The sequence below is a fragment of the Streptomyces sp. EDA2-14 genome (assembly GCF_054963755.1).
The window spans coordinates 1-113,815 of the sequence record NZ_JBUEGE010000012.1; the positions used below are offsets into that span (position 1 = coordinate 1).

General features: G+C 70.9%; 100 protein-coding genes, 2 tRNA genes and 1 pseudogene (1 of these 103 cut by a window edge). 57 read left to right on the forward strand and 46 right to left on the reverse strand.

Features of this window, described 5'->3' with window-relative positions:
- Positions 1–208: 208 nt before the first annotated feature.
- Complete coding sequence (locus tag ACY34M_RS25670; protein WP_462720871.1) at positions 209–1,003, forward strand: mechanosensitive ion channel family protein; 795 nt, start codon at positions 209–211, stop codon at positions 1,001–1,003.
- Between the two features lies 1 nt (position 1,004).
- On the opposite strand, the gene ACY34M_RS25675 is transcribed toward ACY34M_RS25670, so the two are convergent.
- A complete protein-coding gene (locus ACY34M_RS25675) occupies positions 1,005–1,310 on the reverse strand; it encodes a DUF6401 family natural product biosynthesis protein (RefSeq protein WP_462720872.1) in 306 nt (101 codons plus the stop codon).
- A gap of 153 nt (positions 1,311–1,463) precedes the next feature.
- Between ACY34M_RS25675 and ACY34M_RS25680 the strand changes: the two genes are divergently transcribed.
- The 4 genes from ACY34M_RS25680 to ACY34M_RS25695 all read left to right on the forward strand — a co-directional run bounded on the left by ACY34M_RS25680 (position 1,464) and on the right by ACY34M_RS25695 (position 8,453).
- The gene (locus ACY34M_RS25680) at positions 1,464–3,206 is read left to right on the forward strand and encodes a PucR family transcriptional regulator (protein WP_462720873.1); all 1,743 of its coding nucleotides are present in this window, start codon (positions 1,464–1,466) and stop codon (positions 3,204–3,206) included.
- Between the two features lie 304 nt (positions 3,207–3,510).
- The gene (locus tag ACY34M_RS25685) at positions 3,511–4,857 is read left to right on the forward strand and encodes a type III PLP-dependent enzyme domain-containing protein (protein WP_462720874.1); all 1,347 of its coding nucleotides are present in this window, start codon (positions 3,511–3,513) and stop codon (positions 4,855–4,857) included.
- Between the two features lie 239 nt (positions 4,858–5,096).
- Positions 5,097–6,608, forward strand: a complete 1,512-nt coding sequence (locus ACY34M_RS25690; RefSeq protein ID WP_462720875.1) for an amino acid permease — start codon at positions 5,097–5,099, stop codon at positions 6,606–6,608.
- A 147-nt stretch (positions 6,609–6,755) separates the two neighbouring features.
- Positions 6,756–8,453 (forward strand): class I adenylate-forming enzyme family protein, encoded by a 1,698-nt coding sequence (locus ACY34M_RS25695; RefSeq protein WP_462720876.1) that lies wholly within the window; start codon positions 6,756–6,758, stop codon positions 8,451–8,453.
- A gap of 245 nt (positions 8,454–8,698) precedes the next feature.
- Here the strand turns inward: ACY34M_RS25695 and ACY34M_RS25700 are convergent, their stop codons facing one another.
- Complete coding sequence (locus ACY34M_RS25700) at positions 8,699–9,976, reverse strand: M6 family metalloprotease domain-containing protein (protein WP_462720877.1); 1,278 nt, start codon at positions 9,974–9,976, stop codon at positions 8,699–8,701.
- Positions 9,977–10,252: 276 nt separating this feature from the next.
- On the opposite strand from ACY34M_RS25700, the gene ACY34M_RS25705 reads away from it, so the two are divergent.
- Positions 10,253–10,912: a TetR/AcrR family transcriptional regulator gene (locus tag ACY34M_RS25705; RefSeq protein ID WP_462720878.1), complete on the forward strand. Its 660-nt coding sequence runs from the start codon at positions 10,253–10,255 to the stop codon at positions 10,910–10,912.
- A gap of 108 nt (positions 10,913–11,020) precedes the next feature.
- Positions 11,021–12,553 carry an MFS transporter gene (locus ACY34M_RS25710; RefSeq protein WP_462720879.1) on the forward strand — a complete coding sequence of 511 codons (1,533 nt, stop codon included), beginning with the start codon at positions 11,021–11,023 and terminating at the stop codon, positions 12,551–12,553.
- 34 nt (positions 12,554–12,587) lie between these two features.
- Here ACY34M_RS25710 and ACY34M_RS25715 read toward each other — a convergent pair whose 3' ends face one another.
- Entirely contained in the window at positions 12,588–13,103 is a 516-nt protein-coding gene (locus tag ACY34M_RS25715; protein WP_462720880.1) for a MarR family winged helix-turn-helix transcriptional regulator, read from the reverse strand.
- 107 nt (positions 13,104–13,210) lie between these two features.
- Between ACY34M_RS25715 and ACY34M_RS25720 the strand changes: the two genes are divergently transcribed.
- Positions 13,211–13,975, forward strand: coding sequence for a dioxygenase family protein (locus tag ACY34M_RS25720; RefSeq protein ID WP_462721065.1), 765 nt, complete (start codon positions 13,211–13,213; stop codon positions 13,973–13,975).
- Positions 13,976–14,023: 48 nt separating this feature from the next.
- Here the strand turns inward: ACY34M_RS25720 and ACY34M_RS25725 are convergent, their stop codons facing one another.
- The gene (locus ACY34M_RS25725) at positions 14,024–14,557 is read right to left on the reverse strand and encodes an N-acetyltransferase family protein (protein WP_462720881.1); all 534 of its coding nucleotides are present in this window, start codon (positions 14,555–14,557) and stop codon (positions 14,024–14,026) included.
- 172 nt (positions 14,558–14,729) lie between these two features.
- On the opposite strand from ACY34M_RS25725, the gene ACY34M_RS25730 reads away from it, so the two are divergent.
- Positions 14,730–15,737, forward strand: a complete 1,008-nt coding sequence (locus tag ACY34M_RS25730; protein WP_462720882.1) for a sigma-70 family RNA polymerase sigma factor — start codon at positions 14,730–14,732, stop codon at positions 15,735–15,737.
- A 62-nt stretch (positions 15,738–15,799) separates the two neighbouring features.
- On the opposite strand, the gene ACY34M_RS25735 is transcribed toward ACY34M_RS25730, so the two are convergent.
- Entirely contained in the window at positions 15,800–16,786 is a 987-nt protein-coding gene (locus ACY34M_RS25735; RefSeq protein WP_462721066.1) for a helix-turn-helix transcriptional regulator, read from the reverse strand.
- A 70-nt stretch (positions 16,787–16,856) separates the two neighbouring features.
- Here ACY34M_RS25735 and ACY34M_RS25740 point away from each other — a divergent pair, with 70 nt between their 5' ends.
- Entirely contained in the window at positions 16,857–18,365 is a 1,509-nt protein-coding gene (locus ACY34M_RS25740; protein ID WP_462720883.1) for an MFS transporter, read from the forward strand.
- A 49-nt stretch (positions 18,366–18,414) separates the two neighbouring features.
- Here the strand turns inward: ACY34M_RS25740 and ACY34M_RS25745 are convergent, their stop codons facing one another.
- Positions 18,415–19,677 (reverse strand): extracellular solute-binding protein, encoded by a 1,263-nt coding sequence (locus tag ACY34M_RS25745; protein ID WP_462720884.1) that lies wholly within the window; start codon positions 19,675–19,677, stop codon positions 18,415–18,417.
- 113 nt (positions 19,678–19,790) lie between these two features.
- On the opposite strand from ACY34M_RS25745, the gene ACY34M_RS25750 reads away from it, so the two are divergent.
- The 6 genes from ACY34M_RS25750 (at position 19,791) to ACY34M_RS25775 (ending at position 25,898) form a co-directional block, all read left to right on the forward strand.
- Positions 19,791–20,414, forward strand: coding sequence for a TetR family transcriptional regulator (locus tag ACY34M_RS25750; RefSeq protein WP_462720885.1), 624 nt, complete (start codon positions 19,791–19,793; stop codon positions 20,412–20,414).
- Positions 20,415–20,505: 91 nt separating this feature from the next.
- Positions 20,506–21,270, forward strand: a complete 765-nt coding sequence (locus ACY34M_RS25755; RefSeq protein ID WP_462720886.1) for a glucose 1-dehydrogenase — start codon at positions 20,506–20,508, stop codon at positions 21,268–21,270.
- A gap of 256 nt (positions 21,271–21,526) precedes the next feature.
- The gene (locus tag ACY34M_RS25760; protein WP_462720887.1) at positions 21,527–22,288 is read left to right on the forward strand and encodes a DeoR/GlpR family DNA-binding transcription regulator; all 762 of its coding nucleotides are present in this window, start codon (positions 21,527–21,529) and stop codon (positions 22,286–22,288) included.
- Between the two features lie 82 nt (positions 22,289–22,370).
- Positions 22,371–23,318 carry a 1-phosphofructokinase gene (gene pfkB, locus ACY34M_RS25765; RefSeq protein WP_462720888.1) on the forward strand — a complete coding sequence of 316 codons (948 nt, stop codon included), beginning with the start codon at positions 22,371–22,373 and terminating at the stop codon, positions 23,316–23,318.
- A 112-nt stretch (positions 23,319–23,430) separates the two neighbouring features.
- On the forward strand, positions 23,431–25,557 hold the full coding sequence (locus ACY34M_RS25770) for a PTS fructose transporter subunit IIABC (protein ID WP_462720889.1): 2,127 nt from the start codon (positions 23,431–23,433) through the stop codon (positions 25,555–25,557).
- A gap of 92 nt (positions 25,558–25,649) precedes the next feature.
- Positions 25,650–25,898, forward strand: a complete 249-nt coding sequence (locus tag ACY34M_RS25775) for a hypothetical protein (protein ID WP_462720890.1) — start codon at positions 25,650–25,652, stop codon at positions 25,896–25,898.
- Between the two features lie 97 nt (positions 25,899–25,995).
- Here the strand turns inward: ACY34M_RS25775 and ACY34M_RS25780 are convergent, their stop codons facing one another.
- The 4 genes from ACY34M_RS25780 to ACY34M_RS25795 all read right to left on the reverse strand — a co-directional run bounded on the left by ACY34M_RS25780 (position 25,996) and on the right by ACY34M_RS25795 (position 30,584).
- On the reverse strand, positions 25,996–26,775 hold the full coding sequence (locus ACY34M_RS25780) for a DUF6227 family protein (protein WP_462720891.1): 780 nt from the start codon (positions 26,773–26,775) through the stop codon (positions 25,996–25,998).
- 179 nt (positions 26,776–26,954) lie between these two features.
- Complete coding sequence (locus ACY34M_RS25785) at positions 26,955–28,130, reverse strand: L,D-transpeptidase (RefSeq protein ID WP_462720892.1); 1,176 nt, start codon at positions 28,128–28,130, stop codon at positions 26,955–26,957.
- 144 nt (positions 28,131–28,274) lie between these two features.
- Complete coding sequence (locus ACY34M_RS25790) at positions 28,275–29,348, reverse strand: P1 family peptidase (protein WP_462720893.1); 1,074 nt, start codon at positions 29,346–29,348, stop codon at positions 28,275–28,277.
- A gap of 51 nt (positions 29,349–29,399) precedes the next feature.
- The gene (locus ACY34M_RS25795) at positions 29,400–30,584 is read right to left on the reverse strand and encodes a low temperature requirement protein A (RefSeq protein ID WP_462720894.1); all 1,185 of its coding nucleotides are present in this window, start codon (positions 30,582–30,584) and stop codon (positions 29,400–29,402) included.
- 238 nt (positions 30,585–30,822) lie between these two features.
- Here ACY34M_RS25795 and pflB point away from each other — a divergent pair, with 238 nt between their 5' ends.
- Genes pflB through ACY34M_RS25810 form a run of 3 tightly spaced genes read left to right on the forward strand, consistent with a single transcriptional unit; the run spans position 30,823 to position 34,195 of the window.
- The gene (gene pflB / locus ACY34M_RS25800) at positions 30,823–33,093 is read left to right on the forward strand and encodes a formate C-acetyltransferase (protein ID WP_462720895.1); all 2,271 of its coding nucleotides are present in this window, start codon (positions 30,823–30,825) and stop codon (positions 33,091–33,093) included.
- Positions 33,094–33,141: 48 nt separating this feature from the next.
- Positions 33,142–33,945: a pyruvate formate-lyase-activating protein gene (gene pflA / locus ACY34M_RS25805; RefSeq protein WP_462720896.1), complete on the forward strand. Its 804-nt coding sequence runs from the start codon at positions 33,142–33,144 to the stop codon at positions 33,943–33,945.
- Between the two features lie 46 nt (positions 33,946–33,991).
- Positions 33,992–34,195, forward strand: a complete 204-nt coding sequence (locus tag ACY34M_RS25810; protein ID WP_462720897.1) for a hypothetical protein — start codon at positions 33,992–33,994, stop codon at positions 34,193–34,195.
- A gap of 19 nt (positions 34,196–34,214) precedes the next feature.
- On the opposite strand, the gene mscL is transcribed toward ACY34M_RS25810, so the two are convergent.
- From mscL to ACY34M_RS25840, 6 genes are all read right to left on the reverse strand, one after another.
- Positions 34,215–34,682 carry a large conductance mechanosensitive channel protein MscL gene (gene mscL, locus ACY34M_RS25815; RefSeq protein WP_462721067.1) on the reverse strand — a complete coding sequence of 156 codons (468 nt, stop codon included), beginning with the start codon at positions 34,680–34,682 and terminating at the stop codon, positions 34,215–34,217.
- Positions 34,683–34,796: 114 nt separating this feature from the next.
- Positions 34,797–35,375, reverse strand: a complete 579-nt coding sequence (locus tag ACY34M_RS25820; RefSeq protein WP_462720898.1) for an RcpC/CpaB family pilus assembly protein — start codon at positions 35,373–35,375, stop codon at positions 34,797–34,799.
- Positions 35,376–35,568: 193 nt separating this feature from the next.
- Complete coding sequence (locus ACY34M_RS25825; protein WP_462720899.1) at positions 35,569–36,423, reverse strand: S-methyl-5'-thioadenosine phosphorylase; 855 nt, start codon at positions 36,421–36,423, stop codon at positions 35,569–35,571.
- Between the two features lie 86 nt (positions 36,424–36,509).
- Positions 36,510–36,857: an FmdB family zinc ribbon protein gene (locus tag ACY34M_RS25830; RefSeq protein WP_462720900.1), complete on the reverse strand. Its 348-nt coding sequence runs from the start codon at positions 36,855–36,857 to the stop codon at positions 36,510–36,512.
- 69 nt (positions 36,858–36,926) lie between these two features.
- Positions 36,927–38,219, reverse strand: a complete 1,293-nt coding sequence (locus tag ACY34M_RS25835; RefSeq protein WP_462720901.1) for an MFS transporter — start codon at positions 38,217–38,219, stop codon at positions 36,927–36,929.
- Between the two features lie 236 nt (positions 38,220–38,455).
- Positions 38,456–39,913, reverse strand: coding sequence for a potassium/proton antiporter (locus ACY34M_RS25840; RefSeq protein WP_462720902.1), 1,458 nt, complete (start codon positions 39,911–39,913; stop codon positions 38,456–38,458).
- A gap of 285 nt (positions 39,914–40,198) precedes the next feature.
- Between ACY34M_RS25840 and ACY34M_RS25845 the strand changes: the two genes are divergently transcribed.
- The 3 genes from ACY34M_RS25845 (at position 40,199) to ACY34M_RS25855 (ending at position 44,749) form a co-directional block, all read left to right on the forward strand.
- The gene (locus tag ACY34M_RS25845; protein ID WP_462720903.1) at positions 40,199–42,952 is read left to right on the forward strand and encodes a penicillin acylase family protein; all 2,754 of its coding nucleotides are present in this window, start codon (positions 40,199–40,201) and stop codon (positions 42,950–42,952) included.
- Positions 42,953–43,220: 268 nt separating this feature from the next.
- The gene (locus ACY34M_RS25850) at positions 43,221–43,631 is read left to right on the forward strand and encodes a hypothetical protein (RefSeq protein WP_462720904.1); all 411 of its coding nucleotides are present in this window, start codon (positions 43,221–43,223) and stop codon (positions 43,629–43,631) included.
- A gap of 152 nt (positions 43,632–43,783) precedes the next feature.
- On the forward strand, positions 43,784–44,749 hold the full coding sequence (locus ACY34M_RS25855; protein ID WP_462720905.1) for a hypothetical protein: 966 nt from the start codon (positions 43,784–43,786) through the stop codon (positions 44,747–44,749).
- A 420-nt stretch (positions 44,750–45,169) separates the two neighbouring features.
- Here the strand turns inward: ACY34M_RS25855 and ACY34M_RS25860 are convergent, their stop codons facing one another.
- Positions 45,170–45,790: a 5-formyltetrahydrofolate cyclo-ligase gene (locus ACY34M_RS25860; protein ID WP_462720906.1), complete on the reverse strand. Its 621-nt coding sequence runs from the start codon at positions 45,788–45,790 to the stop codon at positions 45,170–45,172.
- A 94-nt stretch (positions 45,791–45,884) separates the two neighbouring features.
- On the opposite strand from ACY34M_RS25860, the gene galU reads away from it, so the two are divergent.
- The 7 genes from galU (at position 45,885) to ACY34M_RS25895 (ending at position 51,602) form a co-directional block, all read left to right on the forward strand.
- Positions 45,885–46,787 (forward strand): UTP--glucose-1-phosphate uridylyltransferase GalU, encoded by a 903-nt coding sequence (galU, locus tag ACY34M_RS25865; RefSeq protein ID WP_462720907.1) that lies wholly within the window; start codon positions 45,885–45,887, stop codon positions 46,785–46,787.
- 131 nt (positions 46,788–46,918) lie between these two features.
- Positions 46,919–48,265, forward strand: a complete 1,347-nt coding sequence (glp, locus tag ACY34M_RS25870) for a molybdotransferase-like divisome protein Glp (RefSeq protein WP_462720908.1) — start codon at positions 46,919–46,921, stop codon at positions 48,263–48,265.
- Positions 48,266–48,361: 96 nt separating this feature from the next.
- Positions 48,362–48,889 (forward strand): cyclic pyranopterin monophosphate synthase MoaC, encoded by a 528-nt coding sequence (gene moaC / locus ACY34M_RS25875; protein WP_462720909.1) that lies wholly within the window; start codon positions 48,362–48,364, stop codon positions 48,887–48,889.
- Positions 48,886–49,413: a MogA/MoaB family molybdenum cofactor biosynthesis protein gene (locus ACY34M_RS25880; RefSeq protein ID WP_462720910.1), complete on the forward strand. Its 528-nt coding sequence runs from the start codon at positions 48,886–48,888 to the stop codon at positions 49,411–49,413. Before moaC ends, ACY34M_RS25880 begins: the two co-directional genes overlap by 4 nt.
- A 20-nt stretch (positions 49,414–49,433) precedes the next feature.
- Positions 49,434–50,078 carry a GNAT family N-acetyltransferase gene (locus tag ACY34M_RS25885; protein ID WP_462720911.1) on the forward strand — a complete coding sequence of 215 codons (645 nt, stop codon included), beginning with the start codon at positions 49,434–49,436 and terminating at the stop codon, positions 50,076–50,078.
- Between the two features lie 171 nt (positions 50,079–50,249).
- Complete coding sequence (sepX, locus tag ACY34M_RS25890; RefSeq protein WP_462720912.1) at positions 50,250–51,437, forward strand: divisome protein SepX/GlpR; 1,188 nt, start codon at positions 50,250–50,252, stop codon at positions 51,435–51,437.
- A 91-nt stretch (positions 51,438–51,528) separates the two neighbouring features.
- Positions 51,529–51,602, forward strand: a tRNA-Ala gene (locus tag ACY34M_RS25895).
- 67 nt (positions 51,603–51,669) lie between these two features.
- Here the strand turns inward: ACY34M_RS25895 and ACY34M_RS25900 are convergent.
- Positions 51,670–52,176, reverse strand: coding sequence for a GNAT family N-acetyltransferase (locus tag ACY34M_RS25900; RefSeq protein WP_462720913.1), 507 nt, complete (start codon positions 52,174–52,176; stop codon positions 51,670–51,672).
- A 46-nt stretch (positions 52,177–52,222) separates the two neighbouring features.
- Between ACY34M_RS25900 and ACY34M_RS25905 the strand changes: the two genes are divergently transcribed.
- A complete protein-coding gene (locus tag ACY34M_RS25905) occupies positions 52,223–53,047 on the forward strand; it encodes an exodeoxyribonuclease III (RefSeq protein WP_462720914.1) in 825 nt (274 codons plus the stop codon).
- Positions 53,048–53,112: 65 nt separating this feature from the next.
- On the opposite strand, the gene ACY34M_RS25910 is transcribed toward ACY34M_RS25905, so the two are convergent.
- The 4 genes from ACY34M_RS25910 to ACY34M_RS25925 all read right to left on the reverse strand — a co-directional run bounded on the left by ACY34M_RS25910 (position 53,113) and on the right by ACY34M_RS25925 (position 56,749).
- Positions 53,113–53,295, reverse strand: a complete 183-nt coding sequence (locus tag ACY34M_RS25910) for a hypothetical protein (RefSeq protein WP_462720915.1) — start codon at positions 53,293–53,295, stop codon at positions 53,113–53,115.
- 99 nt (positions 53,296–53,394) lie between these two features.
- Positions 53,395–54,270, reverse strand: coding sequence for an SDR family oxidoreductase (locus tag ACY34M_RS25915; protein WP_462720916.1), 876 nt, complete (start codon positions 54,268–54,270; stop codon positions 53,395–53,397).
- A complete protein-coding gene (locus ACY34M_RS25920; RefSeq protein ID WP_462724125.1) occupies positions 54,267–55,211 on the reverse strand; it encodes an alpha/beta fold hydrolase in 945 nt (314 codons plus the stop codon). The genes ACY34M_RS25915 and ACY34M_RS25920 overlap by 4 nt, the downstream gene beginning before the upstream one ends.
- On the reverse strand, positions 55,208–56,749 hold the full coding sequence (locus ACY34M_RS25925) for a flavin-containing monooxygenase (RefSeq protein WP_462720917.1): 1,542 nt from the start codon (positions 56,747–56,749) through the stop codon (positions 55,208–55,210). The genes ACY34M_RS25920 and ACY34M_RS25925 overlap by 4 nt, the downstream gene beginning before the upstream one ends.
- Before the next feature lie 244 nt (positions 56,750–56,993).
- On the opposite strand from ACY34M_RS25925, the gene ACY34M_RS25930 reads away from it, so the two are divergent.
- Positions 56,994–57,623 carry a MerR family transcriptional regulator gene (locus tag ACY34M_RS25930; RefSeq protein WP_462721068.1) on the forward strand — a complete coding sequence of 210 codons (630 nt, stop codon included), beginning with the start codon at positions 56,994–56,996 and terminating at the stop codon, positions 57,621–57,623.
- Here the strand turns inward: ACY34M_RS25930 and ACY34M_RS25935 are convergent.
- Together ACY34M_RS25935 and ACY34M_RS25940 are read right to left on the reverse strand one after the other, a co-directional pair.
- Positions 57,612–58,619 (reverse strand): DUF6528 family protein, encoded by a 1,008-nt coding sequence (locus ACY34M_RS25935; protein WP_462720918.1) that lies wholly within the window; start codon positions 58,617–58,619, stop codon positions 57,612–57,614. The two genes, ACY34M_RS25930 and ACY34M_RS25935, sit on opposite strands and share 12 nt — an antisense overlap.
- A gap of 119 nt (positions 58,620–58,738) precedes the next feature.
- Positions 58,739–62,065, reverse strand: coding sequence for a S41 family peptidase (locus ACY34M_RS25940; RefSeq protein ID WP_462720919.1), 3,327 nt, complete (start codon positions 62,063–62,065; stop codon positions 58,739–58,741).
- Positions 62,066–62,219: 154 nt separating this feature from the next.
- On the opposite strand from ACY34M_RS25940, the gene ACY34M_RS25945 reads away from it, so the two are divergent.
- On the forward strand, positions 62,220–62,807 hold the full coding sequence (locus ACY34M_RS25945; RefSeq protein WP_462720920.1) for a TetR/AcrR family transcriptional regulator: 588 nt from the start codon (positions 62,220–62,222) through the stop codon (positions 62,805–62,807).
- Positions 62,808–62,912: 105 nt separating this feature from the next.
- A complete protein-coding gene (locus ACY34M_RS25950; protein ID WP_462720921.1) occupies positions 62,913–65,114 on the forward strand; it encodes an MMPL family transporter in 2,202 nt (733 codons plus the stop codon).
- On the opposite strand, the gene ACY34M_RS25955 is transcribed toward ACY34M_RS25950, so the two are convergent.
- Positions 65,104–65,478, reverse strand: a complete 375-nt coding sequence (locus ACY34M_RS25955; RefSeq protein ID WP_462720922.1) for an SsgA family sporulation/cell division regulator — start codon at positions 65,476–65,478, stop codon at positions 65,104–65,106. The two genes, ACY34M_RS25950 and ACY34M_RS25955, sit on opposite strands and share 11 nt — an antisense overlap.
- A gap of 144 nt (positions 65,479–65,622) precedes the next feature.
- Here ACY34M_RS25955 and ACY34M_RS25960 point away from each other — a divergent pair, with 144 nt between their 5' ends.
- From ACY34M_RS25960 to ACY34M_RS25975, 4 genes are read left to right on the forward strand one after another with little or no spacing between them, the layout of a single operon-like run.
- Positions 65,623–66,681 carry an energy-coupling factor ABC transporter permease gene (locus tag ACY34M_RS25960; protein ID WP_462720923.1) on the forward strand — a complete coding sequence of 353 codons (1,059 nt, stop codon included), beginning with the start codon at positions 65,623–65,625 and terminating at the stop codon, positions 66,679–66,681.
- Position 66,682: 1 nt separating this feature from the next.
- The gene (gene cbiQ / locus ACY34M_RS25965; RefSeq protein WP_462720924.1) at positions 66,683–67,444 is read left to right on the forward strand and encodes a cobalt ECF transporter T component CbiQ; all 762 of its coding nucleotides are present in this window, start codon (positions 66,683–66,685) and stop codon (positions 67,442–67,444) included.
- Complete coding sequence (locus ACY34M_RS25970) at positions 67,432–68,223, forward strand: energy-coupling factor ABC transporter ATP-binding protein (RefSeq protein ID WP_462720925.1); 792 nt, start codon at positions 67,432–67,434, stop codon at positions 68,221–68,223. The genes cbiQ and ACY34M_RS25970 overlap by 13 nt, the downstream gene beginning before the upstream one ends.
- 44 nt (positions 68,224–68,267) lie before the next feature.
- Entirely contained in the window at positions 68,268–69,452 is a 1,185-nt protein-coding gene (locus tag ACY34M_RS25975; protein ID WP_462720926.1) for a serine hydrolase domain-containing protein, read from the forward strand.
- Here ACY34M_RS25975 and ACY34M_RS25980 read toward each other — a convergent pair.
- From ACY34M_RS25980 to ACY34M_RS26005, 6 genes are all read right to left on the reverse strand, one after another.
- Positions 69,395–69,982 (reverse strand): hypothetical protein, encoded by a 588-nt coding sequence (locus ACY34M_RS25980; protein WP_462720927.1) that lies wholly within the window; start codon positions 69,980–69,982, stop codon positions 69,395–69,397. The two genes, ACY34M_RS25975 and ACY34M_RS25980, sit on opposite strands and share 58 nt — an antisense overlap.
- 128 nt (positions 69,983–70,110) lie before the next feature.
- The gene (locus ACY34M_RS25985) at positions 70,111–70,962 is read right to left on the reverse strand and encodes an EamA family transporter (RefSeq protein ID WP_462720928.1); all 852 of its coding nucleotides are present in this window, start codon (positions 70,960–70,962) and stop codon (positions 70,111–70,113) included.
- Positions 70,959–71,489, reverse strand: coding sequence for a YbaK/EbsC family protein (locus ACY34M_RS25990; protein ID WP_462720929.1), 531 nt, complete (start codon positions 71,487–71,489; stop codon positions 70,959–70,961). Before ACY34M_RS25990 ends, ACY34M_RS25985 begins: the two co-directional genes overlap by 4 nt.
- A gap of 22 nt (positions 71,490–71,511) precedes the next feature.
- Entirely contained in the window at positions 71,512–73,164 is a 1,653-nt protein-coding gene (locus ACY34M_RS25995) for a penicillin-binding transpeptidase domain-containing protein (protein ID WP_462720930.1), read from the reverse strand.
- 187 nt (positions 73,165–73,351) lie between these two features.
- Complete coding sequence (locus tag ACY34M_RS26000; protein WP_462720931.1) at positions 73,352–74,983, reverse strand: penicillin-binding transpeptidase domain-containing protein; 1,632 nt, start codon at positions 74,981–74,983, stop codon at positions 73,352–73,354.
- Positions 74,984–75,109: 126 nt separating this feature from the next.
- The gene (locus ACY34M_RS26005) at positions 75,110–76,873 is read right to left on the reverse strand and encodes a dolichyl-phosphate-mannose--protein mannosyltransferase (RefSeq protein WP_462720932.1); all 1,764 of its coding nucleotides are present in this window, start codon (positions 76,871–76,873) and stop codon (positions 75,110–75,112) included.
- Positions 76,874–76,936: 63 nt separating this feature from the next.
- Here ACY34M_RS26005 and rsmI point away from each other — a divergent pair, with 63 nt between their 5' ends.
- The 9 genes from rsmI (at position 76,937) to ACY34M_RS26050 (ending at position 87,681) form a co-directional block, all read left to right on the forward strand.
- Complete coding sequence (gene rsmI, locus ACY34M_RS26010) at positions 76,937–77,821, forward strand: 16S rRNA (cytidine(1402)-2'-O)-methyltransferase (protein ID WP_462720933.1); 885 nt, start codon at positions 76,937–76,939, stop codon at positions 77,819–77,821.
- Positions 77,822–78,018: 197 nt separating this feature from the next.
- Positions 78,019–78,474, forward strand: coding sequence for a hypothetical protein (locus tag ACY34M_RS26015; protein WP_462720934.1), 456 nt, complete (start codon positions 78,019–78,021; stop codon positions 78,472–78,474).
- Between the two features lie 24 nt (positions 78,475–78,498).
- Complete coding sequence (locus ACY34M_RS26020; protein WP_462720935.1) at positions 78,499–79,377, forward strand: TatD family hydrolase; 879 nt, start codon at positions 78,499–78,501, stop codon at positions 79,375–79,377.
- A 162-nt stretch (positions 79,378–79,539) separates the two neighbouring features.
- Complete coding sequence (locus tag ACY34M_RS26025) at positions 79,540–80,967, forward strand: ubiquitin-like domain-containing protein (RefSeq protein WP_462720936.1); 1,428 nt, start codon at positions 79,540–79,542, stop codon at positions 80,965–80,967.
- 59 nt (positions 80,968–81,026) lie between these two features.
- Positions 81,027–81,893 carry a 16S rRNA (adenine(1518)-N(6)/adenine(1519)-N(6))-dimethyltransferase RsmA gene (gene rsmA / locus ACY34M_RS26030; RefSeq protein ID WP_462720937.1) on the forward strand — a complete coding sequence of 289 codons (867 nt, stop codon included), beginning with the start codon at positions 81,027–81,029 and terminating at the stop codon, positions 81,891–81,893.
- Positions 81,890–82,789, forward strand: a complete 900-nt coding sequence (locus ACY34M_RS26035; RefSeq protein WP_462720938.1) for a 4-(cytidine 5'-diphospho)-2-C-methyl-D-erythritol kinase — start codon at positions 81,890–81,892, stop codon at positions 82,787–82,789. Before rsmA ends, ACY34M_RS26035 begins: the two co-directional genes overlap by 4 nt.
- A gap of 386 nt (positions 82,790–83,175) precedes the next feature.
- Complete coding sequence (locus ACY34M_RS26040; protein ID WP_462720939.1) at positions 83,176–84,984, forward strand: ABC-F family ATP-binding cassette domain-containing protein; 1,809 nt, start codon at positions 83,176–83,178, stop codon at positions 84,982–84,984.
- A 161-nt stretch (positions 84,985–85,145) separates the two neighbouring features.
- Positions 85,146–86,741, forward strand: a complete 1,596-nt coding sequence (locus ACY34M_RS26045; protein WP_462720940.1) for an outer membrane protein assembly factor BamB family protein — start codon at positions 85,146–85,148, stop codon at positions 86,739–86,741.
- 250 nt (positions 86,742–86,991) lie between these two features.
- A complete protein-coding gene (locus tag ACY34M_RS26050; RefSeq protein WP_385760511.1) occupies positions 86,992–87,681 on the forward strand; it encodes a helix-turn-helix transcriptional regulator in 690 nt (229 codons plus the stop codon).
- 181 nt (positions 87,682–87,862) lie between these two features.
- Here the strand turns inward: ACY34M_RS26050 and ACY34M_RS26055 are convergent, their stop codons facing one another.
- From ACY34M_RS26055 to ACY34M_RS26065, 3 genes are all read right to left on the reverse strand, one after another.
- Positions 87,863–88,207 carry a hypothetical protein gene (locus ACY34M_RS26055; RefSeq protein WP_462720941.1) on the reverse strand — a complete coding sequence of 115 codons (345 nt, stop codon included), beginning with the start codon at positions 88,205–88,207 and terminating at the stop codon, positions 87,863–87,865.
- 113 nt (positions 88,208–88,320) lie between these two features.
- Positions 88,321–88,632 (reverse strand): hypothetical protein, encoded by a 312-nt coding sequence (locus tag ACY34M_RS26060; RefSeq protein WP_462720942.1) that lies wholly within the window; start codon positions 88,630–88,632, stop codon positions 88,321–88,323.
- Positions 88,633–88,649: 17 nt separating this feature from the next.
- Complete coding sequence (locus ACY34M_RS26065) at positions 88,650–90,335, reverse strand: sodium:solute symporter family protein (protein WP_462720943.1); 1,686 nt, start codon at positions 90,333–90,335, stop codon at positions 88,650–88,652.
- A 236-nt stretch (positions 90,336–90,571) separates the two neighbouring features.
- On the opposite strand from ACY34M_RS26065, the gene galT reads away from it, so the two are divergent.
- Genes galT through galK form a run of 3 tightly spaced genes read left to right on the forward strand, consistent with a single transcriptional unit; the run spans position 90,572 to position 93,807 of the window.
- Entirely contained in the window at positions 90,572–91,645 is a 1,074-nt protein-coding gene (galT, locus tag ACY34M_RS26070; protein ID WP_462720944.1) for a galactose-1-phosphate uridylyltransferase, read from the forward strand.
- Complete coding sequence (galE, locus tag ACY34M_RS26075) at positions 91,645–92,604, forward strand: UDP-glucose 4-epimerase GalE (RefSeq protein WP_462720945.1); 960 nt, start codon at positions 91,645–91,647, stop codon at positions 92,602–92,604. Before galT ends, galE begins: the two co-directional genes overlap by 1 nt.
- A gap of 39 nt (positions 92,605–92,643) precedes the next feature.
- Positions 92,644–93,807 carry a galactokinase gene (gene galK / locus ACY34M_RS26080; protein WP_462720946.1) on the forward strand — a complete coding sequence of 388 codons (1,164 nt, stop codon included), beginning with the start codon at positions 92,644–92,646 and terminating at the stop codon, positions 93,805–93,807.
- Between the two features lie 3 nt (positions 93,808–93,810).
- Here the strand turns inward: galK and ACY34M_RS26085 are convergent, their stop codons facing one another.
- Positions 93,811–94,254: a GNAT family N-acetyltransferase gene (locus ACY34M_RS26085; RefSeq protein WP_462720947.1), complete on the reverse strand. Its 444-nt coding sequence runs from the start codon at positions 94,252–94,254 to the stop codon at positions 93,811–93,813.
- 299 nt (positions 94,255–94,553) lie between these two features.
- Between ACY34M_RS26085 and ACY34M_RS26090 the strand changes: the two genes are divergently transcribed.
- Positions 94,554–95,303 carry a LuxR C-terminal-related transcriptional regulator gene (locus ACY34M_RS26090; protein ID WP_462720948.1) on the forward strand — a complete coding sequence of 250 codons (750 nt, stop codon included), beginning with the start codon at positions 94,554–94,556 and terminating at the stop codon, positions 95,301–95,303.
- 13 nt (positions 95,304–95,316) lie between these two features.
- On the opposite strand, the gene tamR is transcribed toward ACY34M_RS26090, so the two are convergent.
- The gene (tamR, locus tag ACY34M_RS26095; RefSeq protein WP_462720949.1) at positions 95,317–95,814 is read right to left on the reverse strand and encodes a MarR family transcriptional regulator TamR; all 498 of its coding nucleotides are present in this window, start codon (positions 95,812–95,814) and stop codon (positions 95,317–95,319) included.
- A gap of 91 nt (positions 95,815–95,905) precedes the next feature.
- On the opposite strand from tamR, the gene ACY34M_RS26100 reads away from it, so the two are divergent.
- Both ACY34M_RS26100 and ACY34M_RS26105 read left to right on the forward strand, forming a co-directional pair.
- On the forward strand, positions 95,906–96,697 hold the full coding sequence (locus ACY34M_RS26100; protein WP_462721069.1) for a trans-aconitate 2-methyltransferase: 792 nt from the start codon (positions 95,906–95,908) through the stop codon (positions 96,695–96,697).
- Positions 96,694–96,822: pseudogene (locus ACY34M_RS26105) on the forward strand (glyoxalase); the annotation flags it as partial. The gene ACY34M_RS26100 and the pseudogene ACY34M_RS26105, both read left to right, overlap by 4 nt.
- Before the next feature lie 144 nt (positions 96,823–96,966).
- Here the strand turns inward: ACY34M_RS26105 and ACY34M_RS26110 are convergent.
- Positions 96,967–97,668 carry a TetR/AcrR family transcriptional regulator gene (locus tag ACY34M_RS26110; protein WP_462720950.1) on the reverse strand — a complete coding sequence of 234 codons (702 nt, stop codon included), beginning with the start codon at positions 97,666–97,668 and terminating at the stop codon, positions 96,967–96,969.
- A gap of 12 nt (positions 97,669–97,680) precedes the next feature.
- On the reverse strand, positions 97,681–98,670 hold the full coding sequence (locus tag ACY34M_RS26115) for an acyl-CoA desaturase (protein WP_462720951.1): 990 nt from the start codon (positions 98,668–98,670) through the stop codon (positions 97,681–97,683).
- Between the two features lie 302 nt (positions 98,671–98,972).
- Between ACY34M_RS26115 and ppc the strand changes: the two genes are divergently transcribed.
- Positions 98,973–101,711, forward strand: a complete 2,739-nt coding sequence (gene ppc, locus ACY34M_RS26120; protein ID WP_462720952.1) for a phosphoenolpyruvate carboxylase — start codon at positions 98,973–98,975, stop codon at positions 101,709–101,711.
- 86 nt (positions 101,712–101,797) lie between these two features.
- Here ppc and ACY34M_RS26125 read toward each other — a convergent pair whose 3' ends face one another.
- From ACY34M_RS26125 to ACY34M_RS26150, 6 genes are all read right to left on the reverse strand, one after another.
- Entirely contained in the window at positions 101,798–102,253 is a 456-nt protein-coding gene (locus tag ACY34M_RS26125) for a hypothetical protein (protein ID WP_462720953.1), read from the reverse strand.
- A gap of 75 nt (positions 102,254–102,328) precedes the next feature.
- Complete coding sequence (gene pth / locus ACY34M_RS26130; protein ID WP_462720954.1) at positions 102,329–102,928, reverse strand: aminoacyl-tRNA hydrolase; 600 nt, start codon at positions 102,926–102,928, stop codon at positions 102,329–102,331.
- 78 nt (positions 102,929–103,006) lie between these two features.
- Complete coding sequence (locus tag ACY34M_RS26135; protein WP_462720955.1) at positions 103,007–103,600, reverse strand: 50S ribosomal protein L25/general stress protein Ctc; 594 nt, start codon at positions 103,598–103,600, stop codon at positions 103,007–103,009.
- A 164-nt stretch (positions 103,601–103,764) separates the two neighbouring features.
- Complete coding sequence (locus tag ACY34M_RS26140; RefSeq protein ID WP_306323606.1) at positions 103,765–104,742, reverse strand: ribose-phosphate diphosphokinase; 978 nt, start codon at positions 104,740–104,742, stop codon at positions 103,765–103,767.
- Between the two features lie 120 nt (positions 104,743–104,862).
- Positions 104,863–106,320: a bifunctional UDP-N-acetylglucosamine diphosphorylase/glucosamine-1-phosphate N-acetyltransferase GlmU gene (glmU, locus tag ACY34M_RS26145; protein ID WP_462720956.1), complete on the reverse strand. Its 1,458-nt coding sequence runs from the start codon at positions 106,318–106,320 to the stop codon at positions 104,863–104,865.
- Between the two features lie 123 nt (positions 106,321–106,443).
- Positions 106,444–106,515: transfer RNA gene (locus tag ACY34M_RS26150), tRNA-Gln, on the reverse strand.
- Positions 106,516–106,687: 172 nt separating this feature from the next.
- Between ACY34M_RS26150 and ACY34M_RS26155 the strand changes: the two genes are divergently transcribed.
- The gene (locus ACY34M_RS26155) at positions 106,688–108,004 is read left to right on the forward strand and encodes a sensor histidine kinase (RefSeq protein ID WP_462720957.1); all 1,317 of its coding nucleotides are present in this window, start codon (positions 106,688–106,690) and stop codon (positions 108,002–108,004) included.
- 50 nt (positions 108,005–108,054) lie between these two features.
- Here the strand turns inward: ACY34M_RS26155 and ACY34M_RS26160 are convergent, their stop codons facing one another.
- Together ACY34M_RS26160 and ACY34M_RS26165 are read right to left on the reverse strand one after the other, a co-directional pair.
- Positions 108,055–108,552 carry an SUKH-3 domain-containing protein gene (locus ACY34M_RS26160; protein ID WP_462720958.1) on the reverse strand — a complete coding sequence of 166 codons (498 nt, stop codon included), beginning with the start codon at positions 108,550–108,552 and terminating at the stop codon, positions 108,055–108,057.
- Entirely contained in the window at positions 108,552–109,112 is a 561-nt protein-coding gene (locus ACY34M_RS26165) for a YwqJ-related putative deaminase (RefSeq protein ID WP_462720959.1), read from the reverse strand. Before ACY34M_RS26165 ends, ACY34M_RS26160 begins: the two co-directional genes overlap by 1 nt.
- A gap of 290 nt (positions 109,113–109,402) precedes the next feature.
- On the opposite strand from ACY34M_RS26165, the gene ACY34M_RS26170 reads away from it, so the two are divergent.
- The 3 genes from ACY34M_RS26170 to ACY34M_RS26180 all read left to right on the forward strand — a co-directional run.
- Positions 109,403–110,395 (forward strand): SMI1/KNR4 family protein, encoded by a 993-nt coding sequence (locus ACY34M_RS26170; RefSeq protein ID WP_462720960.1) that lies wholly within the window; start codon positions 109,403–109,405, stop codon positions 110,393–110,395.
- Positions 110,396–110,402: 7 nt separating this feature from the next.
- Positions 110,403–112,994, forward strand: coding sequence for an SUKH-4 family immunity protein (locus tag ACY34M_RS26175; protein WP_462720961.1), 2,592 nt, complete (start codon positions 110,403–110,405; stop codon positions 112,992–112,994).
- Between the two features lie 67 nt (positions 112,995–113,061).
- Positions 113,062–113,815, forward strand: partial view of an LCP family protein gene (locus ACY34M_RS26180; RefSeq protein ID WP_462720962.1) — the 5' portion only. Its footprint extends 245 nt past the window's final position; the window shows 754 of its 999 coding nt (coding positions 1–754); the start codon lies at positions 113,062–113,064; its stop codon lies off the right edge, out of view.

A 113,815-nucleotide genomic window follows, 5' to 3' on the forward strand; every position in this document is an offset into this window, starting at 1 on the left:
GCGGTGCTCTATCCCCTGAGCTACGAAGGCGCGTGAACAGCCTAGCGGATCGGGTTCGGGGTGTGTGGGTCACGCCAATGGGGGATGTGGGGCGGCCGGGGGCGGCGGGGGCTGTTATGCCAGAGGGACGTAGGAAAACGAGGGGGGACACGTCTCGTCGGGCGGCGGTGTCGCCACGTCCGGCCCCACTGAGTGGAGGTAGCCACTCATGATCCAGAACTCAAGTTCCGAAGCCGTCAGCACCCTCGCCGTCGACTTCACCCAAGGGCTGAACGACGCGTGGTCGAAGGTCGCCCAGTTCGTACCGAAGCTGCTGGGCTTCATCGTCGTCATGGCCATCGGCTGGTTCGTGGCCAAGATGATCACCAAGCTCCTCGACCGGGGCCTTCGTAAGATCGGGTCGGAGAAGCTCGCCGAGCGGGCCGGTTCGGCGAAGATGCTCGAAGGGTCGAAGTACGACACGACCGCGATCCTCTGCAAGGTCGTCTACGTCGCCCTGATGCTGATCGTGCTCCAGCTCGGCTTCGGGGTCTTCGGCCCCAACCCCGTCTCCGACATGATCAACGGCATCGTCGCCTGGCTGCCGCGCGGCATCGTCGCGGTCGTCCTGATCGTGGTGGCCATGGCCGTCGCCAACCTGGTGCGGGACATCGTCACCAACGCCCTGTCCTCCGTCTCGTACGGGAAGACCGTCGGCACCATCGTGTGGGCCTGCATCGTGGTCCTGGGCGCCATCGCCGCGCTCGGGCAGGCGGGCATCGCCACGACCGTCACGCAGCCGGTGCTGATCGCCGGTCTCGCGGCCGGGGCCGGGATCCTGATCGTCGGTGTCGGCGGCGGGCTCATCGGGCCCATGCGGCAGCGCTGGGAGCGGTGGCTGAACATGGCCGAGGAGGAGACCGCCAAGGCGCGGGGCAGCAACGACGGCGCGTATCAGGCGGGGCGTGAGGACGCTCTTGCCCATCAGCCCGTTCAGGAGCAGGAGCGCACCGACAACATGTGACCTAGACCAGGTCGACCAGGTCGTGCCGTCTCACCAGCCAGCTGATGGCGGTGAGGCGGCACACCGCGTAGTCGTGCCCCACGGGCTCGTGCCAGCCGGTCTCTGTGAGCGCGTCGAGGAAGCCGAGCGCGTAGTCGGCGAGGGCCTCGGCGTCGGGCGCCGGCGGGTGCAGCGCGGCCGAACCGGCCGTCAGCCGGTCGCGGACCTCCGCCACGTGCTGGTCGACCGCGGCCAGGAAGGCGGGCTCGAAAGCGAATTCGGCGAAGCGCGGCCCGTACGCCTCGCTCACTCGGGCAAGAGGGGACATTCGTCCAACGTATGGGCGAAGCGGGCCGAGCTGGGCCGGTGCAGGGGTGCTGTTGCTCACAAGTGCGCTGTTTGCGGTGACTTGTTCGTCACACCGGGAGGGACACCGGGAGGGACATCGGGCGGGTGCTTCGTGATCGGTGAGACTGGGGGCATGGAGTTTCCCGCGTCCGGCAGACCGCAGCCCGAGCATCCCGTTCCGGGCACAGGCGCCACGCTGGCGCAGGTCGTCAGGGTCGTGGGGCGGGACGTCGTCCAGGTCGTGCGGGCGCCGTGCGGGGAGGACGTGCCCGTGGGCGGGGTCGGGGTCTTCGACTCCGGCGAGAGCCTCCAGGAGCGGGGGCGGGTGCTCATCGCGGTGGGGGTCGACACGTCCGATCCCGCTGCCGCCGAGGTGCTGCGCGCCGCCGACCGGGCGGGGGCTGCCGCCCTTGTGGTGCGGCGGGGCGCCGAGGGTGTGTCGCCGCTGCTGAGCGAGGTGGCCGACAGTGTGTCCACCGCGCTGCTCGCCCGCGCCCCGTGGGTCGACTGGGGCGAGCTGATCGGGCTGCTGCGGGCGGCGCTCGCGGCCGGTGGGGCGCGGACGCCCGAGGCCTCCGTCGACGTGGGGCTCGGGGATCTGCCGGCCCTCGCCTCGGCGCTCGCCGCGCTCGTCGGGGGTGCGATCACCATCGAGGACCCCGAGTCCAATGTGCTGGCCTACTCGCCGACCGCCGACACCGCCGATCCGCTGCGGCGGCTGACCATCCTCGGGCGGCGGGTGCCGCGGTGGCGGGTCGCCGAGCTCGCCGAGAGCGGGTTCCTGGCCGCGCTGTGGGCGGGGGACGTCGTGCTGCGGCCCGCCGACGGGCGGTTCCCCGAGCGGCTCGCCGTCGCCGTGCGCGCGGGGGAGGAGGTCCTCGGGTCACTGTGGGCCGCCGCCGACGGGGAGCCGCTGCCGGAGGGGGCCCGCGACGCGCTGCGGCAGGCCGCCACGATCGCGGTCCCGCATCTGCTGCACCACCGGCTGCGCTCCCGGTCCGCCGAGGGGCGCAGGCGGCACGCGGTGCGCGCCCTGTTCGAGGAGCGGTCGCCCGATGTGGGCGCCGCGGCCGCCGTACTCGGCATCGATCCCGGCCAGCCGTGCGCCGTCCTCGCGGCCGTGGTCGCGGGGCCCGCGGCACCGGAGACGCGCGAGCGGGCGCTGCGGGCCGCGGTGCTGCGGGTCGCCGCGCACGGCACGCCTGCGTTCGCCTACCGGGTGGAGGGCGGCCTGCCCCGGGGGCGCGTGACGGAGCCCCGTGCGCAGGCCTCGGGGCTCCGCCCCGGACCCCGCTCCTCAAACGCCGGAGGGGCTGACAATGACGGCGCCGGAGCCGTTGACCGGCTTGACGTCCTGCTCACCGACCCCCGCCCCGACGCCGCCGACCGCCTCGCCCGTGACCTCGCCGCCGTGCTCCGCGGCGCCGGGGCCCGGCCCCTGGTCGCCGTGGGTCCGGTCGTCGGCTCCCTGAAGGACGCGGCGGAGTCCCGCGCCGGGGCCGCCGAGGTGCTGCGGGTGCTGCGCGAGCGAGGGGAGCCGGAGGTGGCGGGCGCCGGTGACGTGCGGTTCGCCCTGGACGCGCTGCGGGTGTCGGACGCCGTCGCCGCGCAGGTGCCGTCGGTCGGGGACGCGGTGGCGGCGCTCCTCGCGCACGACGAGCGGCACGGCACGGATCTGCCGCGCACGGTGGCCGCGCATCTGGCGTTCTTCGGGGACGCCGGGGCCACCGCCCGGTATCTGGGGATTCACTCCAATACATTGCGGTACCGGCTGCGCAGGGCCCGCGAGTTGGGCGGCTTCGACCTGGCGGACCCCGACGTACGGCTCGTCGTCGAGCTGGGGCTGCGCCGGGCCGGGCTGATCCCCCTGCCGTGAGCACGACGGAGGCGCGACGGGGGCGCGTCATGAAACGGCCCCGCGTCATGAAACGGCTCCGCGTCATGAAACGGCTCCGCGCCATGAAACGGCCCCGCCTGGTGCGCCACCACCATGCCCACCCGTACACCGTCGTGCGCAGGCACCACGCCCGCCGTCCCGCCCGCCGCGCCTTGTGCCCGCGCACAGCGTTCCCGCCGCGTACTTCGTGCCGACGCACGCAGACAGGCCGCCCCGCCGCACTGCAAGGTGACGAGTAACCGGACCACCACCCCGTACCAAGCAGAAGGCAGGACACCCCCTGATGCCGCAGCCCCCCGCCTCCGCCGCCCGCCGCGACGCCGCTCTGCGCGCCGCCGTCGAGCAGGGGCTCGTCGGCCCCGACGCCCCCGTGCTGGGGCTGATCGACGTGGCCGGGGTCCGGGAGGCGGCGCGCGCCCTCACGGCGGCGTTCGCGGGCGTGGACGTGGTGCACACCTTCGCCGTGAAGGCGGCCTCGCTCGTCCCCGTGCTCGCGCTCCTGAACGAGGAGGGCATCGGCGCTGAGGTCGCGAGCCCCGGCGAGCTGGCGCTCGCGCGGGCCGCCGGGGTGCCCGCCGGGCGGATCGTCTTCGACTCGCCCGCCAAGACGGTCGGCGAACTGCGCGACGCGCTGTCCGCAGGCATCGCCGTGAACGCCGACAACCCGCAGGAGCTGGCCCGGATCGACGCGCTCGTCGAGGAGTTCGGGGAGGGCTGCGCACCCGTGGGGCTGCGGGTGAACCCGCAGGTCGGCAGCGGTTCCATCGGCGCGATGAGCACCGCGACCGCCACCTCGAAGTTCGGTGTCGCGCTGCGCGACGAGGGCGCCGAGCAGTGGGTCCTCGGTGCCTACAAGGCGCGGCCGTGGATGACCCGCCTGCACACGCACACCGGCTCGCAGGGCGTCGCTCTTGAGCTGATGGCCGAGGGCGTACGGGCCGCGTACGAGCTGGCCGAGAAGATCAACGCGCATGTCGGGCGGCGGCAGATCGACACCCTCGACATCGGCGGCGGACTGCCGGTGAACTTCGGCTCGGACGAGATCACGCCCGGTTTCGAGGAGTATGCGCGGATCCTGCGGGAGACCGTCCCCGGACTCTTCGACGGCCGGTACACGCTCGTCACCGAGTTCGGCCGCTCGCTCCTCGCCAAGCAGGGGTTCATCGCCGCCCACGTCGAGTACACCAAGACCTCCGGCGGCCGGCGGATCGCCGTCACGCACGCGGGTGCGCAGGTGGCCACCCGTACCGTCTTCACGCCCGACGCCTGGCCGCTGCGCGTCGGTGCGTACGACGCCGAGGGCCGGCCGCGGGCGAGCGCTCCGCTGGTCCAGGACGTGGCGGGTCCGTGCTGCTTCGCCGGGGATCTCGTGGCGCGCGGCCGTGAACTGCCCGAACTGGAGCCCGGCGATCTCGTCGCGCTGTACGACACCGGCGCGTACTACTTCTCGACCCACTTCCACTACAACAGCCTTCCCCGTCCTGCTGTGTACGGATATGTCCACAGCGAGAACGGGGCAGAACCGGGCAAGGTGACCTTCGCCCCCGTACGGTCCGCGCAGTCGCTCGACGAGGTGCTCGCCGAGTCCGGTGCCCAGTACGCCGGTTCGCTCGTCGGGCTCGTGGATTAGTTGCCCCTGTGAACGGTTTAAGGTGGCGTGTCGTCGTGTGGTCCGCCCGCGGCACACTCCACCGGGAACCCCTGATTCCTGCCTGTGACGCACAGCACTGAGCAGGTCAGAGGTTTCCCGATCCCGAGGCCCGCCGAATCCGGAGGGTCAGTCCTGTCCAACAGGTACGTCGCACACGCCTGCGCGCGTTCGCGCTCGCGTGTGTGCGGCATGCCGTTTTGCACGTACGTCGGAGAACCATGGAGCACACAGCACAAGCCGAGTCCGAGACTCGGCCCGCGCAGGCCTCTACGGCTGCGACCGAGAGCAGTGTGACCACGGGCGGCAAGGCCACGGCCGGAGCCATCCGTGAGGGGGGTTACGCGGCCGGCCTGCGCAATCGTCAGGTCCAGATGATCGCGATCGGTGGCGCCATCGGCACCGGTCTCTTCCTCGGTGCGGGGGAGCGGCTGCACACCGCGGGCCCGTCCCTGGTGGTCATCTTCGCCATCACCGGTCTGTTCGCCTTCTTCATCACGCGCGCCATGGGCGAGCTGGTGATGCACCGGCCCTCCTCGGGCTCGTTCGTCTCGTACTCGCGTGAGTTCCTCGGCGAGAAGGCCGCGTACACCGCGGGCTGGGTCTACTTCCTGCACTGGGTGTGCAGCGGCATCGCGGAGATCACCGCGGTGGCGATGTACCTGCACTACTGGGCCGCCTTCCGCGACATACCCCAGTGGACGCTCGCCCTCGTGGCGCTGCTCGTGGTGCTCGGCGCCAACCTGATCTCGGTGCGCTGGTTCGGCGAGTTCGAGTTCTGGTTCTCGATCATCAAGGTCGCCGCGATCCTCGGCTTCCTCGCCATCGGCTGCTGGCTGCTCGCGAGCCGCCACCCCGTCGACGGCCACAGCACGGGCCCGCAGCTGATCACCGACAACGGCGGCATGCTGCCGAACGGACTGCTCCCGGCGATCGTCCTCATCCAGGGCGTCGTCTTCGCGTACGCCGCGATCGAGATGGTCGGCATCGCCTCCGGCGAGACCGAGAACCCGCGCAAGGTGATCCCGCGCGCCATCAACTCCGTGTCGTGGCGCATCGTGCTCTTCTACGTCGGGTCCGTGCTGCTCCTGGTCCTCCTCCTGCCCTGGAGCGCGTACAAGGCGGGCGAGTCGCCGTTCGTGACGCTGCTCGGCAAGCTCGGCGTGCCCGGCATCAGCGGCATCATGAACTTCGTGATCCTCACGGCGGCCCTGTCCAGCTGCAACTCCGGCCTCTACTCGACCGGCCGCGTGCTGCGCTCGATGGGCCTGGCGGGCTCCGCGCCCGGCTTCACCACGAAGATGAGCAGGAAGGGCGTGCCCTACGGCGGCGTGCTGCTGACGGCCTGCTGCTACATCGCGGGCATCGTCCTCAACTACATCGTCCCCGAGCGGGCGTTCGCGATCGTCATCAACTTCTCCGCGATCACCATGATCGGCACCTGGGTCATGATCATGGTCTGCCAGATGGTGCTGCGCCGCAAGGCGCTCCGCGGCGAGCTGGAGCGCCCCTCGTTCCGGCTGCCGGGCGCGCCGTTCACGAACTGGCTGACCATCGTCTTCCTGGTCGCGGTCGTGGTCCTGATGGTCGTCGGCGGCGGCGACTCGGCGATCTCGGTGTACTGCTCCCCGGTGATCGTGCTCGGCCTCGTGATCGGCTGGTTCATGGTCCGCGGGAAGGTGGCGGAGCACGCGAAGGCCGCTGAGGGCGACGGCGCGAAGGCCGAACTGTAGGGACCGCGGAAGGTCTCACGTCCGACGGCGGGCGGTGCGCGGGGAGGTTCACGCGCACCGCCCGCCGCGTTCGTTCGGGCCCCGCCGGGCCGTTGGCCGGTGCACGTACCTTGACGTGGGTCGGGCCGCCGGACGTACCGTCCGACCATGGACGCTGATGCCGTGGATTCCGTGGAAGCGCTGCTGACCGCTCCGGGCGCCCCCTTCGCCGTCGTACGCGGCGAGGACGGGCGCCTTTCCTATGCCGACGGGCCCCGTACGCTCCGCGAGTTCTGCGAGACGACGTGGGCGTTCGGTGACACCCCCTTCGTCGTCTCCGAGACCGGGCGCATGACCTACGGGGAGTTCTTCGCGGCGGCGTGCTCCCTCGCCCGCCGCTTCACCGCCGACGAGAGCGCGGGCGGCCACGGGCTGCGGCCCGGCGACCGTGCCGTCATCGCGATGCGCAACCACCCCGAGTGGCAGATCGCCTTCTGGGCGGCGCAGTTGGCGGGCCTGGTGGCGGTGCCGCTCAACGCGTGGTGGACCGCCGACGAGTTCGCGTACGCCCTCGACGACTGCCGCCCCGGAGTGCTCGTCGTCGACGGGGAGCGCTTCGAGCGGATCCGCCCGTGGCTCGACGCGGCGAGCCTCCGCCCCTGGACCGTGGTCTGCCACGAGGAGGGCCGGGAGGCGAGCGGCGAGCGGATCGAGCGGTACGCGGACCTGCCCACGCCCGACCCCCAACTCGGCCCGCCCGACGTGGACATCGACCCGTCCTCGGACGCCACGATCCTCTACACCTCCGGTACGACGGGCCGCCCCAAGGGCGCCGTCGCCACCCACCACGCCCACATGGGAGCCGTCATGGGCCCCCGCTACGGCGCGGCCCGCGCGGCGCTGGCCCGCGGCGTCATGCCCGGCCAGGGCCCGGCCCCCGTCGGCCTCCTCACCTTCCCCTTCTTCCACGTGGCGGCGTTCACCGGGTTCTACGCGGCGATGGGGGTGGGCGGCACGATCGTGGTGCTGCGCAAGTGGGACACGGACAAGGCGCTCGCCATGATCCGCGAACACGGCATCACCAGCTTCGGCGGCGTCCCGGCGACTGCCCTCCAACTCCTGGAGCGGGCAGCCGAGTTGGGCGACGAACTCCCCTCGCTTACGGGGTTCAGCACGGGCGGCGCCGCGGCCCCGCCCGGAATCGTCGCCCGCCTCACCGACCGCTACGGCGAGCGCATCGAACCCCGCAACGGCTACGGGCTCACCGAGACGCTCGGCGGCGTGCTCTCCAACGCCGGTGCGGAGTACCGGAGTCGGCCGGGCAGCGTGGGCCGTCCGGCGCCCGCCGTGGAGGTACGGGTGACCGACCCGCTGGGGGAGCCGCTGCCCGACGGCGAGGTGGGGGAGTTGTGCCTGCGCGGGCAGCCGTTGATCCGGGGGTACTGGAACGCGCCGGGGGCCACGGAGGCGGCGTTCACGAAGGACGGGTGGTTCCGGACGGGGGACCTGGCGGTGCTCTCCGAGGGGCTGGTCAGTGTCGTCGACCGGATCAAGGACCTCGTGATCAGGGGCGGCGAGAACGTGCACTGTGTCGAGGTGGAGGCGGTGCTGTACGACCACCCGGACGTCCTGGAGGCGGCCGTCGTGGGTGTTCCGCACCCCGTCCTCGGCGAGGAGGTGGCGGCCGTGCTCCGCACCCGACCGGGTTCGGCGTCGACGCCGGACGACATCCGCGCGTTCGTGGCGAAGTCCCTGGCGGCCTTCAAGGTCCCGACACACGTGGTGCTCCAGGACGCCGAGTTGCCCCGCAACGCAACGGGCAAGATCCTGAAACGCGAGCTGAGGCAGTCGCTGACACCGGGCTGAGCCCCGCCGACGATTGCGCGGCACCGGGGGCCGCCTTGCCCACCCTGCCGCCCAAGGCGGCAGACTGCCCAAGGCGAGTCGGCATCGGCCGGCGCCGACACATCAAGCCCCGCCGGCGATTGAGGCGCGGGGGCCGGGGCGGAGCCCCGTGGCTGTAACGGCGGTGCGGCGTCCGGTCGGCGGGGTCAGGCAATTCGAGCCCCGCCGGCGATTGAGGCGCGGGGGCCGGGGCGGAGTCCCGAGGGCTAGGTGCGGCTGACGTAGACCTGGTAGTCGCCGGTGGACGTGATGCCGCCCACCGTCACCCGGACGCCCGCCGCCTTGTCCCGGAAGACCTCGCCCGACTGGAACGCCGCGTCGGACAATTCGGCGTGGACATTGGGCTGCCGGGTGCACCCACCACTGTCCGGCGTCGCGTCCTCCACCTTCACCGGCCCCTGCCCCGTGTCCACATCCGCGTCGACCTTGTACACGAGCACCCCGGACCGGCACACCGCCTCGTCGTTGCCCTCCTGAGTCCGCACCTCGACCGCGTACCCCGTCTTCCGGGTCAGCGGCACGAACACCAGCTTCGACCGCCCGTCGTCGCGGGCCAGCGGCGACAGCCGGTACCCGGTCGTACCGGGCTGCGCGGCGCAGCTCACCTGGCTGTCGTCGAGCCACCCGAGCTTCCACTTGTGCCAGCCCAGCAGATCGTTCCCGGCCCCCCAGTCCTCGCTCATGATGTCCCAGTGCCCGGCGGCCCCACCGCCGTCCTGCGTGTACAGGTCGGGCAGCCCGAACACGTGCCCGTTCTCGTGCGGCAGCACCCGGTACCCGGTCTTCGCGTACGACCCGGAGCCGTCGTCCTGACGGGAGTACACGAACGACGCGTTGGACAGCGGCACCCCGTCGGCGACCGGCGCCTCGTGGTTGCCGGCGAACGTCACGGACAGCACGGTGTCCAGCGCCGAAGGACCCGCGTTCGGGGTGACCAGGATGTTCACCAGGTCGTAGCGGCGGAAGTCCACGTCGGGGTCGGCGGCCGTCGCGATGTCCTTGGCGAGCTCGCGGTAGCCGGGGTCGAAGGGGGCGCCGCGGTCTATCCCGTACGCGCTGAACGGCTTGGGCATCCGCAGCCAGTGGTCGACCGGGGCCTCGGGGACGTAGTCGAGCTTTCCGTACGAGCCGGTGCGGAACCAGTCGCTCGTCTGCGGGAAGAACTCGCCGAGCCGGTCCTTCGCGGAGCCCTGTCCCGGCGCGTCCGGGAAGTCGACCATGAGGTTGAGGGCGCGCACGGTGCCGGTGGACCGGGCGTAGCCGGGGGCGGTGGGCAGGCCCTCGGACATCTGGACGCCGAACGAGCCGCGGATCATGCAGGGGGCGAGGGAGGTCGTGCGCGAGACGGCGACCGGACCCGCCGCGGTCGTCGAGTCGTCGAGGAGCCTGCCGGTGCTCGCGGTCATCGTCACGGTGAGCGCCACCGCCGTGCTCACGGCGAGCAGCGCCCCCCGGTGGCCCCCGCGTATCCGACGCACTCGCATCCGCACCGCCTCACGCTCGGGTCCCTTTCGATCACCCTGTGTCGAGGTGTGGCGGGTCGCTCGCTGGGTGCGCCGATCGTGGGTTTCCGAGGCCAGGGGCGTGTGAGGCAGGTCACATGGGGGGCGGGAAATAACCGGGGAGCCCGTCCCCGTTTAGAACCGTGTCCGGACGAACCGGGGACCGGCTCCCCACTTCACCCGGGCCGCGAACGCCAAACCGTGAACGCCAAACCGTTAACGCCGAGCCACGAACGCCAAGCCACCAAGGAGACCGCCGTGACCACCGCGACCGAGAAGCCTCAGCGCCGCGTCCCGCGCCCGCGGGCCGACGCCGTGCGCAACCGGGAGCGGATCGTCGCCGCCGCGCGCGAGCTGCTCGTGGAGCACGGTCCGGTCCTGCCGCTCGACGAGGTCGCGCGCCGCGCCGGCGTCGGCAACGCCACGCTGTACCGGAACTTCAAGGACCGCGGCGAGCTGATGCACCACGTGGTCCTCACCGTCACCGACCACATCACCGGGCACGCGGAGCAGGGTCTCGCCGCCGAGGAGGCCGGCGAGGCGACCGCTTTCGGCGCGCTGCGGACGTTCGTGCACGCCGCGGCCGAGGAGCGGATCGGCGCCCTGTGCCCGATGCTCAACGCCACCTTCGACAAGGACCATCCGGATCTGGTCGCCTCACGCGACCGCCTCACCGACGCCGTCGAGCAGCTCGTCGAGCGGGCCCGTACGGCCGGTGACCTGCGCCCCGACGTCGGTGTCGGGGATCTGATGGTCGCCCTCTCCCAGCTCACCCGGCCCCTGCCCGGCACCGGGTGTCTGGACTTCGACCGCTACGTCCACCGCCATCTGCAGCTGTTCCTCGACGGCCTGATGGCACCCGCCCGCTCGGAACTTCCGGGCGAGGCCGCGACCTTGGAGGACCTCCGCCAGGACTGACGCCCGCGCGTCCCTCCACCTCTTCGTAGAACCACTTACGCAGAGCCACACCCGGCAGCTTCGTAACCACCCGATTTCTCACGCTTATTCACGACTTGGAGTCCCGCTGTGGGTACCCCCTTGCCTGATACGGCACCCGATTCACGGCGCTGGAAGGCGCTCGCCTTCATCGCCCTCGCCCAGCTGATGGTCGTCCTCGACGCCACCATCGTGAACATCGCCCTGCCCGCCGCCCAGCAGGACCTCGGCATCTCCGACGGCAACAAGCAGTGGGTCATCACGGCCTACGCGCTCGCCTTCGGCGGACTGCTCCTGTTCGGCGGGCGCATAGCGGACCTGTGGGGCCGCAAGCGCACCTTCGTCACCGGCCTGATCGGCTTCGCCCTCGCCTCGGCGCTCGGCGGCGCGGCCGCGAACGAGGCCATGATGTTCGGCGCCCGCGCCCTCCAGGGCCTGTTCGGTGCGCTGCTCGCGCCCGCCGCCCTGTCCCTGCTGGCCGTCATGTTCACCGACGCCAAGGAGCGCGCCAAGGCGTTCGGCATCTACGGTGCGATCGCCGGTGGCGGTGGCGCCGTCGGCCTGATCCTCGGCGGCTTCCTCACCGAGTACCTGAACTGGCGCTGGACGTTCTTCGTGAACATCCCGTTCGCGATCGTCGCCGCCGCCGGTGCGTACTTCGTCATCCGTGAGCCGGCCGGCTCGCGCAACCGCTCGCCGCTCGACATCCCCGGCGTGCTGCTCTCCACGCTCGGCCTGGTCTCGCTCGTCTACGGCTTCACGCGCGCCGAGACCAACGGCTGGTCGGACGCGACCACCGTCGGCATGTTCGTCGCCGCGGCCGTGCTGCTGCTCGCCTTCGTCGCCGTCGAGGCCCGGGTGAAGCACCCGCTGCTGCCGCTGCGCGTCGTCGCCGACCGCAACCGCGGCGGTGTCTACGCCTCGCTCGGCCTCGCCATCATCGCGATGTTCGGCCTGTTCCTCTTCCTGACCTACTACCTCCAGGTCGTGAAGGGCTTCTCGCCGGTCAAGACCGGCTTCGCGTTCCTGCCGATGATCGTGGGCATGATCACGGGCTCCACGCAGATCGGCGCCCGCCTGATGACGCGGGTCCGCCCGCGCCTGCTGATGGGCCCCGGCTTCCTGCTGGCGGCGCTCGGCATGCTGCTCCTGACCCAGCTCTCGGTGGACTCGTCCTACCCGGCGCTGATCCTCCCCGCCCAGCTGCTGCTCGGCCTCGGCATGGGTACGGCGTTCATGCCCGCCATGTCGCTCGCCACGATCGGCGTCGAGGCGCGGGACGCGGGTGTCGCCTCCGCGATGGTCAACACCTCGCAGCAGGTGGGCGGCGCCATCGGCACGGCCCTGCTGAACACGATCGCGGCCTCGGCCACCACCGCGTACATCGCGGACCACGCGGCCGGCGCCACCAACCAGCGGCTGCTCCAGGCGCAGGCCATGGTGAACGGCTACACGCACGCCATCTGGTGGGCCGTCGGCATCCTGGCCGTCGCGTCCCTGATCGCCTTCACGCTCGTCAACACCCGCGCCCCCGGCACGGGTTCGGCGAAGGCATCCAGCGAGAACGGGAGCGAGACGGAGGGCGCGGAGGACGAGGTGCTGGTGCCGGTGATCGCGCACTGACCCTCGTGGTCGCACCGACCCTCGTGGGGAACCGCTAGCGGAGCCAGGGGAGGTCCGCCCCGGCCTCCTTCGGCTGAAGTCCCTCGGCGACGATCATCATGATCTCGCCGAGGGACTTCTGCTGTTCGGGGCTGAGTCGCGCGAAGAGGGCCTGGCGGACGGTCTCGACGTGCCCCGGCGCGGTCCTCTCCAGGACCGCGAGGCCGTCGTCCGTGAGGATCGCGAACTGTCCGCGCTTGTCGGACGGGCAGTCCTCGCGCCGCACCCACCCGCTCTTCTCCAGGCGCGCGATCGCGTGCGAGAGCCGGGAACGGGTGATCTTCGTTTCGCGCGCCAGCTCGGTCATCCGCAGCCGGCGCCGCGGCGCCTCGCTCAGCCGCACGAGCAGCCCGAAGTAGATGTGCGGCATCTTCGCGTCGCGCTGCAACTGGCGGTCGAGATGGTCCTCCAGGAGCGTGGTGGCATGGAGGTACGCGCGCCAGGTGCGCTGCTCGTCCTCGCTGAGCCAGGTGGCTTCCGCGCCACCCGCTTCGTCGTCCATGTGCTCCATGTCCTCCATCGTAGACCTCCTCCTTGAATATTAAACAAAGAAGGCTTACTTTTGTGGACAGTCCTAAAGCTTGAAACTTCAAGGAGGTCGTCGTGAACGTGAACCGGATGCCGGCTCTCTACCTCTCCCACGGTGCCCCGCCGCTCGCCGACGACACCCTGTGGACCGGTCAGCTCGCCGACTGGTCGGCCGATCTCCCGCGCCCCAGGGCGATCCTGATGATCTCCGCGCACTGGGAGAACGCCCCGCTGGCCCTCGGCGCCACCGAGACCGTGCCGCTCGTGTACGACTTCTGGGGCTTCCCCGAGCACTACTACGAGGTGACGTACGCTGCGCCTGGCGCGCCCGAACTGGCCGATTCCGTACGCAAGCTGCTGCGCGCGCCGGGCATCCCCGTGCAGGACGTGCCGGACCGCGGGCTCGACCACGGCGCGTACGTCCCGCTCGTCGAGATGTATCCGGACGCCGACATCCCCGTCCTCCAGGTCTCCATGCCGACGCTCGACCCCGCCCGGCTCATGGACATCGGCCGCCGCCTCGCGCCCCTGCGCGACGAGGGCGTGCTGATCGTCGGTTCCGGCTTCTTCACCCACAACCTCGCCGCGCTGCGCCAGGGCGGCATCCCCGCGTGGTCGTCCGAGTTCGACGACTGGGGCCACCGGGCGCTGGACGCGGGCGATGTGGACGCGCTGCTCGACTTCACGCGCAAGTCGCCGGCCGGGGCGCTCGCGCACCCGCGAACCGAGCACTTCGCCCCGCTCTTCGTGACGATGGGCGCGGCGGATGCCTTCGGCGATCTGGGGGAGCAGCGGAGCGTGATCGACGGATTCTGGATGGGCCTCGCAAAGCGCTCGGTCCAGTTCGGCAATTAGAGCCCCTGCGGCGATTGAGCAGCGGGGTGCGGGGCAGAGCCCCGGGACCTAGGAGGACGAGGAGCGCAACGACTTCTCGTACCAGGCCACGTCCCAGTACCGGCCGAACTTCCGGCCCACTTCCCGGTACGTCCCGACGTGGCGGAAGCCGAAGCGGGTGTGCAGGCGGTCGGAGGCCTCGTTGGGCTGGGCGATGCCCGCGTACGCGCGGTGGACGTCCTGGTCCGCGAGGGCCTCGAAGAGCGCCTTGTACAGGAGCGTGCCCACGCCGCGGCCACCCGCGTCGGGCGCGAGATAGATCGTGACCTCGACCGAGGTGTCGTACGCGGCCTTTGGGCGGAACCTGCTCGCCGTGGCGTAGCCGAGGATCCGCTGCGAGGCCGTCTCCGTCGCAACCAGGAGCGGGTGCCGTTCGTCTTCAAGGTGGGAGAGCAGCCAAGGACGTCGCTCTTCGGGAGTGAAGGCGGCCGTGTCGAACGTGATCGGCGTCTCACGCACATAGTGGTTGTAGAGGTCCGTGAGGGCTGTGAGGTCGTCCACGACTCCCGGCCTGACCTGCACCTCTGTGGTCTCGGACACCATCCTGTCTCCCCTCTTCGCGCGGTGTGGCGCGACAGGGTACTGCATGATCAGAAAAAAGATGGGCGGCTTGGGAATTCTGTCCGGATTCCAGTCGTTGATTCCATCGGATGCAGGGCACCCGTAAGGCTCCGCAAGGGGCGTACAGCCGACCTACCACCGCAAGGGAGCACGCATGGCAACCCGTGCCGTAGCCCGTCGTAAGTCCGCCGCCACTGGTGAGACCGACACGGCACGCAGTGTTCGCGCCGGAGGCGGGGAGATCGCCGACCGCGACCTGGTCGGCATGTACCTCGACGAGATCGCGCGCACACCGCTGCTCGACGCCGCCAAGGAAGTCGAGCTGTCCCAGACCATCGAGGCGGGCGTCTACGCCCAGCAGATCCTCGACGGCACGGTCTCCGACAGCAAGGCTGCCGACAAGGCGTCCCGCGAGGAGCTGGAAGCGCTGGTCGCGGAGTCGGAGAAGGCGAAGGACATCTTCATCAAGTCGAACCTGCGGCTTGTCGTGGCGGTCGCCCGCCGCTACCCGCGGTCCGGCCTCCCCCTGCTCGACCTGATCCAGGAGGGGAACGCGGGCCTGGTGCGCGCCGTCGAGAAGTTCGACTACCGCAAGGGCTTCAAGTTCTCCACGTACGCGACGTGGTGGATCCGCCAGGCCATCACGCGCTCCATAGCCGACCAGTCCCGCACCATCCGCCTCCCCGTCCACCTGGTCGAGGAGCTGGGCCGGATCCGCCGCGTGCAGCGCGAGTTCAACCGCGAGCACGGGCGCGAGCCGGAGCCCACGGAGATCGCCGCCGAGCTCGGCGCGAAGCCCGAGCGCGTCGTCGACGTCCTGGACTGGGCCCGCGACCCGGTCTCGCTGAACATGTCGGTGGACGACGAGGGCGAGACCCAGTTCGGCGACCTGCTCGAGGACACGTCGGCCGTGTCGCCCGAGCAGTCCGTGCTCACGCTGCTGCGCAGCGAGGAGCTGGACGACCTCATCGGCCGCCTCGACCAGCGCACCGCGTCGATCATCAAGATGCGGTACGGGATCGAGGACGGGCGCGAGCGGACGCTCACGGAGGTCGGCAAGGAGCACGGTCTGACGCGTGAGCGGATTCGCCAGATCGAGAAGCATGCGCTTCTTGAGCTGAAGAAGTTGGCGCGGGACACCGGGTTCGACGCGGCTGCGTGACCGGGTTCTTGTTGCGCCGCAGCGGGGTTGACGTCTCGGGGCTCTGCCCCGGGCCCCGCTGCTCAATCGCCGCAGGGGCTTGATCGGGTCAGGCGTGCGCCCAGTTCGCGTACCGCTGTTGTCAGTTCCTCCGGGCCGCGCACCGTGAAGTCGTAGCCCGTCATCGCCAGGCGGACCGCCGTCCACTGGATCGGGTCCGTCGATGTCGTTCGCAGGCGGCAGCGGTCCTCGGTGAGTGGCTCCGGAACCCCGATCGCCGCCGGGATCCGCTCCGCGATCGTCTCCGCAGGGGCGTCGAACTCCACGTCGAGTTCGTATGCGCCGCCTCCGCCCCACGAGGACACCGAGCGGCGTACGTACTCTGCCGCGTCCCCCTCCGGGACCTCCCGCGGAGCGAACCGCGCGCCTGTGGCGAACGGGTCCGAGATGCGGTCGACGCGGAAGGTGCGCCAGTCGGCGCGGTCGATGTCGTACGCGACGAGATACCAGCGGCGGCCCGTCGACACCAGGCGGTGCGGCTCCACCAGGCGGCGCGATTCCGCGGTGTCGCGCGCCCGGTAGTGGAAGCGCAGGCGCTCGCCGCCCGCGGCCGCCGAGGCGATCACGGTGAGCGTCTCGGGTGCGATCGTGGCGCCGTCGCCCGAGGTCAGGGGGATGGTGGCCGTCTGGAGCGTGGCCACCCTGTGGCGCAGCCGCGAGGGCAGCACCTGTTCGAGTTTGGTGAGGGCCCGTACCGAGGCCTCCTCGACGCCCTCCACCGCGTGGCCCGCGCCGGCCCGCAGGCCCACCGCGATCGCCACCGCCTCCTCGTCGTCGAGCACGAGCGGCGGCAGCGCCTTGCCCGCGACGAGCCGATAGCCGCCGTCCGCGCCGAGCGTGGCCTGCACGGGATAGCCGAGGTCGCGCAGCCGGTCGATGTCGCGGCGCACGGTGCGCCGCGAGACCCCGAGCCGGTCGGCGAGCTCGCCACCGGGCCATTCGCGCGGGGTCTGGAGCAGGGACAGGAGTTGGAGGAGCCGGGCCGGGGTGTCCGTCGGTGACGGCGTCATGTTCTCCATGGTTCCAGAATGGCGCCCATCTAGGACACGATCTGGCCTAGATGGCTTCTAGCTTTTCGGCATGACCTCAACCGCACCGACCGCAGACCTCTCCCGAAGGCGCTGGTTCGCCCTCGCCATCGTGATGACGGCGGCCTTCATGGACCTCGTCGACGTCACGATCGTCAATGTCGCCCTGCCGACCATCCAGCACGACGAGGGCGCCTCGACCGGGCAGATCCAGTGGATCACCGCCGGTTACGCGCTCGCCTTCGCCGCCCTGCTGATCACGGGCGGCCGGCTCGGCGACATCTTCGGCCGCAAGCGGCTCTTCCTGCTCGGCGTCGGCGGCTTCACGATCGCCTCCGCGCTCTGCGGATTCGCCGCGAACCCGGAGATGCTGGTCGCCTCGCGCATCCTTCAGGGCGGCATGGCGGCGATGATGGTGCCGCAGGTCCTCTCGATCGTGCACGCGACGTTCCCGGCGCACGAACGCGGAAAGGTCTTCGGCCTGTTCGGCGCGATCGTCGGCATGGGCGCGGTGACCGGTCCGCTGCTCGGCGCGCTGCTCACCGAGTGGAACATCGCAGGTCTCGAATGGCGCCCGATCTTCCTCATCAACCTGCCCGTCGGCATCGCCGCCCTGTTCCTCGGCGCGCGCGTCATCAGCGGGTCCAAGGCGCCCAAGGCCCTCAAGCTCGACCTCGTCGGCGTCGTCCTTGTGACCCTCGCCATGCTGGCCCTCGTCCACCCGCTGACCCAGGGCCGCGAGAACGGCTGGCCGCTGTGGGGCTACGTGATGATGGCGGCGTCCGTCGGACTCGTCGGCGTACTCGTCGCGTACGAGCGGGCGAAGACGCGGCGCGACGGCTCGCCGCTCATCGAGCTGTCGCTGTTCAAGGTGAAGAGCTTCGCCGCCGGTATCGCCGTGCAGACCGTCTTCGGCCTCACCATGGGCATCTTCTTCCTGACCTGGACCCTCTACATGCAACTCGGCCTCGGCTGGAGCGCGTTGCGGGCGGGTCTGACGGGTGTCCCGTTCTCGGTCGCGGTGTCCGTCGCCGCCAGTATTTCCGTGCAGAAGCTGGTGCCGCGCTTCGGGCGCAAGGTGCTCCAGGCGGGCGCGCTCACCATGGCGGCCGGCGTCCTGATCTACGTCGCCGAGGCCGAGCACTACGGCCTCGGCATCGCCTCCTGGCAGATGGCGCTGCCGCTGGTCGTGATGGGGCTCGGCATGGGCCTGATCGTCGCGCCGCTGACCGACGCGGTGCTCTCCGAAGTGCCGCGCGAGCACGCGGGTTCGGCGTCCGGGCTCATCAACACGGTGATGCAGATGGGCAACGCGCTGGGCCTCAGCCTGGTCTCCGTCGTCTTCTTCAACGTGGTGGAGGACCGGTTCGCGCAGGGCGTCGGCAACGCGGCGTTCGTGGACGGGTTCCGCAGCGCGCTGGTGTGGGTGGCCGGGATCCTCGTCGGGATCTTCCTGCTCATGTTCGCCCTGCCGAAGGCCTCCGGCGGTGCGGGTGCCTCCGGCGGGGCCGGGGAGTTGGTCGCGAAGGCCGCCGAGGAGCGGGAGTCGGAGTTGGTGTGACGCCTCGGGGCTCTGCCCCGGACCCCGCGCCTCAATCGCCGGCGGGGCTTTAGGTGGACGGGCTGACGTTGTCCAGGGACTCCAGGACCTGCGCGGGGCTGCCGCCCGGAGCCACCGCCCGGCCGATCCGCTCCCGTACCGCGGAGCGGACCTTGGGCCAGGAGCGCAGGTGCACCGGGTGGAACTCCGCGTCCGGCAGCTGGTCGACGAACTTCCACAGCTTCCGCTGGGAACGGTCGGCCCGCAGCTTGTCGGAGGCCGTCACGGTCACCGGGAGCGTGGCCTGCGCACCGCCGTACGTCGTCGCGGAGCCGGTGCCGAACAGGAAGGTGAGGAACTTCCCCGCCTCCTCGACGTGGCCGCCGCTCTCGAACGCCATCATCCAGTCGTTGAGCCCCACCGGAGGCGCCGCCCCGCCGCCCTCCTTGAGCGGGAACGCGGCGTGCGCGTACGGCAGTCGCGCCTTGTCGGCGGCGCCGAGCAGCACCGGATGGGCGATCAGCATCCCGGCCCTCCCCGCGAGGAACTGCGTGTAGGCCTGCGTCCTGGTGAGCTTCGCCGGATCGGCGCCCGCGAGGCCGGGCCGGGCCAGCTCGTCGCGCAGCCAGTTCAGGGTCGCCCTGTTCGGCGCGGAACCGAAGTCGTACCCGCCCAGATCCGTGTATCCGCCGCCGCCCGAGAGCAGCCACGCGAGGAGTTCGTCCTCCGCGGCCTCGGGGCCGAGCTGAAGGGCGTACGGGGTGGGGACACCGATGCCCTTCAACGCCTCGGCCGCGGCGCGCAGTTCCGCCCAGGAGCGGGGCGGGCCCGAGAGGCCGGCCCGCTCGAAGAGGCCCGTGTTGTAGAAGAGGCGCGGGGTGCTGGCGAGGATCGGAATGCCGTACTGGACGGAGTCGACCCGGCCCGCGTCGGCGAACGAGCGGATGAAGTCCGCCTGCGTCGGCACGTCGAAGAGCCGCTCGGCCGGGTACAGCAGGTGCTCCTCCGCGTACGGGGCGAAGAGGTGGCCCTGCGCGATGTCGGGGGCGCGGCCGTCCTTGACCCGGCGGGCGAGCACCGCGTCGATCTTGAGGAACGGAACGCGCTCCACTTCGACGTGGATCTCCGGGTGCTTCTTCTCGAAGTCCCGTACGACGCCGTCCCACTGGTCGCCGATGGAGGCGCCGACGCTTCTGTCGTAGCTCGCGACGAGGAGGTCGAGCGTGACCTTGTCGCCGTCGGCGCTCCCGTCGTCGCCGCAGCCGGTCAGGGCCAGGGCGCCTGCCCCCGCTCCGGCCAGGCCGGTCGTCCTCAGGAAGTTCCGCCGCCGCACTGTTCTCGCCCCGCTCACTCGCTCACGTGGGTTGATCGGTCCCGGATCGGCCCACTTGGCATGATCATTTCTCGACAGTGGCAGATTGTGCCACAAAGACATACCATGTCCTCATGGCAGGTACTGCGACGACGACCCCGACGCTGACGGAGCGACGCAAGGCCGCCACGCGCCTCGACATCGCCCGCGCCGCGGCCGAGCTGTTCACGCGGGACGGCCTGCGGGCCACGCGCGCCGAGGACATCGCGCGGGCGGCGGGCGTCGCGCCGCGCACCTTCTACCGCTACTTCGCGACGAAGGAGGAGTCGGTCGCGCCCCTCCTCGACGCCGGCGCCCACCAGTGGGCGGAGGCCGTCCGCGAGGCACCCGCGGAGCTGCCCGTCCCCGCCGCCCTGCGGCACGCCGTCGAGCGCGCGCTCACCGCGGACGACCCGGCCAACGCGGCGTCCCTCCAGTGGGTCCGCGCCCTGCTCCGCCTCACCGAGGAGAGCCCGGCGCTGCGCGCCGTCTGGAGCGACACCTGCCGGGTCTCGGAGTCGACCCTCCTCACGGTCCTCGCGGAGCGCACGGGCGAGACGGGCGCCCCCGATCTGCGCCTGCGCCTGCTCGCCGGGGTGGCGACCACGGCGGTGCGGGTCGCGGTGGAGACGTGGGCGGGTTCGCAGGCCCCGGCCAGTGGCCCGGAGGGCCCGGCGGCCCTGGCCCTGGAGTGCCTGAACAGGTCCGGCCCGGCCTGAGCAGATCCAGCCCCGCCGGCGATCGAGGCGCGGGGTCCGGGGCGGAGCCCCGAGTCGTCAACCACGGGGGCCACAACCAAAGGGAGCCGTAATGAACAACCTCACCGGCAAGGCCGTCCTGATCACCGGAGGTGCCCGCGGGATCGGCGCCGAGATCGCCCGCCTGGCCACCACCGCCGGCGCCAACGTCGTCATCGGCGACGTACTCGACGACGAGGGCAAGAACCTCGCCGCCGAACTCGGCGACCGGGCCCGCTACGTCCACCTCGACGTGACGTCGGAGGACGGCTGGCAGTCCGCGCTCGCCTACGCCACCGGCGAGTTCGGCGGCGTCGACGGCCTGGTCAACAACGCCGGGATCTCCACCGGCATGCCGTTCGAGACGGAGAGCGTGGAGCGCTTCCGCCAGGTCCTCGACGTCAACCTCGTCGGCGTCTTCGCGGGCATGAAGACCGTCGTCCCCGCGATGAAGGAGGCCGGCGGCGGCTCCATAGTCAACATCTCCTCCGCTGCCGGTCTGATGGGCCTCGCGCTCACCTCCTCGTACGGCGCCTCGAAGTGGGGCGTGCGCGGTCTCACCAAGATCGCGGCGGTCGAGCAGGGCACGGCGCGGATCCGCGTGAACTCCGTGCACCCCGGCATGACGTACACCCCGATGACCGCGCAGGTCGGCATCCAGCAGGGCGAGGGGAACTACCCGAACACCCCGATGGGCCGCGTGGGCGAGGCCGACGAGATCGCGAAGGCCGTGGTGTTCCTGCTGTCGGACGACTCCTCGTACATGACGGGCGCGGAGCTGGCCGTGGACGGCGGCTGGACCACGGGGCCGACGGTGAAGTACGTGATGGGCCAGTAGTCGCCGCTCGGCGTCTGCTTCTGCTTCTGCTCCTGCTCCTGCTGTACACAGGGCCCGGTCCTCCTTCCTGGAGGGCCGGGCCCTTCGCCGTGCCCGCGCCGGGACGGATGTCCGTTTGTGTCTGTGGCGTGCCCGAACCTGTTTACTTTCCGGAAATCCGGCCGTAGCCTCAAGGGAGAGCAACACATTCGGGCACGCTTGTCGAAGCTAGTAGAAGCCCGTGGAAGCCCGTGGAAGAGAGCACAGGTAAACGGACATGTACGCACCCGAGCGCCAGCAGGAGATCCTCCGCCTCGCCCGCGACGGCGGACGGGTGGACGTGCTGTCCCTGGCCGAGGAGTTCCAGGTCACCGCCGAGACCATCCGGCGCGACCTGAAGGCCCTCGACCGCGCGGGCCTCGTCCGGCGCGTGCACGGCGGCGCCATCCCGGCCGGTCGCCTCGACTTCGAGCCCGACCTCGCCGAGCGCGAGGGCACCTCCGCCGACGAGAAGGACCGCATCGCCCGCGCCGCGCTCGCCGAGCTGCCGGCCGAGGGCAGCGTGATCCTCGACGCCGGATCGACGGTGGCCCGGCTCGCGGCCGCACTGCCCGTCGAGTCCGAACTGACGGTGGTCACCCACTCGTTGCCCACCGCGGCCCGGCTCGCCGACCACCCCGGCATCCAGCTCCACCTCGTCGGCGGCCGCATCCGCCACCGCACCCGCGCCGCCGTCGACGCCTGGTCGCTGCGTGCGTACGGGGAGATCCGCGCGGACATCCTCTTCCTCGCGGCCAACGGCTTCTCCGCCGAGGCCGGACTCACCACGCCCGACCTCGCCGAGGCCGCGGTCAAGCGGGCCACCGTCGCCGCGGCCCGCCGCGTGGTGCTGCTCGCCGACTCCGGCAAGTGGGGCCAGGAGCACTTCGCCCGGTTCGGCGACCTCGCCGCCGTGGACCTGCTGATCACGGACACCGGGCTCGCCCCCGAGGACGCGGCGGCGATCGAGGCGGGAGGCACGGAGGTGCTCCGCGTATGACCTCACGCGACCTCACCTCACGCATAAGCACGAGCACCAGCAGCACCATTCGTACGCAAGCAACGGAAGCGGCGATCGCGGCATGATCCTCACCGTCACCCCCAACCCCTCCCTCGACCGCACCTACGAGGTCCCCGGCCTCGACCGCGGCGAGGTCGTCCGCGCGAGCGGCGAGCGCATGGACCCGGGCGGCAAGGGCGTCAACGTGTCGCGGGCCGTGGCCGCCGCCGGAGCCCCCACGCTGGCCGTCCTCCCGCTGGGCGGCGCCCCCGGCGCCCTCGTCGCCGAACTCCTCGACGGACAGGGCATCAAGGTCGCTCCGGTCCCGGTCGAGGGCCACACCCGCTCGAACATCGCGCTCGCGGAGCCCGACGGCACCCTCACGAAGATCAACGCCCCCGGCCCCGAGCTCTCCGCCCGAGAAGCCGAGTCGCTGCTCGCGACGATCGGCGAGCAGTCGGGGGGCGCCGACTGGATCGCCTGCTGCGGCAGCCTGCCGCGCGGCCTCCAGCACTCCTGGTACGCCGAGTTGGTGGCCCGCGCGCACGCCGCGGGCGCCCGGATCGCGCTCGACACTTCGGGCCCCGCGCTCGTCGCGGCGCTGCGCGAGCGGCCCGACGTCGTCAAGCCCAACGCCGAGGAACTCGCCGAGGCCGTCGGCCGCCCGCTCGCCACGGTCGGCGACGCGGTCAAGGCGGCCGAGGAGCTGCGGGCGGCGGGCGCGGTCGCCGTGCTCGCCTCGCTCGGCGCGGACGGCCAGCTCCTGGTCGACGCGAGCGGCGCCTGGTTCGCCTCGGCGCCCGTCGACGCGGTGCGCAGCAACGTCGGGGCAGGCGACTCCTCGCTCGCCGGCTTCCTGATCGCGGGCGGCGAGGGCCCGAAGGCACTGGCCTCCGCGGTCGCCCACGGCGCGGCGGCGGTCCAGCTGCCGGGCAGCGCCATGCCGACGCCGCGCGACCTCCGCCCGGACGCGGTGGAGCTGACGGCCGAGGTCCCCGTGGACCGCGCCCTGAAGGAGCCCGTGCGATGACGACGGCAGTCCGAACCGTCCGAACCGCCCTAACCGCCCGAACCATCCGAACCATCCGAACCGTCCGAACCGGAACAGTCACCCCACCCATGCGTAGGCAAAGGAGCCCGCGATGACGGAGATGATCACCGCGGACCTGGTCGACCTCGACCTGTCCGCCGAAACGAAGGACGCGGCGGCCAGGTCGCTGGCGCAGCGCATGGTGGCCCTCGGCAGGGTCACCGACCTCGACGGCTTCCTCGCCGACGTCGCGGCCCGCGAGGCCCAGATGCCGACCGGCCTGGACGGCGGCATCGGCATCCCGCACTGCCGCAGCGAGCACGTCACCGAGCCGACGCTCGCCTTCGGCCGCAGCGCCGCGGGCATCGACTTCGGCGCCCCGGACGGCTCCGCCGACCTGATCTTCCTGATCGCGGCCCCGGCGGGCGCGGACGACGCCCACCTCACGATCCTCTCCTCGCTGGCCCGCCAGCTGATGGACGAGGACTTCAAGACGGCCCTGCGCGCGTCGACCGACGCCGGTGCGGCGGCATCCCTGATCCGCGGCGACGCCCCGACCCCGCCCCCTGCGGAGCCCGCGGCCCCTGCGGAGCCCGCCGAGCAGAAGCAGGAGCAGCAGCGGGAGCAGGAGCAGCAGCGGGAGCAGGAGCAGGAACGGCAGGCCGAACAGGAGCCGCACCCGGAACCCGCCTCGGCCCCCGACGCCCCCGACACTCCCGACGCCCCCTTCAGGATCGTCGCGGTCACCTCCTGCCCCACCGGCATCGCCCACACCTACATGGCGGCCGAGTCCCTGGAGAACACCGGCCGCGACACCGACGGCGTCGAACTGGTCGTGGAGACCCAGGGCTCCTCCGGCTTCACCCGCCTCGACCCGGCCGTCATCGCGGCCGCCGACGGCGTGATCTTCGCCCACGACGTCCCCGTCCGCGAGAAGGAACGCTTCGCCGGAAAGCCCACGGTCGACGTGGGCGTCAAGGCAGGCATCAACCGCCCCGCCGAACTCATCGCCGAGGTCCGCGAAAAGTCCGCCCGCGGCGAGACCACGGCCCACGCCGACCCGTCATCCACACCTGTGGACAACTCTGGTGAACCCACGGACGGTTACGGCACAAAACTCCGCAAGTGGCTGATGTCGGGCGTCAGTTACATGGTGCCGTTCGTGGCGGCGGGCGGTCTGCTGATCGCGCTCGGCTTCGCGATCGGCGGCTACGAGGTCGCCGACGTCAAGGTCCAGACGCTGCTCGACAGCTTCGACTGGGGCTCGACGACGAGCTGGGCCGCGCTCCTCTTCTACACCGGCCAGGCGGCCTTCGCCTTCCTGGTCCCGGTCCTCGCCGGCTATATCGCGTACGGCATGGCGGACCGGCCGGGACTCGTGCCCGGATTCGTCGCCGGTTCGATCGCGGTGACCACCAACGCGGGCTTCCTCGGCGGCCTCGTCGGCGGTCTCATCGCGGGCGGCGTGGTCATGGCGATCCAGAAGGTGAACGTCCCGGCTGTGCTGCGCGGCATCATGCCGGTGGTCGTGATCCCGCTGCTCTCCTCGATCGTCGTCGGCTTCCTGATGTTCGTGGTGATCGGCAAGCCGATCGCCTCACTGCAGAGCGCCCTGACGGACTGGCTGAACTCCCTGTCCGGCGCCAACGCGATCGTCCTCGGCATCATCCTCGGCCTGATGATGTGCTTCGACCTCGGCGGCCCGCTCAACAAGGTCGCCTACGCCTTCGCGGTCGGCGGCCTCGCCAACCCCACCGACGGCTCGCTCAAGGTGATGGCCGCCGTGATGGCCGCGGGCATGGTGCCTCCGCTGGCGATGGCCCTGGCCACCACCGTGCGCGGCAAGCTCTTCACCAAGTCCGAGCGCGAGAACGGCAAGGCGGCCTGGGTGCTCGGCGCCTCCTTCATCACCGAGGGCGCGATCCCGTTCGCCGCGGCGGACCCGCTGCGCGTGATCCCGGCCTCCATGGCGGGCGGCGCGGTCACCGGCGCCCTGTCGATGGCCTTCGGCGCCACGCTCCGCGCCCCGCACGGCGGCATCTTCGTGGTCCCGCTGATCGGCAACGCCTGGCTGTACCTGGTGGCGATCGCGGCCGGTACGTGCGTCACCGCGGCGCTGACCGTCCTGTTCAAGTCGGTGCGCAAGCAGCCGGCCGCCGGGCAGCCGGAGGCCGTTCAGGCCGCGTCGCAGACGGCGTCCGCCCCGGAGCCGGCGGCGGCGCAGCCCGCGCAGGTGTGAGGGTTACGTCTGGTTAGCGCTGCGTTAGGAGCCTTGCGAGATACATCACGGTCCGGGACCAAAGTCCCGGACTGTGGTGTTCACTGGGGCGCATGCCTGAGCACGTGTCGATCCTTCAGCAGCTGGGTCTGGCCCTGGTCGCTCTTGCGGCCGTGGCCTGGGTGATCGGACTGGCCCGCATGGTGCGCACCGTCGCCGTCGACCCGCCGGAGCCGCGGACACAGCTGCCGATGGGCGCGCTCCCCGCGCAGTCGCGGGCGCCCGCGCTCGAGTCGGTGGCGCTGACGGCCGACGAGCAGGACGCGTTCGCGGGGCTCGTGCGGGAGTTCAGCCGCCGGTAGTCCGGGTTTCCCCGTGGCGGTCCACCGGGTTTCCCGGTGGTGGTGGTCCGGGGAGCCGCAGGCGGCCCGGATCGGCCGCTGGCGGTGCGGGGGAGTCCTAGCGGCGGGCCCGTGGGTACGCCGCCGCCCGGGTCTCCATCGCGCCGCGTGCCGCCTCCTGCGTCGCGTACACCTCGCACATGTGGCGGCCGTCCGGCGTCGCCGTGTGCTCGACCTCCCAGAGGCTTATCTCGCAGCCGTCGCTCAGCAGGAACGCGTGCTCGTACAGCGCGAAGCCGTGGCTGACGCGGCAGCCGAAGGCCTGGGTGATCTGGTGTGCGCACGCCTCCCGCAGCAGCCGGGCGGTGCCGGGGCCCGGTCGCGTCGTGACGTCCGGGTTCTCCGCGCGGCGCAGCAGACGGCGGGCGTGGTCGACGGAGCTTTCCGGGTCGCCGGGGCCGAAGGTGCGGCGTATGGGCGGGACCGGGGCGAGCTGGACGGGGACCATGGGGACCTGGAGGTCGAACTCCGGCTCGGCTTCCCGGGGCAGCGGGAGCCGCCCCGTCGCCAGGTGCAGCTCGTCCTCGGACACGTAGACCTCGTGCTGCGGCGTGCCGTCCCGCCCTGTGTTGTGCACCAGTTCCCACAGGGTGAGGGAGCCGCCGTCGACCAGCAGCCAGTTGTGCCGGTACGTCTCCCGGTGCCGGCCTCCGCTGTGGTGGGCGGAGTGCAGGGACCCGGCGTACGCGAGCGCGCCGTCGAGCCGCTCCAGCGCCTCGTCGGGCAGGTCGAAGGAGTTGAGCGCGCGTCCGAGGAGCCGGCCGAGCTGTGCTTCGGGTGACGGGTCCGAATCGGCGTCGTGCCGGACACCGGGCTCGGAGCCATGCGGAACGCTCAAGGCACCTCCCAGTACTGCCTCATTGCTTCGTGTCACCTCGTGGGTGCATACCGTAGCCCCTCGCTCCGACATCATGTCCGTGAAATGACAAACGGGGGAAGGGAATTGAGCAACGTGTTTGAAGAACGCACGGGCCGCGCGGGAGGTTCCCGCGCGGCCCGTGGTGGACGAGGGGTCCGTCAGGTGGCGCTGCCCGCCGTCCACTGGCTCCACGCCATGTTCCAGCCGTTCAGGCCGTTGTCGGGGGCGACCGTCTCGTCGTGCGAGTTCTTCATGACGACGACGTCGCCGATCAGCGAGTTGTCGTAGAACCACTTGGCGGTCGTGTCGCCGCCCGCGCCCTTCACGTCGCGCATGCCGACGCAGCCGTGGCTGGTGGCCTGTGCGCCGAAGGTGCCGGGCGAGCTCCAGTAGTTGCCGTGGATGAACGTCCCGGACTGGGAGAGGCGCATCGCGTGCGGCACGTCGGCGATGTCGTACTCGCCGCCGAAGCCGACCGTGTCGCCGTTCATGCGCGTCTGCACGAACTTCTCCGAGATCACCATCTGCCCGTTGTACGTGGGGTGCTGGGCGCTGCCGGTGGAGACGGGCACCGTCTTGATCGTCTTGCCGTCGCGGACGACGGTCATCTTCTGGGTGTTCGCGTCGACCGTGGCGACCTGGGCGCGGCCGACGGTGAAGCTCACCGTCTTGTCCTGCACGCCGTGCACCCCGTTCGCCCCTTCGACCCCGTCGAGGGCGATCTTCATCGTGACCTTGGAGCCGGCCTTCCAGTACTCCTGGGGCCTGAAGTCGAGGCGCTGGGTGCCGAACCAGTGGCCGACGACCTTCTGGCCGCTGCTCGACGTCACCGTGATGTGCGACTGCACATCCTTCTTGTTGGTGATCGCCTTGTCGAAGTTGAAGGACACGGGCATGCCGACGCCGACCGTCGTCCCGTCGTCCGGCGTGTACGTGCCGATGAAGCTGTTGGCGTTGGAGACCGTCGTGAAGATGGAGTTGGCGGCGGCCTTGTGTCCGCCGTCGTCCTTGGCCGCGGCGGCGATCCGGTACTTGGTGCCGCGCTCCAGCTGCTCCTTCGGCTTCCACGCCGCGCCGTTCGCCGTGATCGTGCCGGGCACGGCCTTGCCGCTCGCCGACTCGGTCATCTTCACGGTGGTCAGCTTGCCGTCGCTGACCTTCACGCCCGTGGCGTTGATGGAGGCGCCGGTCGAGCCGTCCTTGGCCGAGATGGTGATCTTCGGGGCGTCGCCGCCCTTGTCGTTGTCGGCGGTGGCATCGCCCCCGCAGGCCGTGAGGGTCAGTGCGCCGACGGCGAGTGCCGCGCACACGACGGCTATGTTCTGCCTGCTCACGGTCTGCTCCCTTTTCGTGGTTTCTGCGGTTCCGCTGCTTCTCTACCGATGTGAGGGAAGAGCACCAAACGGTCGGAGGGGTTCCCTCCGCTTGTTGTGAACGCAGCCACAGGGACAGTTCTGTTACGCGCTGGTGGATCTCTGTTACGCAGCGCCCGGCCGGCCCCCGTAGAGGTCGCCGTACGAGAGGTGCGTGAGGCCGCCCGCCGCCACGGTCTCCGCCGCGCGCACGGCCCGCACGATCGACCGCGTCACGAGGTCCGCACCGGCCGCCAGGATCTCGTTGAGCGCGAGGGGGTTCGCGGCGTCGAGCGGGCGCTCCCCGGTCGCGAGTGCGAACACCGTGTCCCCGTCGTTGAGCAGATGCACCGGCCGCACGGCCCGCGCGATCCCGTCGTGCGCGGTACCGGCGACCTTCTGCGCCTGGGCGCGCGTGAGGTCGGCGTCGGTGGCGACGACGGCGAGGGTGGTGTTGAGCGGCGGCCTCCCGGAGCTGAGCGCGGGGGTGCCGTTCGCCGCGGCCGCCTCCGCGAGCCGCTTGCCCGCCGCCTCGTGCGCCTCGGGCGTCGGGTACGTCACCGGTCCACGCTCCGTGAAGAACTCGCCGTAGAGCGCCCCGGTGGCCGGGTCCACGGCGGAGCCCGCGGCGTTCGCGACGACCAGGGCGGAGACCGTGATCCCGGAGTCGAGGACCGTGGACGCGGTGCCGATGCCGCCGCGCAGCTTCCCGACGAGCGCGCCGGTGCCCGCCCCGACGTTGCCCTCCTGGAGCGGGGCGCCGGGCTCCGTCGCCGCGGCGGCCTCGACCGCGGCGCGGCCCGTCGCCGCGTCGGGGCGGGCCCGCCAGTCGCCGCCCCGGCCGAGGTCGAAGACGCACGCCGCGGGCACCACCGGCACGACCTCGCCCGGACGGGCGCCGGCCGGGACGCCGCGCCCCTGGTCCTCCAGCCACGCCATCACCCCCGACGCCGAGTCGAGCCCGAACGCGCTGCCGCCCGTGAGCACGATCGCCTCGATGCGCTGCACGAGGTTGCGCGGGTCGAGCGCGTCGGTCTCCCGCGTGCCGGGTCCACCGCCGCGTACGTCCACGGCGGTGACCGCACCGCCCTCGGGGGCGAGCACGACCGTCGTACCGGTCAGGAATCCGTCCCCGATCCGGGTGGCGTGTCCGACGCGCAGGCCGGGGACGTCGGTGAGGGCATCGTTGCGAGTCGTCATGTCCCATGCCTACCACGGGAGTTGGCGCCCCACCGGGGCGGCCGGGGCCGGTCAGGCGGCCGGTGTCCCGCCCGTGCGCGAGGACAGTGCCACCCCGATCACGACGGTGAGCGCCGTGACGATCCCCGCCGCGAGCACCGCCCAGTGCCCCGCGAACGTGCACGCGAGCACGAGCACCGCGGCGACCGGCAGCGCCAGTTGCTGCGCCGCCCCGACCTTGAAGTACCGCGCGTGCAGCGCCCACACGAACAGCAGGAACACCGCGGCCGGGACCGTGACGGCGGCGGAGGCCGCGGCGGTGGAGATGTGGGCCTCGCCCACCGCCTGCTCGACGGCGACCTCGATGCCCGCGCCGATCGACGCGGCCGAGGCGAGGATGAAGAAGTGGCCGTAGCCCCACACGAACGCCTGCCGGTTGCTGCGCAGCCGGTCGTGGATCGGCACCGCGAAGTAGATCCACCAGGCGGCGAAGACGATGAGGAGGCCGCCCGCGGCGATCGGCAGCAGCTCGCCGAGCGCGTCGTTCTCCTCGATGCCCGACTTCACCGCGACCGTCGCCGCGGCGATCGTCTCGCCGAGCACGATGATCGTGAACAGCCCGTAGCGCTCGGCGATGTGGTGCGGGTGCCAGGACGTCTGCCGGTCCCGCTCCGCGAACACCGGGACGCACATCTCCAGGATCGCCATCGCGAGGAACACCCAGCCCTGCCCCGCCTTGGGCGTGAACAGCAGCGCCAGCCAGCCGACCTGGCACGCGATCACCCCGCCCGCGTACCGCAGCGCCACCCGGCGCTCGGCCCCGGTGGTGGAGGCGGCGGCCCGCAGCCAGTGCGTGGCCATGGCGAGTCGCATGATCAGGTAGCCGAGCCAGACCACCGTGTAGTTGTCGTGCGCGAACGCCTGCGAGACACCGGCGGCGAGCACCAGCACGCCGGCGATCTGGACGAGCGTGACCACGCGGTAGACCGCGTCGTCGTTGTCGTAGGCCGAGGCGAACCAGGTGAAGTTCATCCACGCCCACCAGATGGCGAAGAAGACGCGCGCGTAGTCCACGACCCCGGCGCCCGTGTGGCCCTCCGCCACCGCGTGCACCAGTTCCGCCCCGCCCTGTGCGACGGCGACGACGAAACACAGGTCGAAGAAGAGCTCCAGCGGCGAAGCGGCCCGGTGCCGCTCGTCGCGCTCCCTCTCGACCATGCGGCGGATCGGTGAGCGCTTGTCTGGCGTGGTCGTCATGGGGAAAGCCGTACCACGAAATTCCGCCACATTCCTTGTGAAGGCATTCACAAGCGAACTTGGGTCGAAAGTCCCATGAGAAGGGCCAGGTCAGGCCGGTGATGCCGGTGGATCCCGGCCCCAGTTCAGGACTTACGGTCCCGAACTGGGGACCATTGCCGCCCCCCGGGCGACCCCGACAGGAGTGCAATGAACAGGTAGGAACCCACCGGTCGAAGAGATGGGGAAGGTGCCGCAGATGACTGCCACTCCCGCGGAAAAGACGACGCACGGCGAGGCCTGGGACGGCTTCAAGGGAGGGCTGTGGCGGGACGCCGTCGACGTCCGCGACTTCGTCCAGCAGAACTACACCCCCTACGAGGGTGACGGCTCCTTCCTCGCGGGTCCGACCGAGCGCACCACCGCCGTCTGGGAAAAGCTCCTCGGCATGTTCCCGGACGAGATCGAGCGCGGGATCCACGACGTCGACGTGAAGACCCCGTCCCGGATCGACGCCTTCAGGCCCGGCTACATCGACGGCACCGCCGCCGACCACAACGACCTCATCGTGGGCCTCCAGACCGACGCCCCGCTGAAGCGCGCGATCATGCCCAACGGCGGCTGGCGGATGGTCGAGAACGCCCTCAACGCCTATGGCTACGAGGCCGACCCCGAGGTCCGCGAGATCTACACCCACCTGCGAAAGACCCACAACGAGGGGGTCTTCGACGCCTACACCCCCGAGATCCGCGCCTGCCGCTCCTCCGGCATCATCACCGGCCTGCCCGACGCCTACGGCCGCGGCCGCATCATCGGCGACTACCGCCGCGTCGCCCTCTACGGCGTCGACCGCCTCATCGCCGCCAAGCAGGCCGACAAGGACGAGCTCGCCGCCGCCTGGCCCACCGAGCACGTCATCCGGGACCGCGAGGAGATCTCGGAGCAGATCAAGGCGCTGAACGAGCTGAAGTCCATGGCCATGTCGTACGGCTACGACATCTCCGGCCCCGCCACCACCGGCCGCGAGGCCGTGCAGTGGCTGTACTTCGCCTACCTCGCCGCCGTGAAGGAGCAGAACGGCGCGGCCATGTCGATCGGCCGCATCGACAACTTCCTCGACATCTACCTGCAGCGCGACATCGAGGCCGGCCGGATCACCGAGTCCGAGGCCCAGGAGTTCATCGACGACTTCGTCATCAAGCTCCGCATCGTCCGCTTCCTGCGCACCCCCGAGTACAACGACCTGTACTCCGGCGACCCGACCTGGGTCACCTGGTCGATGGCCGGCATCGGCGAGGACGGCCGCCCGCTCGTCTCGCGCACCACCTTCCGCGCGCTCCAGACCCTCTACAACCTCGGCCCGGCCCCCGAGCCGAACCTGACGGTCTTCTGGTCGCGCGAGCTGCCGCGCGGTTTCAAGGACTTCGCCTCGCAGGTCGCCATCGACACCTCGGCCATCCAGTTCGAGTCCGACGAGCTGATGCGCCCCAAGTACGGCGACGACACCGCCATCGCCTGCTGCGTCTCCGCGATGGCCGTCGGCAAGCAGATGCAGTTCTTCGGCGCCCGCGTGAACGTCGCCAAGGCGCTCCTCTACGCGATCAACGGCGGCCGCGACGAGAAGTCCGGCAAGCAGGTCGTCGAGGGCTTCGAGCCCATCGAGGGCGACTACCTCGACTACGAGACCGTCGCCCAGCGGTACGACGCGATGCTCGACTGGCTGGCGAAGACGTACGTGCACGCGCTCAACGTCATCCACTACATGCACGACAAGTACGCCTACGAGCGCATCGAGATGGCCCTGCACGACCAGGAGATCCTGCGCACCATGGCATGCGGCATCGCCGGTCTCTCGGTCGCCGCGGACTCCCTGTCGGCGATCAAGCACGCCAAGGTCAAGGTCGTCCGTGACGAGACCGGCCTCGCCGTCGACTACGAGATCGAGGGCGACTACCCGGCCTACGGCAACAACGACGACCGCGCCGACGAGATCGCCAAGCGCATCGTGCACGGCTTCATGGAGAAGGTCCGCAAGCACCCGACCTACCGGAACGCGGTGCACACCCAGTCGGTGCTCACGATCACCTCGAACGTCGTCTACGGCAAGAAGACCGGCAACACCCCGGACGGCCGCCGCGCCGGCACCCCCTTCGCCCCCGGCGCCAACCCGATGAACGGGCGCGACGAGCACGGCTACATCGCCTCCGCCCTGTCGGTCGCGAAGCTGCCCTACGACGACGCGGAGGACGGCATCTCGCTGACCAACACGATCACCCCCGACGCCCTGGGCCGCACCCCCGCCGAGCGGATCGGCAACCTGTCCGGCGTGCTCGACGGCTTCACGGCCAGCGACGGCTTCCACATGAACGTCAACGTCCTCAACAAGGCGACCCTCGAGGACGCCATGGAGCACCCGGAGAACTACCCGCAGCTCACCATCCGGGTCTCCGGCTACGCGGTGAACTTCGTCCGTCTGACGCGCGAGCAGCAGCTGGACGTCATCAACCGGACCTTCCACGGCTCCCTGTGAGCCGGTCCTCCTGACCGAGACACCCCGAAGGACCCGGAGAGGAACGCCATGACCGTCATGCTCACCCAGAACCTCACCGCGAACGACGCCGTCACCCCGGCCGCCGCCGCGACGCACCGCCCCATCGAGGGCTCGGTGCACTCCTGGGACCTGTCGACCGGCGTCGACGGGCCGGGCACGCGCTTCGTGACGTTCCTCTCCGGCTGCCCGCTGACCTGCCTGTACTGCCACAACCCCGACACCTGGAAGATGCGGAACGGGAAGCGCACCGCCGCCGACACGATCGTCGCCGAGGCCGCCAAGTACACCCGGTTCATCGAGGCGGCGGGCGGCGGCGCCACCATCAGCGGCGGGGAGCCCCTGCTCCAGCCGGTCTTCGCCGGCGAGCTGCTGCACCGCTTCAAGCACGAGCTGGGCCTGCACACCGCCCTCGATACCTCGGGCTTCCTCGGGGTGCGCGCCACCGACGCCCTGCTGCGCGACGTGGACCTGGTGCTGCTCGACATCAAGTCCTGGGACCGCGCCACCTACAAGCACGTCACCGGACGGCCGCTGCGGCCCACCCTCGACTTCGCGCACCGCCTCGCCGACCTCGGCAAGAACGTGTGGGTGCGCTTCGTGCTCGTGCCGGGGCTGACCGACGACCCCGACAACATCGAGGGCGTCGCCGCCTTCGCGGCCTCCCTCGGCAACGTCTCCCGCGTCGACGTGCTGCCCTTCCACAAGCTCGGCGAGGCGAAGTGGCAGGCGCTCGGCAAGACCTTCACGCTGCACGACACCCCCTCGCCCACCCCCGAGCAGGTCGCCTCCGCCAAGGCGATCTTCGAGGCCCACGGCCTCACGGCGGTCTGAGCCCGCACTCCGGGGGCCGTCGCTCCCGGCGACGTACCCTGGAGCCATGAGCAGTCCCGCCCCCGATCCCGAGCAGCGCGGTCCCCGCAAGAAGCGCGACCCCAAGGCCGCGCTGATCTTCGACGATCCGCTGACCGCGCAGTCCTCCGACGACACGGACCGAGGCTGGGGCGAGCGGCCGGCGGCCGGCGACAACAGCGCCGCCGACCTGGCCCGCTTCCTCGACGAGAAGCCGCCCCACCACCTCTGAAAGGCCGCCGGGAGCCCCGCTAGGGCTCGGAGTGGCCCGAGCCGCGCTGCGCCACGAGCGCGTCGCGGATCTCCTTGAGCACCTCCAGCTCGGAGACCTCCAGCACCTCCTGGGTGCCCTCCTTCTCGGCCTTCTTCGCGGCCTGCCGGGCGAGGTACTTGGCCATCGGCAGCACCATCAGGAAGTACACGACGGCGGCCGTGATCAGGAAGCTGATGGCGGCGCTGAGAACCGTGCCCCACATGATCTGGATGCTGTCGTCGCTGCCGGGCTTGCACGTGCCCTTGAGGCAGTACGCGTACTTGTTCAGGTCCTGCGTGCCGAACGCGCCGACGATCGGGTTGATGACCCCTTCCACCACAGCGTTCACGATGTTCGTGAATGCGGCGCCGATGACCACGGCGACCGCGAGGTCGATCACATTCCCGCGCATGAGGAAGGCCTTGAAGCCTTCCCACAGGCTCGGTTCGTTGTTCTCGCTCACCAGAAGGCCTCTCTTCACATGTCCAGGTAGTGGAGCAAACGCTTCCGCAACCTACGACAGTTCGGGTCAGACCTGTCCAATTCGGTAGCTCGAACGGGGGACTTGACGAGAGATACGTCACCACACCGTCACCGCCAGCCGGGAAGCGGCCCCTGCGCCCGCGAGGCGCGCGGCGGTCGCGCGCTCCACCGTCAGCACCACCAACGCCCCACCGGCGTCCGAGGTTTCGCCGACATCGCCGTCTTGACCGAGAGTTGGCCTCGGCTTCGGCAGGGCCGCCACGCGCGCCCCGGACGCGAGCACCCGCACTCCCGGCCTGCCGTCCGCCCGCGCCGCCACCACGTCGACCCGGTCGCCCGGCCGCAGCAGCCGCACCGCCCCCGCGTCCGCGATCCGCACCGGCGCCGACACCGTCACGCCGGAAGCGGCGGCTCCGGCGGCCCCGGCCGCCCGCTCGCCCGGCGCCGCCGCAGCCCGCCGCGGCGTGCTCTCCTGCCCCGCACCGGACGACGGCACCGCCGCCACCAACGCCGCCACGGCCAGGGCGAGCCCCGCCACCACGGCGGGCGGCCGCCGTCGCCTCCCCGCCCGGCCGGGGCGCCACCGCCCGCCCCGTACGCGCACAGGAGGGAAGGCGGGCACGTCGGACGTCGGGGGAATGCTGAGCTGGTTCGTGACAGATACAGATGCGGACATGGTCGCCACCGCCTGCGGATCGGTCGGGCCGGACGGACACCGCGCCCGTCCCGCCGGACACGATCCGCCTCCGCGCCACCTCTCGCCGGAGCCCGTGCACTACCGAGCGGTTGTGGACAACTCCCTGACACGAAGGGGGATTCCGGCTCACAGGAGGGGGAATTCCGGCTCGTACGAAGGGGGAATTCCGGCGTCACGGCAGCCGGAACCCCGGATCCATCCCGCCCAGCGCCCCGACGCACGGGCAGTCCCGCTCCGCCGTCGCCGGCAGCCCCGCCACCGCGTCGAACAGCACCGTCCGCAGCCGGTCCACATTGGCCGCGAACACCCGGAGCACCTCGTCGTGCGAGACGCCCTCACCGCTCTCCGCGCCCGCGTCCAGGTCCGTGACCAGGGTCAACGACGTGTAGCAGAGCTCCAGTTCACGGGCGAGCACCGCCTCCGGGTGCCCGGTCATCCCGACCACCGACCAGCCCATGGCGGCATGCCACCGGGACTCGGCGCGGGTGGAGAACCGCGGCCCCTCGACCACCACGAGCGTCCCGCCGTCCACCGGCTCCCAGTCCTTGCCGCGCGCGGCCTTCACCGCGGCCCTGCGGCCCGTGGGGCAGTACGGGTCGGCGGGGGAGACGTGCACGACGTTCGGCACGGACCCGTCCGGCAGCGGCTGCCCGTCGAAGTAGGTCTGCGCCCGCGCCTTCGTACGGTCCACGAACTGGTCGGGCACGAGCAGCGTCCCCGGCCCGTACTCGGGCCGCAGGCCGCCCACCGCGCACGGGCCGAGGACCTGGCGCACGCCCACCGAGCGCAGCGCCCAGAGGTTGGCGCGGTAGTTGATGCGGTGCGGCGGCAGATGGTGGCCGCGGCCGTGCCGGGGCAGGAAGGCGACCCGGCGTCCCGCCACCTCACCGAGGAAGAGCGAGTCGCTCGGTGGCCCGTAGGGGGTGTCGACGCGGACCTCCGTCACGTCGTCCAGGAAGGAGTAGAAGCCGGAGCCGCCGATCACGCCGATCTCGGCGTCGGCACGTGCGTTCGCATGGGTCGCCATGGGTCAGCACAGTAGTCACGCCGGGAACGCCGAAGACCCTGTCGTCGAAGGACGACAGGGTCTCGTAAGACTTCTCTCCGTGCCGCTTACGCGGCGGAGGACGTCGAGGAGGTCGACGAGCTCGAAGAAGAAGAGCTCGAAGAAGACGACGAGCTCGAAGAGGAGGACGAGTCGGAGGACGACTTCGATTCCGAGGACTTCGACTCGGAGCCGGACGACGACTTCGAGGACGACGCCGGGCTGCTGCTCGACGAGGAGCCGCGGCTGTCATTGCGGTAGAAGCCGGAGCCCTTGAAGACGATGCCGACGGCCGAGAACACCTTCTTGAGGCGGCCGTTGCAGCTGGGGCACACGGTCAGGGCGTCGTCGGTGAACTTCTGCACCGCCTCGAGGCCCTCGCCGCACTCGGTGCACTGGTACTGGTAAGTCGGCACTGTGTCTTCCTCCTGGCACTCTCACTCGATGAGTGCTAACGACGATCCATAGTGACCTATTCCGCGGGATCAGTCCACTGCCACGGGCTCGCGGTGACCCACACCACGTGCCACGGTCCGCCCCGTCGAGGGCGGCGTGAGCCGCGAGCGCAGCAGGAACATGACCACCAGGGCGAGCACGGTGCCGCCCATCGGGACGAGGAATCCGGCGCCGTCCCAGAAGCGGTCCTCCAGTTGCCCGGCCACCGTCACGGCGGCCGCCTGACCGAGCGCGACCGCCCCGGTGAGCCAGGTGAAGGCCTCGGTGCGGGAGCCCGCGGGGACGATCTTCTCGACCAGCGTGTAGCCGGTGATCAGGGACGGCGCGATGCACACGCCGACCAGCAGGCCGAGTCCGGCGAGCAGCACCACGGACTGCGCCGCCCACAGCCCGGAGGCCATGACGGCGAGGGCCGTGTACCCGACCAGGAGGCGGCGCTGCGGGGCGATCTTCCATGCGACGGCGCCGCAGACGAGGCCGGAGAGCATGTTGCCCGCGGCGAAGATCCCGTACAGGACGCCGTTCATGCCGGGCTCGCCGATCGCCTCGGTGTAGGCGGCCAGCGAGACCTGCATGCCGCCGAACACGGAGCCGATGCCGAGGAACGTCACGATCAGGACGCGCACGCCGGGCACGCGCAGGGCGGAGGTGTGCTCCACGCGCGCGTGCTCGCCCGCCGCGTGCACCGCGGGCTGGGTGCGCTTCTGGGCGGCGAACAGCAGGCCGCCGACGAGCGTCAGGGCGGCCTCGGTGATCAGGCCGGCGGCCGGGTCGATGCCGGTGCACAGAGCCGTCGCGAACAGCGGGCCGAGCACGAAGGTGAACTCGTCCGTGACCGACTCGAAGGCGGCGGCCGTCTGCATCAGGGGCGACCCCTGCAGCTTCACGCCCCAGCGGGCGCGCACCATGGGTCCGATCTGCGGCGTGGAGGCACCCGTGGGCACGGCGGCCACGAACAGCGCCCACGTGGGCGCCCCGGACAGCGCGAGCGCGGTGAGCGTGAGCCCCGCGGCGGTGTGCACGAGCACGCCGGGCAGCAGTACCGCGCGCTGCCCGAACCGGTCGGCCAGCTTGCCGCTGTAGGGCGCGAAGAGCGCCATGGAGACACCGGTCGTCGCGGATACCGCGCCCGCGGTGCCGTAGGAGCCGGTGGTGTGCTGCACGAGCAGCACGATGGAGAGCGTCAGCATCGCGAACGGCTGGCGTGCCGCGAAGCCGGGGAGCAGGAACGTCCAGGCCCCACGGGTGCGCAGGAGCTGCCCGTAGCCGGGGCGCCCGGCACGCTTGTCGTCGCGTTCGGTGACCGTGTCCTTCTGTGGCACGGCCCTTGCCTTTCTGCCGCCTGGTAGCGCACGGCCCCCTGGTCGAGGGGGCGCGCGCCGAGAGCCGTCCTCATGCGCCGGGAACCGAGTGATACCTACGGTCCGCGCCAGGAGAGGCCCTGGGCCGAGCAGTCGGGCGCTGTGAAGCGCGGTGCTGCAAGGGGACCGCGGCCGCTTTGCGGTCGCGCCGGCTCTACGTCAGGCAGAGTCGGTCGTACGTGGTCTGTGCATCCATGCTAACGGGAGTTCGGGCCCGCGGTGCCCAGCCAGCCGGCCAGCTTGCCGCCCGCGGCGACGGCCCGCAGGCGCGCCTCGGCGGCGTCGCGCACCGGGTCCGTGGCGACGACCAGGAGTTCGTCGCCCCGGCGCAGCACGGTGGTCGGTGCGGGCACGGAGGAGGTGCCGTCGCGGACGACGAGCGTGACGGCGGCGCCCTTCGGCAGCCGCAGTTCGCCGACCTCCACGCCGTGCATCCGCGAGCTCTCCGGGATGGACACGGACAGCAGGTGTCCGCGCAGCCGCTCCAGGGGCGCCGATTCGATGCCGAGGTCGGCGGCGTCGGAGGTGTTGCCCAGGCGCAGCTTTCCGGCGAGCCAGGGCAGGGTCGGCCCCTGGATGAGGGTGTAGACGACGACCAGGACGAAGACGATGTTGAAGATGCGCTGGCTGTCGGCGACGCCCGTGACCATCGGGATGGTCGCCAGGATGATGGGCACGGCGCCGCGCAGGCCCGCCCACGACATGAGGGCTTCCTCCGGCCACGGTATGCGGAAGGGAGCCAGGCTGACGACGACCGACAGGGGGCGCGCGACCATCGTGAGGACCAGGCCGATGAGGAGCGCGGGCACGATGTCGTCGGCCAGCTCGTGCGGGGTGACGAGGAGACCGAGCAGGACGAACATGCCGATCTGCGCGATCCAGCCGAGCCCTTCGGCGAAGCCGCGGGTGGCGGGCCAGTGCGGCAGCTTGGCGTTGCCCAGCACCATCGCGGCCAGGTAGACGGCGAGGAAGCCACTGCCGTGGGCCATGGCGCCCGCGGCGTACGCGACGGTGGCGATGGACAGCACGGCGATCGGGTAGAGGCCGGAGGCGGGCAGTGCCACGTGCCGCAGGCCGTAGGAGCCGAGCCAGCCGACCGCGAGTCCGATGGCCGCGCCGATGGCGAGCTCCAGGGCGATCTCGCCGACGAGGACGTACCAGTGCTCCATGGGTCCCGCGGCGGAGAACGCGACGACCAGGATGACGACAGGGGCGTCGTTGAAGCCGGACTCGGCTTCCAGGACGCCGGTCACGCGGGACGGCAGCGGCACCCTGCGCAGGACGGAGAAGACCGCCGCGGCGTCCGTGGAGGAGACCACGGCGCCGATGATGAGTGCCTGTTGCCACTCGAGGCCCACCAGGTAGTGCGCGCCCGTGGCCGTCACGCCCACGCTGACCGCGATGCCCACGAGGGACAGGGCGGCGGCCGCCGGGAGCGCGGGTTTGATCTGCTTCCACTTCGTGCCGAGTCCGCCTTCGGCGAGGATCACGACGAGCGCCGCGTAGCCGATGACCTGGGTCAGTTCGGCGTTGCTGAAGGAGACATGGCCCAGCCCGTCCTGGCCCATGACGACGCCGATGCCGAGGTAGAGCAGGAGGCTCGGCAGTCCGCTGCGCGAGGAGACGCGCACGGCGGCGACCGCCACGAGCAGCACGAGTGCGCTGACGAGCAGAAGCTGGTTGAGCTGGTGGACAGTCAGGGGCCGTTCCTTCCAGAGGGGGCACTGCGACAGGGAAGTTACTTCGTTACCTTACCTAATCGTTAACGCTTTCTTGATGCCGGTTACGTCACCCCGCTCTTCGCGGGAACCTCCGTGGGAACCTGCGTAGGAATCTTCGGAGGACCTCGCTTCCCTACTCCGCGTCCGGAGCCGCACCCCACTGCTCGTAAGGTTGCTCTCGCCCTCCCGCCCGGTTAGCGAAGGACAGCAAGGACCGCGATGCCCTCCACTACGAACGCCTCTGCCGGCAGCCCGCCCGGCAAGAAGAAGGGGCGCCGAGCCCGACTGATCGTGATCGTGCTCGTGTTGGCCGTTCTCGCGGGCATCGGATTCGGTGCCTACTGGAGCGTCGACAGCGTCCGCGCCTCCATGCCGCAGACGACGGGGTCCATCCAACTCGACGGGCTCGACGGGCCGGTGCAGGTCAAGCGGGACAGCTACGGGATCCCGCAGATCTACGCGTCCACGGACCACGACCTGTTCATGGCGCAGGGCTATGTGCAGGCGCAGGACCGGTTCTACGAGATGGACGTTCGGCGTCACACGACCTCCGGTCGGCTCTCCGAGATGTTCGGCAAGGGGCAGGTCAAGACCGACGAGTTCCTGCGCACCATGGGCTGGCACCGGGTGGCGCAGAAGGAGTACGACTCCAAGCTGTCGCCCGCGACCAAGAAGTACCTCCAGGCGTACTCCAAGGGGGTCAACTCCTACTTGGGCGGCAAGAGCGGCAAGGACATCTCCGCGGAGTACGTCGCGCTCGGCTTCGAGAACGACTACAAGCCGCAGAAGTGGTCGCCGGTGGACTCGGTGGCCTGGCTCAAGGCGATGGCCTGGGACCTGCGCGGCAACATGCAGGAGGAGATCGACCGCTCGCTGATGACGAGCCGACTCGGCCCGAAGCAGATCGCCGACCTGTACCCCGACTACCCGTACTCGCGGCACAAGCCGATCGTGCAGAAGGGCGGGTACAACAGTGCCACGAAGTCGTTCGACGCGTCCTCCGGCGGCGGTACGAGCACGCAGTCGACCGGGGCGGCGGGCACCGGTCTGACGGACGACGCGACGGCTCCCAGCGGCCTCCAGAGCCAGCTGGGCGGCCTCACCGAGGTCCTGGACAAGATTCCCGAGTCCGCGGGCCTCGGACCCAACGGCAACGGCATCGGCTCCAACTCGTGGGTGGTCTCGGGCGCCCACACCATCACCGGCAAGCCGCTGCTCGCCAACGACCCGCACCTGGCGCCGCAACTGCCGTCTGTCTGGTACCAGATGGGGCTGCACTGCACGAGCGTCTCCAGCAAGTGTCAGCACGACACGTCCGGTTACACGTTCGCCGGCATGCCGGGCGTGGTCATCGGCCACAACCAGAACATCTCCTGGGGCCTGACCAACTCCGGCGTCGACGTCACCGACCTCTACCTGGAGAAGTTCAGCGGCGACGGCTACCTCGTCGACGACAGGACGGTGCCGTTCAAGACCCGCAAGGAGACCATCAAGGTCGCCGGCGGGGACTCCAAGACGATCATCGTGCGCGAGACCGACAACGGGCCGCTGCTGTCCGACCGGAACTCCGAACTCGTCAAGGTCGGCAAGAAGGCCTCGGTCGACGCGGCGGCCCCGGACCGTGGCGACGGCTACGGCATCGCCCTGCGCTGGACCGCGCTGCAGCCGGGCAACTCCATGGACGCCGTCTTCAACCTCGACAAGGCGTCGAACTGGTCCGAGTTCCGCAAGGCGTCCGCCGACTTCGAGGTGCCCTCGCAGAACCTCACGTACGCCGACACCGAGGGCAACATCGGCTACCAGCTGCCGGGCCGGATCCCGACCCGCGGCGAGGGCGACGGCTCGCTGCCGTCGCCGGGCTGGGACTCCAAGTACCGCTGGACCGGCTACATCAAGCAGAACGAGCTGCCCTACGAGTTCAACCCGAAGCGCGGCTACATCGTGACCGCCAATCAGGCCGTGGTCGACGACAGCTACCCGTACACGCTGACCAAGGACTGGGGCTACGGCACCCGCAGCCAGCGCATCACCGACCTGATCGAGTCCAAGATCAAGGACGGCGGCAAGATCTCGACCGACGACATGCGCACCATGCAGATGGACAACAGCAGCGAGATCGCCAAGCTGCTCGTGCCCTACCTGCAGAAGATCGACATCAAGGACAAGGACGTCAGGGACGCGCAGCAGCTCCTGGACAACTGGGACTACACGCAGAACCCGGACTCGGCGGCCGCGGCCTACTTCAACTCCGTGTGGCGCAACATCCTCAAGCTCGCCTTCGGCAACAAGCTGCCCAAGGAACTGCGCGTCGAGGGCCAGTGCCTGAGCGTCGAACCGGTCGACAAGAGCGGCCCCGCCGACGAGGACCGCCGGGTCCGTGAGTGCGGCGAGCGCTCGGCGGACCAGGCGCAGCCGGACGGCGGCGACCGCTGGTTCGAGGTCGTCCGCAAGATCATCAAGGACGAGAAGAACGACTGGTGGAAGACGCCGGGCAGCCGCACGGACGACCCCACGAAGACCCGCGACAAGCTGTTCGAGCGCGCCATGCGGGACGCCCGCTGGGACCTCACGGCCAAGCTCGGCAAGGACATCGACACCTGGAGCTGGGGCCGGCTGCACAAGCTGGAGCTGAAGAACCAGACCCTCGGCACCGAGGGCCCCGGCTGGCTGCAGTACGTGCTCAACCGCGGCCCCTGGAAGCTGGGCGGCGGCGAGGCGGCCGTCAACGCGACCGGCTGGAACGCCGCGGGCGGCTACGGGGTCGACTGGGTGCCGTCCATGCGGATGGTCGTCAACATGGAGGACCTCGACAAGTCGAAGTGGATCAACCTCACCGGCGCATCGGGGCACACCTTCAGCGACCACTACACGGACCAGACCGAGAAGTGGGTCAAGGGTGACCTGCTGCCGTGGCACTTCACCGAAAACGCCATCGACGACAGCACTGTGGGCACGCTGACGTTGAAGCCGTGAGGCGGGCGTAGCCGCGCGATAAGTGCCGTGGGGTTGAACCGCTCGATTTCGCGACTGTGAGGGTCCTGGCTTTGGGGAAAGTCGGCGTTGACGCAATCTCGAAGACGAGGAAGCGGCAGGAGCAGCTCAATGGTCGGCCGACCGTAGGTCTTACATCAGTTGTGTGCAAGCCATGGACACCTTGCGGATTGTGTGATCAGATAACTTTGCTCTGGGGGGGGGACCCCTTTCGGGCGTGCCGAAGTAATTCCACGAGATAGGGGATGTCGTGCGAAAGAATCTCTCAGTTGTCGGTGCCGTAGTGGCTGCTGGCGTGGCAGTATCTTTGATGGGCGCTGCGCCAGCCTGGGCGGGGCCGAGCAATGATTGCGATGTGCCGAATGTGTGCATCCACTACAACAGCTCCACTAATGGGTATGGGGCGTATTTTGAGCAGAAGAGCTCGATTAATGATTACGCGCCGTACAAGTTTAAGGCTGGAGCTAACGGTAGTGCCGGATCCGGTCTTTCGGTGAAGAATAACGCCGCTTTTATCTGGAATCATAACGACAGGGCGTTCCAGGTTTTCTACAACAGTTATTTTAGCTGCGCGGTGGCTTGTCAGACCATCGCGGCACATGGCCAGGTGAACCTGAATTCTCAGCTCAAGAACAATAACGCCTCCGGTATGTATAAGTAGTAGTACTCGCGGTAGCGTTCGAGGGCTTGGTGTTGACGGGGAAATTTTGGATCGCGCTGTTCGGGGAAAGGCCGGCTGGTCGGTCCCGGACTCGGAGAACTTTTGATTTCCCCGTCGACCGCTCCGATTGGTTCTTTGTTAAAGGTGGTTCTATGGATGGGAAAAGATCGTACAGTGCTGCGATCGCCCTCGCCGCCTTCTCTGTTTCGGTGTCCGGTTGTGGGGGTCCAGGTGATGAGGGTGTAGCAACGTCGGATGCATCCTCTGTCCTGCAGCGTGGAACGCGTATCGAACGAATGATCAGCGCGCGAGATCGAGAACTCCCTTTGGATAAGTACCTGCTCAATTCTCGGCAGTATACGTATCTGCAGGACGCCTACGGAAAAATCATGTCTAAGTGCATGAAGCGCTACGGTTTCGAGTATGAGATCCCGAAGGCTGTGGACCCTTCCGGTGGGATGGGGCGGGATGCCCCCCGCACGAGGATTGACGGGCGATATGGCTATCAGAGCATGTCGCATGCGCGCGCCTGGGGCTACCACCCGGCAGGGGGAGTCCCCGAGCAGAACCTTTCTGATTCTGACAGTCAGGCTGTGGATAGAAGTTCAGCTTGGTCGTTCGCTGCGCGAGGAACCCGTGACCCTAAGAAGGAGACTGGCCCTGGCGGTCGCACCAAGGGTGGTCAACAGGTCCCGGTTGGTGGATGTGTAGGGGGCGCGCTGGAGCAGCTCACGGGTAGCCGAAAAGGTGGGCTAGGGGATTCTGAGCTTGCCACCAACCTAAAATTCAGCACCCTAGCTGAGTCTCAAAAGGACAGTGCCACGCGTGACGTATTTAAGCGGTGGTCTGCATGCATGGAGGGGGAGGGTTATGGCTACTCGGACCCTATTGCGGCTCTCAATGATCCGCAATGGCGTAGCGAAGTCAAGCCCACCAACAAAGAGATTCGTGTGGCGGTCACGGATCAGCGGTGCAGGAAGAAAGAGAATGTTGTTGGGGTCTGGTTCTATGTTGATAAACAGCTTCAAGAGCGTGTCGAAGTCAAGCATAAAAAAGATCTCATGCGCGTCAAGAAGAGTATCGATAACAGGGTCGAGGCCGCTCGACGCCTTCGCTGATCACTGAGCCTGAACTCGTGAAGTCGTTGGGTCAAGGGATAGGTCGGTTCCGGCGAGGCGTCCGTCGATGAAGTCGCTGTGGTGTTCGATGGCGCGTAGGTCATGCCTGACTGTCTGGGCCAAGTGGTCGGGGCTGGTGAAGGCGATGTTGCTGAGCCAGCGGCATCGTGCAGGGATTGGATACCTTCAACTGGGTTGAGGTCCGGAGCGTAGGGGGGCAGTTGGTGGTCGGTCGGGCAGTCCGGGTTAGCGACCCAGGCGCGCAGGACGCGTAGAGTAGGACCCGATAGGCATCTCCACCTCATCAGTGCTTCTCTCCACGCGACGACCTGGATCCTAGACAAGACCCATCGTTGAAGGTCAGGAGCACTCTTCTCGTTTCTGATCCCCATTGGACAACCGACCGCGTGAAGGTCTGATTTAGAAGCGCCGCACGCCCGACGGCGTGACGACGGCGTCCACGGCCTTGTCGTGCGCCTCCCGCGGGACGTGCGCGACCACTTCGCTGTCGTGCAGCAGCACGACCAGGGCGGGCCGCGCGCCGGCCGCCTCCAGGCGCGCGAGCACCCGGTCGTACGAGCCCCCGCCCCGCCCGAGCCGCATCCCGCGCGCGTCCACCGCGAGCCCCGGCAGCAGCACGACGTCGGCCTCCAGGACGGCGTCGGGGCCGAGCCGCTCGCCGCCGGGCTCCGAGAGGGCGATCTTTCCCGGGTGGCGCACGTCCGTGAGCGAACCGGGCCCGTCGTACGCGCCCCAGTCCAGGTCGTTGTCGGCCAGCAGGGCCGGCAGCAGGACACGCGTCCCGCGCGCGCGGAGGGCGTCGAGGAGCGCGCCCGTCCCCGGCTCGCCGCCCACGGAGACGTAGGCCGCCACCGTGCGGGCCTGCGCCAACTCGTCGAGTTCGAAAGCCCGTCGGGCCACGGCCCGCTCCGTCTCCCGGACGTCATCGGCTGTCAATGCTTTCCTCACCCGCAGGAACTCCCGCCGCAATGCGGGCTTGTCAGGGTGGGCGCCGCGTGGATCGCTCGTGTGCGGACTCATAGGCGGGTCACAAACCTCTCCTGTTCAACGCATATATGTGCGTACAAAGCGGACCCACAGATTCCGCCCATAGCAGCCGGATATGGTGACCCGCATGACTGACGCGCACACCAGGATCACCAAGGCTGTCATCCCCGCGGCGGGCCTCGGCACCCGGTTCCTCCCGGCCACCAAGGCAACGCCCAAGGAGATGCTCCCGGTCGTCGACAAGCCGGCGATCCAGTACGTGGTCGAGGAGGCCGCGTCAGCGGGGCTCGGCGACGTACTGATGATCACAGGTCGCAACAAGCGCCCACTCGAGGACCACTTCGACCGCAACCACGAGCTGGAGGCGGCCCTTCAGAAGAAGGGCGACGCGAGCCGCCTGGCCAAGGTCCAGGAGTCGAACGACCTCGCCACCATCCACTATGTGCGCCAGGGCGACCCCAGGGGCCTCGGCCACGCCGTCCTGTGCGCCGCCCCGCACGTCGGGGACGAACCGTTCGCGGTCCTGCTCGGCGACGACCTGATCGACCCCCGCGACCCGCTGCTCCAGAAGATGGTCGAGGTCCAGGAGGAGCACGGCGGCAGCGTCATCGCCCTCATGGAGGTCGAGCCCTCGCAGATCCACCTCTACGGCTGCGCCGCCGTCCAGGCCACCGACGACGGCGACGTCGTGAAGGTCACCGACCTCGTGGAGAAGCCGGACCCGGCCGACGCCCCGTCCAACTACGCCATCATCGGCCGCTACGTCCTCGACCCCGCCGTCTTCGGCATACTGCGCAAGACCGAGCCCGGCCGCGGCGGCGAGATCCAGCTCACCGACGCACTCCAGCAGCTCGCCGCCGACGAGAAGGTCGGCGGCCCCGTGCACGGCGTCGTCTTCAAGGGCCGCCGCTACGACACCGGCGACCGCGGCGACTACCTCAAGGCCATCGTCCGCCTCGCCTGCGAACGTGAGGACCTGGGACCGGAGTTCCGCTCCTGGCTGCGCGGCTACGTCGCCGACGAGATCTGAGACCCCCGCTCCCCGAAGGACCTGCGCCCCGGTACGGCCCACCACCTCCCGGGTGTCACATATCGCCCGTGGTAATAACACCTGAGGCCACCGGAGAATCAGCACACCGGCACGAGGAGCAGGGAGCAGCAGTGAACAGTTTCAGTGCCACGACGGACCAGGCGCAGATCTGGTCGGTGGACGAGCACCTGGAGGACATCCTCGGCACCGTCCAGGCGCTCGACCCCATCGAGCTCCAACTCCTCGACGCACAGGGCTGTGTACTCGTCGAAGAGGTGACGGTCCCGCTGTCGCTGCCGCCGTTCGACAACAGCTCGATGGACGGCTACGCGGTGCGCGTCGCGGACATCGCGGGCGCGAGCGAGGAGTTCCCCGCCGTGCTCACGGTGATCGGCGACGTCGCCGCGGGCCAGGCCGAACAGCCCACCGTCGGCCCCGGCGAGGCCGCCCGCATCATGACGGGCGCCCCGCTGCCGCCCGGCGCCGAGGCCGTGGTCCCCGTGGAGTGGACCGACGGAGGGCTCGGCGCGGGCCCCGTCACCTCGATGGCCGCCCACAGCGCCGCCCCCGAGGGCGCATCCGGCGAGGTCCGCGTGCACCGCCCCGCCGAGGCACGCGCGCACGTACGCGCGCAGGGCAGCGACGTAAAGGCGGGGGACCGGGCGCTCACCGTCGGCACCGTCCTCGGCCCGCCGCAGATCGCGCTGCTCGCCGCCATCGGCCGCGGCACCGTACGCGTGTGCCCGCGCCCGCGCGTGGTCGTCGTCTCCACCGGCACCGAACTCGTCCAGCCCGGCGAGCAGTTGGCGCCGGGCCAGATCTACGACTCCAACAGCTTCGCCCTCACCGCCGCCGCCCGCGACGCCGGAGCCATCGCCTACCGGGTGGGCGCGGTCTCCGACGACGCCGAGACGCTCCGCTCCACCATCGAGGACCAGCTGATCCGCGCCGACCTGATCGTGACGACGGGCGGTGTCAGCGTCGGCGCGTACGACGTGGTCAAGGAGGCCCTGAGCGGCATCGGCGACCCGGACGACGAGGAGGGCATCGGGGCGGGCAGCGGCGTCGAGTTCCGCAAGCTCGCCATGCAGCCCGGCAAGCCGCAGGGCTTCGGCTCCATCGGCCCCGACCACACCCCGCTGCTCGCGCTGCCGGGCAACCCCGTGTCGTCGTACGTCTCCTTCGAACTGTTCGTACGCCCCGCGATCCGCACCCTGATGGGCCTGCCCGAGGACTGCGTGCACCGCCCGACGGCCCGCGCGAAGCTGACCGCCGACAAGGCGCTGACCTCGCCCGCCGGGCGCCGCCAGTTCCTGCGCGGTGTCCACGACGCCGAGGCCGGCGAGGTCGCTCCCGTCGGCGGCGCCGGCTCGCACCTCATCGCCGCGCTCGCGCAGGCGGACTCGCTGATCGTGGTGCCCGAGGACATGACGTCCGTGGAGCCGGGCGCCGAGGTGGACGTGGTCCTGCTGGGCTGACCCGGCCGACTGTCGGAGGCTCGCGATAGCGTGTCGCGCACTAATCGTCCGGCGCGCCGCACCGCGCACGGCTCGGATCGGGAGCGCCACAGCACCATGAGCACTTCGCAGCATCAGCAGGACCAGCAGGACCGGACCGACCGGCTCACGCACATCGACGAGGCGGGCGCCGCCCGCATGGTCGACGTGTCACAGAAGGACGTCACCGCGCGCACCGCCCGTGCCAGCGGCCGCGTCCTCGTCTCGCCGCGCGTGGTGGAGCTGCTGCGCGGCGAGGGCGTGCCCAAGGGGGACGCGCTCGCCACGGCACGCATCGCGGGAATCATGGGCGCCAAGCGCACCCCCGACCTGATCCCGCTCTGCCACCCGCTGGCGGTGTCCGGGGTGAAGCTCGACCTCTCCGTGGCCGACGACGCGGTGGAGATCCTCGCCACCGTGAAGACCACGGACCGCACGGGCGTCGAGATGGAGGCGCTCACGGCGGTCTCGGTCGCCGCGCTCACGGTCGTCGACATGGTCAAGGCGGTCGACAAGGGGGCCGTCATCTCGGACGTCCGGGTCGAGGAGAAGACGGGCGGCAAGTCCGGCACGTGGAATCGGGAGAACCGGGAGGACCGCGCATGAGCGACAGCTACCGCGCCCTCGTCGTGACGGCCTCCAACCGGGCCGCCGCGGGGGTCTACGAGGACAAGGGCGGCCCCCTGATCGGGGAAGGCCTCAGAAAGCTGGGCTTCGCCGTCGAGGGCCCCCAGGTGGTGCCGGACGGCGACCCCGTGGAGGCCGCCCTGCGGGCCGCGGTCGAGGCGGAGTACGACGTCGTGCTCACCACTGGCGGCACCGGCATCTCGCCCACCGACCGCACCCCCGAGGCGACGGCCCGTGTCCTCGACCGGGAGGTACCGGGCATCCCGGAGGCGATCCGGGCGTACGGCCGGGAGAAAGTGCCCACCGCGGCGCTCTCGCGTGGCCTCGCGGGGGTCGCCGGGCGCACACTGATCGTGAACCTGCCGGGTTCCAGCGGGGGCGTGAAGGACGGGCTCGCCGTCCTCGGGCCGCTGCTGACCCACGCCGTCGACCAGATCCACGGCGGCGACCACCCCAGAAGCGATCCCAGACCCGACGTCCAGGCACCCGGGGGTGCGCGCTGAACAGCCCGTCGTGGCCCGTCGTGCTGGCGGAGGGCGATGTCGTCCTCCGCCCCATAAAGCTGCGCGACCAGCGCGCCTGGCGCGAAGTGAACCGGCGCAACCGGGACTGGCTGCGCCCCTGGGAGGCGACCATCCCGCCGCCCACCCCGAGCGGTCCGATCACCCACCGCCCGACATACCGTCAAATGGTGCGCCATCTGCGCTCGGAGGCGAACGCGGGCCGGATGCTGCCCTTCGTCGTCGAGTACCAGGGCCGCCTCGTCGGGCAGTTGACCGTCGCCGGGATCACCTGGGGGTCGATGTGCTCGGGCCACGTCGGGTACTGGGTGGACCAGTCGGTGGCGGGCCGCGGCGTGATCCCGACGGCCGTCGCGCTCGCGGTCGACCACTGCTTCCGCACCGTGGGGCTGCACCGCATCGAGGTCTGCATTCGGCCGGAGAACGGGCCGAGCCGCAGGGTCGTGGAGAAACTCGGATTCCGCGAGGAAGGGCTTCGTCCACGATATCTTCACATCGACGGGGCCTGGCGCGACCATCTGGTCTTCGCGCTCACCGCCGAGGAGGTCCCGGAAGGGCTCCTGAAGCGCCGTCGTCGTGGGCGACGCGGTAATACCGCAGGTCCGAGTGCCCCCAATGCGGTCGATCCGGGCGCCCCCTCGAAATAAAATAAATGTTCGAATTTGATCGATGAGGCACCGTCAGGGGTCATTGAATTCCCCCGAAGGTCGGCCCGTTGATCACATCCATCGCAAAAAAGCTCGGATTATCAGCCAGATCGTGCGACACACCGGCTCAATTGGCGGATGGCCCCGTGCAAACCCCTCTACGGTGTGTCCGTGAGCAGCAGCGGCCTCATCTACGCAGTCATCGTCGGGGCCTGGGCCGCCTACTTGGTGCCGATGTGGCTCCGTAGGCAGGACGAGTTGAACGAAGCTCGTCCGACGGAACGCTTCAGCACCGCCATCCGGCTTCTCTCCGGCCGGGCGGGCATGGAGCGCCGGTACGCCAAGGACCTGCAGGCGCGCTCGCCCGAGTCGGACGAGCGCGGCGACCCGGTCGACCCGGACGCGCCCACCGATCCGGTGGGCGTCCGGGACTTCGGCATGTCTCCGTCCGGGGAGCGCCGCTCCCCGCGCACGGGGCGCTCCCGCGAGCCCGAACCGGCGGCCGAGGCCAAGGCGCCCGCCAAGCCCCGCGCCGCCCGCCCCACTTCCGCCGGCTCCGCCTCCGCGGCCTCCGCCGCCCAGGCGCAGGCCGCGCGCGCCCGGCGCACCAAGGTGCTCGCGCGCCGCCGTCGCACGACCGTGCTGCTCTTCATCGCCTTCACGCTCGGCGCCGTCGTCGCCGCGGTCGGCGGCGTCCCCTTCCTGTGGGCGCCCGCGGCCCCCGCCGTGCTCCTCAGCGCGTACATCGTCTACCTGCGCACCCAGGAACGACGCAGGTTCGCCTACGTCATGGACCGACAGCGCGCCGAGGTCGCGGCCCAGCGTCTGCGCGAGCGTCAGCCGCGCAGGCGGCAGCCGGCCACGTCCCGCGCCGCGGCCGAGGACCTGGAGGACGGACCAGTCGTCGACGAGACGGCCACCGACCCCGGACTCGAAGCCCTCGCCGCCGACCGGCGCGCGCTCGTCGAGCAGACCGACCATCAGGAGTGGGTCGACCAGCAGCGCGAGCGGCAGCGCCACCCCGGCCCCGGCGACAGCTGGGACCCGGTCCCCGTGCCGCTGCCCACCTACGTCACCGCCCCCGTCGCCCCGCGCGCCACCGGCGGCATCGACTACAACGCGCCCGAGACGTGGAGCTCCGCCCGCTCCTCCGCCGCGGAACAGGCCGCCCAGCGGCAGTCGCAGGAGGAGTACGCCCCGGAGCCCGCCGCGGAATCGGCCGAGCCGGTCGCCGACGACGGACGCAGCGACGCCCGCCGCGCCGCCTCCGCCCGCCGCTCCCGCGAGCGCGGACGCACGCCGCTCTTCGACCAGTTCGACGACGACGCCGACGGACGGCCGCGCGCCGCCAACGAGTGAGCCCGACCACTCCGGAGCCCTCCCGGCTGACCAGCCAGGGAACGGATTTCCAAGCACCCGGATCGGGGTGCTAGAGTTTCACTCGTTGCAAGGGCGTGTGGCGCAGTCCGGTAGCGCACCTCGTTCGCATCGAGGGGGCCAGGGGTTCGAATCCCCTCACGTCCACAGCAACGAAAGCCCCGACGGGAGACCGTCGGGGCTTTCGCGTATCCACGGGTGCGACCCCCGCGTTCTACAGCGCCTTCCCGAAGCACCGGCTCAACTCGTCGAACCGGTAGTGCCCGAACCGCTCGCACGGCTCGTAACCGCTCGACGTGTAGAGGGCTATCGCCTCCGGCTGCTTGGTGCCCGTCTCCAGCACCATCCGGGTGCGCCCCGCCGCGCGGGCGTCCTCCTCCAGCGCCGCGAGGATCCGCCGGGCAAGCCCCAGACCGCGCGCCTCCGGCGTGACGTACATGCGCTTCAACTCGGCGTCGCCGTCCGCGTACCCCTCGTCGTTCGCGTCCTGGGTGCGCCAGCCGCCGGTCGCGAGCGGCGTGCCCGCGGCGTCGTACGCGATCAGGTAGAGGCCGTGCGGCGGCTCGAACATCGTCGGATCCAGCGGAGTGACGTCGCCCTCGTCGCCGTAGCGCTCCGCGTACTCGAGCTGGACGCGGTCGTTCAGCGCGATCGCGTCGCGGTGGCCGAAGGACGTGGGGCGCAGGTCGGGGGCCGACACCCCGGGAAGCTGGATACTCATGCGAACCATCGTAACTCTATGCGGGTGCTTACGGTCGGGCCGTCCAGTGTGCCGGTATCGTGCCGGGGTGCTGACTGTGACCTCTGTGAATGTGAACGGACTACGGGCCGCCGCCAAGAAGGGCTTCGTGGAGTGGCTCGCCGAGACCTCGGCCGACGCGGTGTGCCTGCAAGAGGTGCGCGCCGAGCCGCACCAGCTGCCCGAGACCGTGCGTGAGCCCGAGGGGTGGCACGTCGTGCACGCCCCGGCCGCCGCCAAGGGCCGGGCCGGCGTCTCCCTCTACACGCGCCGCGAGCCGGACCGGGTGCAGATCGGTTTCGGTGCGGACGAGTTCGCGGACAGCGGCCGCTACGTCGAGGTGGACCTGCCGGGCGTCACCGTCGCCAGCCTCTACCTGCCCTCCGGCGAGGTCGGCACCGAGCGCCAGGACGAGAAGATCCGGTTCATGGACGCGTTCCTGCCCTATCTGAAGGCCCTGCGCGAGCGGGCCGCCGCCGACGGCCGCGAGGTCGTGGTCTGCGGCGACTGGAACATCGCCCACCAGGAGGCCGACCTCAAGAACTGGAAGGGCAACAAGAAGAACTCCGGCTTCCTGCCGGAGGAGCGCGAGTGGCTGTCCACCGTCTTCGAACCCTCCGACGGCGGCTACGTCGACGTGGTGCGCTCACTCCACCCGGACGTCGAGGGCCCGTACTCGTGGTGGTCGTACCGGGGGCGGGCTTTCGACAACGATTCCGGATGGCGCATCGACTATCTCGTGTCGACGCCGGGGCTCGCCGAGCGCGCGGTGAAGGGGTACGTCGAGCGAGCCGCCACGCACGACGAGCGCTGGTCGGACCACGCGCCGGTCACGGTGGTCTTCGACCACTGAGCCGCACATGACGGGGCCCCGGCCGGATGTCCGGCCGGGGCCCCGTCACATGTCCTCAGGCGGCGTCACTGCTGGAAGCGGTCCTTGGCCTCCTCGGCGGCGTCCTGCGCCTTGTCCTTCGCCTGGTCCATGCCTTCCTTGGCGCGGTCCTGGCCTTCCTCGGCCTTGTTGTCGGAACCGCCCATGGCGTCCTTGGCCTTGTTCTGCAGGTCCTCGGCCTTGTCCTTGAACTGGTCAGCGATACCCATGTGATGCACTCCGTGAAGGATGGGGGATGGGCCTCGACCAGACTGACACGGTGCCCCATATGTCGCATTTTGATCAATGACGCACCGTAAAGGACCAGGTCAGCGGCCCCGCGAAGCCTCGTCCGCGGCGCCGCCCGCGCCCACGAGGCCCTTCGAGATCGAGCCGAGCCGGCCCTCGAAGCGGCGCACCTTCTGCTGGCCGACGATGCCGATCGCCGCGGGCAGGTAGCCGCGGATGCCCTGCATGCCGCGCAGCCACCACTGCGCGTACACGTGCGGGGACCGCCGCTCGATGCCCGCCACGAGCCGGTCGACGGCCGGGCCCAGCGGGTACGTCTTGTTCGCCGGCCACGGCAGCTGCTGGCGCAGCTCGCGCATCACGTCGTCCTGGTCGGCGCCGCGCACCATGTCGGTGTCCGTCCACGACAGGTAGCCGACGCCGACCCGGACGCCCTTGTGGCCGACCTCGGCGCGCAGGCAGTGCGCGTACGCCTCCACGCCGGACTTCGAGGCGCAGTACGCGGTCATCATCGGGGCGGGCGTGATCGCGGCGAGCGAGGCGACCTGGAGGAGGTAGCCGCGCGACTCCGTGAGGACGGGGAGGAAGGCGCGGGCGGTCACGGCGGAGCCGACGAGGTTGACCTCGATGACCCGCCGCCAGGCGATCGGGTCGGAGTCGGCGAAGGGGCCGCCGGTCGCGACGCCCGCGTTGGCGACGACGATGTCGACCTTCCCGAACCGGTCCTTGACCTCCTGCGCGACCTGCGCCATGGCCACGTGGTCCGTGACGTCCGCGTGCCACCAGTCGGCGTCGGAGTGCAGCCGCGCGGCCACCTGCTTCAACTCGTCCGGCTCCAGGCCGATCAGCGCGATCTTCGCTCCGCGCGCCGACAGCTTGCGGGCGAGCAGCTCGCCCACGCCGCGTGCGGCACCCGTGACGACCGCGACCTGTCCTTCGAGACTGACCTTGCTCATGCGGCATCCGCCCCCTTCGGCGACTGTGAATCCACGTATTCCTGCGACAGTTCACGGATCTTCGCCGTGACGGCTTCGGGCGCCTCGATGGGCGTCATGTGGCCGAGCCCCGGCAGCTCGGTCAGGCCCGTGCAGTCGGGCAGCGCGGCGGCGATGCGCCGGGCGTGGGTGACCGGGGTGAGCCGGTCGGCGGTGCCCGCGAGGACGGCGACCGGCATCGTCAGCTGCTCGACACCGGCGTCCACCTGGAGGTGTTCCAGCACGTGCGACCAGCCGTGGCGGACCTGGCGCGGGCAGGCGTGCACGATCCGTGCGCAGGCCTCGACCTTGTCGGGGGCGGAACCGGCGCCCATGGTCGCGTACTTGAGGACCTTCTTGCCGATCGGCGTGACGGGTCCGAGCGGCGCCTTCGAGCCGAGGATCGCGCGGGTGATCCGGGTGCGCAGGGTGCTCTCGCGCATCACCGGCACCACGGTCGCCTGTGCGACGAGCTGCGAGCTGCCGGTGCTGCACAGCAGGACGGCGGCGGCGTGCTCCTTGAACGTGGGGCGCGCGGCGGCGGCCATCATGGTCATGCCGCCCATGGAGTGCCCGGCGAGCACGGCCCGCTCGCCCGGCGCGAGCGTCGCGGCGAGCACGGCCTCCAGGTCGTCGGCCAGCATGTCGGTGGTGTACGGGAGTTGGGCCGAGGCCGGGCTGCGGCCGTGTCCCCGCTGGTCGTAGGCGATGACCCGGTGGTCGGTGGCGAGGGCCCGTACCTGGGTGGCCCAGAACGCGGTGGAGCAGGTCCAGCCGTGCGAGAGCACCACGGCGGGGGCCTTCTCGGGGCCGTGCACCTCGACGTGCAGCTGTGCCCCGTCGGCGGAGGTGACGGTCAGTTCACGGGCGGCGACGGGCGGGGCGTACGGTCCCGTCGTCACATGGCGCATCAGGCGGCTCACGCGGCACTCACCTCGGTCTTCTTCTTGTTCTTGGTACGTGCGGTGGGCGCGGCCGGCTTCGCGGGCGGGCGCACCACCTCGTACTCGCCTACGTCGACATGCCGGGTGGCATGCCGGAACTCGGTCGTCGTGCCCGGCCACACCGTCGTGTTGACGCCGTTCTCGTCGAGGTACCAGCTGTTGCAGCCGCCGGTGTTCCACACGGTGCGCTTCATGCGGTCCTGTACGCGGTTGTTCCAGCCGGTCACGGCGGTCTCGCGCGGGGTGAGCGCGACCCGGCCGCCGAGCACGTTCAGCTGGCGCATGTAGTCGGCCAGGTAGTTCAGCTGGGCCTCGATCATGAGGATCATCGAGGAGTTCCCGAGGCCGGTGTTCGGGCCGATGACCGTCATGAAGTTGGGGAATCCGGTGGCGGTGGCGCCGCGCAGTGCCTTCATGCCGTTCTTCCACGACTGCATGAGGGTGTCGCCGTCGGCGCCCACCACGCGGTCCGCGATCGGCATGTCGGTGACGTGGAACCCGGTGCCGAAGACGATCGCGTCGACCTCGGCCTCGCTGCCGTCGGAGGCCACGAGGGTGTTGCCGCGGATCTCGCTCAGTCCGGAGGCGACGACGTCGACGTTGGGCCGGGCGAGCGCCGGATAGTACGTGTTGGAGAGCAGGATCCGCTTGCAGCCGATGCGGTAGTCCGGGGTGAGCTTGGCGCGCAGCCCGGGGTCCTTGATCGCGCGGTGCATGTTCCGCTTGGCGAGCTGTTCGACCATGCCCAGTTCGTTGGGGTGCTTGGTGAACGCCTGGACCTGCAGCTCCCTGATGCCCCAGAGGAGTCCGCGGCGGGCCCGGGTGGTGAAGGGCAGCTGTCGGTGCAGCCAGCGCTCGCCCTTGGAGACGGCCCGGTCGGCGCGCGGCATCACCCACGGCGGGGTGCGCTGGAAGAGGGTGAGCCTGCCGACCTCCTTCTGGATGGCCGGGACGATCTGGATGGCGGAGGCGCCGGTCCCGATCATGGCGACGCGCTTGCCCCGCAGGTCGTAGTCGTGGTCCCACCGCGCGGAGTGGAAGACCTTGCCGGGGAAGGTGTCGATGCCGGGGATGTCCGGTGTCTTGGGGTCGGACAGGGGGCCGGTGGCGGACACGACGACGTCGGCGGTGAGTGTGCCCTGTGCGGTGTCGATCTCCCACCACAGCTCGTCGTTGTCCCAGCGCAGCTGCTGAACCTCGGAGTTGAGGCGGATGTGCGGCCGCAGCCGGAAGGTGTCGGCGACGTGCTCCAGGTACTCCCGGATGTGCTCCTGTCCGGAGAACGTCCGGGGCCAGTCCGGGTTGGGCGCGAACGAGAAGGAGTAGAGGTGGGAGGGGACGTCGCAGGCGCAGCCCGGATAGCTGTTGTCGCGCCAGGTCCCGCCGACCGCGTCGGCCCGCTCCAGGACGACGAAGTCGGTGATTCCCTCGCGTCGCAGCCGGACCGCCGCGCCGAGGCCGCCGAAGCCGGACCCGATCACCGCCACTCGTACGTGCTCGTGCTCCTGATCGGGCATTCCGGCGCCTCCCTTGCCGCGCGACTCTGCCAGTGAACACTGGCGTAATTCGGAGAGTAGAGCTTCCGCGTACTCATGGGTAGGGGTCGGACCGAGGAAAGTTACCGGCAGTACGCCCACCCGTCGCCCGACCACCGCCCCTCAACGGGGCCCTCCGGGCCGCAGTGCTTGTCATAAGGTTTCCGACGTGGAGAAGGCGCAGAAGGAAGTGACAGAACGCGGCGAGGGCAAGCGCGAGTACCGCATGGAGGAGCTGGCGAAAGCCGCCGGCATCACGGTCCGCACCGTGCGCTTCTACCGTGAGCGGGGGCTCATCAAGCCGCCCCGCCGCGAGGGCCGCATCGCCTGGTACGACGAGACGCACCTGGACCGGCTGCGCACGATCGCCTCGCTCCTGGACCGCGGCCACACCCTCAGCGGCATCAGTGAACTGTCCGAGGCCTTCGACCGCGGCCGCGACGTCGGCGAACTCCTCGGCGTCCAGCCCACCGAGGAGGTCCCCGTCCGCCTCTCCGCGGCGGAGCTCGCCGACTACTTCGCGGACGACGTCACGCCCGAGAACCTCCAGGCCGCCCTGGACCTCGGCTACTTGGGCATCGACGGCGAGGAGATCGTGCACATCAGCCGCCGCCTGCTCGACATCTCGGCGGCCCTGGTCCGCGAGGGCATCCCGCTGGCCGACGTGCTGGCGGCGGCGAGGCGGGTGCGCGACCACGCCGACGCCCTGGCCGCGCTCTTCACCGACCTCGTCGCCACCCACGCCTCCGACAAGGACATCGACCGGCTGCGCCCGCTGGCGAAGGGGGTCGTGGAGGCGGAGCTGTCCCTCGCGATCGACCGCAGGCTGGAATCGCCCGACGCGTCAGCGGGGTAGCCACCAACGGGCCTTGTAGATCCCGCCGTTGACGTACCTGAAGGAGCCGCTCGGCCGGTGCAGGCTCACGGTCGTGGTCCACCAGGTCTCCCCGAGCCCGGGCTCCGGCACGGTGGTGACGACCCGCCCGGTCCGCGGATCGTCCCCCGCGCACTTCACGGACTTGCGGGCGATCTCCGTGGCGCCCGCGAAGTCCTGCACGAAGCGCCGGCCGACGATGTCGTACTGGAACACGGACGCGCTGGTCGTCACCCACATCCGCCCCGGCACCCCCGCCACGGGGAACAGGTCGTGCCCGCCGGCGGACTTCCCCGGAGTGGCGACGGGCAGGGCCACGGCGAACTGCCGCACCAGCGTGGGCCGTACGCGCCCCTCCACCCGGTAGGCCACCAGCTCGTCGTCCCCCATGGCCCACAGCACCTCGCGCACGGAGTCCCAGTGCAGCCCGTGGGCCCCCTTCAGCTCGGCCTCGGTGTACCGCCTGGTGTGCGGGCCGAGAGACGCCGCGTACAGCCGCACCAGCGCGCCCGTGCTGCACGCGACGGCCACGTTCCCGTCTGGGAGGATCTCGGCGGTGTGCGGGTTGATCAGGTCGTCGCCGGGGCCGAGCGCCCCGGCCCAGTACCGCCGCCCGCTCGGCCACTCCACGACGCCCGCGAACCCGAACGAGGTGGTGGTCAGTACGAAGGTGCGCCCGCGGTACCGCCGCACCTTCGCCTCGCTCGGATACACCCAGCTGATGTCGGGCTCGACGTCCCGGTACCGGGCGTCGCCCACGGGCGAGAACGCCCACCGCACGACGGAGGGGGTGACCTCCGGATCCCAGACGGGGACGCGCGAATCCATCACGAGCAGCCGCTTGCTCGCCTGCTCGGTGATGAGGACGGGCGGCAAGCCCGAGGATGCGGCGGCGGCTCTCCCCGTACCGCCGAGCGCGAGTCCGGCTCCGATTCCCGCGGCACCGAGCAGGATCCCTCTTCGTGAACCGTGCGACATGAAAACCCCCTGAGCGACAGGTAGTTGACCGCGACATCGCCATGTACGCGCCCAGAATCTGTCATCTCAGGGGGAAGGAGTAAGCCCTCCGCAGGACATTGGTCCGGCGGAGGGCCCGGTCACCGCGGTGGCAGCTTCGGCCGCCTCCTGTCCGGTACGTCGGAGTAGTCGGGCGGTGTCGTCGCGCCCTGTTCCGCCAGCAGGTTCAGCGCCAGCTCCACCGCGTCGTCGAGCTGTGCGTGGCGGCCCTCCGCCCAGTCGAGGGGGGTGCGCAGGGCCTCGATGTCCGGTTCCACGCCGCGGTTCTCGATGGACCAGCCGTACTGGGGGAACCAGGCCGCGTTCATCGGCACCGTGATCACCGTGCCGTCGCCGAGCTTGTGCCGTCCTGTCATGCCGACGACGCCGCCCCAGGTGCGCTGGCCGACGACCGGGCCGAGCGCGAGCAGCTTGAAGGCGGCCGCGATCATGTCGCCGTCGGAGGAGGTGGCCTCGTCGGCGAGGGCGACGACCGGGCCGCGCGGGGCGTTCGAGGCGTACGAGACGGCCTGGGCGTTGCGGGTCAGGTCCCAGCCGATGATCTTCCGGGTGAGTTTCTCGACGACGAGTTCGCTGATGTGGCCGCCCGCGTTGCCGCGTACGTCGACGATGAGCGCGGGCCGGGAGACCTCCATGCGCAGATCGCGGTTGAACTGGGCCCAGCCGGAGCCGCCCATGTCGGGGATGTGCAGGTAGCCGCACTTGCCGCCGCTCAGCTCGCGGACGACGGCGCGGCGTTTGGCCACCCAGTCCTGGTAGCGCAGCGGGCGCTCGTCGACGAGCGGGACGACGGCGACGCGGCGGGGCCGGCCGCCGCCCTCCGCGGGCGTGAAGGTCAGCTCGACGGTCGTGCCGCCCGCCCCGGCGAGCAGCGGGTAGGGGCCCGCGACCGGGTCGACCGGGCGGCCGTCGATGTGGGTGAGGACGGCGCCGTCGCGGATGCCGGTGCCGGCGAGCGGGGAGCGGGCCTTGGAGTCGGAGGAGTCGCCGGGCAGGATCCGTTGCAGCGTCCAACGGCCCTCGCGGCAGACGAAGTTGGCGCCGAGGAGGCCCTGGGCCCGCTGGAAGTGGGGTGGGCCCTCGTTGCGGCGGGCGGCGGCGACGTACGCGTGCGAGGTGCCCAGTTCGCCGAGGACCTCGCGGAGGAGATCCGCGAACTCGTCGGGGGACGCGACGCGTTCGACCAGCGGCCGGTACTGGTCGAGCACGGCGTCCCAGTCGATGCCGCACATCTTCGGTTCCCAGAAGTAGGCGCGGATGATCCGGCCCGCCTCGTCGTACGCCTGCCGCCACTCGGCGCCCGGGTCGACCTCGTGCAGGATGCGGCGCAGGTCGATCCAGACCGTGGTGTCGTTGTCCCCGGCTTCGGTGGACGGCACGGCCTCCAGCTCGCCCTCGTCGACGACGACCAGCCGGGAGCCGTCGCCGCTGACCGCGAACCAGTCCATGTGGGCGACGAGCTGGGACTTCTTGCCCTTGACCAGGTCGAAGTGTTCGAGGGTGGGCTGGGCCGAGGGGTCGGCCGGGTTGGCGAAGGTCTCGCCGAGCGCGCCGGAGATCGGCCAGCGCAGCCAGACGAGGCCGCCGCCGGACACCGGGTGCAGCGCCGAGTACTTGGACGCCGAGACGGGGAACGGCACGACGCGGTTGGCGAGCCCCTCGATCTCCACGGTCGGTGTGCCGTCGCCGCCCGTGTCCTCGACCGGGTCGAGGCCGCCCGCCGCGGTCCGCCCGTCGGGGGAGAGCGCGAACGGGGACGGCGTCGCCGACGACAGCGGCACGAGGTAGGGGCGGCAGCCCAGCGGGAACGACAGGTCGCCCGTGTGCACGTCGTAGACCGGGTCGAAGCCGCGCCAGGAGAGGAAGGCGAGATAGCGGCCGTCCCGCGTGAACACCGGGTTCTCGTCCTCGAAGCGGCCGTTGGTGACGTCGACGACCGTCGCGGTCTCGGCCTTGGCCGCGCCGAGCGCGGTGGAGCCGCCGCCCCTGTTGATCCGGGCCATCTTGATCTGCCGCAGGGAGCGGCCGATGCCGGGGTGCGACCAGGTCAGCCAGGCGCCGTCGGGGGAGAAGGCGAGATCGCGGACGGGGCCGTTCGTGGAGCGGATCAGTTCGGTGACGGCCGGTTCCTCCAGCGGCGCCTCGCCGCCCTCCTCGGCCACGTCGATCAGCAGCAGCCGCCCGTCGTTCGAGGCGATCGCCAGCCGCTCCCCGTCCGGGTCCGAGACCAGTTCCTGTACGCGGCCCAACCGGCCGGAGGCGAACCGGCGGGGCGGCCGGTCGCCGCTGGCCCGCGGCAGATACGCGATCTCCACGGCGTCCTCGCCGTCGGCGTCGGTGACGTAGGCGACCTGCCCGCCGGAGCCCAGCATCTCGGGCAGGCGCACGCGTACGCCGGGGGTGTCGGCGATGGTGCGGGCGGGGCCGTCGCGGTGCGTGAGCCAGTACAGGCTGCCGCGGACGACGACGGCGCTGGCCCGGCCCGTCTCGTCGACGGACAGCGAGTCGACGTGGAGGGCGGCGGGCACCTGGTAGCTGCGCCGCCCCGCGCGCGGCCCGCCGAGCCGGACCCGCAGCCTGCGCGGCACCGAGTCCGGGTCGAGGTCGTCGAGGATCCACAGCTCGCCCGCGCACTGGTAGACGACGCGGCTGCCGTCGGTGGAGGCGTGCCGGGCGTAGAAGGCGTCGTGGTCGGTGTGGCGGCGCAGGTCGGTGCCGTCGGGGCGGCACGAGTAGACGTTGCCGATGCCCTCGTGGTCGGAGAGGAACGCGATGCGGCCGTCCACGAACATCGGGTCGTCCAGATGCCCGTCGAGGTCGTCGAGGATCCGCTGCCCGTGCACCCACAGGCGGCCCTGCGCGCCGCCCCGGTAGCGCTTCCAGGCGGCCGGCTCGTGCGGCGGCGTACCGGTCAGGAGCAGCGTCCGCCGCTCGCCGTCGATGTCGGCGACCTGGATGTCGGAGACCGGGCCCCAGGGCAGCTTGCCGCCGGGGGAGCCGTCGGTGGGGACGCTGTAGGCGAAGGTGAAGTACGAGAAGGGCTCGCCGTGCGAGGCGACCGCGAGGATGTCGGCCTTCCCGTCCTTGTCGGGGGGCGACCAGCCGCGCACCTGGGTGTCGACGCTGCCCCAGTACGTGAGGCGGCGCGCGGAGCCGCCGTCGACCGGCGCCACGTAGATCTCCGGGTCGAGGCTGCGCCACGTCGTGTACGCGAGGTGGCGGCCGTCGGGGGAGAAGCGCGGGTGGCTGACCTTGGTGCGGTCGACGGTGACCCGCCAGGCGCGCGCCGAGCCGTCGAGCGGTGCCACCCACAGGTCGTCCTCGGCGGCGAAGCACAGTCTCTCGCCGCTGATGTGCGGGAAGCGCAGGTACGCCCGGCCGTCTGCGGCGTCGGATTCCTCAGTCACCTCAGTCACCTCCTCATGCTTTTCCGCGACGCGGGCTCCGGCAACCGGGACTCGCCGGGAAGGTGTGGCGCAGCGCACGTACGAAACCGTTTCGTTTCGTTAGCGGGCAGGGTACTTTTATGGCGTACGCATACGGAGAGGTCAGGTGGGTGTCATGGTCGCGGAGGCAACGGCGCGCCGCAGCCGCATCACGCCCGAGCGCGAGGCCGAGCTGTACGGCGCCGTGCTCGACCTTCTCCGCGAGGTCGGCTACGACGCCCTGACCATGGACGCCGTCGCCACCCGCACGCGGTCCAGCAAGGCCACGCTCTACCGTCAGTGGGGCGGGAAGGCCGAGCTGGTGGTGAAGGCCCTGCGGAGCCAGAAGCCGCACTTCGACGAGGTCGACACCGGCTCGCTGCGCGGCGATCTGCACGCGATCGCGCACCGCGAGGACGACTGTCACATGGAGCAGAACAGCGCGCTGATGCGCGGCCTGATGGTGGCCGTGCACGCCAACCCGGATCTGCTCGCCGCCTTCAAGGAGTGGATCGTCGAGCCCGAGATGACGGGTGTCGAGCGGATGGTGCGCAGAGCGGTGGACAGGGGCGAGGTCCGGGCCGACAACCCGGCGCTCGGCTATCTGATCCACATGCTGATCGGCGCGTTCGCCACCCGCACGCTCATCGACGAGCAGCCCCCCACGCAGGAATACCTCGTTTCGTACATCGACGCTGTGGTCATCCCCGCCCTCAGCGCCTGACCCTTCCCCGCTGTTCCACCTGACGCACAACCGCTCATGTCGTCGGGCCGATGACCCCTGCCCCGCCGTCCTGTTGGACCCACGACTGACCGGGAGTACGCCTCCGTGGCCACATTTCTCTACAAGCTCGGCAAGCTAGCCTTTCGCCGACGGCACTTCGTCGCCCTGATCTGGGTGGCCCTGCTCACGCTCGCGGGCGTGGGCGCGGCCTCCGCGCCGACCGCGGCCTCCAGCTCCTTCTCCATACCCGGCACGGAGGCCCAGAAGGCCTTCGACCTGCTCGACCAGCGCTTCCCTGGATCCGCCGCCGACGGGGCCACCGCCCGTGTCGTCTTCGAGGCGCCGAAGGGGGAGAAGCTCACGGACGCCGGCAACAGGGCCGACATCCAGGACACCGTCGCCTCCATCAAGTCCAGCTCGAAGCAGGTCGCCTCCGTCGCGGACCCGTTCGTCGCCAAGACGCTGAGCAAGGACGGCACGATCGCCTACGCCTCGGCCTCGTACAAGGTCTCCTCGATGGAGCTGACCGACGCCGACCGGGACGCGCTGCAGGAGGTCATCGACCAGGCCAAGGAGACCGGTCTGACCGTCGAGGTCGGCGGTGACGCGCTCCAGGCCATGCCGGAGACCGGTGCCACCGAGGTCATCGGCATCGCGATCGCGGCCGTGGTCCTGGTGATCACGTTCGGCTCGCTGATCGCGGCGGGGCTTCCGCTGCTGACCGCGCTGATCGGCGTCGGCATCGGCGTCTCCACCATCACGGCGCTGGCCAACGTGCTCGACCTGGGCAGCACCACCTCCACCCTGGCGATGATGATCGGCCTCGCGGTCGGCATCGACTACGCGCTGTTCATCGTGTCCCGGTACCGGGCCGAACTGGCCGAGGGCCGGGAGCGGGAGGAGGCCGCGGGGCGGGCCGTCGGCACCGCGGGCTCGGCCGTCGTCTTCGCGGGCCTGACCGTCGTCATCGCCCTCGTCGGCCTTGCCGTCGTCAACATCCCGATGCTCACCAAGATGGGTGTCGCCGCCGCGGGCACCGTCGCCATCGCGGTGCTCATCGCGCTCACCCTGATCCCGGCGCTGCTCGGCTACGTCGGCAAGCGGGTGCACGGCCGCAAGGCCCGCAAGAACCTCAGTGAGGAGCAGGAGCCCAAGGCCAACATGGGCACCCGCTGGGCCCGCTTCGTGCTGCGCCGCCCGGTCACCGTCCTGATCGTGGGCATCCTCGGCCTCGGCGCCGCGGCCGTCCCGGTCGCCTCGCTCGAACTGGGCCTGCCCGACGACGGCTCGCAGCCCACCAGCACCACCCAGCGCAAGGCGTACGACCTGCTCTCCGAGGGCTTCGGGCCGGGCTTCAACGGTCCGCTCATGACGGTCGTCGACGCCAAGGGCTCGGACGACCCGAAGGCCGCCGTCTCCGAGGTCGTCCGGGAGATCAAGGGCACGGACGGCGTCGCGGCGGTCACCCCGCCGACGTTCAACAAGTCCGGCGACACCGCCGTGATCAGCGTCGTCTCCCAGTACAAGCCGTCCTCGGTCGACACCGAGAACGTCGTGCACGACATCCGCGACGCGGGCAAGGACATCAAGGCGGACACCGGGGCCGAGCTGAGCGTCACCGGCTCCACGGCCATGAACATCGACGTGTCGCAGAAGCTCAACGACGCGCTGATCCCCTACCTGGCGCTCGTCGTCGGCCTCGCGTTCCTGCTCCTGATGGTGGTCTTCCGCTCGATCCTGGTCCCGCTGAAGGCGGCCCTCGGCTTCCTGCTGTCGGTGCTCGCCGCGCTCGGCGCCGTCGTCGCCGTCTTCCAGTGGGGCTGGCTCGGCTCGCTGTTCGGCGTCGAGCAGACCGGCCCGGTCATGTCGATGATGCCGATCTTCATGGTCGGCGTGGTCTTCGGCCTCGCGATGGACTACGAGGTGTTCCTCGTGACCCGGATGCGGGAGGCGTACGTGCACGGGGAGCGGCCCGCGCAGGCCGTCGTCACCGGGTTCAAGCACGGGGCGCGGGTGGTCTCGGCCGCGGCGGTCATCATGATCGCGGTGTTCGCGGGCTTCATCGGAAGCTCGGAGCAGATGGTGAAGATGATCGGCTTCGGCCTCGCCATCGCGGTCTTCTTCGACGCGTTCGTCGTCCGTATGACGCTGGTGCCCGCCGTGCTCGCGCTGCTCGGCAAGAAGGCCTGGTGGCTGCCGAAGTGGCTGGCGAAGGTGCTGCCCAACGTGGACGTGGAGGGCGAGGGCCTGCGGACCGCCGACGGCGATCAGCGTCCCGAGGAGGACCGCGAGCTCGTCAGCGCGTGACGCCCTGAGGGGCCCTGCCCGGGGTGACGGTCGTGTGGGTGCGGCGAAGGAAGCGGATCAGCGCTTTCGAGTCGAACTGCACGACCGTCACCCCGCTCGGCTTGTGGGGCGCGTGGAACTCGATGACCGTCTGCACGCGCCCGCACGGCCAGATCCGGACGGGGCCGCCGGTGGCCGGGGCGCGCAGTCCGCGTTCGAGCAGCTCACGGGGGAAGGAGCCCCACTCGCCGGAGCCGGGCAGCGCGACATGGACGGTGCCGCCCTCGTGGCGCAGCACGACGGGGACAGCCCGGTGCGCCTCGGGGGAGTCGGTGACGACTCGGGCCCGGGCGTACTGCTCTACGTACTGCTCGACAACCGTCATGCCCTTAAATGTCGCATATGAGGGGCTGTGTCGACCAGGGATGACCGGGTCCACTTGGAGTTGAGACGTTGTTGCAAGGCGTTCGCAACAAACCACTATCATCGAACGGTTCACCGAGCGCCGACTCCGAGCGGAGTTCCTGCCATGCATGTCCCTGACGGATTCATCAACGCCCCCGTGTCGGCCGCCGCGGGTGTCGTCGCCGCGGGCGCCGTCGCCGTCAGCCTGCGCGGCGCCCGCCGAGAGCTGGGCTCCGAGCGGGCCGCGCCGCTCGCCGGTCTTGTCGCGGCGTTCATCTTCGCCGTCCAGATGCTCAACTTCCCCGTCGCGGCGGGCACCAGCGGACATCTGTTGGGCGGTGCGCTGGCGGCGATACTCGTGGGCCCCTACACAGGGGTCCTCTGCGTCTCCGTGGTGCTGCTCATGCAGGGCGTGCTCTTCGCCGACGGCGGCCTGACCGCGCTCGGCGTGAACATCACCGACATGGCGATCACCACGACCGTCGTCGCCTACCTCGTCTTCCGCGGCCTCGTGAAGCTGCTCCCGCGCACCCGCCGCTCGATCACCGTGGCGTCCTTCGTCGCGGCGCTGCTCTCCGTCCCGGCCGCCGCCGTCGTCTTCACCCTGATCTACGCCATCGGGGGGACGACCGACGTCTCCACGGCCAAGGTCGCCACCGCGATGGTCGGCGTGCACGTCCTCATCGGCATCGGCGAGGCCGTGATCACCGCGCTCACCGTCGGCGCGGTCGTCGCCGTCCGGCCCGACCTCGTGTACGGGGCCCGCGGACTGCACCAGCCGCTGAAGCTGAAGGTGAACGGGGAGCTGGTCGACGCGCCTGTAGCGGCTCCGGTGGCGGCGGCCCGCTCGCACCGCAAGGTGTGGATCATCGGCCTGGCCGCCTCCGTCGTCCTCGCCGGCTTCGTCTCCTTCTACGCCTCGGCCAACCCCGACGGCCTGGAGAAGGTCGCCCACGACAAGGGCATCGACAAGAAGACGAAGGAGCACGCCTCCTCCGACTCGCCGCTCGCCGACTACGGCGTGAAGGACATCACCGACGCCCGCATCTCCGGCGGCCTCGCCGGGATCATCGGCGTCGGCGTCACCGTCGTCGCCGGGACCGGGATCTTCTGGGCGCTGCGCAGGCGCCGCACGAGCGACGCGGCCTCCACCGAGGTCACCGCAGAGAAGACGACCGCCTGACATGGGCGCCGGTCACGCCCACCGCCTCTACCGCGCCGGGGCCTCGCCCGTGCACGCGCTGCCGCCGCACACCAAGCTCGCCGCCGTCTTCTGCTTCGTGATCGTGGTCGTCTCCACCCCGCGCGAGGCGATGTGGGCCTTCGGCCTGTACGCGGTGCTGCTCGCGGCGGTGGCGTACGCGGCGCGGGTCCCCGCCGGCTTCCTGCTGAAGCGGCTCCTGATCGAGGTCCCGTTCGTGGCCTTCGCGGTCCTCATGCCGTTCGTGGCCGAGGGCGAGCGGGTGCAGGTCCTCGGGATGTCGCTGAGCGAGAGCGGACTGTGGGGCGCCTGGAACGTGCTGGCCAAGGGCACCCTCGGTGTCGCCGCCGCGGTCCTGCTCGCCTCGACCACCGAACTGCGCGAACTGATCCTCGGCCTGCAACGCCTGAAGCTGCCGCCGCTCCTCGTCCAGATCGCCTCGTTCATGATCCGCTACGGCGACGTCATCACCGACGAGATGCGCCGCATGAAGATCGCCCGGGAGTCGCGCGGCTTCGAGGCGAAGGGCGTACGGCACTGGGGCGTGCTCGCCAAGTCGGCGGGCGCGCTGTTCATCCGCTCCTACGAGCGCGGGGAGCGGGTGCACCTCGCCATGGTCAGCCGTGGCTACGCGGGGGCGATGCCGGTGATCGACGACCTGGCGGCGAGCCGCGTCCAGTGGTCGTACGCGCTGACCCTGCCGTGTGCGGCGCTCGTGGTGTGCCTGATGGGATGGATGCTGTGACTGCTTCTTCTGAGCCGGACCCCGCCGTGCCCGCTTCCCTCGACGTCTCCGGACTCGCGTTCGCCTACCCCGACGGGCACCAGGCCCTCTTCGGCGTGGACCTCACCATCTCCAAGGGCGAGCGGGTCGCGCTGCTCGGGCCGAACGGCGCGGGCAAGACGACCCTCGTCCTGCACCTCAACGGCATCCTGACCGGCGGCGCGGGGACCGTGACGGTCGCCGGCCTGCCCGTCGACAAGCGCAACATGGCGGAGATCCGCCGCAAGGTCGGCATCGTCTTCCAGGACCCGGACGACCAGCTGTTCATGCCGACGGTCCGCGAGGACGTCGCGTTCGGCCCGGCGGCGGCCGGGATGAAGGGCGCCGAGCTGGAGGCGCGAGTGCTGAAGGCCCTCGCCCTGGTCGGCATGGAGGAGTTCGCGGACCGCCCGCCGCACCACCTCTCCTTCGGCCAGCGCCGCCGCGTCGCGGTCGCCACGGTCCTCGCCATGGAGCCGGAGATCCTCGTCCTGGACGAGCCGTCCTCCAACCTCGACCCCGCGTCCCGCCGCGAACTCGCCGACATCCTGCGCTCGTTGGACGTGACGGTCCTCATGGTCACGCACGACCTGCCGTACGCGATGGAGCTCTGCCCCCGCGCGGTGATCCTCAGCGGCGGCGCGATCGCGGCGGACGGGGCGACGGTCGACCTCCTCGTCGACGAGGACCTGATGACGGCGCACCGCCTGGAGCTCCCCTTCGGCTTCGACCCGAGGTCGGTGGCGGGGAAGACCGTTTGATCGATCATCGGAATGCGGCGGCACCGGCACCTGTTGCATCCACCGTGGACACAGCAGTGAACGGCACGGTCGCCCCCGGATTCGAAGGCGTCTCGGCCGCCTTCGGTGAGAACTTCGCGGCCCGCGGTGAGCGCGGCGCCGCGCTCGTCGTGTACCGGGACGGGCGCAGGATCGTCGACCTGTACGCGGGCACCCGCGACGTCGACGGGGGCGCGCCTTGGGAGCCCGGCACCGCGCAACTGCTCCGCTCCGGCACCAAGGGGATCGCCGCGGCGGCGCTCCTCCTGCTCCACCAGCGCGGCGAGCTCGACCTCGACGCGCCCGTCGGCTCGTACTGGCCCGAGTTCAAGGCGCACGGCAAGGAGGACGCCCGCGTCCGCGACGTGCTCGCGCACCGCGCCGGCGTCCCCGCCCTCGACCGCCCCCTCACCCCCGCGGAGGCCGTCGACCAGGACCTCGCCGCTGCCGCCGTCGCCGCACAGGAACCGTTCTGGGCGCCCGGCACCGACCACGGCTACCACGCGCAGACGTACAGCTGGCTCACGGCCGAGCTGGTGCGCCGGATCACGGGCCGGACCATCGGCGAGTACGTCGCCGAGCAGATGGCCGCACCCGCGGGCGCCGACATTTGGATCGGCCTCCCGGCCGCGCAGGCCCACCGCGCGGGCCGCGTCGGCCCCGTCGAACCCCCGGCCACCGCAGGCGGACTGCGCTCACGCCCCAAGCGCGCCATCGTCGAGGCGTACGACAACCCGGACTCGCTCACCAACCGCGCCTTCGGCACGATCAGCCCGGCGCCGGACGAGAACGACCCGGCGTACCGCGCGGCCCAACTCCCCGGTTCCAACGGCTTCGGCACCGCCGAGGGACTCGCCCGCTTCTACGCCTCGCTGATCGGCGAAGTCGACGGTGGCGTGCGCCTGTTCACGCCGGAGACGATGGAACGTGCCCGCACGGAACACTCCGCGGGCCCCGACCGCACCCTCATATCGCCCTCTCGCTTCGGCCTCGGTTACATGCTCCACGGCATCGCGTCCCCCCTGCTGACACCGACCTCCTTCGGCCACCCCGGCCGCGGCGGCGCCCTGGGCTTCGCCGACCCGGAGTCCGGCATCGCGTTCGGCTACGTGACGAACGGCATGCAGAAGGGCGTCACGGCGGACCCGCGGGCTCAGGCGTTGGTGAAGGCGGTGCGGGAGTCGCTGGCCGGGCGCCACAGCGGCGCGTAGCCGATCAGCAGGAGCACGGCCGCCACCGGGATCAGATCGTTGGTCGCGAACGGCATCAGCGCGGTCACGAAGACCAGGCACGGGGACCACAGCGGCAGCTTGCGCAGCGCGTACAGGCGCAGGGCCAGGACGACCATGCCGACGAAGAACAGCATCGGGCCGACCGCGTAGAAGGCGATCTCCACGCCGGGCAGCGAGCCGAAGTCGTCGGAGAGCCGGGCCATCTCCGCGTGGTCGTCGGCCATCAGACCCGTCACGATGTCCACGCCGAACTGCACGGTCAGGGCCGCAGCCCCCACCACGGCGAGGACCCGGCCCGCCCCGGCCCACCGGTCCCGCCGCCCCGCGAGGGCCCGCATCGTGGCGAACCCCCGCACGAAGAAGACGAGTCCGGCGAGGAAGCACAGATGCCCGGCCGTCCACGCGAACCCGGGCCCGCGCTCGCCGTCGAACCCGTCGAAGATCCGGAACACCCCGTACGCGCCGAAGAGGAGGGGTGCGAGAAGGAAGTCTCTGCCAGAAGAGGTCATGCGACGATCCTGGCCGCCGGTGGACCCCAACTCGACCTGGCCGCACCCTGGTTGGACCCGCACGGCACCCTGAGGGGCGTATCAGGGATGTCCCGGTGGGCGCCCCGGACCGCGACCACGGACCGGCGTCAACCGGCGTGCAGCATCAAGCCGATGCCCGCGACCACCACACCCGCCGCCACCAGCCTCGGTGCGCCGAAGCGTTCCTTGAAGAAGAGGGCTCCGATCGCCGCCCCCACGATGATCGACGACTCGCGGAGTGCCGAGATCGGGGCCAGGTCGGCTCGCGTCTGGGCCCACAGGACCAGGCCGTACGCGGCCACGGAGAGTGCCGCGCCCAGCAGGCCCCGCCAGGCGAACGGGCGCAGGCGCTGCACCAGTTCGCCGCGCCAGCGGTACGCCGCGTACACCGGCACCGCGATGCCCTCAAGGACCATCAGCCACGCGATGTACCCGAGCGAGGAGCCCGAGGCGCGGACGCCCAGGCCGTCCACCACCGTGTACGACGCGATCGCCACACCCGTGGCCAGCGCGGCGCCGAGTGCCCGCCAGTCCGGCCTGCGCCCCGAGCCCCGTAGACCCCACAGCGCCAGGCCCGTCAGGCCCGCGCTGGAGACGGCGACCCCCGCCGCCTGCCAGCCGCCCGGCACCTCTCCCGCGAAGACCGCCGCCAGCACCGTCACCACCAGTGGCGCCGTGCCGCGCGCGATCGGATAGGCCTGCCCGAAGTCGCCCAACTTGAACGACGTCATCAGGAGCGCGTAGTAGGCGACGTGCAGGATCGCCGAGACGATCAGATACGGCCAGGCGCCCGCCGCCGGTATCGGCGCGAACACCGCCAGCGCCAGCCCGATCAGCGTCCCGCCGCCCGATATGAGGGTGAAGCCGACCAGCTTGTCCGTGATGTGGTGGGCCAGGGCGTTCCACGAGGCGTGGGTCACCGCCGCCAACAGCACCGCCGCGGCGACGATCGGCGTCATGCGCGCACGTCCACGAGCATCGCGCCCGCGTGCGTGATCAACTCCTTCGGCTCCATGGGGAAGACGGCGTAGGGGCTGCCGGCCGCCGCCCACACCGTGTCGTGGTTCAGCAGCGAACGGTCGGCGAGGACGCGGGTCTTGTTCGCGTGGCCGAAGGGCGGGACGCCGCCGATCGCGTAGCCGGTGAACTCCCGCACCACGTCCGCCTTCGCGCGCGTGACCTTCTCGGCGCCCAGCTCGTCGCGTACGAGATCCAGGTCGACGCGGGAGGAGCCGTCCATGAGGACGAGCACCGGCACGCCGTCCGCCGCGAAGATCAACGACTTGCAGATCTGGCTCAGTTCGCAGCCGATCGCCTCGGCCGCCTCCTGCGCGGTGCGGGTCGCCTCCGGGAAGCGCCGCACGCGCGGCAGGAGGTCGGCGAGGCCCATGGCGGTGACGGCCTCGGCGAACCGGGGGTGCGCTGCCGTGCTGCTGTTTTCCGCTGTCGTCATGGACCGCACGCTAGCCCTACGTGTACAGGGCATGCGACCCCGTTTCGGCCCTCGGTCAGCCGCCCGCCAGCAGCATCTTGCGGACGACGGGACCGGCGGAGTCGCCGCCGTGCCCGCCCTGCTGCACGACGGCCGCCGCCGCGAGGTCGCCGCGCCAGGCCGTGAACCAGCCGTTGGGGTCCTTCTGCCCGTCGACCTCCGCCGAACCGGTCTTCGCGCCCATGTCGGAGCCGAGCCCGGACATCGGCTTCACGGCCGTCCCCGCGATCGCCGTGTAGTGCATCAGCTCGCGCAGCTTCGCGGCCGTCGAGGCGGAGATCGGCTTCGAGGCCTTCGCCAGCGTCCGGTCGTCGAAGTCGGGCGAGACCAGGTACGGCTGGTGGAAGGCGCCCGCCTTCACGGTCGCCGCGACCGAGGCCATGTTCAGCGGGTTCATCCGCACCCCGCCCTGCCCGATCAGCGAGGCCGCCATCTGCGCGTCCGACTGCACCGGCACCGCGCCGTCGAAGCTCGGCACCCCGATCGACCAGTTGTTCATGCCGAGGCCGAAGACCGCTTGCGCCTGCTTGGTCAGCGAGTCGTCGTCGAGCTTGGGGGCCTGGCTGATGAAGGCCGTGTTGCAGGACGCGGCGAAGCTCGACTTGAACGTGCCGTTCTTGATCTGGAACTTGTCGTCGTTCTGGAACTTCCAGTGCCCGTACGTGAAGTACTTCGGGCACGGGTGCTTTTTGTCGACGTCCGCGAGGTTCTTGTCGAGGAGCATCGACGCCGTGATGACCTTCATCGTGGAGCCGGGCGCGAGCGAGCCCTGGAACGCGGTGTTGAATCCGGGGCTGGAGTTCGCCACCGCCAGGATCTCGCCGGTCGACGGCTTCACGAGCACGACCGAGGCCTTCTTGCGCGACTTCACCTGGGCCTCGGCGGTGGCCTGGAGCGCCGGGTCGAGGGTCGTCTTCACGGTGCCCGGCGTGCCCTTGGAGAGGGTGAGCAGCGTCTTGTCGGGCAGCGCGTTCTTGTCGTCGGACTTCTTCTCCGGCTGCTTGCGCACGACGCGCAGTTCGACGCCGGCGGTGCCGCCCGCCTTCTTCCCGTACTTCTCGCGCAGTCCGTCGACGATGGTGCCGATCGAGGGGTACTTCTTCGCGTCCAGTTCGTTCCCGGCCCGGTCCACGGCCTTCACCGGAGGATCGCCGGCCTCGCCGGTCTCCAGGTGGTCGCCCTCCTTGAGGTCCGGGTGCACGACCGAGGGCTGCCAGTCGACGAGGACCTTGCCGTCGCTCTTGCGGCGCTCGGCGGTCAGCGCGGAGTCGTACGCGAAGGGCTTGCTCAGCTCGGAGTCCGAACCGCTGCCCTCCTTGTACGTGACGGTGGACGTGACGTGGAAGGGGACCTTGGCGCCCTCGCGGGTGCCGGGCGCGAGCTTGACGTCGGTCAGGTGGGCGTCCTTGGTGACGTCTGCGAGCGCCTTCTTCGCGGCCGCCGCGTCGTTCGTGTACGCGGCCGCCTTCGCGGTGTCGCCGTGCTGCCAGGCGGTGAGGAACCCGTCGGCCGCGGCCCGTACCTCCTTGGCCGTCGGCGGGCCCTTGGGGATCTCCGGCTTGTCGTCCGAAGCGGCCGAGGTGCTGCCGGCCCGTTCGCCGCCACCGATCAGCGCGTACGCGCCGACGCCTGCCCCGATGACGGCGACGGCGGCGACGCCACCGATCACCAGGGCGTTCGTATTGCGTCGCGTCTCATCACGACGCTTGCCTCTGCTGCCCACCTGAGTCCTCCGGAGATCTACGGTTGGCCCAGGGTACGGGGTGGCCCTGAACGCACTGTGCGTAGGACTGAACGACGTGGTAGGGCCCGGCGGTGCGAGGGTTCACCGCCAGGCGCACGGATTCGTAGGGGATTTACGCTCCGGCCCGTAGGACCGCCGCGACGAGGGGACCGGCCGCGTCGCCGCCGTGGCCACCGCGGGGGACCGTCGCCGCGGCCGTGACGTCGTCGCGGTAGCCCGCGAACCAGGAGTTGGCGTTGCCCTGGCCGTCGACGTCGGCGGAGCCCGTCTTCGCGCCCTTGTCGCCGGGGACGCCCGCCATGGCCGTGGCGGCGGTGCCGCTGGTCGCGGTCAGCCGCATCATCTGCCGCAGTTGGGCCGAGGTGCCGGGCTTGAGACCCTTCGCCTCGGCGAGCGGGTGGTCGTCGATCTTCCGGGAGACGAGAACCGGCTGGTGGAAGGTGCCGGTGATGGCGGTCGCCGTGACCGACGCCATGTTCAGCGGGTTCATCTTGACCTGGCCGTGGCCGATCAGCGCGGAGGCGTCGTCGGAGTTGCCGGGCATCTCCACCGAACCGTCGCGGGAGACGACCCCCGTCTGCCAGTCCTTGCCGAGCCCGAACCGGTCCTCCGCCTCGGCGGCGAAGCGGGCCGGGCCCAGGTCGTCGGAGAGCTTGATGAAGGCGGTGTTGCAGGACCGGGCGAAGCTGTCGGCCAGCGTCGCGTTCTCGTTGGGCCGCAGGCCCTTGAGGTTGTGGAAGGTCTGGCTGAGCGCGACCGCCGTATCGGGGCAGGGCGCCGAGCCGTTTGCCGAGGTGACCCGGTTGTCGATCAGCGCCGCCGCGGTGACGATCTTCATCACCGAGCCGGGCGCGCTGCCGCCCTGCAACGCGGCGTTGAACTCGCCCTTCGCCTCGTTGGCGACCGCGAGCACCTCGCCGGTGGACGCCTTGACCGCCACCACCGACGACTCCGGGTACTTGCGCACCGCCTGCTCCGCCGCCGCCTGTGCGGTCGCGCTGAGCGTCGTGCGCAACTGGCCGGCCTTGCCCTTGGTGAGGGTGAGGAGCGTCTTCGCGGTGGTCGGCTCCCCGTTCGCGTCGGTGTGCTCCACGTACGTCTCGACGCCGGGCGAACCCCCGGCGGAGTCCCCGTACTTGGCGCGCAGCTGGTCCAGGACCGGGCCGAGCGAGGGGTACTTGTCCTTGGTCAGTACGGCGCCGTGCCGGTCTACGGCCTCGATGGGCGGCGCCTTCGCCTCCCCGGTGACGAGGGTGTCGCCCTTGCCCATCGCCGGGTGCAGCACGGCGGGCGACCAGTCGACCAGCGCCCGCCCGGTGGTCTGCCCGCGCACGACGGTGAGCGAGGAGTCGTACGACATGGTCCTCGTCTTCTTGCCGTACGTGACGGTGGCCTTGACGTGGAACGAGACCTTCGGCCCCGTCGCCTTCGTCGGCGTGACCTCGGTGTGCGTGACGTGCGCCTTGCCGTGCCAGTCCTCGAGGACGCGCATCGCGTTGTCGGCGTAGTCCGTGAGCCGCGCGGCCGCCGCGGAGTCGTTCTTCGCCCACGCCGCGAGGAACTCCTGCGACGTCTCCTTCACCTCGTCGCCGGACGGCGGCCCCGACTTGTACTCCGACCCCTGCGACGACACGGTGTTCCCGCCCGTGACCGCGGTCACGAGGTTGTACGCCCCGTACCCCGCGCCGCCCACCATGACGGTGAACACCCCGCCGACGACGGCGATCTTGACCCCCTTGCGCATGACGCGCTCCCCTCCCCGGGTTGACGGGAGGGACTGTAAGCACGACGAGGGGGCCGAGAGGCGCGTGTTCCGTAGATGATGTCCGAAGGTGTCCGGATTGAGATCACAAAGCTGACCGAAACCGACTCACACCCAGGTGTCCAACCACATCCGCGAACGCCACGAGTCGACCGGGATCGCGGTGCCCGTGTAGATCGGCCAGAAGTAGATGAAGTTCCAGGCGATCAGCAGGACCAGGGCGCCCGCGCCCGCCGCGCCGATCACCCGGCGGCGCTCCGCGGAGCCCGGTTTGCCGATGATCGCGCCGAGCATCATCGCCAGGGCCAGGCAGACGAACGGGGCGAAGACGACCGCGTAGAAGTAGAAGATCGTCCGCTCCTGGTACTGGAACCAGGGGAGGTAGCCCGCCGCGATGCCGCACAGGATCGCGCCCGCCCGCCAGTCGCGGCGGAAGAACCAGCGCCACAGCACGAACAGGAGCGCGAAGCAGGCCGCCCACCACAGCAGGGGCGTGCCGAGGGCGAGGACCTCGCGGGCGCACTTCTCCGTCGCGTCGGTGGGGCAGCCCTGCGTGCCGGGCTTCGGCGACTCGTAGAAGTACGAGACCGGGCGCCCGTCGACCATCCAGCTCCACGGGTTCGACTGGTAGGTGTGCGGCGAGCTGAGCGTGGTGTTGAAGTTCCACACCTCGTGCTCGTAGTGCCACAGGCTGCGCACCCAGTCCGGCAGCCAGGTCCAGCTGCCGCCCCTGCCGTCGGTGGCCGCCCAGTTGCGGAAGTAGCCGCCGCTGCCGTCGGACGGGGAGAGGATCCAGCCCAGCCAGGACAGCAGGTACGTGGCGACGGCCACCGGGACCGTCGAGACGAACGCCGGGACGACGTCCCGCCGCAGCACCGCGCGGTACGGGCGCTCGGCCCCGGCCACCCGTCGCGAGCCCACGTCCCACAGCACCGACATCAGGGCGAAGGCCGCGAGGTAGATGAAGCCGTTCCACTTCGTGGCCGCGCCGAGGCCCAGGCACAGGCCGGCGAGCAGCCGCCACGGACGCCAGCCCAGGCGCAGCGTTTCCGCGACCTCGACGTCGGGGTGCGGCAGCCCGCGCTCGTCCACCGGCAGCGCGGCGGCCAACTGCCCGCGCGTGCGCTCCCGGTCGAGGACCAGACAGCCGAACGCCGCCACCACGAAGAAGACCAGCACCGAGTCGAGCAGCGCGGTGCGGCTCATCACGAACGCGAGACCGTCGACGGCGAGCAGCGCGCCCGCCAGGCAGCCGAGGAACGTGGAGCGGAAGATGCGCCGCCCGATCCGGCAGACCATGAGCACGCACAGCGTGCCGAGGACCGCCGTCATGAACCGCCAGCCGAACGGGTTGAAGCCGAAAAGCCACTCACCGATGCCGATGACGTACTTGCCCACCGGTGGATGCACGACGTACGAGGCGTCGTGCGGGATCGGTACGTCTCCGCCCGTGGCCAGGATCTTGTCGTTCGCGTCCTTGGGCCAGTTCACCTCGAAGCCGCGGTGGACGAGCGCCCACGCGTCCTTCGCGTAGTACGTCTCGTCGAATATCACGGCCTTCGGGCTGCCCAGGTTCCAGAACCTGGCGAGGCCCGCGACGAGCGTGACGAGCAGCGGGCCCGCCCAGCCGACGATCCGCTCGGCCTGCGCGGCGGTGAACCGGCTCAGCCCGAAGGACGCCCACAGGCGCCCGCCGAGCGGCGGGAACGGCGGCACCAGGCGCGTGCCCACGTCACCGTCTCTCGCCGGCGCCCGGTATCCGTACCTGCGCAGCCCACGCAGCCACGACGACTGCTGCGGCTCCGTGCTGGCGGCCTGCTCGGTCGGTGCGCTGGTCGGAGTCGCCCCGGACGACGACGCGGTACTGGTCACGCGCGCCATCGTAGGGAACACGACTGTGCGAGTCCTGTCGCCCGCTCCTGCGAGACTGGAAACGTGACAGGAACCGCAGAATCCCCCGAGTCCACCGGAACCCTTGTGCTCGCGGGCACCCCGATCGGTGACGTGGCGGACGCGCCGCCGCGCCTGGCCCAGGAGCTGGCCGGCGCCGATGTCGTCGCCGCCGAGGACACCCGGCGCATGAAGCGGCTCACGCAGGCGCTCGGCGTGCAGGTCGGCGGGCGTGTCGTGTCGTACTTCGAGGGCAACGAGTCGGCCCGCACGCCGGAGCTGGTCGAGGCCCTGGCCGGCGGGGCGCGGGTGCTGCTCGTGACGGACGCCGGGATGCCGTCCGTGTCCGACCCCGGCTACCGGCTGGTCGCCGCGGCCGTCGAGCGGGACATCCGGGTCACGGCCGTGCCAGGACCCTCCGCCGTGCTCACCGCCCTCGCCCTGTCCGGGCTCCCCGTCGACCGCTTCTGCTTCGAGGGTTTCCTGCCGCGCAAGGCGGGCGAGCGGCTCTCGCGGCTCAAGGAGGTCGCCGACGAGCGCCGCACCCTCGTCTACTTCGAGGCCCCGCACCGCCTCGACGACACCCTCGCCGCGATGGCCGAGGCCTTCGGCGACGACCGCCGCGCCGCCGTGTGCCGCGAGCTCACCAAGACGTACGAGGAAGTGAAGCGCGGCCCGCTGAAGGAACTGGCCGAATGGGCCGCCGAGGGCGTGCGCGGCGAGATCACGGTCGTCGTCGAGGGCGCCCCGGAGAAGTCGGCCGACGACCTCACCCCCGAAGAGCTGGTGCGCAGGGTGCGCGTGCGCGAGGAGGCGGGGGAGCGGCGCAAGGAGGCCATTGCGGCCGTGGCCGCCGACGCCGGGCTGCCCAAGCGCGAGGTCTTCGATGCCGTGGTGGCGGCAAAGAATGCGCAGCGCAACGCCCCATAGGCGTGCAAAGGACTAACCTGAAAAGCAAAGCGAAGACCGCGCGTCCGGCCCGTTTCGGCAGGGAAATGCCAAATCGGATCCAATAGTCGACAGGGCTTTTGCGCTCGGCCCAGCGGAGGCGTCCACTGGTTGAAGGGGACGCACCCGTCCCCACGCTGCCGAAGGCGGCGTTTGTCCAGCGGGCAAGAGGAGCTGGCATGAGCGAGTTCGCAGTCTCCAAGACAGCCATTGGTGCACAGACACCCCCGGTTCCCCAACGCGGCGCGGCGATATCCATCGCCCACGAGTCGTATTCGTTCGCCTGCATGCGCTGCGGGCACGGCTGGGAGGAGTCCTACGAGATCGAGCACCACGTCGACGGGGAGGGTGCGGAGTTCGTGATGTACGTGGTGAAGGGCGAGCGGGTGCCGTCGCCGCTGACCCGGCCCACCTGTCTGAACTGCGGGGGCAACGTCGTCCGCATCATGCGGGCGGGGCGCGTCTCCTCGGCCCGTGACGCGCTGCAGCACCACCGCACCCCGCAGTCGGGCCCGGTCGAGGTGCCGGAGCCGGAGGCGGCGGAGCGCGTGGGCACGGCCGCCCACGCCGACCACCACCACTGGCACCTGTCGGACCTGCTGCACCCCTTCAGCCACCACAAGCGGGGCGAGTGACACCGGCTTCGTAGGATCGGGGGCATGAGCCCCAGCACCAAGGACGTCACCCCGCCGCCGCTGCCCACGCCCCTGGAGAGCGAGGTCGCCGACTCCCACACCCACCTGGACATGCAGGCGGGCACCGTGGAGGAGGCCCTCGGCAAAGCGGCGTCGGTGGGTGTGACCACGGTCGTCCAGGTGGGCTGCGACCTCGCGGGCTCGCGCTGGGCGGCCGACACGGCACGGGAGCACGCGCGCGTGCACGCGACCGTCGCCCTGCACCCCAACGAGGCGCCGCGCATCGTCCACGGCGACCCCGACGGCTGGTCCCGCCAGGGCGCGCGCGAGCCGCTGGGCGACGCCGGGCTCGACGAGGCGCTCGCCGAGATCGACCGGCTCGCCGCCCTCCCGCACGTGAAGGGCGTCGGCGAGACCGGCCTCGACTACTTCCGCACGGGCCCCGAGGGCAAGGCCGCGCAGGAGAAGTCGTTCCGCGCCCACATCGAGATCGCCAAGCGGCACGGCAAGGCGCTCGTCATCCACGACCGCGAGGCGCACGCCGATGTGCTACGCGTCCTGAAGGAAGAAGGCGCGCCCGAGCGCACCGTCTTCCACTGCTACTCCGGCGACGCGGAGATGGCCCAAATCTGCGCGGAGAACGGCTACTTCATGTCGTTCGCGGGCAACGTGACGTTCAAGAACGCGCAGCCGCTGCGCGACGCACTCGCGGTCGCCCCGCTCGAACTGGTCCTGGTCGAGACCGACGCGCCCTTCCTGACGCCCGCCCCGTACCGCGGTCGGCCTAACGCCCCGTATCTCATTCCGGTCACGCTGCGCGCCATGGCAGAGGTCAAGGGCGTCACGGAGACAGCCCTCGCGACATCGGTCTCCGCCAACACCGCGCGTGCCTTCGATTACTGAGCGATAACGGTCACGGCCGCTCGCACCCGTACACCTTCGGGCAGAGTCGCCACACAGAGTAGTCGCGGTGCTTTGGAGAGTGACCGGTGCTCCGCTAGGTTCTGCTGGCCCGATCCGCCCCTGCCCGGGGACCGGACGCCTGTGAGTGCCTGGAGCGTCGTCGTGAGCAATACGCCGCAGGAGACGTACGAGCCGTACGAGCGTTATGAGTCGTACGGGACCTACGGCTCGTACGAGCGGTACGGATCGCGGGAGCGGTACGGGCCGTACGAGTCGCACGAACGGCACGAACCGTACGAGCCGCATGAGCCGCATGAGCCGCATGAGCCGCGCGAGCCGCAGGAGTCGCACGAGCCGTACGGCGCGTACGGGGCTTACGGCGCGGAGGCCTTCGCGGCGGCGCCGACCGAGACGCGGGTGCCGCGTCCGACGCCCGCCCCCGACGCTCCGGAGGGCCGGGCCGCCGCCCGGCGCGCAGCCCGCCGGGAGAGGACGGCGCAGCGGCCCGAAGCGCTGCGCAGGCTGCTGCCGCGGGCCCTGGTCGTCGCGTTCCTCGCGGGCGGCACGGCTGCCTTCGTCGCCGACGACAAGGCCATCCACCTCAGCGTCGACGGCAAGGAACGCACCCTGCACACCTTCGCCGACGACGTCACCGAACTCCTCGCCGACGAGGGCGTGGAGGTCGGCGACCACGACGTCGTCGCGCCCGGCGAAGGGGCCGCACTGGCCAGCGGGGACGAGGTCGCGATCCGGTACGGGCGGCCCGTCCGGCTCACCCTCGACGGACAGCGCCGCGAGGTGTGGACCACGGCGCGGACCGTGCACGGGGCGCTGCGGCAGCTCGGGGTGCGGGCGGAGGGCGCGTACGTCTCGGCCTCGCGCTCCCAGAGCATCGCCCGCCACGGGCTCGCCCTCGACGTACGCACCGAACGCAGCGTCACGATCATGGCCGACGGCAACCGCCGCACCATCCGCACGAACGCGGCGACCGTGGGCGAGGCCGTGGCCGACGCCGGGGTCACGCTGCGCGGACAGGACACCACGTCGGTGCCGCAGGACAGCTTCCCGCGCGACGGACAGGTCGTCACCGTGCTGCGGGTGAAGGGCGAGAAGGAGGTCCGCGAGGAGTCGATCCCCTTCGCGACCGAGCGGACCCGTGACGCCTCGCTCTTCCAGGGCACGGAGGTCGTCACGCGGGCCGGTGAGCCCGGGACGAGACGGGTCACGTACGCGGTGCGCACCGTCAACGGGGTCAAGAAGAAGCCGCGGCGCGTGCGGGAGGAGATCGTGCGTGAGCCGCGCACGCAGGAGATCAGGGTCGGTACGAAGCCGATGCCGACGTCCGTGGCCGGGGCGGACTCCCTCAACTGGTCCGGGCTCGCCGCCTGCGAATCGGGCGGGCGGCCGGCGGCCACGGATGCGACCGGTACCTACGGCGGGCTCTACCAGTTCGACACCCAGACCTGGCAGAGCCTCGGCGGCTCGGGCCGCCCCCAGGACGCACCTGCCGAGGAGCAGACCTACCGGGCGAAGAAGCTGTACGTCAGCCGCGGGTCGACGCCGTGGCCGCACTGCGGGGGACGCCTCTGAGGAGGGCCTGAAACACCTCGCGGCGAAGGCGCCCGGTACGGCACGGCTACCCTTGAACGGTGAGCACCAGTGACCCCCAGGGCCCCCTCCTCGGCGCCGCGGACATCCGCGAACTCGCCGCGGCGCTGAACGTCCGGCCGACCAAGCAGCGCGGCCAGAACTTCGTCATCGACGCCAACACCGTCCGCCGCATCGTCCGCACCGCGGAAGTGACCGAGGACGACGCCGTCGTTGAGGTCGGCCCCGGCCTCGGCTCGCTCACCCTCGCCCTCCTCGAAGCGGCCCGCCATGTCACGGCCGTCGAGATCGACGACGTACTGGCCGCCGCCCTGCCCGCCACCGTCGCGGCCCGCATCCCGGCCAAGAAGGACGCCTTCGACCTCGTCAACATCGACGCGATGCAGGTCACCGAGCTCCCCGGCCCCGCGCCCACGGCCCTCGTCGCGAACCTCCCGTACAACGTCGCGGTCCCCGTCCTGCTCCACATGCTCGACACGTTCCCGAGCATCGAGCGGACCCTCGTGATGGTGCAGGCCGAGGTCGCCGACCGGCTCGCCGCCGGGCCCGGCTCCCGCGTCTACGGCGTCCCGTCCGTGAAGGCCAACTGGTACGCGGAGGTCAAGCTCGCCGGCCGGATCGGCCGCAACGTCTTCTGGCCCGCCCCGAACGTCGACTCCGGCCTCGTCTCCCTCGTGCGCCGCACCGAGCCGATCCCCACGACGGCCTCCAAGCAGGAGGTCTTCGCGGTCGTCGACGCCGCGTTCGCCCAGCGCCGCAAGACGCTGCGCGCGGCGCTCGCCGGGTGGGCCGGTTCGGCGCAGGCCGCCGAGCAGGCCCTGGTCGCGGCCGGCGTCTCCCCGCAGGCGCGCGGCGAGGCGCTCACCGTCCACGAGTTCGCCCGCATCGCGGAGGCCAAGCAGCAGTGACAGCGACATCGGTGACCGTACGCGTACCCGCCAAGGTCAACGTCCAGCTCGCGGTCGGCGGCGCCCGCGCGGACGGCTTCCACGACCTGGCCAACGTCTTCCTCGCCGTCGGCCTCTACGACGAGGTGACGGTGACGGAGTCCGACGCCTTCGCGCTGACCTGCACCGGTCCCGGTTCCGACCAGGTGCCCCTGAACCGTACGAACCTCGCGGCGCGCGCGGCGTACGCGCTGGCCGAGCGCCACGGGCTCGGTGAACCGGCCGTACGCATCCACATCGCCAAGGACATCCCGGTCGCCGGGGGAATGGCGGGCGGCTCCGCCGACGCGGCGGGCGCGCTCGTGGCGTGCGACGCGCTGTGGGGCACGAACGCCTCGCGGGACGAACTCCTGGACATCTGCGCCGAGCTGGGCAGCGATGTGCCGTTCAGCCTGGTCGGGGGCGCGGCCCTCGGCACCGGGCGGGGCGAGAAGCTCGAACCCCTCGACGTGGGCGGGGAATTCTGGTGGGTGTTCGCCGTTGCGGACGGCGGGCTGTCCACCCCGGCCGTCTACCGCGAGTTCGACCGCCTCAGCCCGGACGCCCCCGAGCCCGTCGCGGCGCCCGCCCTCCTGGAGGCGCTGCGCACCGGCGACGTCGACGGCCTCGCCGCCACGGTCACGAACGACCTGCAACCCGCGGCGCTGTCCCTCTTCCCGTCCCTGAAGGACACGCTTGAGGCGGGTCGGGAGGCGGGCGCTCTGGCCGCGCTCGTCTCCGGCTCGGGCCCGACCACGGCGTTCCTGACCTCGGACGAGTCCTCAGCCCGATCCGTCGCCGCGGCCCTGACCACCTCGGGCCTGTGCCACACGGCCCGCGTCGCCCCTTCCCCGGCTCCGGGCGCCACGACCCTCTGACCCCCGCTCCCTGTTACGCGGCACCGTGCGCCGCCTTGCCCACCCTGCCGCCCAAGGCGGCAGATTGCCCAAGGCGGTGCGGCACCGGCCGGTGCCGGTAAATCAAGCCCCTGCGGCGCTTGAGCAGCGGGGTCCGGGGCAGAGCCCCGATCTTTCCAGCCCCGCCGGCGCTTGAGGCGCGGGATCCGGGGCAGGGCCTCGATCTTTCAAGCCCCGCCGGCGCTTGAGCAGCGGGGCCAGGGACGGAGCCCCGATCTCCCCAGCCCCGCCGGCGATTGAGGCGCGGGGTCCGGGGCGGAGCCCCGTGGCGTGGGAACGGGTGACCGGCACCATCGGCGAGCCGACTACGCTGGAAGACTGGCCCACCCCCCCCGGAGCGGAGCGTAATGGCAGTCAATCTGGTCAACGTCGAGAACGTCTCGAAGGTCTACGGCACCCGTGCCCTCCTCGACGGCGTCTCCCTCGGCGTACAGGAAGGCGACCGGATCGGCGTCGTGGGCCGCAACGGAGACGGCAAGACCACCCTCATCCGGATGCTCGCCAAGCTGGAGGAGGCGGACACCGGCCGCGTCACCCACAGCGGCGGCCTGCACCTGGGCGTACTCACCCAGCACGACTCGCTCGACCCGCAGGCCACCGTCCGGCACGAGGTCATCGGCGACATGGCCGACCACGAGTGGGCCGGCAGCGCCAAGATCCGCGACGTACTGACGGGGCTCTTCGGCGGCCTCGACCTGCCCGGCTTCCCGCAGGGCCTGGACACCGTGATCGGCCCGCTCTCCGGCGGCGAGCGGCGCCGTATCGCCCTCGCCAAGCTGCTCATCGCCGAGCAGGACCTGATCGTGCTCGACGAGCCGACCAACCACCTCGACGTCGAGGGCATCGCCTGGCTCGCCCAGCACCTGCGGGCCCGCCGCTCCGCGCTCGTCTGCGTCACGCACGACCGCTGGTTCCTCGACCAGGTCTGCACCCGCATGTGGGACGTGCAGAAGGGCGACGTCTACGAGTACGAGGGCGGCTACTCGGACTACGTGTTCGCGCGCGCCGAGCGGGAGCGGATCGCCGCGACCGAGGAGGCCAAGCGGCAGAACCTGGTCCGCAAGGAGCTGGCCTGGCTGCGCCGCGGCGCCCCGGCCCGCACCTCCAAGCCGCGCTTCCGCGTCGAGGCGGCCAACGAGCTGATCGCCGACGTCCCGGAGCCGCGCGACAAGAGCGAGCTGATGAAGTTCGCGAACGCCCGGCTCGGCAAGACCGTCTTCGACCTGGAGGACGTGACCGTCACCGCCGGTCCGAAGGTGCTGCTCAAGCACCTGACCTGGCAGCTCGGCCCCGGCGACCGCGTCGGCCTGGTCGGCGTGAACGGCGCGGGCAAGACGTCCCTGCTGCGCGCCCTCGCCGACGCCGCCACCAGCCAGGGCGATGTGCAGCCCGCCGCGGGGAAGATCGCCGTCGGCAAGACCGTACGGCTCGCGTACCTCTCGCAGGACGTCACCGAACTCCCGCCCACACTGCGCGTACTGGAGGCCGTCCAGCAGATCCGCGACCGCGTCGACCTCGGCAAGGGCCGGGAGATGACCGCGGGCCAGCTGTGCGAGCAGTTCGGCTTCGCGAAGGACAAGCAGTGGACGCCGGTCGGCGACCTGTCCGGTGGCGAGCGCCGCCGCCTCCAGCTGCTCCGCCTGCTGATGGACGAGCCGAACGTGCTCTTCCTCGACGAGCCGACGAACGACCTGGACATCGAGACGCTGACGCAGCTGGAGGACCTGCTCGACGGCTGGCCCGGTTCGATGGTCGTGATCTCCCACGACCGGTTCTTCCTGGAGCGCACCACCGACAACACCTTCGCCCTGCTCGGCGACGCCACCCTGCGGATGCTGCCGCGCGGCGTCGACGAGTACCTGGAGCGCAGGCAGCGGATGATCGAGGCCGCGTCCCCCGCTCCCGCCGCCGCCCCGGCCGCCGCCGAGAAGGCGGGTCCCTCCGCGGCCGACACCCGCGCCGCGAAGAAGGAACTCCAGAAGATCGAGCGGCAGATGGACAAGGTCTCCGAGAAGGAGACCAAGCTGCACACGCAGATCGCGGACAACGCCACCGACTTCGAGAAGGTCGCGAAGCTGGACGCGGAGCTGCGTGATCTGGTCGCGCAGCGCGAGGAGTTGGAGATGCGCTGGCTGGAACTGGCCGAGGACGCGTGAGCGTTGCGCACCGCGGGCCGGTCCTTCCCCTGGTAAGGGGGCGGATCGGCCCGTTGCCCGTCGGAGGCGGGTGATAGAAAAGGGCCGCCGGGTCGAGAACGTGCGACCGGCTGACGGTGACTGACCTTGCCGCAACTCAACGTCCCCGAGGTACCCGGGTCATGACCCAGCCACCCCCGCCCCCACCGCCCAACGAGCCGCCCCCGTCGGACGGCTTCGGCCCGCCCCCGCCGCCGTACCCCACCCCTGGTTACGGCCGGCTGCGCGCACCGCTGCCGCCCGAGGCGCGTCCCCACCTGCCGCGACAGCCGTACGGCCGTGGCGGCGGCCGGAAGGCGCCGCCGATCGCGCTCGTCATCGGCGCCGCGGTCGTGGCCCTCGCCCTGCTCGTCGGCGGCGCCGTCCTGTACGTGTCGACGTCCGGCGGCAAGGGCTCGGAGGCCGGCTCCGCGGGTGCGGACGGCGACAAGAGCGGTGACGGCTACGAGGGTTCGGGAGACGAGCGGGCCCCGGCCGACCCGTCGGCCGGTCCCGTGCTGCGGCTGCCCGCGCCGAAGGTGGCGAAGCGGCAGGTGGACAGCGTGCAGGGGTCCTGGCTGACCGACAGCACGTACGCCAAGGCGGGCGTCGGCGAGATCGTCGGCCGGTCCGCGGCGACCGGCAAGGAGAAGTGGACCCTCCCGCTGTCGGGGCAGACGTGCGCGGGCACGGACACCGTCACCAACGACGCGCTCGCGGCCGTGGTCAGCGAGGCGGGCAGGCGGCCCGCCAACGGCGACCACAAGCCGTGCAGCCAGATCACGGTCTTCGACGTCAACACGGGGGCCAAGCTCTGGACGCAGAGTCTGGGGCAGGGCACGAACCGGCGGATCTTCGAGGAGCTGTCCATCTCGGGCAGTACGCTCGCGGTCGGCGGCGGGCTCGACGGCGGCGCCGCCTTCGACATCAAGACGGGCCGCATCCTGTGGCAGCCGGACACCGGCGAGTGCCAGGACGTCGGCTACCACGGCGGGGCGCAGCTGGTGACGGTCCGCAAGTGCGGTGCCTACGGCCGCGCGTCGTACGAGGTGCAGCTCCTGGACCCGGTGTCGGGGCGGCCCAAGTGGTCCTACCGGCTCGCCAAGGGCCTGTCCGACGTCAAGGTCCTGTCGACCAAGCCGGTCGTCTTCGGCGTGGGCACGGGAGCCAACGCGGCGGGCACCATCACCCGCGTGTACGCCATGAACGGTGCCGGGCGGCTCGCGAGCACGATCTCCATCGACCCCAAGAAGTACGACTTCGCCTGCGAGGTCGGCAAGACCGAGGGCTGCGCGAAGATCACGGTCGGCAACGGGCGCCTCTACCTCGCGACCCGGTCGCCCAGCACCGGCACCGACGCCGCTGCCGGGTCGGCCAACGAGCTCGTGTCGTACTCCCTGGAGACGGGCAGGCGCACGGGCGACCGGGTGGCCGGCGGGGATCAGGAGATCTTCCCGGTGCGCATGGACGGCGGACACGTCCTGGCGTTCAGGACGGGGGCCTTCGACAAGGGCAGCGAGATCGTCTCCATCGACCCCCGGACCATGAAGCAGCAGACACTGCTCAGGACGCCGGCCACGCCGGCCGTACGGGATCTGATCAGTGGCATGGCGCCGGGCCGGTCCAACTCCGAACTGCGCTATTCAAAGGGCCGGTTGTTCTTCGGTCAGCCATTGATCGGTGAGCCCCGCTCGAACGACGTGAAGCAGTACACGGCGGTCGGGTTCAGCACTGATTGAGAAGGCATCGGAAACAGTCCCGAACGAGCGCTTTTATACCGCTTGCTTTGCGCTCCTGTACCCCCAATCATCCCTCAATGCACTGGATTTCAGCATTCAGGGCCGCTTCTGGCCGGTAGGGGGCGCGCAACCTCGAACAAGCGTGTAGCTTCCGGGGTTGAAGAAGGACGGGGAGTCGGGGGGCTCGCCTGTCCTTGGGGGGCCCGGGGGTTCGCGGGGACAGCCGGGGTGGATTGGGGGGTAGGCCCGAATGGGAGTGCGGCTGATGGTGGTCGACGACCACCGACTGCTCGCCGAGGCGTTGGCCTCGGCGCTCAAGCTGCGCGGGCACCGGGTGCTCGCGGCGGCCGCACCGGCCGCCGGAGCAGCGGACCTGGTGATCTCGCGGGCACCCGAGGTCTGCCTGCTGGGTACGGCGACCCCGGCCGAGCCCGGCACCTTCGACCCGGTGGTCCGGATCAAGCGCGAGCGTCCGCAGGTCGCGGTGGTGGTCCTCGGGCCGGTCCCTTCCCCCAGGGGCATCGCCTCGGCCTTCGCGGCCGGTGCCTCCGGTTACGTACGGCACGACGAGCGCATAGAGGGTGTCGAGCGGGCCCTGATGAAGGCGCGGGCGGGGGAGGCGGCGGTGGCCCCGGCGCTGCTCCAGGGCGCCTTCGGCGAGTTGCTCAATCCGGCGGCCCAACCGGACGACGAGGGGCAGCGGTTGCTCCAGATGCTGACGCCGCGCGAGGTCGAGGTCCTGGTGCGGGTCGCGGACGGCGAGGACACCCGGCTGATCGCGGCGGGCATGGGCATCGCCCCGTCCACGGCCCGTACCCACGTGCAGCGCGTCCTGATGAAACTGGGCGTCGGCTCCCGGCTGGAGGCGGCCGCGCTGGCGGCCCGTACGGGATTACTGGACCGGGCCGGTCCCGTGGGTTCGCCAGAACCCGAGTCCTGAGCTACAGTTGATCTTGTTGGTCACCGCAACTCGCGGTGAACGACCGCGCGTTGGTGGTCCAAGGAAAGACGCCCCGCTTCCTGCGGGGAAATGCAGGTGCAAGGCCTGCCCAGCGCTCCAGAGACACGAGGCCCGCTCCGCTCCTGCGGAACGGGCCTCGTGCGTTGTACGCACCCGCCCCCTACGACAGCCGCCGCCCCATCTTCGCGAAGCCGCGGTTGTGCCCCTTGGTGTCCCACCACTCCTCCAGCAGGGACCGGACCAGCTGGACGAGCTGCCGCAGGCGCTCGGGCTCGGGGGCGGCCGACGTCAGGACGTCGGTGAACGACTTGTCGTCCCAGTGAAGGGTGAAGGCCCAGCGCTCCGGCGGGTGCGAGGTGCGGGTGACCGTCAGGCGGTACGTCAACAGGGCGGTTCTGTCCGGCTGATGGTCCACCGAGAAGTCGTCGACGTCGAAGCGGACCGCCCCGTCGCCCGTCGTGTACGAGCGTCCCAGTGCCCGCTCGGCCGGTGTGCCGGCTGCCATCGGTGTGCCACCTGCCTTTCGTGTGTCCACGCGCGCACCGTAACGAAGGGCCGGGGCCCGTCGCTCTCCCGAGCGGTGGGTCCCGGCCCTGGTTTCTTTCGGGGCTGGTGGTGTTACTCGGTCGGCTCGGTGGCCTCGGCGAGTTCTTCCGCCGTCGGGGGGACCGTCGGGCGGAGCTTCAGCCAGACCAGGAAGAAGACGCCGAGGAGCAGCATGCCGATGCCGGTCCACAGGTTGATGTTGATGTCCTGGGCCTTCTTCATGTCGGCGTCCGAGGCCGTGAAGCCGGCGATCGTGACGATCACGCCGTACACCACGAAAAGGCCGCCGATGATGCGTCGTACGTCGAAGAGCCGGGCCGCCGTCGCCGACTTGGCCTCCAGCTCCTTCACTTCCTCGACGTGCGGGTTCATGTCGTCGCTCATGTCGTGTACCTCGGACCTCAGAAGGAGAACGGGATGTAGCAGATGACGGCGAGGGCGATCGCACCCCAGCCCAGCAGGGCCGGCTTGCGGTACCAGGCGTCGTCACCCTCGGCCGGCGGCTCCTCCATGCCCGGCGACTTCGTGCCGTAGACGAGACCGGCCAGCTCCTCGGCGGGCTTGGACTTGGTGCAGAGCGTGACCACGAACATCACCACGGCGCCGACCACGAAGGCGACGATCGACGAGACGAAGTTGGCGCCCTGGTCGGAGGGGATCGAGATGACGCCCTGCTTGTAGAACCAGAAGTAGTTCACCATCGCGGCCACGGTGCCGGACAGGAGGCCCCAGAAACCGGCGGCGGGCGTGGTGCGCTTCCAGAACATGCCGATGATGAAGACCACGAACAGCGGGACGTTGAAGAACGAGAACAGCGTCTGCAGGTAGTTCATGATGTTGCTGAAGCTGCCCGCGATGAACGCGGTGCCCATGCCGATCAGCACACCCACGGCGGTGACGACACGGCCGGTCTGCAGGTAGTACCGGTCGCTCTGGTTCTTCTTGATGTACGCGGACCAGATGTCGTTGGTGAACACCGTGTTGAACGACGAGACGTTGGCCGCCATACCCGCCATGAACGCGGCGAGCAGACCGGTGACCGCGATGCCGAGGACACCGTTGGGCAGCAGGTCGCGCATGAGGACCGGGATGGCGTCGTTGTACTGCAGGCCGTCCGCGCCGCCCTTGCCCAGCGAGGGCTCCATGACCAGGGCGATCAGACCGGGGATCACGACGACCATCGGGATGAGGATCTTCGGGAACGCGGCGATCAGCGGGGTGCGCTTGGCGGCGGAGAGGTTCTTCGCGGACAGCGCGCGCTGCACCTCGGCGAAGTTCGTCGTCCAGTAGCCGAAGCTCATCACGAAGCCGAGGCCGAGCACGATGGTCAGCCAGTTGGCGCCGAGCGGGTTGGACTCACCGATGCCGGTGCCCTGCCAGGCGGTCATGAACGAGTCGCCGTGCGAACTGGACAGCGAGTCCGAGATGCCGTCCCAGCCGCCGACGCGCTTGAGGCCGACGATGGTCAGCGGGATGAGCGCGGCGAGGATGACGAAGAACTGCAGGACCTCGTTGTAGATCGCCGAGGAGAGCCCGCCGATCGTGATGTACGCGAGGACGAAGAGGCCCGCGATGACGATCGCGACCCACTGCGGCCAGCCGAGCAGCGCCTGGAGCACCAGGGCCATCGCGTACAGGTTGACGCCCGCGATCAGCACCGAGGAGACGGCGAAGATGATCGAGGAGAGCAGGTGGGACGAGGGCCCGAAGCGGTGCAGCAGGAACTCGGGGACCGAGCGCACCTTCGACGAGTAGTAGAACGGCATCATCACGAGGCCGAGGAAGACCATGGCCGGGATGGCGCCGATCCAGTACCAGTGGACGGTGTAGAGGCCGTACTGCGCCCCGTTGGCCGCCATGCCGAGAATCTCCGTGGCGCCCAGGTTCGCGGCGACGAACGCGAGACCGGTGACCCACGCGGGCAGGGAACGCCCGGACAGGAAGAAGTCGAGGCTGGTCTTCACGGACCGGCGAGCGGCGAAGCCGATGCCCAGGACCACGACGAAGTAGATCGCCATGATCGCGTAGTCGAGGCCGTTGGTGGGCAGTCGAAGCCCCTCGGCCAGGGTTGTTGTGGGGGACAGCATGAAGATCTCGCTTCGTTGCGCGAACTGAAACAGTCCGGAACCTACGCCTCCGACTTCAATAAGTGAACAGTTCTCATGACGTTCTTTGTTGGATTGTGATCGAGGCCTCGCCCGGAGTACTCGGGAGAGCACAGAAAGCGCACAGTTGGCCTAAGGTCGTTCCTCTTGACGCCGCTGTTGCCTTATGCTTTGTTGTGTTTGGTTCTGTTTGATTGGTGCGATGAGGAGCATCGGACGTGAAGAAGACGTCGACCCGGCTCGCCGACGGTCGTGAGCTCATCTACTACGACTCGCGCGACGACGTGGTCCGGGACGCGACCGACCGCCGCCCCCTCGACCCCACGGTCACGACGTCCGAGGTGCGCCGCGACCCGCTGCTCGGCGACTCCGTCGCCATCGCCTCGCACCGCCAGGGCCGCACGTACCACCCGCCGGCCGACGAGTGCCCGCTGTGCCCCTCCGAGGGCGAGCGGCTGAGCGAGATCCCCGACTCCTCGTACGACGTGGTGGTCTTCGAGAACCGCTTCCCCTCGCTCGCCGGGGACTCGGGCCGCTGCGAGGTCGTCTGCTTCACGTCCGACCACGACAAGTCCTTCGCGGACCTGACCGAGGAGCAGGCCGGTCTCGTCCTCGACGCGTGGACGGACCGCACCGCCGAGCTGTCCCACCTGGACTCCGTCGAGCAGGTCTTCTGCTTCGAGAACCGCGGCGCCGAGATCGGCGTCACCCTCGGCCACCCGCACGGCCAGATCTACGCCTACCCCTTCACCACGCCGCGCACGGCCCTGATGCTCCGATCGGTCGCCGAGCACAAGGAGCAGACCGGTGGCCGCAATCTCTTCGCCGACGTGGTGGAGAAGGAGCTCTCTGAGACCGGTGCCGGTTCGCGGATCGTCCTGGAGGGCGAGCACTGGGTGGCCTTCGTGCCGTACGCGGCGCACTGGCCGTACGAGGTCCACCTCTACCCCAAGCGTCAGGTCCCCGACCTGCTCGGGCTCGACGACGCTGCGCGCACAGAGTTCCCCAAGATTTATCTGGAACTCTTGAGGCGCTTCGACCGGATCTTCGGTGAGGACCAGCCGGTGACGCCGTACATCGCGGCCTGGCACCAGGCCCCGTTCGGCTCGCTGGACGAGTTCGAGGGCGTCAATCGCGACGACTTCGCGCTGCACCTCGAGCTTTTCACCGTCCGCCGCACTTCCGGCAAGCTGAAGTTTCTCGCGGGTTCCGAATCCGGCATGAGCGTGTTCATCAACGACGTGCCGCCGGAGGCCGCGGCCGAGCGACTGCGAGAGGTAGCGAGCAAGTAATGGGCAAGTACCTGGTCACGGGTGGTGCGGGATACGTCGGCTCTGTCGTCGCCCAGCACCTTCTTGAGGCGAACCACGAGGTCGTCGTCCTCGACAACCTCTCCACCGGCTTCCGCGAGGGCGTGCCCGCGGGCGCCACCTTCGTCGAGGGCGACATCCGCGACGCGGGCAAGTGGCTCGACCCCTCCTTCGACGCCGTGCTGCACTTCGCCGCGTTCTCGCAGGTCGGCGAGTCCGTCGTGAAGCCCGAGAAGTACTGGGCCAACAACGTCGGCGGCACCATGGAGCTGCTCGCCGCGATGCGCGCCGCCGACGTGCGCAAGCTGGTCTTCTCCTCGACCGCCGCCACCTACGGCGAGCCGGTGAACACCCCGATCACCGAGACCGACCCGACCGCGCCCACTTCCCCCTACGGCGCCTCGAAGCTCGCGGTCGACCACATGATCACCGGCGAGGCGAACGCGCACGGACTGGCTGCCGTATCCCTTCGGTACTTCAACGTCGCGGGCGCCTACGGCAGCTGCGGCGAGCGGCACGACCCCGAGTCCCACCTCATCCCGCTCGTCCTCCAGGTCGCGCAGGGCGGCCGCGAGGCGATCAACGTCTTCGGCGACGACTACCCGACGCCCGACGGCACCTGCATCCGCGACTACATCCACGTCGCCGACCTCGCCGAGGCCCACCTGCTCGCGGTCGACGCCGCGCAGCCGGGCGAGCACCTCATCTGCAACCTCGGCAACGGCAACGGTTTCTCCGTCCGCGAGGTCATCGAGACCGTCCGCCAGGTCACCGGGCGCCCGATCCCCGAGGTCGTCGCCCCGCGCCGCGGCGGCGACCCGGCCGTCCTGGTCGCCTCCGCCGACACCGCGCGCGAGCGCCTCGGCTGGAACCCGTCCCGCGCGGACCTCGCGGGCATCGTCGCCGACGCCTGGGAGTTCGCCCGGGCGCGCCAGCAGTAGTCACCGCAGCAGTCACTACGAGGGTCAGGTAGTCAACTCATGTCCGTCGCCGCGCAGTTCAAGGACCTGTACGGGTACGAGCCCGCCGGAGTGTGGGCGGCCCCCGGCCGCGTCAACCTCATCGGCGAGTACACCGACTTCAACGAGGGCTTCGTCATGCCGCTCGCGCTGCCGCACACCGCGGTCGCCGCGGTGGCCCGGCGCGAGGACGGCGTGCTGCGCCTGCACTCCGCCGACATCGACGCCCCGGTCGTGGAACTGCGCGTCGACGACCTGGCCCCGCTCAGCAAGTACGGCCAGGGCGGCTGGGCCGCGTACCCGGCGGGCGTCGTCTGGGCGCTGCGCGACGCGGGCCACACGGTCGGCGGCGCCGACATCCACCTCGCCTCCACGGTCCCGACCGGCGCGGGCCTCTCGTCGTCGGCCGCCCTTGAGGTCGTGACCGCGTACGCGATGAACGACCTGTACGAACTCGGGCTCACGGAGGCCGAGTTGGCGGTCCTCGCCCAGCGCGCCGAGAACGCGTTCGTCGGTGTGCCCTGCGGTGTCATGGACCAGATGGCCTCGTCCTGCGCCACCGAGGGGCACGCCCTGCACCTCGACTGCCGCGACCTCTCCGTCCGCCAGGTCCCCTTCGACCTGGCGGCCCACGGCCTCCAGCTGCTCGTCGTCGACACCCGTGTCAAGCACGAGCTGGGCGACGGGGCGTACGCGGAGCGGCGCGCGGGCTGCGAGGAGGGCGCGCGCGTCCTCGGCGTGTCCCATCTGCGCGACGTGTCGTACGCCGAACTGGGCCGGTCTGTCGCGGAGTTGGAGCTGGCCGGCGTCGACGAGAAGGTCGTCCGCTACGTCCGCCACATCGTCACCGACGACCACCGCGTCGAGCGCGTCATCGAACTGCTCGACTCCGGCGACGTCCGCGCCATCGGCCCCGTCCTCGTCCAGGGCCACGTCTCGCTCCGGGACGACCTGCGCATCTCCTGCCCCGAGCTGGACCTCGTCGTCGCCACGGCGATGACCTCCGGCGCGATCGGCGCGCGGATGACGGGCGGCGGCTTCGGCGGCTCGGCGATCGTCCTGGTCGAGTCGGACGACGCCGAGGCCGTCACGAAGTCGATCGCCGACGCCTTCGCGGAGGCCGGATTCACGGCGCCGCGGGTGTTCCCCGCGGTGCCTTCGGCGGGCGCGCGACGCGTCTCGTAGCGGCTACCCCAGCCGCTTGGTGAGCGTGAACTCCTTGATCCCCGGCGGGTAGTCGGGGATCACGGACACCACGTCGTACCCGTGCAGTCGGTAGAAGCCAGGAGCCTGGAAGTCCCACGTCTCGACGCGGGAGCTGACGCAGTCGCGCTCCTCGTGCGCGATCCGCTCCGCCTCCGCGAGCAGCCGGGAGCCGAGGCCGGTGCCGCGGTGCTGTTCGGCGACCCACAGCAGGTCCACGTGCAGCCAGTACGCCCAGGTGTACGCGTCGAGCCCCGCCGCGAGCGTGCCGTCCTCCTCCAACACCCAGACCTGGAGCGGGACATGCTGGTCGGCAGGGGTGCCGGCCAGTTCGCGCAGACCCGGTGACGTCGCCGTGTTGGTCTCCCTCAGCAGCGACCGGAGCAGGAGGCCGCGCTCCTTGTCGACTTCGGTCTCGATGCGAAACATGCGCATCACCCTAAACGGCAGGACGGTCGCCGCTCCGCCAACCGCCAATCAGTTCTGCGAATTGACTTCCCCCGGAGGCCTCCACCTCTACTCTGAGGACAGCACCGGTGGGGGCCGGTGTCGATCAGGGGGCGAGACAGCCGGGTACGACGCCCGGAGCGGGGGTGGCGGTTGCGCACCCGGCGGCGGCCGGGCGGCTGCGGCATCCCGGACTCCGGGCGCCGTACCTGCGTTGGTCCGTCCCCCGAGGTTGGGGTATCCCCTGCTCCGCACCGGAGCTCGGGGAAGGGGGTAATCACGTGGTTCGAATCCGGGTCCTGGTGGTCGACGACCACCGCATCTTCGCCGAGTCGCTCGCCGCGGCACTCGCCGCCGAGCCCGACGTCGACGTGTCGGCAGCGGGCAGCGGCCCCGCCGCGCTGCGCTGCATCGACCGGGGGGTCGCCGAGGGGCGCCGCTTCGACGTGCTGCTGATCGACGCGGACCTGGGAGCGGCATCGCTCCAGGGCATGCGCGCGCCGACGGCGGTACCCGACAGCGCCTCGCAGGACGGCCTGGTCGACGGCATCTCACTGGTGGCGGGCGTCCGTTCGGCCCAGCCCGCCGTGCGTACGGTGGTGCTCGCCGAGCGGGACGATCCGCGCCGCGCGGCGCTCGCGCTGCAGGCGGGGGCGTCCGGCTGGGTCGCCAAGGACTGCTCGCTGTCGCGTCTGCTGACCGTCATACGGGGGGTGCTGCGGGAGGAGACGCATCTGCCGCCCGCGCTGCTCACCGGCGTGCTGCGGGAGTTGACCGCGGCGCGCAAGCACCGCACCGAGTCCGAGCGGCTCGTCGAGTCCCTGACACCGCGGGAGCGCGAGGTGCTGCGCTGCATGGTGGCCGGGCTGGGCCGCAAGGCGGTGGCGGAGCGGCTGTTCCTGTCCCCGCACACCGTGCGGACCCATATGCAGAACGTGCTGGGCAAGCTCGGGGTGCACTCGACGCTCGCGGCGGTGGCGCTCGCGCGCAGGGCGGGCGTGGGCCCGGTCGACCTGGAGGCGGCCAGCTGAGCCCGGTCGGCGCCTAGCCGGGGATGTTGTCGAACGGGGCGGTCAACTGCCTCAGCAGTCCGGCCAGTTCGCCCCGCTGGGCGCGTGAGAGCTCCGCCAGGATCGCCCGCTCCTGGTCGAGCAGTCCGGAGAGCGCCTGGTCGGCGCGGTCGCGGCCCTCGTCCGTGAGGCGGACGAGGACGCCGCGGCGGTCGCTGGGGTCGGGCAGGCGCTCGACGAGACCCTTCTTGGCGAGGCGGTCGATGCGGTTGGTCATCGTGCCGGACGTCACCAGGGTCTGCGTGAGCAGCTGGCCGGGGGAGAGCTGGTACGGGGTGCCTGCGCGGCGCAGCGCCGTCAGGACGTCGAACTCCCACGGCTCCAGGTTGTGCTCGGAGAAGGCCAGGCGGCGGGCCCGGTCGAGATGGCGCGCGAGCCTGCTGACCCGACTGAGCACCTCAAGGGGCTCCACGTCGAGGTCGGGGCGCTCTCGGCGCCACGCTGAGACCAGACGGTCGACCTCGTCCTCCATGGCGATCAGTGTAGAGGGTGTGTCGACGTGAAGTCTCTTGAATTCGACTATCTTGACATCGAGATACATGCGGCGGACGCTGGAGACCATGATGCCAGCGCCCACCTGGGACCCCCAGCAGTATCTCCGCCACGCGGGCCACCGCGGTCGCCCCTTCGTCGATCTGCTCGCCCGCGTCCCCGCCCTGCCGGGGGAGCCGGCCCGCATCGCCGACCTCGGCTGCGGCCCCGGCAACGTTACGACGCTGCTCACCGAGCGCTGGCCCACAGCCCGTGTGACCGGCTACGACAACTCGCCGCAGATGTTGGAGCGGGCCCGCGCGCACGCGAGCGACCGCCTCGACTTCGCGTACGCGGACGCCGCCGACTGGGCGCCCACGGAGACGTACGACCTGATCCTGTCGAACGCGACGCTCCAGTGGGTCCCGGACCACGCCGACGCCTTCCCCCGGTGGATCGACGCGGTGGCCCCCGGTGGCACGTTCGCCTTCCAGGTCCCCGGAAACTTCGACGCGCCCAGCCACGCCCTGATGCGGGAACTGGCCGAATCGGCGCGCTGGAAGGGCCGCCTGGCGGGAGTCCTGCGGCACGGCGACGCGGTGCTCACGCCCGCCGCCTACCTGGAACGCCTGGCCGGCCTCGGCTGCGCGGTGGACGCCTGGGAAACCACGTACCTGCACCTCCTGGAGGGCCCCGACCCGGTCCTCGACTGGGTCAAGGGCACGGGCCTGCGCCCGGTCCTGACCGCGCTCGCGGACGACCCGGAGGCCCGCGACGCCTTCGTCGCCGAGTACCGCGACCTGCTCCGCGAGGCGTACCCGGCGACGGAGCACGGCACGGTGCTGCCGTTCCGCCGCATCTTCGTGGTGGCGACCCGCGCATGACGCTGCTCGGGATCGACCATGTGCAACTCGCGGCGCTGCCCGGCAGCGAGGAGATCCTGCGGTCGTTCTACGTCGACGACCTCGGCATGACCGAAACCCCCAAGCCACCCGCACTCGCGGCGCGCGACATCGACTCGTACGCGCAACGGCTGACCCGGCACGGCATCGCGATCAAGCCCCTGCAGGGGGCACCTCCCAGCGGTAGCTGGGGGAGATTGAGCAGCGGGGTCCGGGGCGGAGCCCCGTGAGTCCGGCCCCGGTGCGGCGCGTCAGTTCTTCCGGTGCCCTATGAGCCGCGGCTTCGGCTCCAGCCCATCCAGCCCGTGCCACGCCAGGTTCACCAGGTGCGCCGCGACCTCCGCCTTCTTCGGCTTGCGCGCGTCCAGCCACCACTGCCCCGTCAGCGCGACCATCCCGACCAGCGCCTGCGCGTACAGCGGCGCCAGCTTCGGGTCGAAGCCGCGGTTCTTGAACTCGCGGCCGAGGATGTCCTCCACCTGCGTGGCGATGTCCGAGATCAGGGACGCGAACGAACCCGTGGACTGCGGGATGGGGGAGTCGCGGACCAGGATGCGGAAACCGTCCGTGTACTCCTCGATGTAGTCGAGGAGCGCGAACGCCGCCTGCTCGAGGAGCTCACGCGGATGACCGGCCGTCAGCGAACCGGTCACCATGTCGAGCAGCTGACGCATCTCGCGGTCCACCACGACCGCGTACAGGCCCTCCTTGCCGCCGAAGTGCTCGTACACCACCGGCTTGGAGACCCCGGCCTTCGCCGCGATCTCCTCCACCGACGTGGCCTCGAAGCCCTTGGCGGCGAACAGGACACGACCGATCTCCAGAAGCTGCTGCCGTCGCTCCGCCCCCGTCATCCGCGTTCTGCGCGTGCGCCGAGCCTTCTCGGGCCGGTCCGGCCTGTCGCTGCTCGAATTGCTCGGGGTGCTTGAGTCGGTCGCCACGTCTCCCATCATGCCGTGTGGTGGTCAGGCCGCGTCGGCGACCTGCTCCTTGCGGCGCGAGGCGATGCGGTCCTTGGACGGCCAGCGCACATCGTGCGCCCAGCCGAGCCGCTCGAACCAGCGGATGAGGCGGGCCGAGGAGTCGATCTGGCCGCGCTCCACACCGTGCCGCGCCGACGTCGGGTCCGCGTGGTGCAGGTTGTGCCAGGACTCGCCGCAGGACAGGACGGCCAGCCACCACACGTTGCCGGAGCGGTCGCGGGACTTGAAGGGGCGCTTGCCGACGGCGTGGCAGATCGAGTTGATCGACCACGTCACGTGGTGCAGGAGCGCCACCCGCACGAGCGAGCCCCAGAAGAACGCCGTGAACGCTCCCCACCAGGACATCGTCACCAGACCGCCGATCAGGGCGGGGAGGAAGAGCGAGAGCGCCGTCCACAGGACGAACTGGCGGGAGATCGCGCGGATCGCCGGGTCCTTGATCAGGTCCGGGGCGTACTTCTCCTGCGAGGTCTGCTCCTCGTCGAACATCCAGGCCATGTGTGCCCACCACAGGCCCTTCAGCAGGGCCGGGACCGTCTCCCCGTACCGCCACGGCGAGTGCGGGTCGCCCTCGGCGTCGGAGAACTTGTGGTGCTTGCGGTGGTCGGCGACCCAGCGCACGATCGGGCCCTCCACCGCGAGCGAGCCCATGATCGCCAGCGCGATCCGCAGCGGACGCTTCGCCTTGAAGGAGCCGTGCGTGAAGTACCGGTGGAAGCCGATCGTGATGCCGTGGCAGCCGACGAAGTAGAAGAGGACGAGCAGCCCGAGGTCGAGCCAGCTCACCCCCCAGCCCCAGGCCAGCGGCACCGCCGCGAGCACGGCCAGGAACGGAACGGTGATGAACAGGAGCAGTGTGATCTGCTCCACGGAACGCTTCTGTTCGCCGCCGAGTGTCGCAGAATGCGAGGTGGCGGGCGGTCCTGAGGCCGGACCGGGGGCTTCTTCGATCACATCGGTGGTGGTTGCCATGGGAGTCCCCTGTAAGTCGAGGGTTGAGACGGGCTGAGACGGGTCAGGAGATCCACGGGGATCCGCGGACAGCTTGCCTACGGTTCCGTAACCTACGGCACCGTAAGTATGTCAGCGTGCAGCCGGGCGGCAAGAGGCTCCGACCTCGCCGTCGGCGGTGGCACATATCCTTGGAATCGGTCGGACAGCGCGGTCCGCTCTGAATCTCCACCCCGGGTTGTGTACCCGGATCCGGGGATCCTTCCTCCCGACGTGCTTCACCACGTGCCAGACGTGCTTCACCATTGCAAGGAGCCGCACCTGTGAGCAGTGCCGACGAACAGACCGCTGCGACGAGCACCAGCGCCGAGCTGCGCGCCGACATCCGTCGGCTCGGTGACCTGCTGGGCGAGACCCTGGTCCGCCAGGAGGGCCCGGAGCTGCTCGAACTGGTCGAGAAGGTCCGCCGCCTGACCCGCGAGGACGGCGAGGCCGCCGCCGAGCTGTTGCGCGGCACCGAGCTGGACACCGCGGCCAAGCTGGTCCGCGCCTTTTCCACGTACTTCCACCTGGCCAACGTCACCGAGCAGGTGCACCGTGGCCGGGAGCTGCGCGCCATGCGGGCCGCCGAGGGTGGACTCCTCGCCCGCACCGCGGACCGGCTCAAGGACGCCGACCCGGAGCACCTGCGCAACACGGTCAAGCACCTGAACGTGCGACCCGTCTTCACGGCGCACCCCACCGAGGCGGCCCGCCGCTCGGTCCTGAACAAGCTGCGCCGTGTCGCCGAGCTCCTGGAGACCCCGGTCCTGGAGACCGACCGGCGCCGCTACGACACCCGGCTGGCCGAGAACATCGACCTCGTGTGGCAGACGGACGAGCTGCGTGTCGTGCGCCCCGAGGTCACCGACGAGTCGCGCAACGCGATCTACTACCTGGACGAGCTGCACGCCGGCGCCGTCGGTGACGTCCTGGAGGACCTCACCGCCGAGCTGGAGCGCGTCGGCTTCCAGCTCCCCGAGGACAGCCGCCCGCTCACCTTCGGCACCTGGATCGGCGGCGACCGCGACGGCAACCCGAACGTGACGCCGCAGGTCACCTGGGACGTCCTGATCCTCCAGCACGAGCACGGGATCAACGACGCGCTCGACATGATCGACGAGCTGCGCGGCTTCCTGTCGAACTCGATCCGCTACACGGGCGCCACCGAGGAGCTGCTCACGTCGCTCCAGTGCGACCTGGAGCGCCTCCCGGAGATCAGCCCCCGCTACAAGCGGCTCAACGCGGAGGAGCCCTACCGGCTCAAGGCCACCGCGATCCGGCAGAAGCTGGAGAACACCAAGACGCGGCTCGCCAACAACACCCCGCACCAGGACGGCCGCGACTACCTCGGCACCGCCGAGCTGCTGCACGACCTGACGCTCATCCAGACCTCGCTGCGCGAGCACCGCGGCGGACTGTTCGCCGAAGGCCGCATGAACCGTACGATCCGTACGCTCTCCGCCTTCGGTCTGCAGCTCGCCACGATGGACGTCCGCGAGCACGCCGACGCGCACCACCACACGCTCGGCCAGCTCTTCGACCGGCTCGGCGAGGAGTCCTGGCGCTACGCCGACATGCCGCGCGACTACCGCGGCAAGCTGCTCGCCAAGGAGCTCCGCTCCCGCCGCCCGCTGGCGCCCACCCCGGCGCCGCTCGACGCCGACGGCGAGAAGACCCTCGGCGTCTTCCACACGATCCAGCGCGCACTCGACGTGTTCGGCCCCGAGGTCATCGAGTCGTACATCATCTCGATGTGCCAGGGCGCCGACGACGTGTTCGCCGCGACCGTCCTCGCGCGCGAGGCGGGCCTCATCGACCTGCACGCCGGCTGGGCCAAGATCGGCATCGTGCCGCTCCTGGAGACCACGGACGAGCTGAAGGCCGCCGACACGATCCTGGAGGACATGCTCTGCGACCCGTCGTACCGGCGCCTCGTCGCGCTCAACGGCGACGTGCAGGAGGTCATGCTCGGCTACTCCGACTCCTCGAAGTTCGGCGGCATCACCACCTCGCAGTGGGAGATCCACCGCGCCCAGCGCCGCCTGCGTGACGTCGCGCACCGCTACGGTGTGCGGCTGCGCCTCTTCCACGGCCGCGGCGGCACCGTCGGCCGCGGCGGCGGCCCCTCGCACGACGCGATCCTCGCCCAGCCCTGGGGCACGCTGGAGGGCGAGATCAAGGTGACCGAGCAGGGCGAGGTCATCTCCGACAAGTACCTCGTGCCGTCCCTGGCCCGCGAGAACCTGGAACTGACCGTCGCGGCGACGCTGCAGGCCTCCGCCCTGCACACGGCGCCGCGCCAGTCCGACGAGGCCCTCGCCCGCTGGGACGCCGCGATGGACGTGGTGAGCGACGCGGCCCACACCGCGTACCGCAAGCTCGTCGAGGACCCGGACCTGCCGAACTACTTCCTCGCCTCCACGCCCGTCGACCAGCTCGCCGACCTGCACCTGGGCTCGCGGCCCTCGCGCCGCCCCGGCTCGGGCATCTCGCTCGACGGCCTGCGTGCCATCCCGTGGGTCTTCGGCTGGACCCAGTCCCGGCAGATCGTGCCCGGCTGGTACGGAGTCGGCTCCGGCCTCAAGGCGCTGCGCGAGGCCGGCCTGGACACCGTGCTCGACGAGATGCACGAGCACTGGCACTTCTTCCGCAACTTCATCTCCAACGTCGAGATGACGCTCGCCAAGACCGACCTGCGGATCGCCCGGCACTACGTCGACACGCTCGTGCCGGACGACCTCAAGCACGTCTTCGACGAGATCGTCACCGAGCACGAGCTGACCGTCGCCGAGGTGCTGCGCATCACCGGCGCGCCCGAACTCCTCGGCAACCAGCCCGTGTTGAAGCAGACGTTCGAGATCCGGGACGCCTACCTCGACCCGATCTCCTACCTCCAGGTCGCCCTGCTCAAGCGGCAGCGCGACGAGGCGGCCGCGGGCGCGACCCCGGACCCGACGCTCGGCCGCGCCCTGCTGCTCACCGTGAACGGTGTGGCGGCGGGCCTGCGCAACACCGGCTGAGCCACCGGCACACGACTGAGGGGCGCCACCCGGCCGGGCGGCGCCCCTCAGTCGTGTTCAGGCGGTCGTGCTCAGAAAAGTCGTGTTCAGAATGCGACGGCGACGAACGCGGCCGTCAGGACGAGGCCGCTCGCGCCCGCCGAGCACCACGCCAGCCGCCGGTTCCGCAGCCCCGCCGCGATCAGCGGAACCCCCAGCAGCAGCGCACCGCCGAGCGGAATCCACGCGTGGAAGAAGCCGCCCGCCCCGGCCCGCACCGCCTCGCGCGTGCTCGGCCTGAGCACCACCGGAACCCGGGCGCCCTTCCTGACCCCGACCGAGCGCTCGATCACCACTTCACCGTGCCGCACGGCGGACGGCGAAGCGGGCGCGAAGGGGCCGGTGCACACCGCGTCCGTGCACCCCGTCACCGTGAGCGTGCCGCGCTCACGACCGCGCGGGAACACGACGTGCTGCGCCGAATCCCACGACGCCCAGAACCCGGCGACGAGCAACAACGCGAGGACCGCTCCGGTCGCTATCTTCCGGCTGACCGACACCATGGCGGGGATCCTTGGCCATGACCCTGCGTATGGTCAACTCCCGGCGGGAAACCCCCGCCGACAAGTCCGTACAGGTCAGGAGTTGTACGTCGACTGCGCCCGCTCCAGGCCCTCGATCACCAGAGCCTCCGCCGCGTCCGCCGCCCGGTCCACGAAGTAGTCGAGCTCCTTGCGTTCCGTCGACGAGAAGTCCTTGAGCACGAAGTCCGCGACCTGCATCCGCCCCGGCGGACGACCGATCCCGAACCGCACCCGGTGGTAGTCGCTGCCCAGCGACTTGGTGATCGACTTCAGACCGTTGTGCCCGTTGTCCCCGCCGCCCAGCTTGAGACGCAGCACGCCGTAGTCGATGTCCAGCTCGTCGTGGATCGCCACGATGTGCTCGGTCGGCACCTTGTAGAAGTCGCACAGCGCCGTCACCGGAGCACCCGAGACATTCATGTACGACATCGGCTTCGCGAGGATCACCCGGCGGTTCAGCGGCCCCGGCGGGCCGATCCGCCCCTCGACGACCTGCGCCTTGCCCTTGGTCGCCCGCTTGAACTTGGCGCCCATCCGCTGCGCGAGAAGGTCGGCGACCATGAAGCCGACGTTGTGCCGGTTCATCGCGTACTCGGGCCCCGGGTTGCCCAGCCCGGCGATCAGCCAGGGAGCGTTCTCGTCGGACATGCACATTCCTTAGGTGTACGTCGAAACAGCGATACGGGGTGGTGGGCCGTGCCCACCACCCCGTACAGGTCAGACCCTGAAGGCTCAGGCCTCCGCGGCGGCCTCGTCGCCCTCGGCCTCGGCCGGGGCCTCCTCGGCCTGCGCGGCCAGGACCTGGAGGACGACGGCGTCCTCGTCGGTGGCCAGCGTGGTGCCCTTGGGCAGCGCGATGTCCTTGGCGTGGACCGAGGCACCGGCCTCGAGGCCCTCGACGGAGACGGTGACCGACTCGGGGATGTGCGTGGCCTCGGTCTCGACCGACAGCGTGTTCAGCACGTGCTCGAGCAGGTTGCCGCCCGGGGCCAGCTCGCCCTCGGTGTGGATCGGGAGCTCGACGGTGACCTTCTCGCCGCGCTTCACCTGGAGCAGGTCGACGTGGACCAGGAAGCTCGTGATCGCGTCACGCTGCACGGACTTCGGGATGACCAGCTCGTTGCTCTTGCCGTCGATGTCCAGGTTGATCAGGACGTTCGGCGTACGCAGGGCCAGCATCAGGGCGTGCGAGTCGAGGACGATGTGCTGCGGCTCGTTGCCGTGGCCGTAGACGACACCGGGAACCTTCTCGACCTGGCGCAGACGGCGGGAGGCACCCTTGCCGAACTCGGTGCGGGTCTCGACGGAAAGCTTGACCTCGGACATGCTCTTCAACTCCTCGTAGAACTAGGGGAAAGGGTCACCCGGCCACGAACGGCCTGCTACGAAGAGCGCGTCGATAACGGACAGCCACACACAAAAGTGCGGCCTCCCTCGCCGAGCAACTTCAGCAGTCTACTCGGCGAGGGAGGCCGCACCCAAATGGATCTTTACGCTTCGCCCTCGAAGAGGCTGGTCACCGAGCCGTCCTCGAAGACCTCGCGCACCGCGGAGGCGATGGTCGGGGCGATCGACAGGACCGTGATCTTGTCGAGCTCCAGCTCGCCCGGCGTCGGCAGCGTGTCCGTGAAGACGAACTCGCTGACCTTCGAGTTCTTCAGACGGTCCGCGGCGGGGCCCGAGAGCACACCGTGCGTCGCCGTCACGATGACGTCCTCCGCGCCGTGCGCGAACAGGGCGTCGGCGGCGGCGCAGATCGTGCCACCCGTGTCGATCATGTCGTCGACGAGGACACAGACGCGGCCCTTCACGTCACCGACGACCTCGTGCACGGTCACCTGGTTGGCGACGTCCTTGTCACGGCGCTTGTGGACGATCGCCAGCGGGGCACCGAGCCGGTCGCACCAGCGGTCGGCGACGCGCACGCGGCCGGCGTCCGGCGAGACCACGGTCAGCTTCGAACGGTCGACCTTCGCGCCCACGTAGTCCGCCAGGATCGGCAGCGCGAACAGGTGGTCCACCGGGCCGTCGAAGAAGCCCTGGATCTGGTCCGTGTGCAGGTCGACCGTGAGAATGCGGTCGGCGCCCGCGGTCTTCATCAGGTCGGCCACCAGACGCGCCGAGATCGGTTCACGTCCGCGGTGCTTCTTGTCCTGCCGCGCGTAACCGTAGAACGGCACGATCACGGTGATGGAGCGGGCCGACGCGCGCTTCAGCGCGTCGATCATGATCAGCTGCTCCATGATCCACTTGTTGATCGGGGCCGTGTGGCTCTGGATCAAGAAGCAGTCGGCGCCGCGAGCGGACTCCTGGTAGCGAACGTAGATCTCGCCGTTGGCGAAGTCGAAAGCCTTGGTCGGAACGATCCCGACACCGAGCTGGTGCGCGACCTCCTCGGCCAGCTCGGGGTGGGCGCGGCCGGAGAAGAGCATGAGCTTCTTCTCGCCGGTCGTCTTGATCCCGGTCACAGCACTAGTCTCCTCAGACGAGTTCGTCCGCCGCAGCTGCCCGCGCGTCCCTATAGCAGCGAGCCAGGCGAATCGTGTGCACCTATCACGGTACGCCGTGTCGGGCGCACCTGTTTCCGGTCAGCCCTTGCTTTCCGGATCCCGGGAAGCCGCCTCGGCCGCCTTCGCGGCCGCGCTCCCCGGACGCTTTCGAGCCACCCAACCCGCGATATTCCTTTGCTGGCCGCGGGCCACGGCCAATGAACCGGCCGGTACATCCTTCGTGATCACGGACCCGGCGGCGGTGTACGCACCGTCCCCGATGGTGACAGGCGCCACAAACATGTTGTCCGAACCGGTCTTGCAGTGGGACCCCACGGTGGAGTGGTGCTTGCTCTCCCCGTCGTAGTTCACGAAGACGCTCGCGGCACCGATGTTGGTGAAGTCGCCGATCGTCGCGTCGCCCACGTAGGACAGGTGCGGCACCTTCGTGCCCTCACCGATCGACGAGTTCTTCGTCTCGACGAACGTCCCGATCTTCGACTTCAGACCGAGGCGGGTGCCGGGACGCAGATACGCGAACGGGCCGACGGACGCCTGCGGGCCCACCTCGGACCCGTACGCGACCGTGTTGTCCACCTGCGCCCCGGCGCCGACGCGCGTGTCCGTCAGGCGGGAGTTGGGGCCGACCACGGCGCCCTCGGCGAGGTGCGTGGCACCGAGCAGCTGGGTGCCGGGCAGGACGGTCGCGTCGCGCTCGAACGTCACGGTGACGTCGACGAAGGTGGTGGCCGGGTCGACGACCGTGACACCGGCGAGCATCGCCTGCTCCAGGAGCCGGTCGTTGAGCGTGCGGCGGGCCTCGGCCAGCTGCACCCGGTTGTTGATGCCGGCGATCTCGCGGTGGTCCCGCGCGACGGAGGCGCCGACCCGGTGCCCCGCCTCGCGCAGGATCCCGAGCACGTCGGTCAGGTACTCCTCGCCCTGGCTGTTGTCCGTCCGCACCTGCTTCAGGGCCTCGGTCAGCAGCCGCCCGTCGAACGCGAAGACACCCGAGTTGATCTCGTTGATCGCGCGCTGCGCCTCGCTCGCGTCCTTGTGCTCGACGATCGCGGTGACGGCGCCCGAGACGTTGTCACGGACGATGCGGCCGTAGCCGGTGGCGTCGGGGACCTCGGCGGTCAGCACGGTCACGGCGTTGCCGTCGGTGGCGTGCGTGGCCGAAAGTGAACGGAGCGTCTCGCCGGTGAGCAGCGGGGTGTCGCCGCAGACCACGACGACGGTGCCGTCGAGCCGGGCCTCCTCGCCGAGCCCCTCGAGGCCCATGCGCACGGCGTGGCCCGTGCCGTTCTGCTCGGCCTGCACGGCGGTACGGGCCCCCGGGTCGACCTCGCCCACGTGCGCGGCGACCTTCTCCCGCTCGTGGCCGACGACCACGACGAGCTGCTCGGGGTTCAACTCGCGGGAGGCGGCGAGCACATGCCCGACCAGCGAACGGCCGCAGAGCTCGTGCAGGACTTTCGGGGTGGCCGACTTCATACGGGTGCCCTCACCCGCTGCGAGTACGACGACGGCTGCCGGGGTGTTGGCGCTGCTCACGGGTGTGCCCTTCGGCTTCGGCTGCGTGCGGGGTGGATATCCGCAGGATACCGGGGCGTATTGGGGCGGGCATGGGGGCGGGGCCCGACCTGTTTTCGATCGGGCCCCGCATGCCGCCTTGAGCTCCCCCGCCAGGACTCGAACCCGGACAGATGGCACCAAAAGCCACAGTGCTGCCAATTACACCACGGGGGAATGTATCTACCTAAACCGGACATTACGTCAGGCTGTCGGTCGGGCCCCCAACACTATGCCGTACCAAGAGCCTTCGGTGCGACGGTACAGGTCGGCTCCCTGTGGAAGGTGGTGTAGGCCAGTACGCGAAACTCACCGGAAAACGGGCACGTGGCGCCCGTACGCTGGAGGCATGACCACAGCGGGGGAAGTTCACCGAGCCGCGGCCGGGGGGCCGTGGTGGTGGGCGCGGCGCAGGACCGCCGTGCTGGATGTGGTGCTCGCGGTGGCGTCTGCGGTGGAGTGCGGCGTGGAAGGGGTCCCGTTCGCGCACAAGGCCGGGCTCCCGGTGTGGCTGGGGGTCGCCTTCGGCGTGCTCACCGGCGCGACGCTCGTGCTGCGGCGGCGCTGGCCGATCGCGGTGGTGCTGGTCTCGGTGGCGGTGACGCCCGCGCAGATGGGCGTGGTGCTGACGGTCGTCGGCCTGTACTCGCTCGCCGCGTCCGAGATGCCGCGGCGGATCATCGGGGCGCTCGCCGGGATGTCGTTCGCCGGGACGCTGATCGTGTCGGTGGTGCGGGTCCAGCAGGACTCGGCGTCGCACGCGGACACGTTCCAGGTGGCGAGCTGGGTGGTGCCGTTCCTGGCGATCACCACGGCGCTGGGGGTGACGGCTCCGCCGTTGCTGCTCGGGCTCTACGTGGGTGCGCGGCGCCGGCTCATGGACTCGCTGCAGGAGCGGAACGAGTCGCTGGAGCGGGAGCTGGGGCTGCTCGCGGAGCGGGCCGAGGAGCGGGCCGAGTGGGCGCGCGGCGAGGAGCGGACCCGGATCGCGCGCGAGATGCACGACGTGGTGGCGCACCGGGTGTCGTTGATGGTGGTGCACGCGGCGGCGTTGCAGGCGGTGGCGCGCAAGGACCCCGAGAAGGCGGTGAAGAACGCGGCGCTGGTCGGGGACATGGGGCGGCAGGCGCTCACCGAACTGCGGGAGATGCTCGGGGTGCTGCGGGCCGGGGAGCCGGTGCCGGTGCGGGTCGACCCGGTGCCGCTGGAGGCGGTGGGGGTGGCCGCCGCGGCGGCGGCCTCGCGGGCCGAGGCGGAGGTGGAGGCCGGGCCGTGGCTGGCCGAGCTGGAGGAGCTGGTCGGGCAGTCGCGGGCGGCCGGGATGGTCGTCGAGGTGTTCGTGGAGGGTGAAGTACGGGCGTACGCGGCGGCGGTGGAGCAGACGGCGTACCGGGTGGTGCAGGAGGCGCTGACGAACGTGCACAAGCACGCGGCGGGCGCGAAGACGTACGTCCGGCTCGCGCATCGGGGTGCCGAGGTGGCGATGCAGGTCGAGAACGACCCGCCGCCGGAACCGGGCGCCGCCGCGTCGGCCGGGCTGCCGTCCGGGGGGAACGGTCTGGTGGGCATGAAGGAGCGGGTGGCCGGACTCGGCGGCGTGTTCGTGTCGGGCCCGACGGACACGGGCGGCTTCCGCGTGTCGGCGGTCCTGCCCACGACGCCTTAGCCGGGTCCGGGGCTCTCGTCGCACCGCGGCCGACGCCGTGATGGGGCCGGTTACCCCGGAGGGGAGAGGCGAGGGGGCTGGAGGCCGGTGATCAGGGTGGTGAGGGCCGAGTCCATGTCGGGGCCCAGGTACCAGTCGCCGCTGTGGTCCAGGGCGTAGATCCGGCCGTCCGTATCGATCGCCAGCAACGCCTCCGTACCCGACTCGGCTCCCAGCGGAGCGAGTTCCGTGTCGAGGGCGCGCCCCAGATCGCCGAGGGTGCGGGCCGTGTGGAGACCGTGGAGGGGATCCAGGTGCGGCTGGGCGGGGGCGATGTGGCGGCCGGGGCCGGTCGGCGTGAGGTGGAGGCCGCCGAATTCGGCCCAGGCCTCGACCGCCGCCGGGAAGACCGAGTGGCGGTGCCCGGCGGGGGAGACGTGCGTGCGCAGCGCGTCCGCCCAGAATTCCGCCTGCTTGATGTCCCAACGCCCCGGCTGCCATCCGGCGACGCGCAGCGTGGCGTCGACCAGATCGGAGAAGCGGGCGTCCTGAGAGGTGGGGTGGGGCATCAGTGGGCGGCCTCGTTGTCGTCGGACGGGGTGTCGGTGTCGGGGGCCACGACGTGGACGCCGAAGTGGGCGGTCAGCGCGGTGCATGCGCGGCAGGGGCGGGCGAAGCCGCCGTGCAGCGGGTCCCCGTCCTCGCGGATGCGACGGGTGGTGAGCTTGGACTGCTTGAGGGCCTTGCGGGCCTCGCCGACCGTCATGGGCCTGCGGCGGGCGCGCTTCGACTTCTCGGTGCGCTCGGTGTCGCTGGCCGTGAGGTGCCGGGAGAGCAGGATGGCCTCGGCGCAGCGCCCGGTGAAGCGGTCGCGCTGCGCGCTGGTCAGCGTATCGAGGAAGTCCTGGACCAACGGGTGCAGCGCGGGCGCCTGTTCGCCGCGGGCCGCGGTCGCGGTGAGGGTGGTGCCGCGCACGGAGAGGGCGGCGGCGACGGTGGGGAGTATGCCGTCGCGGCGCACGCTGAGGGTGGGCACGGCGCCGGCGTCGGTGGCGCTCCAGCCCACGCGCGGGTCGTCGCCCGGCTGCTCGTCCGCGGGGGCAGTTTCCTCTGCGGTACCGCTGCGCATCTGTTGTTTCCCCTCCTGCAGTTCCCCACTGCAATCCCCCTGGTTGCCTGCACAGACTGCCAAACGGGATCGCGGGTGTGGAAGCCGGACCCCGATGACACGCCCGATCGTCACGTCGTGGTGATGCTCGGGTGACTGCTGGTCATGGAACCGGAGGCCCGGTGACCGGTGTCGCACAACCGCATAGGCTGTCGTTTGATTCGTACGGATCAGGAGCAGGTCCGGAACAGACCCGGGACCGACCCGGAACAGATCCGCAACCGTCACCAGCGCCGCAGGGGGCAACCGACATGACGACAGGTCGGCTCGGGCAGCAGGCCGCGCCGCCGAACGCGGCGTATGCCGGGCAGGTCGTGCACTTCCCGGACCCGGTCCGTGCCGCCCGCCATCCGCGCGGGGTGCGCGTGGACGGCGACGGTTTCCCGGACTTCTCCCCCTACGCCCGGGCCGCCGCGGAGATCGCGGAGCCTCCGCAGGGCTTCGGAGTCGACGAGTTGCGGCTGACGGACTACGTGTCGGCGAACGCGGCGCTGGCCGCGTCCGGGCACGAACTGTGGGACATGATCCCGCAGGTGGCGACGCCGCACGGCTGGACGTGGCACCACGCGCGCGGCTCGCGGCGCCTGGAGCTGATCCCGGTCGAGGTGAAGGCGCTGCTCCGCCATCACGGCGGTCTGGCGACGGCGACGGTCGACCACCACAAGCGCGGCACGCGGCCGCTGCAGGACACCCGGCCCGTGCACTTCGGGCTGCCGAAGTCCGGGGTCGCGGTGTCGGAGAGCCAAGTGCAGTCGGCCGAGGAGGACTTGGGGTACCGGCTGCCGGGGGCGTACCGCTCGTTCCTGAAGGCGGGCGGTGGTTGTGCGCCGGTCGGGACGGGTCTGGACGCCGAGTTGGGCCTGCTGGTCGATCAGCCGTTCTTCACGGTGCGCGACGAGGCGGCCGTGAACGACCTCGTGTACGTCAACAAGTGTCTGCGCGACCACCTGACGAAGGACTATCTGGGTGTCGCGTTCGTGCAGGGCGGGCTGCTCGCCGTGAAGGTGCGGGGCGAGGCGGTCGGCTCCGTGTGGTTCTGCGCGTACGACGACGCGCGGGACAGCGGTGACACGGCGGTGCTGCCGGTGGCCGAGCGGGTGGAGCGGCTGCTGCTGCCCTGTGGTGAGGACTTCGACGGGTTCCTGTCCCGACTCGCGGGCAGTCCGCCGGAGTTGGAGACGGTGGCGAATCTGATGGTGGACGGCGGCTTCGCGCATGCCGTTCCGGTCGCCGGTGGGGAGTGAGCTTGCGATGGTGACGTTCGCGCAGGCGCAGGAGCGCGCCGAGGAATGGATCAATGGGGACGTTCCCGTACAGCAGCACCGTGAGGTGCGGGTGCGGGAGTTCGAGCTGGGCTTCGTCGTGTGGGCGGAGGACCGGGAGTCCGGTCCGGTGTCCGACGGCGGGCGCCAGCGGCTCGTGATCGCGCGGGACAGCGGGGACGCCTCGCTGTGGCCCTCGCTGCCGGTGGGCGAGGTGATCCGGCGCTACGAGGAGGAGTACGGGCTGCCGGACGCGCCGGCCCAGCCGTCGGCGGCGAGGCCGCCGGAGCGGGTGGACCTGAACCAGACGTCGTTCCTGCTGACGCCGCCGGAGTGGCTTCAGGAGGCGGCCGACAAGAAGGGCGCCGAGGACCGGCGGCCTGACGGGGCCGAGCCGTCGGCTCCGGCCGCCGCGACGCCCGAGGACGCGGTCCCGGCTCCGGTCGACGCCGTGCCGCAGGACGCCGAGCCGCAGGACGCCGTGCCGGTGCCCGTGCCCGCCGATGCGACGCCGTGGGCCGGTACGGACACGAACGGGGTGGGGGACGAGGAGGACCGTTCGGTCCCGCTGCCCGAGACGGTGTTCTCGCCGCCGCTGGCCGAGGAGGAGCCGCCGCCCCCGGCGCCGTCCGCGTACGGGTATCCGCAGGGCGGGCCCGTGCCGCCGCCTCCGCCCCCGCTGCCTTCGCAGGAGGGCCCGGTCCCGTACAGCGGGCCGCCGACCCCGCCGCCGGCTCCGGCCGCGCCGACCCCGCCGCCCGCCTCCTACGGCTATCCGCAGGGTCCGCCGGTGGGGGCGACCCCGCCGCCCTCGGCACCGACCCCGCCCCCACCCCCGCCGACCGCTCCGTCCACCGGGGACCGCTACGGCTACCCGCAGGGCGGCGCCGCGTTTCCGCCGCCCGCTCCGGGGACCGCTGTTCCCGGTCCGCCGCCTCCGGGTGCCTCGTACGGCTACCCGCAGGACGGCCCCGCCGCCGCTGACATCGCGAACGCCGCGACCAGCAAGGCGGAGCCCCCGCGCGGTGGTGGCGCGCAGACTCCGCCGCCTCCGGGACCGCCCGGCGCCCCGGCGGGCGGCTACGTTCCCACGCAGATGATGACGCCGCAGCGCCGCGACGGGCAGCCCGAGCCGTCCGGCGGGCCCGGCGTTCCCGGTGCGCCTCAGCAGGCCGGTCCGCCCGGCCCGCCCGGTCCTCCCGGTCCGCCTCCGCCGCCCGGCGCCCCCAAGTCTCCCGACGAGGGGGTGCACCAGGCCGCGACGATGCTGTCGGGGCCGCCTCCCGGTGGCCCCGCGGGTCAGGCCCCGCCGCCGCCCGGTCCGCCCGGTACTCCGGGGCCGCCCCCGCCGCCCGGTGCTCCCGGTGGTGAGGGCGTGCACCACGCGGCGACCGTGCTCTCGGGCCCCGGCCCGCAGGCCCCCGGCCGCACGCCGCCCGGCCCGCCCCCGCCGCCCGGCGCACCCGGAGGCCACCGGCCCCCGCCGCCCGGCGCCATGCCCCCGCCCGCCCCCGCCCAGCAGGTTCCCGGCCCGCCCCCGGCGGCGTACGGGTATCCGCAGCAGCAGCAACCGCAGCAGCCCGCCCCGCCGACGGGGCAGCCGACCGTGGGACCCGGCTACCAGGCCGTGCTGCGCTACCGCGCGCCCGACGGGTCCGAGCAGCAGCTCATCCGGCGGTCCGCGCCGGGGACGCCGCACCCGGAGTGGCAGATCTTCCACGAGCTGCGCGGCATGAACGTGCCGCCGGACCAGGTCCTCGAACTCCACACGGAGCTGGAGTCCTGCTCGCTGCCCGGCGCGTACTGCTCCCGCATGATCCAGGAGCAGTGGCCGCAGGCGCGGATCACGTCGATCGCCCCGTACGGCACCGACCACGCCTCGCGCCAGCAGGGCATGCAGCAGCTGCTCGCGCACCAGGGCGAGCTGCACCAGGTCGCCGACGGCCCGGCGCGTCCGGCCCCGGTGCGTGCCCCATTGCAGCCCGCCCAGCCCGCGCCCCCGGCCCCGCCGGAGGCGATCGCGCAGGAGCTGGCGGCGGCGTTCGGGCCCGGGGTGTTCCGGTTCGACCAGAGGGCCGTGTCGCGGCAGGGCGTCCCGGACGTCGTGGCGCACGTCCTCGTCACGGCGGGGCTGCCGTCCGACTTCGGTCCGTTCTTCTGGGCGCAGGCCCAGCCGGGCCGCCCGGTGCCGACGCTGGCCGAGCTGGCGCAGGAGCGCGGCGTGCAGCCGGCCTCGGACGCGGGCTCGTACCTCGTGATGGGCAGCGACTTCGGCAAGGCGCTGTGCGTGCAGTACGGGACGGCGAACATCGTGGCCGTGCCGGTGGAGGCAGGTGCCGAAAACACGGCCGGGGCACCGGTGCCGCCGCAGTTCGTGAACAGCGGGCTGCCGGAGTTCGCCCGGTCCCTCGCCCTGCTCGGCCGGATGTGGCGGCTGCGCTTCGGGCTCAACCAGGAGCAGGCGGGCCGCTGGACCGTCGACTTCCAGGCGGAGCTGAACGCGATCGACTCGGCGGCGCTCGGCTCGCCCGAGACCTGGTGGTCGGTGCTGCTCGAGCAGATGTGGGACGGCCTGCTGTAGGCGGTCGCGTACGGATGTGCGGGGCGCTCGACCTGCGGGACCGGTCGGGCGCCCCGATCATGCGCACATGGCAGGTGAGTGGAGTGAGCCGACGACGGTGCGGGCGGCGCGGCCCCGGCGGCGCCGGGGCCGGCGGGTCGGTCTGACCCTGCTCGTCGTCCTCGTGGTGCTCGTCGCGTACGGCATCGGCCTGTATTTCTGGGCGGGCTCGCGGCTGCAGACGACGGACGCGCTCGGCGACTACGAGGGCCGGCCCTCGGCGGGCGCGGGCACGAACTGGCTGCTGGTCGGTTCGGACTCGCGGGAGAACCTGACGCCCGAACAGCGCAAGGAGCTGCACGTCGGCAACGACGAGGGCAACCGCACCGACACGATCATGCTGCTGCACTACGGGGACAACGGCCCGTACCTGGTCTCCATCCCGCGCGACTCGTACGTCCCGATCCCCGGCCACGGGCAGAACAAGATCAATTACGCGTACTCGGTGGGCGGCGCGAAGCTGCTCACGCAGACCGTGGAGGAGTCGACGGGGCTGCGCGTCGACCACTACGCGGAGGTCAGCTTCCTGGGGCTCGTCGACGTCGTGGACGCGCTGGGCGGGGTGAAGATCTGCGTGCCCGACGGCGGTCTGCACGACGAGAAGTCGGGCGCCGACTTCGACGCGGGCTGCCAGACCATGAGCGGCGTCGAGGCCCTGCAGTACGCGCGGGCCCGCTACTCCGACCCGACCGGCGACCTGGGGCGGGTCAAGCGGCAGCAGCAGCTCGTGGACGCGATCGCGAACAAGGCGCTCAGCGTGCGGGTGCTGGTCCCGCCGTGGA

What these genes read in the sequence shown, in the direction of transcription:
- ACY34M_RS25670 (WP_462720871.1), top strand. Translation starts at nt 209, where the DNA reads ATGATCCAGAACTCAAGTTCCGAAGCCGTCAGCACCCTCGCCGTCGAC.
- ACY34M_RS25675 (WP_462720872.1), bottom strand. Translation starts at nt 1,310, where the DNA reads ATGTCCCCTCTTGCCCGAGTGAGCGAGGCGTACGGGCCGCGCTTCGCC.
- ACY34M_RS25680 (WP_462720873.1), top strand. Translation starts at nt 1,464, where the DNA reads ATGGAGTTTCCCGCGTCCGGCAGACCGCAGCCCGAGCATCCCGTTCCG.
- ACY34M_RS25685 (WP_462720874.1), top strand. Translation starts at nt 3,511, where the DNA reads ATGCCGCAGCCCCCCGCCTCCGCCGCCCGCCGCGACGCCGCTCTGCGC.
- ACY34M_RS25690 (WP_462720875.1), top strand. Translation starts at nt 5,097, where the DNA reads ATGGAGCACACAGCACAAGCCGAGTCCGAGACTCGGCCCGCGCAGGCC.
- ACY34M_RS25695 (WP_462720876.1), top strand. Translation starts at nt 6,756, where the DNA reads ATGGACGCTGATGCCGTGGATTCCGTGGAAGCGCTGCTGACCGCTCCG.
- ACY34M_RS25700 (WP_462720877.1), bottom strand. Translation starts at nt 9,976, where the DNA reads ATGCGAGTGCGTCGGATACGCGGGGGCCACCGGGGGGCGCTGCTCGCC.
- ACY34M_RS25715 (WP_462720880.1), bottom strand. Translation starts at nt 13,103, where the DNA reads ATGGAGCACATGGACGACGAAGCGGGTGGCGCGGAAGCCACCTGGCTC.
- ACY34M_RS25720 (WP_462721065.1), top strand. Translation starts at nt 13,211, where the DNA reads ATGCCGGCTCTCTACCTCTCCCACGGTGCCCCGCCGCTCGCCGACGAC.
- ACY34M_RS25725 (WP_462720881.1), bottom strand. Translation starts at nt 14,557, where the DNA reads ATGGTGTCCGAGACCACAGAGGTGCAGGTCAGGCCGGGAGTCGTGGAC.
- ACY34M_RS25730 (WP_462720882.1), top strand. Translation starts at nt 14,730, where the DNA reads ATGGCAACCCGTGCCGTAGCCCGTCGTAAGTCCGCCGCCACTGGTGAG.
- ACY34M_RS25735 (WP_462721066.1), bottom strand. Translation starts at nt 16,786, where the DNA reads ATGACGCCGTCACCGACGGACACCCCGGCCCGGCTCCTCCAACTCCTG.
- ACY34M_RS25740 (WP_462720883.1), top strand. Translation starts at nt 16,857, where the DNA reads ATGACCTCAACCGCACCGACCGCAGACCTCTCCCGAAGGCGCTGGTTC.
- ACY34M_RS25750 (WP_462720885.1), top strand. Translation starts at nt 19,791, where the DNA reads ATGGCAGGTACTGCGACGACGACCCCGACGCTGACGGAGCGACGCAAG.
- ACY34M_RS25755 (WP_462720886.1), top strand. Translation starts at nt 20,506, where the DNA reads ATGAACAACCTCACCGGCAAGGCCGTCCTGATCACCGGAGGTGCCCGC.
- ACY34M_RS25760 (WP_462720887.1), top strand. Translation starts at nt 21,527, where the DNA reads ATGTACGCACCCGAGCGCCAGCAGGAGATCCTCCGCCTCGCCCGCGAC.
- pfkB (WP_462720888.1), top strand. Translation starts at nt 22,371, where the DNA reads ATGATCCTCACCGTCACCCCCAACCCCTCCCTCGACCGCACCTACGAG.
- ACY34M_RS25770 (WP_462720889.1), top strand. Translation starts at nt 23,431, where the DNA reads ATGACGGAGATGATCACCGCGGACCTGGTCGACCTCGACCTGTCCGCC.
- ACY34M_RS25775 (WP_462720890.1), top strand. Translation starts at nt 25,650, where the DNA reads ATGCCTGAGCACGTGTCGATCCTTCAGCAGCTGGGTCTGGCCCTGGTC.
- ACY34M_RS25790 (WP_462720893.1), bottom strand. Translation starts at nt 29,348, where the DNA reads ATGACGACTCGCAACGATGCCCTCACCGACGTCCCCGGCCTGCGCGTC.
- ACY34M_RS25795 (WP_462720894.1), bottom strand. Translation starts at nt 30,584, where the DNA reads ATGACGACCACGCCAGACAAGCGCTCACCGATCCGCCGCATGGTCGAG.
- pflB (WP_462720895.1), top strand. Translation starts at nt 30,823, where the DNA reads ATGACTGCCACTCCCGCGGAAAAGACGACGCACGGCGAGGCCTGGGAC.
- pflA (WP_462720896.1), top strand. Translation starts at nt 33,142, where the DNA reads ATGACCGTCATGCTCACCCAGAACCTCACCGCGAACGACGCCGTCACC.
- ACY34M_RS25810 (WP_462720897.1), top strand. Translation starts at nt 33,992, where the DNA reads ATGAGCAGTCCCGCCCCCGATCCCGAGCAGCGCGGTCCCCGCAAGAAG.
- ACY34M_RS25820 (WP_462720898.1), bottom strand. Translation starts at nt 35,375, where the DNA reads ATGTCCGCATCTGTATCTGTCACGAACCAGCTCAGCATTCCCCCGACG.
- ACY34M_RS25825 (WP_462720899.1), bottom strand. Translation starts at nt 36,423, where the DNA reads ATGGCGACCCATGCGAACGCACGTGCCGACGCCGAGATCGGCGTGATC.
- ACY34M_RS25845 (WP_462720903.1), top strand. Translation starts at nt 40,199, where the DNA reads ATGCCCTCCACTACGAACGCCTCTGCCGGCAGCCCGCCCGGCAAGAAG.
- ACY34M_RS25855 (WP_462720905.1), top strand. Translation starts at nt 43,784, where the DNA reads ATGGATGGGAAAAGATCGTACAGTGCTGCGATCGCCCTCGCCGCCTTC.
- ACY34M_RS25860 (WP_462720906.1), bottom strand. Translation starts at nt 45,790, where the DNA reads ATGAGTCCGCACACGAGCGATCCACGCGGCGCCCACCCTGACAAGCCC.
- galU (WP_462720907.1), top strand. Translation starts at nt 45,885, where the DNA reads ATGACTGACGCGCACACCAGGATCACCAAGGCTGTCATCCCCGCGGCG.
- moaC (WP_462720909.1), top strand. Translation starts at nt 48,362, where the DNA reads ATGAGCACTTCGCAGCATCAGCAGGACCAGCAGGACCGGACCGACCGG.
- ACY34M_RS25880 (WP_462720910.1), top strand. Translation starts at nt 48,886, where the DNA reads ATGAGCGACAGCTACCGCGCCCTCGTCGTGACGGCCTCCAACCGGGCC.
- ACY34M_RS25900 (WP_462720913.1), bottom strand. Translation starts at nt 52,176, where the DNA reads ATGAGTATCCAGCTTCCCGGGGTGTCGGCCCCCGACCTGCGCCCCACG.
- ACY34M_RS25910 (WP_462720915.1), bottom strand. Translation starts at nt 53,295, where the DNA reads ATGGGTATCGCTGACCAGTTCAAGGACAAGGCCGAGGACCTGCAGAAC.
- ACY34M_RS25915 (WP_462720916.1), bottom strand. Translation starts at nt 54,270, where the DNA reads ATGAGCAAGGTCAGTCTCGAAGGACAGGTCGCGGTCGTCACGGGTGCC.
- ACY34M_RS25925 (WP_462720917.1), bottom strand. Translation starts at nt 56,749, where the DNA reads ATGCCCGATCAGGAGCACGAGCACGTACGAGTGGCGGTGATCGGGTCC.
- ACY34M_RS25930 (WP_462721068.1), top strand. Translation starts at nt 56,994, where the DNA reads ATGGAGGAGCTGGCGAAAGCCGCCGGCATCACGGTCCGCACCGTGCGC.
- ACY34M_RS25935 (WP_462720918.1), bottom strand. Translation starts at nt 58,619, where the DNA reads ATGTCGCACGGTTCACGAAGAGGGATCCTGCTCGGTGCCGCGGGAATC.
- ACY34M_RS25945 (WP_462720920.1), top strand. Translation starts at nt 62,220, where the DNA reads ATGGTCGCGGAGGCAACGGCGCGCCGCAGCCGCATCACGCCCGAGCGC.
- ACY34M_RS25955 (WP_462720922.1), bottom strand. Translation starts at nt 65,478, where the DNA reads ATGACGGTTGTCGAGCAGTACGTAGAGCAGTACGCCCGGGCCCGAGTC.
- ACY34M_RS25960 (WP_462720923.1), top strand. Translation starts at nt 65,623, where the DNA reads ATGCATGTCCCTGACGGATTCATCAACGCCCCCGTGTCGGCCGCCGCG.
- cbiQ (WP_462720924.1), top strand. Translation starts at nt 66,683, where the DNA reads ATGGGCGCCGGTCACGCCCACCGCCTCTACCGCGCCGGGGCCTCGCCC.
- ACY34M_RS25970 (WP_462720925.1), top strand. Translation starts at nt 67,432, where the DNA reads ATGGATGCTGTGACTGCTTCTTCTGAGCCGGACCCCGCCGTGCCCGCT.
- ACY34M_RS25980 (WP_462720927.1), bottom strand. Translation starts at nt 69,982, where the DNA reads ATGACCTCTTCTGGCAGAGACTTCCTTCTCGCACCCCTCCTCTTCGGC.
- ACY34M_RS25985 (WP_462720928.1), bottom strand. Translation starts at nt 70,962, where the DNA reads ATGACGCCGATCGTCGCCGCGGCGGTGCTGTTGGCGGCGGTGACCCAC.
- ACY34M_RS25990 (WP_462720929.1), bottom strand. Translation starts at nt 71,489, where the DNA reads ATGCCCTGTACACGTAGGGCTAGCGTGCGGTCCATGACGACAGCGGAA.
- ACY34M_RS26000 (WP_462720931.1), bottom strand. Translation starts at nt 74,983, where the DNA reads ATGCGCAAGGGGGTCAAGATCGCCGTCGTCGGCGGGGTGTTCACCGTC.
- ACY34M_RS26015 (WP_462720934.1), top strand. Translation starts at nt 78,019, where the DNA reads ATGAGCGAGTTCGCAGTCTCCAAGACAGCCATTGGTGCACAGACACCC.
- ACY34M_RS26020 (WP_462720935.1), top strand. Translation starts at nt 78,499, where the DNA reads ATGAGCCCCAGCACCAAGGACGTCACCCCGCCGCCGCTGCCCACGCCC.
- ACY34M_RS26040 (WP_462720939.1), top strand. Translation starts at nt 83,176, where the DNA reads ATGGCAGTCAATCTGGTCAACGTCGAGAACGTCTCGAAGGTCTACGGC.
- ACY34M_RS26045 (WP_462720940.1), top strand. Translation starts at nt 85,146, where the DNA reads ATGACCCAGCCACCCCCGCCCCCACCGCCCAACGAGCCGCCCCCGTCG.
- ACY34M_RS26050 (WP_385760511.1), top strand. Translation starts at nt 86,992, where the DNA reads ATGGGAGTGCGGCTGATGGTGGTCGACGACCACCGACTGCTCGCCGAG.
- ACY34M_RS26055 (WP_462720941.1), bottom strand. Translation starts at nt 88,207, where the DNA reads ATGGCAGCCGGCACACCGGCCGAGCGGGCACTGGGACGCTCGTACACG.
- ACY34M_RS26060 (WP_462720942.1), bottom strand. Translation starts at nt 88,632, where the DNA reads ATGAGCGACGACATGAACCCGCACGTCGAGGAAGTGAAGGAGCTGGAG.
- ACY34M_RS26065 (WP_462720943.1), bottom strand. Translation starts at nt 90,335, where the DNA reads ATGCTGTCCCCCACAACAACCCTGGCCGAGGGGCTTCGACTGCCCACC.
- galE (WP_462720945.1), top strand. Translation starts at nt 91,645, where the DNA reads ATGGGCAAGTACCTGGTCACGGGTGGTGCGGGATACGTCGGCTCTGTC.
- galK (WP_462720946.1), top strand. Translation starts at nt 92,644, where the DNA reads ATGTCCGTCGCCGCGCAGTTCAAGGACCTGTACGGGTACGAGCCCGCC.
- ACY34M_RS26085 (WP_462720947.1), bottom strand. Translation starts at nt 94,254, where the DNA reads ATGTTTCGCATCGAGACCGAAGTCGACAAGGAGCGCGGCCTCCTGCTC.
- tamR (WP_462720949.1), bottom strand. Translation starts at nt 95,814, where the DNA reads ATGGAGGACGAGGTCGACCGTCTGGTCTCAGCGTGGCGCCGAGAGCGC.
- ACY34M_RS26100 (WP_462721069.1), top strand. Translation starts at nt 95,906, where the DNA reads ATGCCAGCGCCCACCTGGGACCCCCAGCAGTATCTCCGCCACGCGGGC.
- ACY34M_RS26110 (WP_462720950.1), bottom strand. Translation starts at nt 97,668, where the DNA reads ATGATGGGAGACGTGGCGACCGACTCAAGCACCCCGAGCAATTCGAGC.
- ACY34M_RS26115 (WP_462720951.1), bottom strand. Translation starts at nt 98,670, where the DNA reads ATGGCAACCACCACCGATGTGATCGAAGAAGCCCCCGGTCCGGCCTCA.
- ACY34M_RS26125 (WP_462720953.1), bottom strand. Translation starts at nt 102,253, where the DNA reads ATGGTGTCGGTCAGCCGGAAGATAGCGACCGGAGCGGTCCTCGCGTTG.
- pth (WP_462720954.1), bottom strand. Translation starts at nt 102,928, where the DNA reads ATGTGCATGTCCGACGAGAACGCTCCCTGGCTGATCGCCGGGCTGGGC.
- ACY34M_RS26135 (WP_462720955.1), bottom strand. Translation starts at nt 103,600, where the DNA reads ATGTCCGAGGTCAAGCTTTCCGTCGAGACCCGCACCGAGTTCGGCAAG.
- ACY34M_RS26155 (WP_462720957.1), top strand. Translation starts at nt 106,688, where the DNA reads ATGACCACAGCGGGGGAAGTTCACCGAGCCGCGGCCGGGGGGCCGTGG.
- ACY34M_RS26160 (WP_462720958.1), bottom strand. Translation starts at nt 108,552, where the DNA reads ATGCCCCACCCCACCTCTCAGGACGCCCGCTTCTCCGATCTGGTCGAC.
- ACY34M_RS26165 (WP_462720959.1), bottom strand. Translation starts at nt 109,112, where the DNA reads ATGCGCAGCGGTACCGCAGAGGAAACTGCCCCCGCGGACGAGCAGCCG.
- ACY34M_RS26170 (WP_462720960.1), top strand. Translation starts at nt 109,403, where the DNA reads ATGACGACAGGTCGGCTCGGGCAGCAGGCCGCGCCGCCGAACGCGGCG.
- ACY34M_RS26175 (WP_462720961.1), top strand. Translation starts at nt 110,403, where the DNA reads ATGGTGACGTTCGCGCAGGCGCAGGAGCGCGCCGAGGAATGGATCAAT.